Origin of the sequence: Cloacibacterium sp. TD35 (assembly GCF_028864635.1) — a bacterium.
Taxonomy (GTDB): domain Bacteria; phylum Bacteroidota; class Bacteroidia; order Flavobacteriales; family Weeksellaceae; genus Cloacibacterium.
Genome location: NZ_CP104850.1, coordinates 2,400,833 through 2,516,175 on the forward strand (window position 1 = coordinate 2,400,833; position 115,343 = coordinate 2,516,175).

The following is a 115,343-nucleotide window of genomic DNA, read 5'->3' on the forward strand; positions in this document are numbered from 1 at the left end:
GCTTTGGGACTAAACTCTTTCAAAAATCTCCCATATTGAATGTATAATTTATTTCGAGGGTCATTTTCTATATTGTCATGATGTCTTCCTAACAGAGAATATGCTTGACAAGGTGGACCTCCAATTATTAAATCAATGTTTCCCTTTTCTTTAACAAGTTTTTTGAAAATGTCTTTTATAGAATTATCATCTATTTCAACATTTATAACAGAATTTAAAATTTCATCTGGTATATTTTTGTAAAACTCTTCCCTATTTATTTCTTTCTTTAAATAACTGTAGTATACATCTAATTTATTTTCTGATTTAAGATAATGATAAGCTGATCTAGTTTTTATAGTAAAACAGGCTTCTTCATTCATTTCAATATGTGCAACAGGATTGAACCCTGCTTTAATAAATCCTTCAGACATCCCAGATGCTCCCGCAAACAAATCTATAAAATTGTGATTTTTCATTATTAAGCAAATATGAAATTAATTAGATTTAAATTTGAATTATAATCATAAAACAAATATTTAATCATTTTTTTCTATGAAAATTAAAATTACCATTAGTAAGAGTTAACAATAATTAGTTTTTTAACAAAATTAATAAAAGTTATCTAATAAAATTACGGAAAATCTTAAAATCAATAAAAATCATAAAACCCCATCATTTTTCTCCCAATCAAGTTAGGGTCAAGTTCTACTCAAGTTTTAGGTTTGTTCGTGGTTTGTTCGTAATTTATGGTACTTTTCCGAGGCTGATTCGAAGGAAACACAAACAAACCACGAACAAACCCCACAGAAAACCCGAATTTCACCCAACTTTGACTCGAAGATATGGAGTTAACAATAGTGCTTACACAGAAAAATTTTTCAGCATGATTTCTACCTCTGCTTTCAGTTCTTGGATAAAACTTTCTGGCGCTAAAACTTGCACGCGTTTTCCGTAGGATAAAATCTCCCTTTGGAAATCATAAGTAGGCACCAAACTCACCCTAAAAATGGTCTCCGTTTCGTTCTCGGCGATTACGGTTTGGGAATGATGCAGTGGCAAAGCTTTGACATAATTGGCTTGTTCACGGTCAAATTTCAACAAAATTTCCTGTGTTTCTTTGCCCAAAGTACTGATGATGCCAAAAGAATTTTTGTAAGCCTTTTCTATATCAATATTCTCTCTTTTGAAAGAAGTATTGCTGATATTGAGGTCAGAAATGCGGTCTAGTCCGTAAGTTTTTAGAAAAAAAGAGGGGTTTTTGGACTGATAATCGGCGGCCAAAAGATACCAACGGTTTTTGAATTCCTTCAACGCATAAGGCATGACGACTTTGCTGGACTTTTCGTTTTCCCAAAATTTTTGATAGGTAAAAGAGAGTACTTTCTTCTGGGTAATCGCATGAATCAAACCGTTAAGATGTACTAAACCTCTGGCTCTTCTCGGCTCAAAAAACATCACATCTGCTTTTCCTTTGGTTTCGCGGTAGGCTTCTACCAATAGCAATTGGTCAAATACGCTCTCTTGGGAAAGTTCCAGTTCTTCTTCCTCTATGAAATGGGCATTTTTCTTACGGGAATAAGAAATCTGTATCCCAAATACATCTGCAATCGCCAGTTTATCTCGCTGAAAAGTGCGTTCAGTAAATTTGAGTTCCAGTCCTTTTTCTGCAAACTGCGTTTCTAAGTAGTCTGCAATTTCTGGATAAGTGGCGCCTCGGTCTTTTCTTCTGCGTAAAAACTCTTCTATAAAGAGCAGTCTGAGCATTTGTTCGTTTTTTGCCATGGGAAATAGATTAAGATGGAAGCAAAGATAAGGAAGTAGAACGTCAAAAGATGACGTTTTTAGAACTTTCGATGAGTAGAAAGTCAATTCTATTGAAAAGACAAAAACAAGAATGACCTTCGGAAAAGCGGAATTAAATTTAAAAAAAACTATGAATTGGTAGAGTCTCTTTGAACAATTGTAGATTTAAAGGTGAGTTTCTTCTCATAGAAATATCCGATTTCATTTTTGAGATGAAAAAATAAATCTTGAGCTGCCATACTTCCCATTTCATAAGCAGGTTGGGTAATGGTAGAAAGGGGTGGAGTTAATAAATCTGCATTGCTGTAATTAGAAAAACAGATTAATTTCATTTGTTTAGGAATCTTGATATTCAACTGATTACAAACTCTCAAGGTTTTAATCGCTAAATTTTCTACAGAGGCAAAAACAGCATCTGGCCTGCCTTTTTTAAGTTCTAAAAATTTATAAATTTTATCGTAAGAATTATTGCTTTCTTCGCCATCTCTTACACATTTTAAGAGCCTTTGTTTATTAAACGGAATGCCATATTTTTTTAGAGCATCTATATAACCTTCTTTTCTTCCGCTTTCTATGCTTAAACTGTCATTTAAAGAAAAAAAGGCAATGTCTTTGCATCCGTTTTTGATTAAAAATTCTGTAGCATTAAAACCAGCTTCGTAATCATTGGTAATTACTTTGGTCACATTAAGCGTTTTAGGAACTCTATCAAAAAACACTACCGGAATTCCTTCATTAATAATATCTTCGAAATGCTTGGTATCTGTAGTATTAAAGGCTATAGAAGCAATTACACCTTCTACTCTACCATTGAGTAAATGTTCTGCAATTTCTTTCTCTTCCTGGTAATTTTCTTTACTAGAATACACCAAAACATGGTAACCATTTTCTCTGGCTACTGCTTCTACGCCACTGATGGCTTGGATAAAAAAATCATTATTAAGTTCTGGTACAATGAGCGCAATCGTTTTGCTTTTATGATTTCTGAGTGAACCAGCATAAGGATTGGCATGATAGCCCAATTCTTTGGCAGCATCTAAAACCAACTTCTTCGTTTCTTCACTTATTTCATAGCTATCGCGAAGCGCTTTAGAAACAGTTGATACTGAAAGTTTTAGATGTAATGCTAAATCTTTGAGACTAATTTTACCCATAGAACAAAAATAATAAATATCGTTTAAATTTTTCATAAAAATATGCTGATATAAATTATATTGTGATAAATATTTTTCTATTTAAATAGAAAAAGACTGCATTTTTGGTGAGGAATGCAGTCTTTAGTATAAATTATTTAATCTAATTATTTTGAAAAACTCATTCCTTCCTTGTAATGGAATAGCGGATAATCAGGCCCTTCTAAATATCCTGGTACATCTGATTTTTGATTCTGCGCTTTTTCTTCACTGATAGGAGTAGAAAATGGCATTTTAGCAGTTGGATTAAACTTGCCCGTCAAAATATCAAAAAGTGCATCTGTAGTGGCTCCGAAAGTTGCCAAAACACCTTTTACATTTTTAGTATCTTTATTGTAAACCTCATCTATTACCCAAGGATTGGTATAGTTGACTACCATCACAGTAGGTTTTTTAGCATAGAGTTCGTTCAGGTGTTTTACATCTACTCCATTTTCTGAAAGCGAAAGTTTAAGAGGAGACCCATCAGAATCGAAAAGAGATTTAGAACCAGGTGTTACCCAAGAAACCACTACATCTGCTTCTTCTGGAGTATTGACAAAGGTTACATTCCACAGATTGTTTTCTGGAACAATGACTTTAGAACCATTTGGATTGGCTTTGTTTTTAAAGAATGTTTCGTAGTACACTTTGGTTCCTGGTTTTAGAGGAAGAATATTTTCTTGATTTCTAAGCAAAACGATAGATTTTCTAATCGCTAAATCTGCTTTTTTCTGAAACGCTGCATTTCCTACAATTTTTTCTGCTTTAGTAACATCTACATAAGGATTTTCAAAAAGTCCTAATTGAAATTTTTCTAATAAGATTTTGTAAACGGAAGCATCTATCGTATTCATTTTCACATAACCTTCTTTGATGGCTTGTAATAACTGATGAGGGTCTGCTTGCCCAGAATACAGATTAATTCCAGCTTCTTGAGTTTTACCATATCTTTGAGAAATCGTTAAGTGTTCTGCTCCCCATGGCATCATTTCAATTGGGCCTGTATCTGAATTGATAATTCCTTTGAATCCTAATCTTTCTCTTAAAATCCCTTGAAGAATAGGTTTATTATAAGCATATCCTATGGCTTCATATTGAGTTCCTTTTGGTGCAGAATAGTAAGGCATAATCGCTGAAACACCAGCATCTATTACTTTTTTGAACGCTTTGATGTTATTCTCAAGCATATTTCCTGGGAATACTTCATATTTCCCCCAATCAAAATGGGAATCTTGACCACCTTCTGCAGCTCCACCACCAGGAAAATGTTTAAAAGTAAGCGCTACAGAACCTTTGTTCAGTTGAGTTCCTTGAAAACCTAAAACCATTTCTCTAGACACATCTGCCACCCATTCTGCATCTTCTCCGAAGGTTCCTTCTACACGTTGCCATCTAGGTTCAGTAGCTAAATCTGCCATATACATATAGCCTTTTCTAAGTCCTATTGCACTCCATTCTTGTCTGGCAATATCTGCAAACTCACGAATCAGTTTTAAATCTCTAGTCGCCGCCAATCCTAATTCTCCTGGCCAAGTAGAAAAAGTAGTTTTTCCTACGCTTAAGCCTATTGAAGCATCTTTGGTAATATGATTTCTAGGATTAGAAGTTACAATAGCTGGAATCCCATGTCCGTTTTTCTCACAAAGTGCCTGTAAATTATTAGACCACTCTGCTAAAATTTTGGTAGAAGCATTGGCTCTCAAAATAAAATTTCTCATGTGGAACTGTTCTACACTTTTAGTAGTTCCAGCCGCCATCATCATAGGATAATCTAGTTTTTGTTTGGTAAACATATTGGTATCCTGAACTAAATCTACCTCATTAAAACCACTGCCGATTGGGCCTTGTGTTTTTGGCTTTTCAAAAGACCAATCATTTTCTAAACGGGTAGTTGCAATGAGCATCATTCCTGCCTTTTCTTCAGTAGTCATTTTAGATACCAAATCTTTCGCTCTTACGGAATAAGGGAGTCTCCAGTCCTCGTATTGATCTAGTTTACCGTTTTTATTAAGGTCTTTGAACTGTAAGCCTTTAATTTTTAGAATTTTAACAGATTTATAGCCTAATTCTGGTTGTTTTTTCAATTGAGCATTTGAGTTTCCTACAAAAAATGCGAGAATTGCGGTTATTAAATACTTTTTCATTTTTTGAAAAATTTTAGATTTATTTTTTATTTCTTGAAAAATGTTTACGCTTTGTTAAGGTAGTCATTTTATTTATTTTTTAGAATTTTAAACCTACTTTAAATTCTAAAGTAAATGGTTTTATGTAACCTCCTGCTACAAACGCTGGGATTTTAGACAAATAAGAATCATTATTCCAAAGGTCTGAACCGCCAATGGTACCTAAAGCGCCATTCTGATTAAGGAAATTGATAACACTTAATGAACAAGTTAAATTTTTGTTGACATTATAATCTAACCCTCCGAAAGTTTCCCAATGCGGATTAAAATACAGTATGTTTCCATAGTTGGCGTATTGTTTACCGAAATATCTAAGTGAAGCCCAAACTCTGAATTTACTGAAAGAATAACTTGGGTCTATTTCCATAAGCGTTTGAGATACTTTTTGTACGATATTTCCGCTAAAATCATAATCAGTATTAAAAATATTGAAAGCATAATTTTTATACTTAGGCTGTTGTAATTGTAGCATATAGTGCAATTGGAAGCCTTTGAAAGGTTTATACACCACATCTGTAATCCATCCTATGGTTTCTACATCAAATTTCAATAATTGAGCGCCTCTGGCTCCAGTTACTGGGTCTACTAAATTGCTGTAGCTTTGGATATTGGTTTTACCAATGTAAGTGAGTGCAGATACAAGGCTCAACTTAGGATGATTATAGAAAACACCTAATCTGCCGTAAGGAATAGTAGTTGGGTCTGTAGTTACAGGACCTGTTCCCGCCCAATCTGGTAGTCTATTTGCGTTTTTAGCATATAAAGCTTCTAGTAATAATCCCATTTTTGGGGTAAAATTATAGGTAGCATTAAAGGTTACAGATGGTAAAATCCAACTTTTGCTAAATGGAGTCAGTTGAGCCACCACTCCCGTATTAGGATGGGTACTGCCAACGTAAAAATTATTATAATTATGAGGCGTTGCTACATTTTCGCCGCTGATAGTTAAGCTTTCTAATCTACCTCCAAAGAATAAATTTAAGTTTTCTGTAGGTTTCCATTCATCTGAAATATACACCGCATTACGGAATTCTTTTCCTTTTACATATTCACCACCATTATTGAACCCTGAAAATCTCACACCGTTTTTCTCTAAAATCTCTGGATCTTCTTGTGCCTGATATGCAAAATTACCTCTAGAACCGAAATAATCTTCATAATTGTACCAGCTATTTACGCCTATTTTTATTTGATGAGCTTTAAACTTTTTCGCTACTTCTCCCATCGTCATAAAATCAGTCACTTTTCCTCGGTAATAAAGATACAGTGAGTTTTGTACGCCTCCTGCATAAGATTGTCCGGTTCTCGCTACCGTATAACCTGCACTGTTATCTACTACCGCTGTACTGGTAGGAATATAAACCAACAATCCTGCATCTGTATAGCTATATTTAGCATTAGCATTAAGTTTCCAGCCATTGCCTAAATCATATTTAAAAATAGCAGCTACTGCGTCTCCTACATTTTTAGAAGCATCTTTAGCAGAAATATCATGCATAGAACCATCTCTGGTATCCATGTAAGTTAGCATTCCATCAATCGGTGCATAATTCATTTGGCCTAATTCAAATCCGTTATAGGGAGAAATCCCTCCCTTTCCATCATAAACGAAAGGCCCATTACTATTAAGATTCGTTAAATTCGTAGAATTAGAGTGTTTGTATAGAATAGAGAATTCTCCTTTTTGAAGTTTTCTGGTTACCGCAGCTTTAAAGAAAGAAGTTCTGTCTGCTAAACCAAATTTATAATCAAAAGCACCTGGGTCAAAATTTTGAAAAGAAGAAGCACTGTAAAGCCATTTTTTGTCTTTGCTTAGAGGTCCATTGAGTGTAATATCAAATTGCTGAAGACCGTAATTATTGGTTTTATAATTTACTCTATACTCCTGTTGCTCAGTTCCTAGTCTTGTAAAAGAAGTGGTTCCATAAGCAACTTTACCCGTAGTAAGCACCAATTCTCCCAATTTGGCTAATCCTATTTTAGAATAACTGCCATCTGCTCTCCATTCTGCGGTAGGATAATGTGGCCAATACTGATAAACCACTGGCAAATCATTTTCTAAGATGACCATGTCTGCTGCATTTACAGGTGGCAAACCTATGTTAATTTGTCTAGGTCCTTCATTTACAGATGCATTAAGCATCATATTACGGTTTCCTTCGTCAGGTTTTTTAGCATCTTCCTTTTTTTGTTCTTCAGTTTTTTTGTCTGAATTGGGAAGGGTTTGTTGTGCAGAAAATTGACCAGAAATCGCCAAAGCAAAAATTGCTAGTGCTATTGTTCTTTTCATTTTGATGTTGTTTTAATACGATATTGTTTTTCTCAATTGTCAATAAAAGGAACCTATGTCATTCTGTCTTTACTCACAAACACTCTCGCTTCTAAAAGACGAAAAAAAACCTAGATTAATGTCTTTTTCATACTCCTGACTTTTTCTAAAAAAAGATAAATCTGCTTCATTTTGGCAATACAAATTTTTAACGATTTTTTAAATACTGCAAAAAAACTTACTACATCGTTTTCGTAACTTTTTTTTTCCATAGCTCTCAAACTCAATAATTTTACAATCGAAAAAAGAAAAACATCTTTATAAAATTTAATTAAAGTTAAAAATAAAAGAGCAATGAAAACATCAAATCAACTATTCTCTTTAGAAAACAAAATAATCGTAGTGACTGGCGGAAGCGGAGTACTCGGGTCTTCATTTGTTAATGCAATAACCGAAGCAGGAGGAACTGCCATCATTATAGACCTTCATCAAGAAAATGCGGAGCAAAAAGCTAAAGAAATCACCGAAAAAGGTGGGAAAGCTTTCGGATATCAAGGAAATGTATTAGATGAAGCCGCTCTTACTGAAGTGAAAAAACAAATTATAGAAAAATTCGGTAAAATAGATGGTTTAGTAAATGCTGCTGGTGGAAATGTTCCAGAAAGTGTCATCAATCCAGACCAAGATGTTTTTGACGACATGAATATAGAAGGCATGAAAAAGGCTCTGGTACTCAACGTTTGGGGAACGGTAATTCCTACTAAAATTTTTGGTGCAGCCATGAAAGAAAACGGTGGAAGCATTGTAAATATTTCTTCGGTAAGCCCTAAAACAGTTCTTACAAGAGTGATGGGATATAGCATGGGAAAAGCTGCTATAGACATTTACACCAAATGGTTTGCAGTAGAAGTTGCCAAAAGATATGGAGATAAAATCCGTGTGAACGCTATTGCTCCAGGGTTTTTCTTAACCAAACAAAACAAAGACCTTCTTACCAATCCAGATGGTTCACTTACCCAGCGTTCTGTAGATATTCTACGCTCTACTCCTTACAATAGATTCGGGCAACCAGAAGAACTCAATGGAGCTCTTATTTACCTTCTTAGTGATGCTTCTCTGTTTGTTACTGGTTCAGAAATCGCTGTAGATGGTGGTTTTACCAAATACAGTGGCGTATAATTTATCATCTTTTAAAATTATTAAAAATGTATCCATCTTATCAAAATACAGGTTATAAAATGACCAATACCATGCGTTGGTATGGGCCGAATGATCCGGTAAAACTATCAGACATTAAACAAGCGGGTTGTACAGGTGTAGTAACAGCACTGCATCACATCCCTAATGGTGAAATATGGACGGTAGAAGAAATTAAAGAAAGAATCCGTATCGTAGAAGAAGCTGGCTTAACTTGGGACGTAGTAGAAAGCGTTCCCGTGCACGAAGACATCAAAACGCAAAAACCAGGTTTCGAAAAATACATCGAAAACTATAAAACATCATTAAAAAATCTAGCCGATTGCGGTGTAAAAATTGTCACCTATAATTTTATGCCCGTTTTAGATTGGACTCGCACAGATTTAGCTTATACCGTAGAAGATGGCAGTAAAGCTTTGCGTTTTGAAAAAGCAGCTTTTATCGCATTTGATGTTTACATTTTGAAAAGACCAAATGCCGAAAAAGACTATACCGCAGCAGAACTAGAAAAAGCAAAACAAAAATTCGAAAGCTTTTCAGAAGAAGAGAAAATAACGCTTCAGAAAAATATTATTGCTGGTTTACCAGGAAGTGAAGAGAGTTTTACGCTAGAAAATTTCCAAAAAGCATTAGACAACTATCAAGATATTGATGCAGAAAAACTCAGAACCCACCTATTGCATTTCGTAAAAGAAATTACCCAAACTGCAGATGAAAACGAGGTAAAACTAGTGATTCACCCAGATGATCCACCTTACCCAATTCTAGGTTTACCTAGAGTAGTTTCTACAGCAAGTGATATAGAAGCAATGGTAGAAGCGGTTCCCTCTCCTAATAATGGATTGTGTTTTTGTACAGGGTCATTCGGTGTTCGTGAAGACAATGACTTGCCTAAAATGGTAAAGCAATTCGGAGATAGAATTAATTTCTTACACCTCAGAGGAACAAAAAGAAATGAAGAAGGTGATTTCTACGAAGCCAATCATCTAGAAAGCGATGTAGATATGTACGCTGTAATAAAAGAAGTGGTAGAGGTTATGCAAAAACGTGGCACTTCTATCCCGGTAAGACCAGACCATGGTCACCAAATGCTAGATGACCTGAACAGTGGCAAAAAAACCAATCCTGGTTACACTGCTATCGGTAGATTAAGAGGTTTAGCCGAAATAAGAGGTGTGGAATTAGGTATTCTAAGACAATACGCCGAATACAACCAATAAAACATTTTCAAAATTTGAAAATTTCCCTATCATGGAAACCATTTTTACAGAAAACTATCTTTTAGAAAGTAAATCTGCACAGCATCTCTATCATTTTTATGCTAAAGATTTGCCAATTATTGATTACCATAATCATCTTTCTCCAAAAGATATTGCCGAAAATATAAAATTTAAAAACCTTACCGAAGCATGGCTAGGCATTGGCGACCACTATAAATGGAGAGCTATGCGTACACTAGGCATTTCTGAAGACTATATTACAGGAAACCAACCAGACGAAGAAAAATTTCTAGCATGGGCAAAATGTGTGCCTTACACTGTGAGAAACCCTCTGTTTGCTTGGACACATTTAGAACTCAAAAATCCATTTGGAATTCATGAATATTTGAATGAAAAAACAGCTTTATCCATTTACGAAAGAGCTAATGAAAAGCTGCAAGAAGACCAATTCAGTACAAGAGGCATTTTAGAAAATTATCATGTAAAAATGGCTTGTACTACAGATGATCCCATAGATGATTTGCAGTATCATCAGAAAATTTCAAAAGAGGGATTTACTATAAAAATTCTTCCAGGATTCAGACCTGATAAGATTTTCAACATCGAAAATAAAGATGCTTTCATTTCTTATTTGCAACAATTAGAGCTGAAAAGTGGAGTGAAAATATCAGATTTTAATACTTTACTCGAGGCATTAAAACAACGTGTAGACTATTTCCATGAAGCAGGTTGCAGAATTGCAGACCATGGGATTCCTTCTATGCCACCAGTAAGAGCTTTCAAAAAATCTCTGGAACAAGAGTTTAAATATTTTATTCAAGATAAAAATATTGAGTCTTTTTCTCACCCAGAAGCTTTTAAAGGTCAAATACTTCTAGAACTCTGTAAACTATATCATCAAAAAGGTTGGGTACAGCAATTCCATATTGGTCCTATGCGAAACAACAACCAAAGATTATTCTACAAACTGGGAGCAGATGCTGGTTTTGACAGTATTGGAGATGAATTACAAGCGGTAAAACTCTCTGCTTTTTTAAATGAATTAGACCTCACAGAACAACTTACCAAAACCATTATCTATAACCTTAACCCATCCTACAATGAGGTTTTTGCAGCCATGACAGGCAATTTTAATGATGGAAACATCAGAGGCAAAGTACAATTTGGTGCAGCATGGTGGTTTATGGATACTATGGACGGTATGACTCGCCAACTCAATGCATTATCTAACATAGGAGTTATCAGCACATTTGTAGGAATGCTTACTGATAGCAGAAGTTTCCTTTCCTTCCCTAGACATGAGTATTTCAGAAGATTGCTTTGCAATATGTTTGGAAACGAAATGGAAAAAGGACTTCTCCCTAAAGATGAAAAATGGATAGGAGAAATCATCAAAAATATATGTTACGATAACGCAAAAAGTTATTTTAATTATTAATAATATGAATCCTAAAATTTGTTTTTTCGGTGAAATGCTGCTCAGGCTCTCTCCTAATTCTGACCATTGGGTAACCAGTAATAATATCCCATGTCATCTAGGAGGCGCAGAACTGAACACCGCTACCGCATTAGCGAATTGGGGCATAAAAACCAAATATGTTACTGCGGTTCCAGACAATTTTTTCTCTAGACAAGCATTATGCTATTTCAAAGAGAAAAACATAGATGCCACAGACATCGTTTTTTCTGGTGACCGATTAGGATTATATTATTTACCCATAGGAATGGATGTCAAAAACGCAACCATCGTTTTTGACAGAAAAAATTCCTCTTTTTCACAATTGACTCATAGTGTTTTCAGTTGGGATAATATTTTCAAAGGATGTTCTTGGTATCATTTCAGCACCATCGTTCAATCATTAAATGATACGATTGCTGAAACTTCTAGGGAGAGTATTCAAGCCGCGCTACAATCTAGTGTCCAAATCTCTGTAGACTTGAATTATAGAGCTACTCTCTGGAACGAAAGAAATCCTTTGAAAATCATCCCTAATTTAGTCCAAGCCTGTGACTTGATTATGGGAAACATTTGGTCTATAGAAAAACTTTTAGGCATACCCTCTCCTCTTGAAAACAGTGAAGGGAAAACTATTTCCGAATTATTATCCGCAGGAAATAGCGTAGCCGAAGAAATTTTCAAACAATACCCTAAAGCTAAAGTGATTGCCCTTACTTTTCGATTAGACAATGAGTATATAGGCTTCTTAAAAAGAAGAGATACCGAATATGTATTCTCTCATCAAAAAATAAAAACAGTAAATGACCGTGTAGGAAGTGGAGACTGCTTTATGGCAGGATTAATTTACGGAGAAAACCAAAAATTCTCTGACCAAAAAATAATCGATTGGGCTACAGCTGCAGCCATCAATAAACTCAAAGAAGTGGGTGACACTACCTCTCAAACGATAGCTGATGTAGAAAATACCATTTCAGAAAAATTACAACACTAAAAATTAAATAAATCTTCTAAATACTACTAAAATGAGCAAAAGAATAGTAACTTTCGGTGAAGTGATGCTAAGATTAGCAACACCAGGATATGAAAGATTCAGTCAAGCAAAATCCTTAAACGCCACTTTCGGAGGTGGAGAAGCTAATGTAGCCGTATCTCTTTCTAATTATGGTATGAAAGCAGATTTTGCGACCAGACTTCCTCTCAATGATATCGCAGAATCATGCATTATGGATTTAAAAAAACACAGTGTAGGAACAGATTTTATTGCAAGAGGTGGAGACAGAATGGGCATCTATTTTCTAGAAACAGGAGCTGTAGCAAGACCGAGTAAAGTAGTCTATGACCGTGCACATTCTGCAATTGCAGAAATACAACCTGGAATGATAGACTGGAAAGAAGTCCTAAAAGATGCAGATTGGTTTCACTGGACAGGAATTACACCTGCACTCTCACAAGGTGCTGCAGATGCTTGTTTAGAGGCAATAAAAGTAGCCAATGAAATGGGTGTAACCGTTTCCACAGACTTAAACTACCGAAAAAACCTTTGGAAATATGGTAAAAAGGCTTCAGAAATCATGCCTGTTTTAGTAGAAGGATGTGATGTAATCTTGGGAAACGAAGAAGATGCCGAAAAAGTATTTGGCATTAAACCAGAAGGCTTCGAGGTAGAACACACAGGTGGCGAAATAAATTCTGCAGAGTTCGAAAGTGTTTGCACCCAATTGATGCAGAAATTTCCAAGAGCAAAAAAAGTAATCATCACCCTGAGAGGTTCTATCAATGCCAATCACAATACTTGGGGAGGAGTATTGTACACCGATGGAAAACTATATGAATCTAAAAGATATGACATTACCCACATTGTAGATCGAGTAGGTGGTGGCGATTCCTTCATGGGAGGTTTAATTTATGGTTTATTAACCTACGAAGAAAATCCACAAACCGCTTTAGATTTTGCTGTAGCAGCCTCTTGTCTGAAACATACCGTTTACGGAGATTACAACTTAGTGACCGTAGCAGAAGTAGAAAACCTAATGAAAGGCAACGGTAGCGGCCGCGTTCAGAGATAAAAAACACCCTTTAAAAAATACTGCAATGAGATTCAATAAAATACAAGTTATTTCAAAAATGGCAGAAACAGGAATGGTTCCTGTGTTCTATCATAAAGACTTAGAAACCGCCAAAAAAGTAGTAAAAGCATGTTATGACGGTGGCGTAAGAGTTTTCGAATTTACCAACCGTGGAGACTTTGCTCATGAAATTTTCACAGAATTGGTAAAACATTTTGCTACTGAATGCCCAGATTTAATTTTAGGAATAGGCTCTGTGGTAGATGCAGGAACGGCATCGCTCTATCTTCAGTTGGGTGCCAACTTCATCGTAGGACCTTATTTTAATGCAGAAATTGCCAAAGTTTGCAACAGAAGACTTGTACCCTATACTCCAGGAGCTGGTTCTGTAACAGAAATAGGCAATGTCCAAGAAGCAGGTTGTGATGTAGTAAAAATCTTCCCTGCGGGAAATGTTGGGGGACCTTCTTTCGTAAAGAATGTAAAAGGACCACTTCCGTGGTCACTGCTAATGGTAACAGGCGCAGTAGAACCTACTCAAGAAAATCTTACCGCATGGATTAAAGCGGGAGTTACCTGCGTAGGAATGGGCTCTAATTTATTTCCAGAAGAAGACATACACTCAGAAAATTGGCAAAAAATAACCGATAGATGTAAAAATGCTTTTTCTTATATTCACCAAGCGAAGTCTTAAACTTTAATTTTCATTAAAATGAAAGCGGTTGCCTCTACTAAAATGACCAATTACCGATGGACGATTGTTGCACTACTTTTTTTCGCAACCACCATTAACTATTTAGATAGACAGGTTTTATCTTTATTACAACCCATGCTAGAAAAAGAGTTCCATTGGACGGATAGTGACTACGGAACCATTACAGCAGTTTTTTCACTCTGTTATGCTGTTTCTATGCTTTTTGCAGGAAAATTTATAGACAGATTAGGAACCAAAAGTGGTTACGCATGGGCGATTACAATATGGTCTTTTGGTGCAATTATTCACGCTTTTTCTGGAGTAGTTACCGAAGGTTTTGTAGGCTTAGAAAACGCTGAAGCACTAAGAAAAGTAGCACAAGGTAGCCAATTAGCAGCCAGTATTTCTATGATTAGCGTTGCTTCTTTTACTATTGCCAGATGTGTTTTGGCAATCGGAGAAGCGGGAAACTTCCCTGCTGCGATTAAGACTACAGCAGAGTATTTTCCGAAAAAAGACCGAGCTTTTGCTACAGGAATTTTCAACTCAGGTGCCAATGTGGGCGCAATATTGGCCCCTCTTAGTGTGCCTATTATGGCAGAACTTTGGGGCTGGGAAAGTGCATTTATCGTGGTAGGGGTAATTGGGTTTATTTGGTTGGCTTTTTGGTTAAAATATTACCACGAACCGAAAAACAATCCAAAGGTAAATCAAGCCGAAAAAGAATATATTTTACAAGATACCATCAATGACAAAGAGCTACTAAACCAAACCTTAAACGAAACCTCAACTGCTTCAATTTCTATTGGAAAGCTTTTTAAATATAGACAAACTTGGTCTTTTATTTTAGGAAAATTCTTAACAGACGGTGTTTGGTGGTTTTTCTTATTCTGGACTCCAGCTTACATGAAGGCTCAGTACAATATGCAAGGCTCAGAGATCGCATTACCTATTGCTGTGCTCTATAGCATAACGGTTGTAGGTTCTATTTTGGGAGGTAAGTTCCCTACTTATTTTATCAATAAAGGAATGGATCCTTATGCTGGAAGAATGAAAGCCATGTTTATTATTGCCTTATTCCCTCTATTGGTATTACTGGCACAGCCTTTAGGACATTACTCTTATTGGTTTCCTATTCTATTAATTGGAATAGGTGGTGCTGCTCACCAAGCATGGTCTGCAAATATATTTTCTACTTCTAGCGACATGTTCCCGAAGAAAACCCTCGCTACTATAACTGGAATTGGAGGAATGGCAGGAGGGCTCAGTTCTTTCTTAATTAATAAAACCAGTGGACTCCTTTTTACCTTTGCAGATAAAACCCATCTTACATTTTTAGGATTTGAAGGTAAACCAGCAGGATACTTTATTATTTTTATTTTCTGCTCTATTGCTTATATCCTAGGTTGGATGTGCATGAAAACCCTAGTTCCAAAATATAAACTTATTACGGATTTGTAAAAACAAAATTAAAGGTTATTATAATTTATATTACAAAATATTTCTCTTTAGAAATTTTTTATATTTTTAGCGAAATAACCTTTTGTGCAATTTTGGACTGCAGTTCCAAATCGACGGCAAGAGGTTATTTCTTTTTAAGGTTTTAAAATATTAAGTAAAAGAAGATTTCTTCTTTGTACTGAGAAGGCGTTTTGATTAAAAAACTGTTGGGTAATTTCTAGAAAAGGTTTGGTAAATTCTATTGCAAGAGAAAACTTCAGTCTCTGCAAACGCTGTTTTTTTGTAGGTACTTTTTGAGAAGTTTTAAGTGCAGCACGCATAATAGAAACCCCATTTAAGGTAAGTACTACTACATTGCCTACTTTCCCAGAAAACCCTCCTAGAATTCCGTCTTTTGCAATGGCCTTGGTTGGTTAGTTTTTTGATTAGAGTTTCTATATTTATTCTACAATTTCAATTCCTAAACTTTTTAAATAGTCAAATGTAGGACTGTAAAATTCCGGTTGTCTTGTATGATCATCCACATTTCCTTCGGGAACTACTATAATCATTCCTTGTCTTGCTCTAGTAAGCAAAACTCTATAAGCATTAATGAGATATTTTTTTCTGATATTTTTATGAATATTCTGCCATTTATTTCCTACAAAAGAGAATGTTTTCCAACCTTCATTTGAATATCTTAAATCTGCATCCCAAGTTATACAAACCCAATCTAATTCTAAACCTTGTACTTGAAATTCCGTTGCTACATCTTCTAAAAAGTAAGATGAACGAATATCATATTTATCATCCAAGAACCAATTGACATGATTAATAGGAGTTTTAACATCTATTGCTAATGGCTTCAATCGATAAGCTTGTGAAGAAACCACAATACCATATCTTTCGCTACCTCTGGCTTTTTCTTTAAGCCATTTTTTAGCTTTTTCTATATCTCTAGTGATTACGACAGGATATTTACCTTTCAATTTTTTCAAAGTTTCTTTTGCATTTTCATCGAAATCTAAAATCTCTTTAACAAATCTTGATAAATATTCTGCTCTAAAAGAGCGCATGGAAACTGATAAGTGTAATTTATCATCAAAAACAACTTTGTTAGTCAATTCTAATTCTTTTATTGATTCTTGCGCATTGTATTCTGTATCAATTAAATTAGGAGAAATTCTAGTTTCCCAATTTTTAAACTTGTTTTTAACGGCTGAAAGCCATTCAGAAATACCAGCTTCTCCTGTATTAATTTCTTGGCCACCTCCTACCAAACATACAATCACAGCCCAATCTTGATGTCTATTCAAACAAGAAATTAAAAATTCCGGTTCAGAATATTGAAAATTAGAAATGCCTTTCTTTTGTTGCATAAATTTTACAGTTTGCTCTTTTGTCCAAGCTCTTTGAGCTTCATCAAAAATAGCAACATGGTCATAAGGAGCTTTAGGATCTCTTAAATATTCATCTCGATAATGGTGAATAATTTGAATAAAAGCTTTTACACTTTCTCTAGCACTTTTTTTGGTTATTTTATTGCCTTTTAATTTCTCCTGCCCAATTTTATCTCGAGCTAATGCTTCCTGTAAAATATCTACCAAAGGCTTATTTCCCGATAGAAAAACACTTGTATTTCCCTTTTCTTTATCTAAATGTTCAGTTGCTACTTTCAAGCCAACCAAAGTTTTACCTGCACCAGGAACACCTGTAACAAAGCATATTACTTTTTTATTATTTTGTTTAGCGTAATCTATTGTATCAGAAATATAATTTGAAGTATAATTTAAATTAATTGCATCTGCATCATTTCTAGTTATAGCTTCTACATTATGATTATTATATAACTAATTGCAGCTTCAATAATCGTTGGTGTAGGAGAGTAACTCCCTTTTAGATATTCATTGGGATTAATTTCTTCTGTAGATTGATAAAATTTAATTACCTCTTGAATAGTCGTCCCCAAATTTTCCGCATTTGTTCTTAATGGACTTGTTAAGTTATCATTATGACTTGTAAAAATAACTTCTAATGGAATTTTTTTGGAATGGGTAGCAACTAGAATTGGAACAAGTAAAAGTTCATGACTTGGTTGATGAAAATTTTTCAAATCTAATGCATAATCCCAAACTTGTTCAATATTGTGATTTAAAAATTCTTTTTCTCCTACCTTAAACTCAATTACAAAAACAATATTCTTAATAATTAATATACAATCTACTCTTTTACCCATCCTTGGAACGGAGAACTCAAAAAATAAATGCCCATTAAATTGTTTTAAAATTTCTTTTAAAAGGCTGATTTGAAATTCCCAAGCGTATAATTCAGTATTAATATGACCCAATCTTCCATTTACAGAAATTTCACCAATTATTGTTTCAGGTGATTTCTCAAGAAAATCATTAATTGTATCAGAATAGTAATAGTTAAGCATATATTAGACCGAGCTTTATGTAATTAAAAAGAATTTTTAAAATTCTTTTTATCAAAGTTTTCATTAATTAGTTTTAACAAATATATCAAATCCTTTTCAAACAAAATTATGGAAAAACGCATTGCGCTAAAAATCATAAAACCTATTCATTTTTCTTGCTTTTAAGTTCGAGTCAAAGAGCAGTCAAGTTTTAGGTTTGTTCATGACTTGTTCGTAATTTATGGTACTTTTCCGAGCTTGATTCGAAGGAAACACGAATAAACTACGAGCAAACACGAAGGAAAACCCAAATAATAGCCGATTTTGACAGGTAAAGAAGTGTGATTATTCTGAAAAATTTTTCAGCATAATTTCTACCTCTGCTTTCAGTTCTTGGATAAAACTTTCAGGGGCTAAAACTTGCACACGTTTTCCATAGGATAAAATCTCCCTTTGGAAATCATAAGTAGGAACCAAACTCACCTTAAAAATGGTTTCCGTTTCGTTCTCAGCGATTACGGTTTGGGAATGATGCAGTGGCAAAGCTTTGACATAATTGGCTTGTTCACGGTCAAATTTCAACAAAATTTCCTGTGTTTCTTTGCCCAAAGTACTGATGATGCCAAAAGAATTTTTGTAAGCCTTTTCTATATCAATATTCTCTCTTTTGAAAGAAGTATTGCTGATATTGAGGTCAGAAATGCGGTCTAGTCCGTAAGTTTTTAGAAAAAAAGAGGGGTTTTTGGACTGATAATCGGCGGCCAAAAGATACCAACGGTTTTTGAATTCCTTCAAAGCATAAGGCATAACTACTTTGCTGGATTTTTCGTTTTCCCAAAATTTCTGATAACTAAAAGATAGTACTTTCTTTTGAGTAATGGCATGAATCAAACCGTTAAGATGTTCTAAACCTCTGGCTCTTCTAGGCTCAAAAAACATGACATCTGCTTTTCCTTTGGTTTCGCGGTAAGCTTCTACCAAAAGCAATTGGTCGAAAACGCTTTCTTGGGAAAGTTCTAGTTCTTCTTCCTCTATAAAATGGGCATTCCTCTTTCGGGAATAAGAAATCTGAATCCCAAAAACATCTGCAATCGCCAGTTTATCTCGCTGAAAGGTACGTTCTGTAAATTTGAGTTCTAGTCCTTTTTCTGCAAACTGCATTTCTAGATAATCTGCAATTTCTGGATAAGTGGCACCTTTGTCTTTTCGTCTTCGTAAAAACTCTTCTATAAAGAGCAATCTGAGCATTTGTTCGTTTTTTGCCATAGAAATATAGATTAAGGTTATGACAAAGGTAAGAAAGCAAAACGACAAATAATGACGGACAAAATTAGATTTAAAATAAATATTTAAAACCCATATAAAAACAAAAACCGCTTCTAAAAAGAAGCGGCTTGTGGTTTCTCCAGGAATATATTTTTTTTCTTCAATCTGCTTACTGCAAGGGCTTACAGATTTTAATTATTTTTAGGTAACCGAATATTCCACCTATTAAAATGTTACAATTTTACTCAAATCGTATAGCAAATTTAGTAAATCTTTATTAGTTTTAGATAAATTAATAATGTTATTTGTCAAACAAGTTTCATTTTTATAAACGTATCTGATTGTATTTGAAGTTATAGTTTTAAATTATGGTTATTGGCATGAGAGCAAATAATTAAAACCCAAACACTACTCTGATAACATACTGCCAGACTGAAGTGATTATGAAACCCTGATTAGAATGAAAATAATTCCATAAAAAGTGTAACATACGAACATTAAATTAAAGAATAGTTTAAAATATATTCTTTAACAAAATACAAATTATTGATTTACAATTGATTAAACATAATTAGCATTATTATCCCTTATTTATTTCAAGAGCATTTTATAAATAAATAGTTGCAAAAAAATAACTTTATATCTCCTAAAACAATAAGGAAGGATAATTATAAGGAAAATGAGTTGAGGGGTATGGGTTGAAGGGTGTGGGTTAAATTTTAAAATAAGTAATGAGTTTTTTGTAAAACTTCACGAAGACTGAGTAAATTATTTTATTGAAGGTACGTATTACAAACCCAAGTCATAAGTTATGTTAATCGTTTTTTTGACACTACTTATTTTAGTTTCAGTTAGAAACCAGCTATAAGGCGATCGAGCAGAAAGGACTGAACTGTTTGAATGAAAGCATTTTACTTACTCCTCATTCCATTGATTATTTCCATATTAATTTACCTAAATAACAGGACGTGAATTATATATAAAATACAAATAATTATATAAATTTTTGTAAAACCCTTCACATAACTTTGGCCAAAACCCATTTAATAATATTATTATGAAAAATCAGAAAAATTTAGCAGAGTCCGTATCGAAAAATTTGAACGATATATTTATAGAGGGACTTAAGGATATGTATTGGGTAGAAAATACATTGGTTAAGGCTCTTCCAAAAATGTTTGAAAATGCGAGGGACACTCGACTTAAAACCGCCATTAAAGACCACCTTGCTCAAACTAAAGAACATGTTATCCGTCTGGAGCAAGTTTTTGAACAATTGGGAGAAAAAGCAGAAGCCCAAAAATGTTTCGCCATGGAGGGAATATTGAAGGAAGGTGACGAAATTTTAAAAGACACTGAAGAAGGAGCAGTTCGAGACGCCGCAATCATTGCCGCCTCTCAAAAGGTTGAACATTATGAAATTACTTCATATGGTACCCTTTGTGCTTACGCCAAAACACTTAATGAAAGAGCAGCATTAGATTTACTCTTGAGAACATTAGGTGAAGAAAAAAAATCTGACTGTTTATTGAGTTCCATAGCAGATACCAATCTTAATTCACAGGCCATGACGGATCTGTTGCCATCTAAAAATATTAAAGCTGTTTAACTTTTCAAAATAAAATTATGAAACCCAAAGAAAAAGAACCCTTTGAAAACGGTGCAAATCCTAAACAGGAACAATTGTCACAATATACCACAGATACCCAAGGAGAATTTATGACTACCAACCAGGGACTGAAAATCAATGACGATCAGAATTCATTGAAAGACGGAGAACGCGGCGCTACGTTGCTTGAAGATTTTATCTTAAGAGAAAAGATTACCCATTTCGACCATGAAAGAATCCCTGAAAGAATTGTACATGCAAGAGGATCAGGTGCACATGGTGTTTTCGAGTTATACCAATCTATGGGAAAATATACCAAGGCAAAATTTTTAAATGACACCTCTTATAAAACGCCCGTTTTTGCCCGTTTTTCTACTGTTGCAGGAAGCAGAGGCTCGACAGATATGCCCCGTGACATTCGTGGTTTTGCGGTAAAGTTCTATACACAAGAGGGGATTTATGATCTGGTGGGCAATAATACGCCTGTATTTTTTATTCAGGATGCGATGAAATTTCCTGATCTTGTACATGCCGTAAAGCCAGAACCAGACAATGAAATTCCGCAAGCGGCTTCCGCTCATGATACTTTTTGGGATTTTATCTCTCTTATGCCAGAATCCATGCACAACATTATGTGGCTTATGAGCGACCGAGCTATTCCTAGGAGTTTGCGAACCATGGAAGGCTTCGGCATCCATACCTTTAGATTTATTAATGAGGAAGGAAAATCTCATTTTGTGAAGTTTCATTGGAAACCTTTGCAGGGAGTACTTTCATTGGCATGGGACGAATCTCAGCGAATTGCGGGAAAAGACACCGATTTTCACCGTCGCGATCTTTGGGAAGCCATAGAAGCAGGTCATTATCCTGAATGGGAACTTGGCGTACAAATTATTCCAGAGGAAGATGAACATAAATACCCATTTGATTTATTGGATCCCACTAAAATCATTCCTGAAGAAATGGTTCCCGTAGAAATTATTGGAAAAATGACCCTTAACCGAAATCCTGATAATTTCTTTGCTGAGACAGAGCAAGTGGCCTTCCATCCTGGGCATATTGTTCCGGGAATTGATTTCAGCAATGATCCTTTGCTTCAAGGTAGACTTTTTTCATACACTGATACACAGATTTCAAGACTTGGGGGCCCTAATTTCCACGAAATCCCCATCAACAAATCCATCCATGAAATTACCAACAATCAGCGTGACGGCATGCACAGAATGCAGGTTAACAAAGGTAAAGCACATTACCATCCCAATTCGATTGGCGGAGGCTGTCCTTTCCAAGCGATGATGAAGGAAGGTGGATTTCATTCTTTCAATGAACGTGTGGATTCGTCAAAAATTAGGAAAAGAAGCCAGAGTTTCTTTGACCATTTCAGTCAACCTGCTCTATTTTATAATAGTATGACCCCTCATGAGAAGCGACATATTCAAAATGCGTTTTCCTTTGAGCTGGGAAAAGTAAAATTGGTTCCGATTCGCCAAAGAGTCGTCAACATGCTTTTGGAAGTGAGTGTAGAATTGGCCACCATCGTTGGAAATCATCTTGGTCTCACTCCTCAAAAACTTCCGCAGCCGATTACAGGAAGTATTCCTGCGGACGGAAATCTGGAAGAATTTTATTCATTTAGTAATAAACTCCCTATAGATAAATCTCCAGCTGTAAGCCAAGCTGATAAATTACCTACCAACATTAAAGCAAGAAGAATTGCCCTCTTGACTGCAGATGGTGTGAATGATTCTGCTTTTACAGAAATTAAAAAACAGCTTTGTGATATGGATGCCGTAGTGAATATTATTGCCCTAAAACATGGATTTGTCACTACAAAAAGTGGTGATCTATATCCCGTTTGTGAAAGCCTGTTAACGGCATCGTCTGTAGTTTTCGATGCCGTATATGTTGCGGGTGGAGATAGTGTTGCTACCCTTTCATCAAATGCAGATGCTCTACATTTTGTAGCAGAAGCCTTCAAACACTGTAAGCCTATTGGTGCAGATGCAGATGCTGCTGAATTATTAATTAAAGCGATTCCACAGGTTGAATTACCGACTGCCGGAGTAATAACGGATGGGAATCTTGATGATTTTGTAATTGCTCTCCAAAAGCATCGATTTTGGGAACGAGAGGAAGAGCCAAAAGTTCCTGCATAAAATAAGATATCTAAATATAACCCTACTTGATGTAGGGTTTTGTATTTAGTATTGTGCTAATTATCTCTAAGTTTTTAATTACTAAACCGAGAGTGCGTTTAATGAGAGCGTTTATTAACTATATTCTATTACCATAATGTGGTAAAGCATAAAGCTGTACCCGTCATCATACCTTATATTCAACTATAGAACTAAGGAATACTGATGACGTAACCCATGAAATGACACGTTTTGGAATACGAAGACCGCTCTCTTTGGCAGTGTGAATAATTTCGCTTATAAAACTAGCCACAGACAGTGGTGATTTTGGAGTCTTGACGAAGTTAAAATAAATTTCCTGTAAAGCCTTTAAACAAATAGTTTTTGGGCTTTTTTTTATTTCATTGGTACAACATAAGTGCAACAAATTAAAAAGTATTGTAAAATTGATGCTTCCCTTTACTTTGCACTATAGCAAATATATAAAATGTTTTTTTGTTGTGTAAAATATTGATAAAATATATTTTATTATATGATTTATTTTAGTTTACTAGAATTTTCAATAAATTCTTTTACCAGAAAAAATTATACATCATTATAAGTCAATAAATATGGTGAAATCGCAATCAAACGTGAGTTATGATATGAATAATAATTACTACTTTTTGAGTTTTATTAAAGCTTTCATTTTTCCTTTTAAATTTAAGTCATAATCTGAATGTCCAAATATTGTTATTCAAAGAAAATTAAAAAAATTGGAGTTCAGAAAAAATTCTGTACCTTTTTAGTTTAAAAATGCCATATTGACAGATTTAACAAGTGGCATATTGATTGTAAAATATTAAAAATCAATTTAAAACAAAGTATTATGCCATTATTGACAACAACAACTTTAGTAGTTTTATATCCTTTTTTAATCGAATTAGCTAAAAAGGGTGCAGATAAAATAGTAGAAACAAGTAGTGAAAAACTTACATCAGGAAGTATTAGTTGGTTAAAATCTTTATTCTTTAAAGATGACGAACCCAAAAAAGAATTGAAAGAATTAATTAATGAACCTGAAAATGTGGAAAAACAAACTGCCATTAAGACATTAGTTGAAAATTCTATTGAGGATAATCCTGAATATGAAAGCTATTTGAATGAACTTTTAGATAAACTTCCAAAAATTGAAAATAATATAAATAACAGCAAGAATGTGATTACTGGAAATGTAAATACTGGGGGTGGTAATTTTATTAATGGAGATGGTAATCAAATGTCATAGTTGATGGAGTCGGGTAAAAATATTATTAGTAAATCAATCATCTACACGGAGGGTGGGGATTTTATTAATGGGGATAATAATTTCATCCAAAAAATAATTTTCAATCTTGCTTATAATAAAGCGGGATTAAAAAGTATTGTAAAACAAACAAAGAATGTTTTAAACAAAATTAAATCAGATATTTCAGGGCATATTCTAAAAAGAAACTTAACTGATTTACCTATTGAAGAAATTATAACAAATAACCAATTTCTTTTTATTGATGGCGAAGCAGGTTCAGGTAAATCCGCCTATGCAAAACATATTTTAGAAACTCTCGATGATACTTGTATTATTTCTTTTGCAGCTGACCAATTTTTAAAAAGTTCACTTATCAACACTCTCCATGAAATTAATGTCGATTTAAGTATCGAGGAAATTTTTAATGAGTTTGAGGAGTTTTCAAATAAGCTGATATACATTGATAGTTTTGAAAAATTATTAGAGGGAGATGCAGAATCATTCCGAGAATTTGTTGCCGTTTTAAGGGAAAACAAGGACATTAAACTAATTGTTTCATGTAGAAGTTATGCTTTAGAAACATTGAAATTCAACTATTTTGATAAACAATTACTACATAATAATTCGGCTATTATAAATGTTCCTCAACTTAATGACGAAGAATTACAATATTTTGTTGAAAAAATTCCTGCTCTTGATAGCATAGTTCAAAATGCGAATCTTGCTGAAATTATTAGAACCCCAAAATATTTGTCATTGGCAGAAAAACTAATCACTGCTTCAGATGAAGATTTATCCATAATTGATGTGGTGGAATTTAAAAAGCAACTTTGGAAAAATATTGTTGGTGGTAGTAATGCACCATTTGAAGAGGAAAGGCAAAATACTTTTGTAGGTATTGCTGTAAAAAGGGCAAAAAATTTGACATTACTGACAACTGCAAACGAATTTGATTCAGAAACTGTATATAGACTTAAGTCAGAAGGAGTTTTGTTTGAAGAAAATAATTTATATGCTCCGTCACATGATATTTTTGAAGATTGGGGACTGATTAAATATGTAAACTGTTTAAAAATTGACAACCCCAAAATAGATGTTTTTTATAGCTCGTTGACTAATGAGCCTGCTATAAGAAGAGGTTTTAGATTATGGGTTGAATCAAAGATTGAAGAATCTGAAAGTTGGATTTATAACTTTGTGATTGATACAATTAACAATGTATCAATCGAAAACCATTGGAAAGATGAGGTTTTAATTTCAATTATTAAATCAGATTTATGTGATAAATTCTTTAGCGAACATAAAGATGAATTGTTAGAGGATAATTTAAAATTACTTAAAAGAGTTATTCACCTGCTTAAAATTAGTGGTAAAGATTTTAATCAATCTCCAAACAATAAGGGTTGGGATGTCGTAGTAAAATTTTTATTTGAAAACGTAAATGAATTAACTGAAATACAAACTCAAATATTAAGGCTTTTATATGATTGGGAAAACATTTTGTATGTTGGAAAAATAACGAATAAGGAAACGCCGAAATATGTTGGGAAACTTGTAAATACAATCTTACATAATTTTGAAGAAGGTACTGATTGGATGAACGCTGGGGAAAGCAACTCATTAACAGAAAAAGGCATACAACTACTTTATAATTTGTCCGAATATATCCCAGAAGAAATTAAAATTTTATTAGATAACCTTTTCATCAAAAATAAAGACGAAGATTACAAAATAAGAAATAAAAAGGATAAGCAGATTGAATATGCTTTATCGCATTTTCATACAGGAACATTGCCAAAATACTTTCCCGAAGAACTTATTGCATTGGCTAATCTTAAATGGAAATACAAAAAAGTAAAATCTACAAGTCGATTTGGTTTTGAGCATTATGAATCAGGTATAGAGCATCATTTTGGAATTACCAATAAGCACAATTTTAAGTATTTCCCAGAAAGTGCTTATCAAACATTTGTCTATAAATTTCTTAATTCAAATCCTTGGAAAGCATTAGATTTTATTATTGATTTCACAAATCAATGTGCGGAAAATTATGTGAAATCAGATTTTTTAAAAGATGATGCTTTTGGAAGAACAGCAGATGATATAACTGCTGTTGATTTATTATATAATGGACAAATATATCCAATTCATGGTTCTAATTATTTATGGTTAGTCAATAGGGGTGGTCAAATAACTGTACCTGACCTTTTACAGTCTGTTGTAGTTGCTTTAGAAAAATATTTATATGAATTAGGTCAGATAGAATCAGAAAAAATTAATGAAATAATACAATCGTTTTTTGATGAAATATACACCAAAAGCAATTCTGTAATTCTTATTTCTGTACTATCAAGTATTGCAATGGCATATCCTAACAAAGTTGGGGACAAATTCTTACCATTAATATCTGATAAAAATTTTTTCAATTGGGATCGTAGTAGATGGATGAGCGATTATAGTGGAAATTCATTACTCGGACTACCTCACGCCACTTGGCAACAGAGGCTTTGTGATAAAGAAAGACAAGAAGCATCACAATGGGCACACAGAAAAAAATATTATAGGGGTTTAACAAGTTTTTTAATTGAATATCAAATATTATATGGCAACTTTAACGGAAAACTCTTTGAGATGTTTGATTACATGGAAAGTAAACATGATAAAGAAGACGTTTATTTTTTAAAATTGTTGTCTGAAATTGATATTAGAAAGCAAAATATAGAAAAAATAGAACACGATGGCAATTTAGCTATTCAGATTTCTCCAAACTATGCTGTTGATTCAACCTTAGAAAAAGAGATGCAAAAAAATGAGGAGCAAAGCAATGTTCAAAATGAATACTCAAAATATAGTTTATGGATTTCCCAAACCTTTCAAAAGAAATCAGAGGAAAATGTAACCTATGAATATTGGAAAGAATGTTTTGAATATTATCTAAATTATGATCAATCGAAAATTGATTTTTTTAATGCTTTTCCGATAGGTACTTTAGCAACGTTAGGATTTGACTTATTTAGTGATGAATTAAATGCTAATGAATTTGAGTTTTGTGTAAACACCATCATAGAAATTGCTCAAAAGCTTTTTGACCGAAAAAAGAATGAACGATTCAATTTTGAGAATTTTGATTTTTCTGTTAGTATTTATGATAATCATTCGGTATATGGTGCATTACCCAAACTGCTCAATTTTAAAGACAGGTTGACAGAGCAACAAGTAAATGACATTAAAGCTCTTACTTTTTTCTTTTTAAGGGATTTAAATAAAGAATTGGATGTTGATCTAAAACATCTATATGATTCTTTTAGAAAATTTGCTTGGGTTGCTGATTATCAGTATGCTTATAATTGTTTTATTGGAATAATATTATATGCTGAGTTTTTCAAAAAATATCCTAGACATAATAGATATTCTGATGAAGAAATTAAAAAAATTGAAAATGAAGAAAATGAAATTTTAAACTTCATTGATAATAATGAAAACGCTTATGAACTAACTAACCTTTCTTATTCAAAATACTCTCATTGGGAATTAGAAAAAGCAGTAGATATTTTCCCGATTTATGAAGAATTTGATTTTTCTTATACTTTTTTAGAATTAATTTTTAACGCACATATAGAATCGTTTTTATTGGAGAAACAAAGGTACTCTTCAGTAGTAGATTATCATAAAATTGGATTTACAACTAAAGAAACCATAATTGATTTTTTGTTTGAAATTCCGTTTAATGAAAATACAAAATCTTTTTTTGAAAATATTTTAGATGCAGGAGCGAATTTTAAAAATGATGATCTTAGACTAAAATATGATGTAACCAAATATGTAAAAGAAATTGTTGAATGGTTTTATTACAAAGTTGATAGCAATAACGGTAACGAAAAAATGCTAAATAACCTATGGAATTATTGGGATGTGCTTTATTTTAAAATTAAAAATATCACTAACTTATATAATCAAGAATATTTGTTTTTTGGGAAGTGGAAATATGAAGCTGATGATTGGTTTGTACTAAAGAAAGATAATATATCAAGTATTTATTTGAAAAAAATTGAAAGTTTAAGTTATCTTAATGTTGAAGCATTAATGCAACTTTTGTCTGGAATAGGTTTTCAAAGTTTAATGCCAGAAGGAATAAAAGTCCTTACTAAACATTTTAAATCAGATGTAAAAAAATTACTTAATATTAATTATTACTATGGAGAAAAGTTAATAATGAGAGGTTTTAAAGATAAAATCAAGCAAATAAAAGAGGATGAATCTTTACTAAATGAATTTTTATGGTTTTTAAATGTAATGGTAGATTTGGGTTCTTCTAAAGCATATTACATTAGAGAAAATCTTATTTTATATAAAAAATAATTTTTTTATATAAAATGTTTCAATTTTGATACAAAGTATTTTCAAGCTTTTATGAAATCAAAACTTTTTTATTTTTTTTCTTCATCATAAAACAAATGCACACAATCCAATTTATCTTTATAAATTAAACAGGCTTCTTTGTAATCACCATTAGAGTATGGACATTTCTCAACCTTAAGTTTTGCAACTGTATAGTAATCAATATTATCAACATCGGGATAATCATTTTCCAAATCATAATCTTTAGAAAAGCTTTTGCCTTTTGTATTCAATACATCAATATTTAAGGGCCGATCACCTGAGTAAAATAAGGACACAACATTAATTTTTTCTACATTTTCAAAGAAATTTTTTTCCCTATTATCTTTTTTTATCAATTTTCTAATTGTTCTTTAAAAACTCTATCCTTTAATTGTTCTTTGGTTAAAGAATTTTTAGAGTGATTATAATTTGCTAATAAACAAGCATCACTATACTTATTTTCTTTAATATATGGGAAAATTTTACGTATTGCCTTGGCACTTAACCCTCCATATTCCAGAGGGAAAGAAATACCTGCCAATATTTGAGAGTGTTCTTTTTTGAAACCAAATTTTTCTTCTAATAGTTGGTACAATTTTTCATTTCCTGATGCTGAATCGTCTCCTTCATAAGAATAAAGCAAATGCCAAAATTGATAAGATGCTTGTTTTTCAAATTCTTTTCCTTCTAGTTCAGGATTGAATTCCAGAATTTCAGTATTTATATCCAAATCGTTGAATATAGATTTAATTATTGATTTCACTTCTGAAGCATCTACATTAATATCAGTGATTCTAGCTTCATCTTTGGATGAACTTTCATGCAGCAAATCAAATACATTATAATTCTCAACTTCTAAAATTTTCAAAAACGCATTATAAAAATCAACATTCGTATGGTTTCCTTCTATATTTTTAAAATTGATTTTGACGTCTTTATTTCCTTTAAAACCTAAAAGCTCCAAAACTCTTTGACCAGTAATGTTACCTTTTATATTTACTTCATTGAATATTCTTTCCTTTTCTTCTAATTCTAAATTTCTTTTACCTTCATCATTTTTAATTTCAATATTATTGAGAATCTGCCAAATTTTAAATTCTTGAAAAAGTGGCGAAGACTTAGGAGTAACTTTTAATCCAACTGTTTTCTTTTTTCCATCTTTAGTTATAATTTCTCTATTTTCAAATTCACATAAACTGATTTGCCCCTTTTGTGATTTTAGTTTTCTCTGATAAAAAATAACTATATCACGAATTTCTTTTTTCAGTTCTGGAATTAATTCTTTGTGGAATTTTGACTGAGTATCCCATATTTTTTCAAACTCATCTAAATAATCTTGACGATAAAATACTTGATTTTTTAGTCTTGTATGTGGATTTTTTAGTAGTTGCTCAAATAAATATTCACCAACTGTCTGATTTTTAAAGTACAACTCTTTACTTCTATCACTTATTGCTCCTAAATAACTGCTTGAATGATTTAAATTTCCATTTATTTCTTGTAGAACAATAGATAATTTTTCCAAATCTAATTTTTCAGAAACTGCTTGACTTCTCCATAGATACTTTTCTAATTTTTTGTCAAATAAAGTACCTTTTTGAACAATACCAACTAGAGAAAAAGTATCTTTTAAAATAGCCCAGGTAGCCCTCAAGCCTTTTCCTTCAATTGCTTTTTTAAGTTCTTTAGTTAAAATTTTTGGATAAAATTGTTTCTGGAAGTACCAAGATTTATCTAACTCATTCTGTAAGTCAGAACGGTAAAATTCTGGAAGTTGCTTTTTTCCTTCTTTCAATAATGAATAACAGAATTGACCAGGAGTAATATTTAGTTCATATAATTTTTTGGCAATTGTCATTCCATCTATGATTTGCCCCTCATCTTCAGTCTTTGCTTTTCTATTGCTTTTGTAACCTCGTTTTTTATTAATAAGTAATAAAACTCTCGCAAATTCGTTTAGTTCAATTCTTTCTTTTGCAGATTTTGCTCTTAATTTTTGTGTTTCAAAAGTGGTGTTCTTTCCAACTTCTGCTAGAAAATCATCACTTTTTATAAATTTATTATTTTGTAAAACTTCTAATAGATTTTTTCTTCTCAATTTAAAACGATGCAGATTTCTTCTTGCAGTTCTAGCAAGTGTTCTACCAGCATTTGTAGTAATTGGTTTCCCTTTTTCGAAATTTGTCAGCTCATCAACTGTTAAAGGATTTACACGAACTCCTAACTTTACTATTTTGTTATTATCAGTGTTTATAGAATCTTCCTTTACTATAGCCCAACCAATAGAAGAAACTCCTAAGTCTAATCCTAATATAGTTTTCATAAATTATAGTTTTAATAGAATTTATAAATTTAAAAATAATTTTTCAATTAAAATTATGGTTCTCCTTATTAAAACATATTAAAATTTATTTTATATTTGTGATAATAAATATTGAAAGCAATTCACAATAAGGATTATTCCGTTGTGAAAACATTCAAGGCGGGGCAACTCGCCTTTTTTATTTCATTAAAAAGTTAATCCTAATCCAAATAAAAATATGCTTTTTAATTTATTTGTAATATTCTATAATTAAGTTAGAAAAAAATCTATAAATAGTACATTACCATGTCAACTTTATACCATCATACGTTCTTTATAATTTTTTTTCATAGCTAATCATTGATAAAAAAAATGTACTTTCATTTAGTTGTTTTTTACCTTTGTAAGATCTCCTCCTTTTTTATCAGTTTTAAAGCAGAGCGCTTTAACCAAATCATCAAAATTAGTTTTCCAGTATGAAAATTTTGCACCAAATTCCGCTTCTAAAACGATCGGCTCTGTTCCTCTTTTATAGGAAGTGAAATTTCCTATTTTCCACTTCTACATCATTATTGAATAGTGTAATGGCAATGCTGGTGTTGGTCTTCCACCAACGTTGTATCTGCTGCAGTAGCATAGTTTGCACAATTATACCTTCCTTCTTTTAAATTTATTTTCCAAATAGAAGATAACTTCCTGCCTCCTTCACTAAGCATCTCTGTTTCCTTCGGAATTCTATATTCTAGCTCTGTTTTTGCTTTTTTGGTAAGCTTCCTTTACTTCTTTCTACGCAGTTTCTTATTCTAACTTTTCAGAAAGTTCCTTGGCAGATTTGTTAAGAGCTTCTTCTGAAATTTCTTCTGTGGTTTCTTTAGCGGCAACAGTTTCAACTTGTGAAATTTTTCTAACTTTTAAAGCGGGTAACAGAAAAATGAGAATGTCCCATAAAAAAACAAAACACCTTAAAAATTAAGATGTTTTGTTTAGATTTATTGATTCTCTTCTATAAATTTTTTGAATTTCTCCATAAAATCTATGAACTCTGAAAATGACCAAATAATATCAGCTTCTTTTTTATCTGAATGCATATCAAAAAAATGAGCTTCACTTTTATCTATACTTATTAAAAAATCGCTTCCTTCTACTTGATAATCATATTCCTCATCTCCTGTTAAAGCTTTAGATTTATCAATAATCATTTGAACTTCTGATGGTGTCCAACCCCACCATTCAATTTTTTCTAAAGCAATTAATGATCTGTCTCTAGCTTCTACTCCGTATTGCCAAAGAGGATTTATACTTGGAGTACTATAACTTATTTTTCTAAAATTGTAATTCATAATTTAAACATTTTATTAGTTGACTATCGGGTATGCATTTGTTAAGTTTCCTAACTCATCAAATTCTATCTGAATCCTAAAATGACCTGTACTACAAGGAAAGTCAAATTTTCTATTTATTGATTGTGGGTTAAATGTTTTTCCACTTTTTATCATTTCATCATATACTAAAGCGATTTCTTCTTTAACCCTTGTAATATTCCAATTTTTAGGAAACATACAAGATTTTGCTGTTTTTTCTATCCATTGTCCGTTTTTGTAGCGTACTTCTATTAAAGCATCAAAAGGCATATCATCCACTGGTTCTGTAAGATACCTCCTCACTTTTACATTTTGTCCAATAACAGAATGATTATGTCCTCCAGTCCCTTCAAGTTTTTCAATACCTCTTTTTGATTTAATCTTAAATTCTCCATCAAAATGCAGGTGAAATTTCTTTTCAAATTTGCTTACCCATTTTGCTAAAGCATTTGCTCTTCTTATTTTTGAATTTTTTAGCTTTATTTCATCAATCTCTGTTTCCTTCGGGATTCTGTCTTCCAACTCTGTTTCGGCATCTTTAAAAACTTGATTGGTTTATTTTTCTAATTTTGAAGAAAATGCTAATATAAATTTTGAAGAAATTTTCAAAATTAAAAAAAACGGCAACTTATGGTTGCCGTTGTAAAACTACAAAATTGAAACTTTAAGCTATGATAAATTATTTTTCAACATAAAATCTGTGTGAGGGTGTTAGAGCCCCACATTTCTTCAAACTCTATTTTGTAAGCTTGAGCAAGCGTTTGGTCTTGAATTGCAATAACGTTGTTTCTATCTGGGCTGTAAATTAGTTTTGAAACGATAGTAGGTTTTTGATATTTAAAAAAATGGATTTCTTCCCCAATATTCTTAAATCCTCTGTTTAGAACATATTTCTTTACTTCCGACAAGCACTTTAGAATGATACCTATAACGGCTTCTATCCGTTGTATAGAGTGATCGGCTTCAATCTCCAAATCGTTGATTTCTGTTTCCAGCTTATATAGTGTTTCTGTATAAAATTTGTTCATTTGGCTATTTTGAAGTCTTAAAATTTGGTTTACTAATAGAAAACCCTAAATTTCTTAGATTTTATTGTTCATACTATTAATTTAAAATTTCATCCGTTGTATGCGTACAGCGTTTAAAATTGCCAATAATGCAACTCCCACATCAGCAAAAACGGCTTCCCACATTGTAGCCAAACCACCTGCTCCCAGAACTAATACAATTCCTTTTACTACAAATGCCAATGTGATATTCTGCCAAACAATTTTCTTAGTTTGCTTACCGATATTGATTGCCATCGGTATTTTACTCGGTTTATCATCCTGAATGACTACATCGGCTGTTTCAATAGTAGCATCGCTACCCAAACCACCCATTGCAATACCAACATCGCTCAAAGCCACTACTGGTGCATCGTTCACGCCATCACCTACAAACGCTACGGTTTCGTTTTTGGCTTTGATTTCTTTTACTTTATTTACTTTATCTTCAGGTAGTAAATCGCCAAAGGCATTATTAATTCCTAATTTATTGGCAACAAACCTTACTACGGTGCTTTTATCTCCGCTTAACATTGTGGTCTTTACACCTAATGCTTTCAGTTTGTCAATGGTTAGCTGTGCATCTTCTTTTATACTGTCGGCAATGGTAATATAACCTGCAAATTTTCCATCGTAAGCAATGGCAATTAAAGTGTAAACAATTGTGGTGGGGTCTAAATCATAACTGATATTGAACTTATCCATCAATTTAAAATTTCCTACCAATAATTCTTTTCCATTTACATTGGCTTTCAAACCGTGACCTGCTATTTCTTCTGTATTTTCTAACTTTATAGAACTATCAATTTCGCCTACATATTGATGAATAGCGGTAGCAACAGGATGGGTACTTTGACTTTCTAAAGCATTTACCATTTTCAGGATTTCGTCTTTATTAAATTCAGATTTCAAGATAACTTCTTGCACTTTGAAAACGCCCTCGGTCATTGTACCAGTTTTGTCCATTACTACATTTTGAATACTGGCAATTACATCTAAAAAGTTGCTTCCTTTAAACAAAATACCATTTTTGGAAGCAGCTCCAATTCCGCCAAAATAACCCAAAGGAATGCTTATGACCAAGGCACAAGGACAAGAAATAACCAAAAACACCAATGCTCTGTACAACCATTGACTAAAAACGTAATCGCTCACAAAAAAATAAGGTATTATGGTAATTAGCACTGCCAACAATACAACAATCGGTGTGTAGATTTTTGCAAATTTGCGAATGAATAATTCTGTTGGTGCTTTTTGTGCGGTTGCATTTTGTACCAATTCTAAAATTTTAGAAAGCTTGCTATCAGTATAAGCAGTTGTTACTTTTACCTGTGCAACGGTCGTTAGATTTATCATTCCTGCCAATACAGTTTCGCCTTTGGTTTTGGTGTCTGGTTTACTTTCTCCGGTAAGTGCTGCGGTGTTGAATGAGGCGGTTTCGGATAACAATTCTCCGTCCAATCCTAATTTTTCTCCGGGTTTTAGTTGGATAATATTTCCAATGTTTACACTTTCTGCTTTTACTATTTTTGGCTGATTGTTTTCTAAAACAGTTACTTCATCGGGACGTTGGTCGAGCAAAATTTTAATATTTGCTTTAGCTCTTGTTACTGCCAATGTTTGGAATACTTCGCCAACAGCATAAAACAACATTACAGCAACACCTTCTGGATATTCGCCAATGGCGAAAGCTCCGATAGTGGCAATGCTCATCAATAAAAACTCTGAAAATACATCGCTTTTGCGGATGCTCTCAAATGCTTCTTTAATTACAGGAAATCCAACAGGTAAATAGGCTATTGCATACCAAATAATTCTTACCCAACCTGTAAACCAGGATTGCGGTAGCCAATTATCAAAAGCAATAGCAATCATCAGTAAAACAAAACTGATAATGGCAGGTAAAAACATTTGAAAGGTAGATTTGTCGGTACTTCCGTGGTTGTGACCGTCATCATCGCTGTGTTCGTGGTTGTGACCGTCATTGTTGTGATGCTTTTCTAATAATTTTTTAGCATTAGCATCGGTATATATTTTTTCTTCCTGTGGTGTGCAGCAAAGCTGTTTGCCTTGTGCATCGTATTTATGTTTGTGTTCCATTAGAGTAGTCTTTTAGTTGTTTTTTTATAAATTAAATATTGTTCTCCGTGTTGTTTTTCCAAAAACTCTTCTTCCAGTCTTATCTGAATTTGAATAACGATATAGGTAGTAAGCATCAGGAAAAATGTAAGTGTATTGGGTAGTATAAAAAATATTCCTGCAACACTGATTATCATTCCCAAAAAAATCGGGTTCCGGCTGTAAGAGAATAATCCTTTTGTGATTAATTCGGTTTTGTTATTTTCATCAATACCGACACGCCAACTGTTACTCATTTGATATTGCGCTACTGAAATCCATAGTAATGAAAGGTGTATCAGTATTAATGCAATGATTAAAAACACGTCTTTCATTAAATAAGAAATCGGTACTAAATATTGATACATTTTATCGCTGAACGAATAGATGAATACCGCAACGAAAAGCAATGCTATCAATACTTTCATCACAAAACCGATATAGTCGTGTGCAATATCTGTTTTGCCAAAAGTTATGGGATTGATGCCCGTTTGCTTGTAGGTTCGGTATTATGGTAGCACAAAAGCTACCATAATATACAACACCAAATACACCGGCAAATAAAATTTTAACCAAACCATAGCGTTCAATTTTTAATGTTCGTGACCACCTGTATTGCTTAGTTTTGCATTGACGAAAAACGCACCTTTAACTACAATTTTAGCATTGGCAGGAATTTCATTTACAAAAGTTACAGCGGTGTAACCCATATCAGATACGCCTTTCAGCACTTCTACCTTTTCAAAATTCTTAGCAGTTTTATCTTCTTTATGGTCTTTTTCTTCGCCCTCTTTGTGGTCGCCTTCTTTTTCGCCTTCTTCGTGATGGGCTTCTGCTTCTTTATTGGTTTGTACAAAAATGTAGTATTTACCATCGGCATTTACAATCGCATCATTGGGTACAGCTGGAGTTGTTACATTGCTAAGACTGACAATACCAGTGATGTTCATTCCATCAATTAAACCACTTTTATTACCATTTACACGACAATGAACGGCGATGGTTTTGCTCTCGTTTTCAAAGGATGAACCAATGCTGAAAACTGTAGCATCATACTCAGCAGTAGGATTATTGGTTAAAGTAAAATGAATAGTTTGTCCAACTTTTACCTGTGGTAAATCTTTTTCAAACACCTGTAAATCTAAATGCAATGAACTGTTATCTACAATTTCGATAACCGGCGAAGAAACATCTACATAACTTCCAATTTTGGCAAAAACGTTGCTAACCGTACCATTCAGCGGACTGGTTACGACCAATGCGGATTTTAAATTTCCGTTTGATACCGAACCTGGATTGATGCCCATTAATTGTATCTGCTGTTGCAAGGAAGCTCTGCGGGTTCTTAAACTGCTTAATTCGGCAGTAGCACTTTGCAGATTTTTCTTTGCACCTGCATTGCCTTCATTCAGTTCTTTTTGCCTTGCTAATTCCTGTTCTGCAAACGTAATTCTGCTTGCTGTACTCAAATATTCTTCCTGCAATTGGATGAACTGCGGATTGGCAATGGTTGCAATAACCTGACCTTTTCTTACATAATCTCCAATTTGAACTTTCAGTGTTCTTATCACACCGCCATACAAAGAAGTGGCGTTGGCTTTATTGTTATTGGGAACTTTCAGATTTCCGTTTGCTTTGATGGTTGCTGTTAATTCCTTGTGTTCAATGGTGCCTAATTGTATGCCTACCGTTTTTATTTGTTCTTCGGTAAGTGTGGCAATGGTTGGCGTTTCTTCCTCGTGTGGTGCTTCTTCTTTTCCTGCAGTTTTGGTTTCGGCAGATTTATCTTCTGCTTTCTTATCATTTTTACAGGCAGAAAAAGCAAATAGTAAAACAGCTATGGCTGTCATCAACGTGATTTTTTTTATATTGAATTTCATTTGTACTTATTGATTGATGAATGAATAAATATTGATTACAGATTGGTTGACCTGCTGAATACTTTTGAGGTAATTCAACTGAATATCGGTTGCGGTTTGCAAGGCAAAAAGATATTCTACATAACCGATGTCGCCTGTTTTGTAACCTAATTGTGCTGCTGAAACAATTTCTTTAGCATTAGGCAAAGCTTCTTGCTGAAAATAATTGAACTGCTTCATATCCTGCTGGTATTGCAACAAAGCATTTTGCATTTGCGTTGCCAACGTTCTCTGTTGCTGTTGTGCATTGGCTTCGGCTGCTTGCTTTCTATAATCCAAAGATTTTATTCTGGCTTTGGTAGCACCGTAAGTAATGGGAATTGCAATGCCGATGTTTACAGAATTAAACCGGTTTCCGCCATTGAAAAACTTCTCAGCTCCATTCACATTTTGAAAACCAATTAAAGACTGATTGACATACCCAATCGTAAAATCGGGTAAACCTTGTGCCCGTTCTACTTTTTTGGTTTTTTCCGCAATAACTGCTTCCTGATACAAAGATTGAATAGCAGGATGATTGGCTACTGCATCATTATCCAACAAATTTGAAATTTGTAAAGGCTGAAAATTTCCATTTCCTGATATGGTAAAATCTTCTTTCGTATTCATCAATGTTTTCAGATTGGCAACGGCATTATTTAAGAAAACTTCATTTTGTTTTAATAACAAATTGATTTCGCCTTTCTTGGCTTCTGCCGTACTGATGTCCACTTTTTTGGTATCGCCCGTTTTGTAACGAAGCTTTGCAATGCCTATGAAATTGTTGTACAAACTGTCTAATTCCTGTAGTTGTTTTTGATTGTGTTGCAAGTACAAAATTTGATAATAATAAGTACGTACTTGGTTTTTTAATTCTAAAACACTCAAGTTCTTCTGCAATTCTTTACCTTTAATTTCAGCATTAATCAACTCCTTTTTTGCTCCGAATAATGACGGAAAAGGAATGGTTTGTGACACCTGAAAAGACTGGTCGAATTTGGTGCTGTTGTATTGTCCCAACTGTGCATTAATATCCAACTTAGGTAATTCTCCGGCTGTTTTTTTCAACGCTTTGCTGGCATCAATTTCTAAATCTGAAGCTTTAATGGCTTGATTATTTTGAAGCGCAATATTTATCGCATCATCAACACTTGATAAATGCTGTGTTTGTGCATTTGCTGTAAAGCCTGTTAATGACAGAAGCAATACAATGATAGTTGCAATAGATTTCACTTTGGGTTTTCTTTTTAAATTAATTTTTGAATTGAAAATGATGTAGAGTAAAGGCAGAACGAACAGCGTAAGGAAAGTTGCCGTAACCAAACCACCGATTACTACGGTTGCTAAAGGTTTTTGAACTTCTGCACCTGCACTGCTACTTAGTGCCATCGGTAAAAATCCTAAGCTCGCAACGGTTGCCGTCATCAATACAGGTCGAAGTCTTATTTTTGTTCCTTCGATTACTCGTTTGAAAACATCTTTTATTCCTTCTTTTTCCAATTGGTTGAAAGTGCCTATCAATACAATTCCGTTAAGAACGGCTACACCAAACAAGGCGATAAAACCAATTCCTGCACTGATGCTGAAAGGCATTCCACGAAGCATTAAAGCCAATACGCCACCAATGGCGCTCATCGGAATTGCGGTAAATATTAAACCTGCTTGCTTAAAGGAACGGAACGTGAAATAGAGCAACACAAAAATTAATAACAAGGAAATAGGAACGGCTATCATTAATCGGTTACTGGCTTCCTGCAAGTTTTCAAATTGACCGCCATACGTGAAATAGTACCCCGGTGGTAATTTTACCTGTGTATTTAATTTTTGTTGAATTTCTTCTACCACACTTTGTACATCCCTATCTGCAACGTTGAATCCGATTACAATTCTACGTTTTCCAGCTTCACGGCTTATTTGTGCCGGACCTAACTTATAATCAATATTTGCTACTTGTGATAATGGTATTTGATTACCTGTTGAAGTGGGTATCATCAGATTATTTACATCTTCTATACTACTACGATATGTACTGTCTAAACGTACGACCAAATCAAACCTTCTTTCGTTTTCAAAAACTACTCCTGCACTTTTACCTGCAAACGCAGTGCTTACCACGTTGTTCACATCTTCCACTGTTATTCCGTAATTGGCTAAGCGAGTACGGTCATATTCCACATTTATTTGCGGTAAGCCACTCACACGTTCTACTTGTGGAGATGTAGCGCCTTCTACTGTTTGTATAACCTTACTAACCTTATCAGCATTCAAGGCAAGCGTATCTAAATTTTCTCCAAATATTTTTACTGCAACATCTTGCCTAATACCTGTCATCAACTCATTGAAACGCATTTGTATTGGCTGGTTCTTTTCGAAAAATACACCAGGTATTGCTTCTAATTTTTCATTGATAGCATCTGCCAATTCATCATAACTTCTGCCACTTTTCCATTCACTTTGCGGTTTTAAAATAACCATTAAATCTGTCGCTTCAGGTGGCATTGGGTCGGTTGGTACTTCTGCGGCTCCGGTTTTGCCTACTACCATTTTTACTTCGTCAAATTCTTTAATAATTCTTGAAGCTTGCATTGAGGTTTCTATACTCTGGCTCAATGAACTTCCTTGTGGCAAAATGCAATGAAAGGCAAAATTTCCTTCCTGTAACTGTGGTATAAATTCGCCACCCATTCGGCTGAATAAAAAAAGGCTAAAAGCAAATATGGCAACGGTTATACCTACTAGCCAATATTTTATTCTGATGGCTTTTTCTAACAATGGCTGGTATTTTCTTTGTAGCCAATTCATCATCCTATCCGAAATAGTTTCTTTGTGTACTGGCTTCTTAGATAGGAATAAAGCACACATCATCGGGATGTAGGTCAAAGACAAAATCAACGCTCCAAAGATTGCAAAACCTACTGTTTGTGCCATTGGCCGAAACATTTTTCCTTCAACACCCACCAAAGTCAAAATAGGAATGTAAACGATTAGGATAATGATTTCACCAAAGGCTGCACTATTACGAATTTTGGAAGCTGAGGTAAATACTTCATTATCCATTTCTTGCTGTGTGAGCCTTTGTGTAGATTTCCTTAAACCTAAATGATGCAATGTGGCTTCTACAATAATTACCGCACCATCTACAATTAATCCAAAATCTATTGCTCCCAAACTCATTAAATTGGCACTTACGCCAAACACATTCATTAAAGCCAAAGCAAACAGCATTGCCAAAGGAATAGCGGATGCTACTATCAATCCCGCTCTAAAATTCCCCAAGAAAAGAACCAAAACAAAAATGACAATCAATGCACCTTCTATCAAGTTTTTTTCTACAGTACTCATTGCTCGGCCAACTAATTCTGTACGGTCTAAATAGGGTTCAATAATTATATCTTCGGGTAAGGATTTTTGAATAACTGGTAATTTCTCTTTGATGCGATTTACAACCTCATTGCTGTTTTCGCCTTTCAACATCATTACCACACCGCCAACTGCATCTACTTCGCCGTTATAAGTCATTGCGCCATATCTTACCGCACTTCCAAATCTTACATCGGCTACATCTTTAATAAAAATAGGAATACTGCCACCGTCATTTTTTATACTGATATTTTTTACATCATCCAATGAAGTTACCAAACCGATACCTCGGATGAAATAGGCATTCGGTTTCTTATCAATGTATGCACCGCCTGTATTTTGGTTATTTTTTTCTAATGCAGTAAAAATGTCGGTAACACTTACCCCCATAGCTTTTAAGCGATTGGGATTTACTGCTACTTCGTATTGTTTCAGTTCGCCACCAAAACTATTTACTTCGGCAATTCCGGGAGTTCCATATAATTGCCTTGCTACAATCCAATCCTGCATTGTGCGTAGGTCTTTTGCATTGTATTTTTTTTCACTGCCTTTTTTCGGATGGATGATGTATTGATAGACTTCTCCCAATCCGGTACTTACTGGTGCAAGTTCTGGCTTGCCAATACCTTTAGGTATATTTTCCTCTGCTTCTTTTAGTTTTTCGTTGATAAGCTGACGGGCAAAATAAATGTCTACTTTATCTTTAAATACTACTGTAATTACCGATAAGCCAAATCTTGAAATACTCCTTGTTTCTTCTATATCTGGAATATTGGCAATGCTTTGCTCAATAGGGAAGGTTACTAATTGTTCTACTTCTTGTCCTGCCAATGTGGGGCAAACCGTAATTATTTGCACCTGATTATTAGTAATATCGGGTACGGCATCAATGGGTAGTTTTGTGGCACTCCACACTCCCCAAATGATGAGTAACAAGGTCATTATCCCAATGACGAGCTTGTTTTTGATGCTGAATTTTATAATGTTATCTAACACGTGTATCTGTTTAATTTTTTGATAAATAAATTATTACCTCTTGCCATAAGAAGCCAACAGATAATCAAATAACTATTGGATGAAGTGGATAATGCCTGTAATTATTTCTATAAACAAACATTCATAGAAAATACATAACACGAACACGCTAACAGTACCGTAAAGCCAATAAAAGGCATACAATTACTGAGGCTTGCAACAAACCATCAATAGCATTAAGAAAATCTGAAAAAATTAAACAGTAAATTTGGGAGGATGCCAAATACTTCCTGAGTAGAAGGAAATTAAAGTAAAATCACGAAGTGTAATTTTTTTAACAACAATAGTGGGTTTAGGTTGCTTGATTTCAAAAGGTTTGAAATGGTAAGTAGCAATACTTATACTACAACAATTGCAATAACAAAAAGAACTGCAATTGTCATCGCTATCTTGATTGTGGTCGTGAGATTGAACGGTTTCAATTTTAGGAATGGTATCCTCACACTGATTGCTTCCATCGCTACAAGGCAATGAAGAAAGTACCATCAGGTAAAAAGTCCATATTGTGATTATCCATCTCATTTATAGTGCAAATATAGAAAAATAATCCTTGCAATCCGATTGCAAAGTTTCATAGTATTTTAGTTGCATCTGTCACATCGTCCTTTAAGTACCAAATTGATACCTTCTAATTTAAAGTTTTGTGGAATATTGATGTTTGGAATTTCCGTATCGGTAAGACAAAAAGTTCGCTGGCACTGGGAGCAATGAAAATGTGTATGCTGTTCTGAAGGTTTGCAACTGCACCCAGATTGGCAAAGTGCATATTTTGCAATTCCTGTTCCGTCGTCAATAGTATGGATAAGTTTGTGCTCTAAAAAAGTTTTCAGCGTTCTGAATAAAGTGACATTATCAGCTTTTTCAAACTGTTCTGCTAATTCCTTATGACTGATGGCATATTGCTGTTTCAACAATTTTTCTACTACCAACAAACGCATTGCTGTGGGTTTAATATTTCTTTGTTGTAAAATATTTTCTTCATTTTTCATAATGATTAATTTCTATTATGATTTATTCTAAATTGAGAGCTATGTTAAAAGGGTGTTCAAACTAAGGGTTCTGCTATTTATATTTAATCTACAATATAATTTCTTATTAATACGAATTAAGGGTTGGATTTTAATAGTTATGGTTTTGCAATGTTTAATTTTTTGTAACAAACCGCAAATTAATTGATAGTTTTAACCCTTAATTCGTATTATATATACACTGTTTACTAATAATTCATTACGAGCCCCACTCCAAAACCCATATCGCTATCGTAATGTGTACGGATGCCCATATTTTTGTTAATGATGTACTTTAGGTCTGCCATATATTCCATATCAGTATTGACCATAAATCCTGCTCTTAATCTTTTAGAAATAGGAATGTCTTCACGCATTAATGACAACCTAACAATGCCATCGTGATATACCTCTGCCTGAAAATTGACTAACATTGGCAATGTGTACATAAAACCTAAACTAAAGGCTCTACGTGTATCCTTCTCATTTTTTTGCCCAAACAAATTTGTTTCGTGTTCGTCCATTCCCTTTTTACGATACCTCCAGTCAAAACCGATGAATGGCATAAACCATTGCATTTTACCAATATATCGTCCTAAATGAGTTTCTACTTCATAACCGTGCATATCATTGTAGCCCAAACGCCATTCTGTACCTAAAGACCATCTTGAGTTCTGGAGCATTGCATCACCATCATTACCATTAGTTGCAAAATCATTCTGCGCCATAAAGTGTGGCATATTGCTTTCTCTCTGCAACTTGTTATAGGCTTGTTTTTTGTTGGGTAAATTCGGATTTTGATAATCATCCACTGCAAAAACCCTGTTCATTCCCGACATCATATGATAAAGGATATGACAGTGGAAAAACCAATCTCCTTCTTCGTTTGCTAAAAACTCAATGGTATCAGTTTCCATTGGCATTATATCTATAACATTTTTTAGTGGTGATTTTTCGCCTTTACCGTTGATTACCCTGAAATCAAAACCATGCAAGTGCATCGGGTGGCGCATCATTGAGTTATTATGAATGGTAATTCGTAGAATTTCTCCTTTTTTTACAGGTATTTTATCAACTTCTGAAAGTATTTTATTATCCATACTCCACACATAACGGTTCATATTTCCGGTAAGGGTAAATTTCAATTCTTTTACTGGCGCATCTTTAGGAAGTTCCGTATTGGAAGGAGATTGTAGCATTGCATAATTCAGCGTTTTGATTTCTCCCAAAGCATTTGCATTGTAACGGTTGGGATCATTTTCCATATTCATATTGTGTTGACTATGGTCTTCTTTTGGTTTTGCCTCTCCAGTAATTTCAGGATACATTACCACGTTCATATCCATTTGGTTCAGGCTCATTTTCATTCCCATATCGTCCAAATCTCCATTCATCTTCATCATATCGTTCATCATCTTCATCCCTTCAAAATATTTTAATTTAGGAAGTGGAGATATTAATTGTTTGATGCCATTGCCCACAAAATAGCTTGCGGATTGTGTTCGGTCTTCAGTAGTAGCTAGAAACTCATAAGCAACACCATCTTCAGGAATTGTTACTACAATATCGTAAGTTTCAGAAACTGCAATGATTAATCTATCTACTTCCACAGGCTCTACATCATTACCGTCATTGGCAACTACGGTTATTTTACCGCCTGCATACCGCAACCAAAAATAGGATGAAGCTCCACCGTTTGATATTCGCAATCGTACTTTATCGCCTGCTTTTAGCGTTTTGCCGTCAACAGTTTTTAAATCGGTAGTATACTTTCCGTTGATTAAAATTTTATCGTAATAAACATCGCTTACATCCATTGCCAGCATACGTTTCCATTCGTTCTTTATTTTTGTTTTAAAATGTCCTTCTCTAATGGCTTCTGCGTAAGACTGTGTTGCATTTTTTTTAATAGCTGCCCAATCGTTGGCATTATGCAGCATCCTGTTAATGTTGTCGGGGTTAAGATTTGTCCACTCGCTTAAAATTATGGGAACGGTTGGTAAATCATCTATTCCTTTTCTAAAGGTTTTATCATCATCCTTTTTCTTCATTATAAAACTACCATACATCCCAATTTGCTCCTGCAAACCAGAATGTGAGTGATACCAATGCGTTCCGTGTTGGATAATTGGGAAACGATAGGTATACGTTGTGCCTGCCTTAATAGGTTTTTGTGTAAGCCAGGGCACACCATCTTCTTTGTTGGGCAGGAACACTCCGTGCCAATGCAATGAGGTACTTTCTTTTAATTGGTTATGTACAACAATTTCGGCTGTATCACCTTCTGTGAATGTAAGCGTTGGCATTGGTATTTGACCATTTACGGAAATGGCTCTTTTTTCTTTGCCTGCGTAGTTGACAAGCGTATCTTTTACATACAACTCGTAACGAACTACTTTTTGTGCAAAGAGAGATTGCGAACATAACAGTATAAAAACTGCTTGCAGCAACCTGATCGTAATATTTTTAGGTATATTCATTTTGATATTTTTTTTCTTGAAACTTACTCCTGCTCTTTTAACCAATTGGTTAATACTTTGATTTGCTCATCATTCAGTTTTGTATTTTTATGCATCATTGTATATGATGATAAGGGCATTTGTTTAGTTTCGATTTGTTCTTTAATTGAGTTTAATAATCTTTCCTGCTTCCTATTTGAGTATGTATCCCATTCGTTGAAATTCAAATCCTCTTTTGCGTTTTTGATGTGATTTTCTACTAATGCTCTCATAGGTTGCACATAGTCGTACCAAACATAATTAGTATTGTTACTATGACAATCGTAGCAAGAGGTTTGAAACATCGCTTTTACTTGAACAGGCATTTTATAGGCTTGGGTAAAATCGGTTGTGTAAACCTGCCCTTTATCTACATTAAGGGCAGGCTGATAAAATTGTATTCCAATAAAAATAAACAGAACTATTGCCAATATTATCTTTAATACTTTCTTCATTTTAGAACTCTTTTTTTACAGAGCCACAGGTAAGCATCTTACCACCATAGTATGGGTTTTTGATAGCTTTAGCTTCGCTAATCCAAACAGCACCTTTACCATCGTTATACATTGGACAATGGTCTTGATATAATTTTTGTGTAGTTCCAAATAATACTATAAGATCGGAAACATCTTTACTTAATGATGCTAAATGTTCTCTTTGATGGTCTATTTTGCCTGCATTATCGCCAATGTGTTCTGCATTTTCCTTAGCATTTTCGAAAATATCCATAAACTCCTTATGCTTGTTTGCAGCTATGGTTTTCATATCCACCTTGCTTAAAGTAGCAAAAAGTTGTTTTCCTGCATTAGAAGCTGCTTTGTCATTATCTGCAACGAGTGCATTTTTTAAAACCAGATAATCTTTTATAATTGGTTCAATAGAGAAGTTTTGCGCCTGCTCTTTTACAGCGGATTTTTCCACCTTTTGAGATAGTGTATCTCTTGAAGTAACGGTAGCTGTTGTATCATTTTGTGTTGCTGCTGACAAATCTTGGGTTTCAGTTATGGCTGTGCTATCATTAGTTTGCTGGTTGTTATTTTTATTTGAAGATTGATTGCAGGAAATTGTTACAACTGCAATTGCTACTAATGTAATGATTGAGAAAATTATATTTTTCATTTTATTTATTTCTAATATTATTAAAGGAATTTATCTTATTTATTTGTTTTCAAATTCTTTCAGCTTACGCTTCATAAGTTCGATTTCTTTTGCCTGTGTTTCGAGTATGTTTTTTTGCAACTCTATCAGCTCGGGGTCGGTTAGCTTTGCTTTTTCAGACATCAGCACTGCTGCTGCGTGATGCGGTATCATACCTTTTACAAACTCCTTATCTCCCACAAATAATTGCTCCCGAATACCGAACCAAGAAAAGATGCCAATCGCAAGGGAAACTGTTATGATTGCCCAATTGATTTTTTTGTTTTGATACATTCCTTTCATTATCCATATTTCAATGATCAACATTGCCGAAACCATTAGTAGGGTCATATATAAATTATTGATGTTGGGGATAAGGTTCTGCAAACCGTCAATCATAGCATACATAATAAAATACATAGCTACAAACATTGCAACAGCCATTAGAGCAAAACGTTTGTACATTGCTAAAGAATGATTGGGATTATTTTCTTCACTCTTTTGGGTATGTTGCATTCCGTGTTGGTTTTTCATACTTTCCATAACAATTGTTTTTTATTTGTTATTTAATAGTTTCCTGCACACTACCGCAGGTAAGCATTTTAGAACCGTAATATGGGTTTTTAACCACTTCTTCCTTACTTAACCAGTTTGCACCTTTCCCATTATTGTACATAGGGCAATGCAGATAATAAACAGGTGCTTCTTGTTTTGATACCTTAGTTAATTCATACATATTCTTAGAAAGCAAAACGAAAGTTTCTCTTTGTTTGGCAACATCTTTGGAAGTAGCAATCTTTTCAGCATTTGCCGTTAAGTCTTTCATTACTTTCATCCAAACAGTATGTTCTTCAGTAGAAAGTTTTGTCATTTCTACTGCTTTAATAGCTTTTACCAATTCAGCGGCTTTTGCAGATGAGATACCTGCATCAGTTTTTACTAATGCATCTTTAACCGAAAAGTAGTTATCGAAAACGGCTTTTAATTGCGGTACATTTTGCGTTTCAGTGGTGTTTTTTTGAGCCATATCGCTTTGGTTATGGTTGGCGTGTTCATTTTTCATATCCATACCTGCATCTTTGGTTTTTGCAACTGGTTTTAGTTCCCTTTTATACTGGCAACAGTCGGATAATTTTGCATATACATCATCCGGAGCCAAAAATTTCTCACTGTCATAACCTGCCAAAGCAATACGTTTCAGTATTTCATCCTGATTTGTTTTTTTACCATCATAGTTGAGTGTAGCCATCTTGATATCTTTATTCCAATTTACCGTGGCTACATTTTTTAAATTGCCTGCTTTTTCGATGGTTTTTTTACACATTTCGCAGTTGCCATATATTTTTACGGTTTCTGTTTTTTCATTTTTGATTTGTGCGAAACTGTTTACTGATGATAGTAATACGGCGATTACCATCACTATTTTTGATAATGATTTCATTTTGAAAATTTTTAATTTAATAAGATATACAAAGATTGTGCGAAAACTTAATAGCTTTCGACAAGACATAACTATGGGTGTTAAGCCATCGTTTTAGCTTATTTTAGGCGGTTGCCAAATAGAATAGTAGCCTGAAGAACAATAGCCTTGTTTGAAACCAAATTTTTGCTTTTTAGTTTCGGCAAAAGGGGTTGTTACTTTTAAATCAGTTGGTATCGGTATGCTTAGAGAAGATGAAGAAGTGCTACATCCACAAGAACTGTGCTTGCAATTGCCATCGCAGTCGTGACCATCCTTGCATTTTTTACAGGACTTGTCCTTGCAACTGCTTTTATGTTCTGATCTTTCGGATTGCTCTTTTGAGCAGGAAGCCTGCTCGGTCTTTGCTACTTTTTTTGCACAAGCATAGCTTATGCTTGGCATTAGGAAAAAGCCCAAACATAGTAAAATGACAAAGCTGATATGTTTACTCAAATTTTTCAACCCTACAAAATTAAGAAATTATTTCTTTTAATTGCTATAATTTGCACTTTCATAAATCTTCAATCTAAAATATACACTGCACTGTATAAGTTTTTTAGCGATTTCCGTTCCCTTGAAAGGAATACCTATTTAATTACCACCTTCAAATATTCAAATGAAAATAATTAAAAAGGCATCCCAAATAGAAAGTTATTTTATAGTCAGATGCTCTATTTTAAAACCTGCTATTTGTATCGTTTCGATAACTTGTTCCTCTGTAATTCCTGTTGATTTTACGGTCAGTACTTTGTCTTTATTTGTTGTGTCCACATCCCAATGACAAATGCCATCAGCATTATCTAAATGCGGTTTTACAGATGCTACACATCCACCACAGTTAACATTTGTTTTGAATCGTAAGTCATGATTATTCTTTTCCATTTTGTTTATTGAATAATTCATTTAAAGTTTAAAGCTGCGTAATCGCAATGCATTTACGATTACCGATACAGAACTCATAGACATTGCTAAAGCTGCAATCATTGGTGATAATAAAATTCCGAAAAATGGATATAAAATACCTGCTGCAATTGGAACACCAAGCACATTATAGAAAAAGGCAAAGAATAAGTTTTGCTTGATGTTTTTCATAACAGCATGGCTCAAATTTTTTGCTTTAACGATACCTAATAAATCGCCTTTTACTAAAGATATTTTGTCACTTTCTATGGCTACGTCGGTTCCAGTTCCCATAGCTATTCCGATATTGGCTTGTGCTAATGCCGGAGCATCATTTATACCATCACCAGCCATAGCTACAATTTTCCCTTCTGCTTGTAAACGTTTAATTTCGTTGAGTTTGTCTTCGGGTAAGCATCCTGCTTTATAGGAAGACAAACCTAATTCATCCGCTACTGCTTTGGCTGTATTAACATTATCGCCAGTAAGCATAATTACTTCTACACCTTGGAGCATTAGTTCTTTTATCGCTGCTGCACTTGAAGTTTTTATCGCATCGGTAATTGAAACAAAACCAACTGTAGCACCATCAACAGCAATGTAAGAAACCGTTTTACCAAGTTTTTGTTCTGCAATAATTTTGTTTTCTAAATCGTCAGAAATAGTTGCATTAACCTGTTTCATTAGTTTTTTATTGCCTAATGCTACTTTTCTATTGGTAACCGTTCCCGTAACTCCTTTTCCTGTAACATTTTCAAAATCTTTGACTTCAATTAATGAAATAGATTTTGTTTTGGCATAATTGACTACTGCTTGTGCCAATGGATGTTCACTGTATTGGTTTAAGGAAGCTATATTTTGCAATAAATCATCCTCGTTATTAGTTGATGCGTAAATTTTTTCTACCGAAGGTTTCCCCTCTGTTAGCATTGTTTTAGCTTCTTCTTCATCTCTTCCTTTGAAACCTCTTCTTTGAACCAATTGGTAGAAAACTCTTCCTAAAATCTGAGGATTTTCGTAAAATACATTTTTATAATCTGGATTGGAAGCAAAAGTTCTAAAAACATAATAACTCTCATCTTTATCCTTTCCAAACAAATGAAAGTCTGGCTTGCCGTCACCATCAAAGTCAAATCGTATCCAATTCAAGAATTTTTCAGATTGTGGGTATTCTCTTTTCTTTCCCTTTATGTATGTTTTCCAATTATTAAAGTCCTCAATAGATAAAGGACACATATTTTTTTCAATTAGGAATTGTAAAATTCCAAACTTCCTATACTTTTCTGCTTGATAATTTCTCCTTTTACCTCTACTCTCTGTTCTTTTTTGAACTTTCGGGTATTCATTACCTTTTTCAGAGGCTACTCCTTTTTCAAAAATAATCACTCCAAAACCCTCTATCTGATTACCTTCTAAGTCTGTATTTCTAATTGCCCATCCAGTACTATTACTACCTAAATCGATTCCTAATATTTTACCCATAACTAATTAGTTTTTAGAGATTGTATAAAAATAAAAAATAAAAAAAAACTCTACAATACGGATTTCCGTAATCGTAATTAAAAAAATTGTATTTATATTTGCAATAAGCAATTCACAATAAGGCTAAAAGCCGAAGAAAATCTTTAATCCTGCGTACTCCGTGGGATTTTTTTATATGAAATTGTTTTGTGATTTTTTAGAATAGTGAATGTCAAAGAATATAACTTGTCTTTTTACGTCTAAATGTTTCCAAATCTTATTGAAATAATCAAATGATCTAAAAATTCACAAGCAAAAACATTGAAATTTTAAGTATTTTGACACTCATCTAGCAAAAATCACATCATTAAATTTTAATATGTCGTTTAATCATTTCTAAATATTGTAATGATACCTACATTTTCATTTTATAGATGCATAATCATACTTTTGCAATAAAAAACGCTTTAATCTAGGTCAAAACAGTTCCAAAAATTCTCCACTCCATATTATTTTTTAATTGAAGAATATTCCCTTTGTCTTTGTAAAAGAATATCGACATCTATTTTTATTTTTTTAATTATTAAATTTTTATTGGTTTTGTTTGACAAACAGAGCATTTATTGTTCATTCTCCCTTCCCTTCAAAACTCTCCAACTCTTTATTTAACTCTTCTAATAATTGTTTTTCACTTGTTAGGTAGAGTTCGTATTGGCTAGAAACTATTGGTTTTTTGGGTAGGATTAATTTAACCACATCATCATTTTATTAGCGCAAGGAAATTAAACCAAGGGCATAACATTGACAGATTTGGCTATATTCAAGAAAATTAAGAAGAGGCGGTTGGGAATATTTCCATATTAGTTTTATGATTATTAGTTCATTACAAATATAATAAAAGGAATGAAATAAAATTATGGGAAACTGTAATTTTTTCAATAGCGTCCTAAATAAAAAAATAAGAAGGAATTAAAGTAACTCAAAGTATCTTTGAGGTTGCACAACAAAAAAACCTTCTTATGGATTCAAAATTAACATTATTTTCCCAAATCATTTCAAAAATAGACCAAGGAATTTTCAAAAAAATAGTAATTGAGAAGAAAACCGATTACCGAAATAAAGGATTTGATAGTTGTAACCACTTAGTTTCTATGCTTTTCTGTCATTTTACCAAAAGCACTTCGGTTCGGGACATTTCCAACGGACTTCGCAGTGCCACAGGAAACCTGAATCATTTAGGGATAAAAACAGCACCTTCCAAATCTTCTATTAGCTACCAGAATGGAAAACGAGATGCAGATTTGTTTAAAGACGTGTATTTCAAACTATTAGAACAATTAGGACAGCACACGAAAGAAAGACGGATAAAACTCAAAATAAAAGTTCCTGTCTATTTATTAGATTCTACCCTTATTTCTCTATGCCTGTCTTTGTTCGATTGGGCAATATATCGAACTAAAAAAGGAGCCGTGAAAATGCATACCTTACTTGAATATGAAGGGAAACTTCCTGTTTATGTGAATATTACCAAAGGAAGTGTTGCTGATAACAAGGGAGCGGAAAACATTCCTTTGGAAAAGGGAGCAGTCATTGTTGCAGACCGATTCTATAACGATTCTCCAATGCTCTCTATTTGGGACAGCAAAGGTGTTTTCTTCGTAATAAGACATAAAGAAAATCTGAAATTTGAAAATTTACAGGAACGAGAACTTCCACCAAAAGGAGCTCAAAGCATCCTAAAAGACGAAGAAATAGTACTCTCAAATTCTTTATCCAAAGAAAAATATCCAAAAAAATTAAGAAGAGTGGCTATTTGGGACAATGAAAACAAGCAAACCATTGAAATGATTTCCAATAATTTCTCTTGGGCTGCTTCTACCATAGCAGAATTATACAAGCAAAGATGGCAAATTGAGATCTTTTTTAGAGATATCAAGCAGTTGCTTCACATCAAAACCTTCATTGGAACTTCTGAAAATGCAGTGAAAATCCAAATCTGGACGGCACTTATCACTATTCTCATTTTGAAATACCTGAAATCCATCGCTAAATATAATTGGCAATTATCAAATCTGGTAGCTTTTATCCGATTGAATATTTTTGTTAAAATTAATCTTCAATTTTGGCTCGACAAACCATTTGAGCAACCGCCTGAAACCCCAAAAACTATTATCAAGGGGTTCTTTTTTGAAATTAAATGTAAGCTAAATGTAAAATAGGTATTTAGGCTGTTTCTATTTTTAATAATTTTTATTTAGGACAGTATTGAAACTTCAAAAATATTTCCTACATTTGTACTGTTTTACTTTATAATGCACGGTAATTTAAAAATACTATTCCTTTCCTTTACACTCGCGTTATTTCTGGCGCCGGGGATATCTTTAGCTTGCAGCAAAAAGGAGAAGCAGCTTTTTAAAAACCGGGCACATACGGAAACTTTCATCAAACAGTCATTCGCGACGATCCACCCATCTTGCGACAGTGGCGATTGCAAAGACAAATGCTGTCACACCAAATCACACAATTGTCAAACTGAAGGATGCTCAGGAAACTGCAGCGGAAACCTTTGCAGTTCTGCTCAATACACCCTTTTAGTCTACAGTAATTTCTTAGAGGATTCCAATACTGAAGCCTCCGGCTACTATAGCAAAAATTCCAATTTCTATTATCAGAATCCTCATTACTCCTGTGAATTCCATACCGCTTGGAAACCGCCCAAAATAGGGTAATACTTCTTTCTTACAGCCCGAGTTATGTCCGGTCGTGAAGAGTTTTTTAACACTTTATCCCTGATGACTTATCAGCGCTGTATATTCCTTTGAACTTCAACTTTTCCTTTAAAAGTAAATCTTTCACAAAAGATTTTCCTTTTGGAGCGAGGACGCTTTTGAAGATCTGAATGTTCGTAAGCAGTTTCTTAACAAGGAAACTTAAAATTAACCTGTAATCTAAAATTTAATGAAAAATATTCTTTTGGGAATACTGGCTTTTGCATCGGTATTTCTCGTTTCCTGCAACAATTCAAAAGCTGAAAACACCCAAATCTCGGTCGCAAAGTTCACCACCGGCGACATTGTTCCGCACGATCAGGTATGTATGGTAAATAACGCCTATATGGGTAAAAAACAACTCGAAGTACAGCACGAAGGTAAAACGTATTACGGCTGCTGCGAAAACTGCAAACTGAGAATCCCGCAGGAAGAAAATGCACGAATGGCATACGATCCGATTTCTCATCAACTCATCGATAAAGCAACCGCAATTATTGCAATCTCTGATAAAAATGATAATGTCGTGTACTTCGAAAATAAAGCAAACTACGAAGCCTTTTTTAATAAATAATAAATAACCTTTAAACTTATAAAATAATGAAAATACTAGTATTCAGCCTTTTGGCAATCGGAACATTGGCACTCTCTTCTTGTAAAGAAAACAAAGAACAGAAAAGCACTACTGAAACATCCATGCAGCATGATATGAGCATGATGTCTGACAGTTCATCGATGGGCGATATGCCTATGGATGGAAAGGTAACCGTGATTGACGCAAAAAAAACTTCCGCAAATCTTACAGAACTCTATTCCCATTACACCCATCTTACATTTGCACTCTCAGGTGATGATGATAAAGAAGCAGTCAATGCTGCTAAGGGGATGTTAGAGGCGCTAACTAAAATAGACAAAAACGGATTTTCCGCTGAACAGAAAAAAGAATATGCAGAACTGGAATCAAGCATTAAGGAACACGCACAGCATATTGCGGATAATGCCGGAAACATTGATCATCAGCGCGAACATCTGGATTTAATGAGTGAAGATTTTTACGACCTGCTGAAAGACTTCGGAACATCAAAAACGGTGTACAAAATATTCTGCCCGATGTATAATGACAACAAAGGGGCCTTCTGGCTCAGCGATTCACGCGAGATCAAGAACCCTTATTACGGCAAAAAAATGGCTTCATGTGGTGAGGTTCAGGAAGAAATTAAGTAAATAGATTCTAAATCATGATTCAAAATTTAATCAAACTCTCCCTCCGCAACAGGTATTTCGTTTTGCTGATTGCAATCGGCCTTTTTATCTGGGGTATTTTTGCGGTAAGGGACAATCCCATCGATGCCATTCCGGATCTGAGTGAGAACCAGGTCATCGTTTTTACCGAGTGGATGGGCAGAAGTCCCCAGATTATTGAAGATCAGGTGACTTTTCCTCTGGTCAGCAACCTTCAGGGAATTCCAAAAATTAAGAACATCCGCGCCTCTTCCATGTTTGGGATGAGCTTCGTATATGTTATTTTCGAAGATAATGTGGATATTTATTGGGCCAGAACCCGCGTAATGGAACGGCTCAATTATGCGCAGCGTTTACTCCCACAAGATGTCACCCCTACGCTCGGACCGGATGGCACCGGTGTTGGTCACGTTTTCTGGTACCATTTTGATGCACCCAAAATGGATTTGGGAGACCAGCGCGCACTCCAGGACTGGTACGTGAAATTTGCCTTGCAGACGGTTCCCGGTGTCGCGGAAGTGGCATCCTTTGGCGGCTTCGAAAAACAGTACCAGCTTATCGTAGATCCTGTAAAATTGCAGTATTACAACGTCTCCCTCATGGAGGTGATGAATAAGGTAAAGGCTAACAACAACGATGTAGGGGGACGGAAATTTGAGATGGCCGATATGGCCTACGTCATCCGTGGACTTGGTTACATTAAGAATGTAGCCGATATCGAAGAAATCGCGGTGGGAAATTACAACGGTATTCCCGTGCGGGTGAAAGATATTGGCTCGGTACAAATGGGTGGAGATCTTCGGCTGGGTATTTTTGATGCGGACGGTGAAGGTGAAGTCGTGGGTGGTATCGTGGTGGCACGGTATGGCGAAAATGCGGATAAGGTCATCAACGATGTGAAAGAGAAAATGAAGGACGTTGAAAAAGGACTCCCTGAAGGCGTCACCTTCAAGACATCGTACGACCGCAGTACGCTGATTGAAGGGGCAATAGACAATATTAAAACCAAGCTGATTGAAGAAATTATCGTGGTGGCAATCATTGTTATTCTGTTCCTATTCCACTGGCGAAGTGCATTGAGCATCATCATTCAGATTCCAGTCACCATTGCCATCAGTTTTATTCTGCTCAATGCGTTTGGACTTTCCTCCAATATCATGTCCCTTACAGGAATTGCGCTGGCAATTGGGGTGATTGTAGATAACGGAATTATCATGTCTGAAAATGCCTATAAAAATCTCTCCGATTGGCAGAACCATCAACAAAATAAAAACCCATAACAATGAAGACCAACTGGTTTAAAAATATATTCAGAAAAAAAGACAAAGAGAAAGACAGTTACGTTAAAATTCCCGAAGACATTCGGTTGAAGATTATCGAAAAATCATCCTTACAGGTATCCAGAGGCGTATTTTTTTCTACGGTAATCATCGTGGTTTCTTTTCTCCCGGTATTTATGTTGACCGGTCAGGAAGGTAAACTTTTTCATCCGCTGGCATACACTAAAACATTCATCCTGATTGTTGATGCAATCCTGGTGCTTACCCTTGCCCCGGTGCTCATCTCCTTTTTCATGAAGGGAAAATTTAAGGACGATAATAAAAACCCAATAAACAGAGGCTTGGAACGGATTTACGAACCGCTGATAAGATGGTGCATGAAATGGAAAAAAACCACGCTGGGAATTAATATTTTGGCACTGCTCATCAGTATTCCAATGATAATGAACCTTGGACGTGAGTTTATGCCGCCTTTGGATGAAGGATCCCTGCTCTTTATGCCGGTTACCCTTCCCGATATTTCAAACTCTGAAGCCAAAAGATTACTGCAGGTACAGGATAAAATCATTAAGGGAATTCCGGAAGTGGATCATGTCCTCGGAAAAGCCGGAAGAGCCAACACGGCGACAGATAATTCACCCATCTCCATGATTGAAACCATTATTTTGTTGAAACCGCAAAGCGAATGGCGCGAGGGCAAAACAAAAGATGATCTCATCAATGAGCTGAATGCCAAACTGCAGATTCCAGGCGTAACCAATGGCTGGACCATGCCGATTTCCAACCGAATCAATATGCTTTCAACCGGGATCAGAACGGATGTGGGCGTAAAAGTATACGGACAGAACCTGGACAGTATTGCCGTCCTTTCAGAAAAGATTAAAAAGGAACTCACAGGAATTGAAGGGATCAAGGACATGTATGTCGAACCGATTACCGGCGGAAAATATGTGGACATTCAAGTGAAACGCGAAGAAGTAGGAAGATACGGGCTAAGCGTGGATGATGTAAATGCAGTCGTAGAAAGTGCCCTTGGCGGAATGAAACTAACCACCACCGTCGAAGGCCGACAGCGATTCTCGGTAAACGCCAGGTACGGCCAGGATTTCAGAAATAATCTGGAGTCACTGAGAAGACTGCCTATGCAGACCATGGAATTTGGTTCCATCCCACTGAGTGCAGTGGCGGACATCCGCCTTACAGAAGGTCCACCAATGATTAATTCTGAAAATGCCATGTTACGCGGAACTGTTCTGTTCAACGTCCGTGATCGGGATTTAGGCAGTACCGTAGCAGAAGCACAGAAAAAACTCAACAGCATGGTCACCAAAATGCCTAAAGGCTATTTCGTGGAATGGAGCGGCCAGTATGAAAACCTGATTCGGGGTGAGCAGACCTTAAAAATGATTATGCCACTGGTATTGGTCGTGATTTTCCTCTCCATGTATTTTGCATTCAATTCTTACCGCGAAGCTTTTTTTAATCTCATCAGTATTCCTTTTGCATTAATCGGGGGCGTTTTTATGATTTCGATTTGGGGGGTGAACCTTTCCGTAGCAGTAGCAGTAGGATTTATTGCCCTATTCGGACTTGCGGTGGAAACCGGAATCGTGATGGTCATCTACCTGAACGACGCCATGGTTCAGCTTATTGCAAAAAATGGCAACTCAAGGGAGACCATCACCAATGAAGAACTTCGTGAATATGTCATTCATGGTGCAGCCAAAAGATTAAGACCAAAGATTATGACGGTTTGCGTGACCCTCTTCGGGCTTGTACCCATCCTGTGGAGCCACGGCGTGGGAAGTGATATGATGAAACCAATCGTATTGCCGATGGTTGGTGGTGTTTTCACTTCGGCCATTCATATCCTTTTGGTAACACCAATTATCTTTTATATGCAGAAGGAATGGGAACTGAACAAACTAGGGAAAATTGACGTCCTCGACGCTGCCCATTAATCCTTAAATGATTACAAAATGAAAAAATTAATAATAACAGCAGTACTGGCCTTCCTTTACACTACCATTGATGCTCAGCAAATGTCCCTGCCCGCAGTAATGGACAGTATCGCAGCCAACCATCCGGTGGTTAAAATGTACAATGCCGAAATCCGGTCAATGGATGCTGCCGCAAAAGGAGCAAGAAGCTGGATGCCTCCAACCGTAGGAGCAGGTTTCTTCATGACGCCCTATAATGCAAAACTCTGGCAGCGCGACGGCGATATGCTCGGCATGGGCTCAGTAGCAGTTTCGGTAGAACAGATGTTGCCCAACAGAAAGAAACTCAACGCCAACGAAAATCTGATGAAGGCAATGTCTGCTGTAGAAAAGGAAAAACTTTATGCCGCCCTCAATGAAAACTTTCAGGATGCAAAAAAACTGTATTACAGTTCCATTGTCCTGGATAAAAAGCTGAAGGTCGTTAAGGAAAACGAAAAGATGCTGGATTTCATGATCAGAAACGCCGAGATCCGGTACAAAAACGGACTTTCCAAAATATCCGCCTATTACAAAGCCAAAGCCGCCCTCGGAAGCTCCAAAAACATGCAGCTCATGTACGAGAATGACCTCCGCGTCAACCGGATCCGGTTGAATGCCCTCATGGGAAGAGACCCGCTCGCGCCACTGGAGATTGAACCGGAATACAACCTGAATGATTATTCTCTCGAGACTTTTGGTCAGGATCTATTTTATCAGAACAGAAGTGATCTCCGCGGCATCGACCGGGAAATCAATATTGCCAAACTCAAACAGGATCTGGAAAAGCAGAATCTAAAGCCGGAATTTGGCGTAAAGTTCGAAAACATGTTTGGTTTTGGCGGCCAGCCCATGCAGTTTTCTCTGATGCTGATGGCAAAACTGCCTTTCGTATCCTGGGCTTCAGGCATGAATAAAGCCAATATTGAAAGCCTGAAACTGAAAGAAGAAGCCTTGCAGGCACAGAAAGAAATGATGGTGAACGAATACAGCGGAATGGCCTACGGAATGCGCAATGAACTGGATCTGAATAAAAATCAGCTGAAACTCTATGAAGACACCATTATTCCGGCCTTAAAAAACAACTACAAATCCATGCAGTTGGGCTATGAGCAGAATACGGAAGAACTCTTCATGTTATATGACGCATGGGAACAGCTGAATATGGCCCAACTGGAATATTTCGAGATCCTTACCAAAGCACTGCAGACGCAAACTGAAATTGACCGCTTAATTGAAAGAAGATGAGAAAAATTATAATATTCACTATGCTTTTATTTGGTTTGACGGCGTGTGACAAAGTTAAGTTCTGGGAAGATAAGCACTCGGCAGAAGCTGCAATGCATACTTATACCTGTCCGATGCACCCGGAAGTGATTTCAGACAAACCCGGCAAATGTCCCAAATGTGGGATGGATTTGGTCCTGAAAGATGCCCCTGAAAAAAAGGAAGAGGGGATTAAACTCGACGATCTGTTGAAACCAACCAATGAATTTGTAGTGTCGGAACAGCCCGTAATAAAAGTAAAAAGAGAAAACATACCCACCACGGTTGATGCTTTAGGGACGGTAGAATACGATACTCGACAGATTGGTAGTATTTCCTCACGCGTTGCGGGCCGTATCGAGAAACTCTATGTGCGGTATAAATATCAGAAAGTGTCCAAAGGCCAGCGTATTTTAGATATTTACAGCCCGGAACTTTTAACAGCACAGCAAAACCTGCTCTTCGTTATTAAAAATGACCGCTCAAACAAAACGATGATTGATGCCTCACGCCAGAAACTCCTTCTTTTGGGAATGCCGGCTTCACAGATTGAGAAAGTCATCCAGCGAGGGAAACCTGATCTCACAGTTCCGGTTTTCAGCAATTACAGCGGACACATTCAGCAGGCAGGATCGGCAGGAAGCATGGGGTCATCACCACAATCTGCACCCGCAATGGCTTCAAATAACGCGGTCACCGCAGAACTACCGCTGAAGGAAGGAATGTATCTTCAAAAAGGACAGAATATTTTCAGTGTCTACAATCCCAACAGAACCTGGGCTCTGATCAATATTTTCTCTGAAGACATCGCACTGGTCAGCAAAGGACAGTCAGTCATGATCATCCCAGAAGCCAATCCGGATAACCGCTTCAAAGGAACCATCGGTTTTATTGAACCCTTTTTCAGGCAGGGCAGCAAAACCGTAACGGCGCGCGTCTATTTTGATAATTCCACCGCAAAAATTCCTGTCGGAAGTCAGGTTAAAGCGGAGATTATGAGCCACAACAGAATGGCAGACTGGCTGCCGAAATCAGCGGTGGTTTCTTTAGGGATTGATAAAATCGCGTTCAAAAAAGTAGAAGGCGGTTTTATTGCCCACAAGGTTGTTACCGGCGCGGTGGTAGGCGATAAAATTCAGATCGTCAGTGGTTTGCTTCCTGAAGATGGAGTTGCCGAAAATGCACAGTACCTGATGGACAGCGAAAGTTTCATAAAAATTAACAGATAAAAATTGATAAGATGAAATTTAATATTTTAATGCTGGCCTTGCTGGTTTTTCTTTACTCCTGTAAAAAGGAGGAAGATCCGCATGCCGGCCACGATACCTACTACACCTGTTCCATGCACCCGCAGGTAGTCTCCGATAAACCCGGAAAATGCCCCATTTGTCACATGGATTTGGTGCCTGTGGAGAAGAAAAAGAATGCGGATCCTAACGAAATTGTTTTGAATGACGAGCAGGTTAAACTTGGGAATATCAAAACAGTCGCGCTATCTGATGGGTCTATGGCCGACAAACTTACCCTGACTGGAACACTCAATTTTAATCAGTACCAAATGCAGGCAGTAAGTTCCAGAGTAATGGGCAGAGTTGAACGGTTGTATTATAAAAACATTGGCGATTTTGTTCCGAAGGGGGCGCCGTTGGTCGATATTTACAGTGAAGAACTCAATAATGCAAAGCAGGAATATTTGCTGGCATTAGAAAGACGCAAACTGTTTGTCGGCAATACTTCCATTGATTTTGATCAGTTGCTCCAAAGTTCCCGCAACAAGCTTTATTTATGGGGAATGTCCGAAAGCCAGATCAAACAGTTGGAAAGATCAGGAAAAGCCACGCCAACCACTACCGTGTTCAGCAATGCAGCCGGGTACATCACCGATCTGAGCATTGCCGAAGGCGATTATCTTGCGGAAGGCGGCACCATCGTGAATCTGGCAGACCTTTCATCGCTGTGGGCGGAGGCGCAGGTTTATTCCTCTCAAATGGCTCTCCTTCAGAAAGACAGCAAGGTCACCGTATATATTCCCGATCTGGATAATTTGAAGATTAATGGGAAGGTTGATTTTACAAACCCTGAAATAAGCGCCTCCAGCAGGATAAATCTGGTTCGCATTTCCGTGCCCAACAAAGGAAACATGCTGAAACCCGGCATGCCGGTATATGTTCTTGTGGAAAACAAATCACGTGATGGACTTTCAATGCCTGTAGATGCGGTGATCAGGGATGGGAAATCCTCCACCGTCTGGGTGAAAACAGCGAAGAACACTTTCGTAAACAGAATGGTGGAAACAGGTCTGGAATATGAAGACAGAATAGAAATCACATCCGGAATTAAGGCGGGGGACGAAGTAGTGGTTTCCGGGGCCTATCTGCTGAACAGTGAATACATATTCAAGAAAGGGGTTGATCCCATGGCGGGTCACGATATGAGCACAATGTAATATGAGAAAATTGAATATGATAGGTTGGCTGGCGGTGCTAGTGGTGGCTATTGTTTTAGTCATTCAGGTCATACCGGTGGAGCGTAATGTCTCCACCGTTCAGCCAGGTCAAAGTTTTGAAAAAACCGAAAAGGTGCCCGCCAACGTGGCTGCAATCCTTAAAGTTTCCTGCTATGACTGTCATTCAAATAATACCCGTTATCCCTGGTATTCGGTATTACAGCCGGGCGCGTGGTTCATGATCCGGCATATTAAAAAAGGCAAAGAAGAACTCAATTTTGATGAGTTCAATAACTATTCAAAAAGACGTAAAAAAGCAAAAATAAAAAGCATCATCAGCCAGATTGAGAAAGACGAAATGCCTTTAAAATCTTATCTACTGTTGCACAGTGATTCCAAATTAACAGCAGAGGAAAGAAAGATGCTGTTAGATTTTTTTACTTCAAGAACAAACCCACAATAAACCGAAAATCATGAAAAAATTCACCTGTCCCATGCACCCCCAGATATTGAAGGACGAACCTGGGAAATGTCCACTTTGCGGAATGAACTTAATTCCCTTGGGTGGAACCGCCCGACCTGAAAAAGACGAACACAGCCATCATCATCAGAATCATGATCATCACTCAGAATCTGATAGTTCAGCGGCGGGATTTGACAAACATGCAGGTCATCATACTCCGGATTTTCTAAAAAGATTCTGGATTACACTGGTACTTTCTGTCCCGGTGCTGCTGCTTTCCCACATGATTCAGCAGTGGCTTGGTTTCACCATAGCTTTTCAAGGTGATAAATACGTGCTGTTGGTTTTGGGAAGTATTATTTATTTCTACGGTGGAATGCCTTTTTTCAAAGGGTTTTTGGGCGAAGTGAAAGCCGGAGCTATTGGGATGATGACGCTCGTTGCTTTGGCGATTACCGTAGCTTATGTCTATTCCGTTGCCGTCGTATTCGGGCTGCCGGGCATGGATTTCTTTTGGGAGCTCGCCACCCTAATTGTCATCATGCTTCTGGGTCATTGGCTCGAAATGCGTTCACAGATGGCAGCTTCAAAAGCGTTGCAATCATTAGTGGCTTTACTTCCCAATGAGGTAACAGTAGAACAGAACGGAAGTCCCGTCAAAATAAAACTGGAACAGCTGAAAAACGGAGATACCGTAATCATAAGACCGGGCGAAAAAGTCGCCGCAGACGGTCTGATTGTCGAGGGCACTTCTTACTTAAATGAAAGTATGTTGACCGGAGAAAGTGTTCCTGTAAGAAAAGAGTCCGGTGGAAAGGTTATCGCAGGGTCTATCAATGGAGACGGGGCTTTAAAGATAAAAGCAACAGGGGTTGGAAAGGATTCGTACCTCAATAAGGTCATTAATTTGGTTCAGGATGCGCAGGCAGCAAAGTCGAACACTCAGAATCTGGCGGATAAAGTAGCCAAATGGCTTACTATAGTAGCAATTGTGGTGGGAGTAGGAACTTTCGCTTACTGGTACATCACCATGGGAGATTTGGCTTTTGCTCTGGAACGGATGGTAACGGTAATGGTAACGGCCTGCCCTCATGCTTTAGGAGTGGCAATCCCTCTGGTGGTGGCCATTTCCACTACACTTTCAGCGACAAATGGTTTACTCATCAGAAACCGCACGGCTTTTGAAACCACCAGAAAATTATCGACCATTATTTTCGATAAAACCGGCACCCTTACGAAAGGTTCCCACACTGTGCAGAAAATCATTCCTCTAACGGAACACTATTCGGAAAACGATTTACTCCAGTATGCAGCAGCAGTGCAGCAGAACTCCGAACATCACATTGCAAAAGGAATCATGCAGACCCTTTCCGAGAAAAAACTGGAGCTATGGAAGTCAGGCAATTTCCGCTACATGCAGGGAATTGGAGTGACAGGAATCGTAAACGGTAAATCGGTTGTCGCGGCTGGTCCTAATTATTTTGTTCAAAACAATAAACAGGTACCTGCCATTCCGGAAGAAATCAACCAGGATGCAGAAACAGTGAACTTTATTTTGATTGATGACGTGCCCGTGGGTATTGTTTCTTTAGCAGATACCATTCGCGAAGGCGCAAAAGAAGCTATTGACCAACTTCGAAGCACGAACATTAAATCATTCCTGCTTACAGGTGATAACGAAAAGGTAGCAGTGGCGGTGTCAAAGCAGTTAGGAATGGACGGATATTTGGCAAATGTACTTCCGCACCACAAACAGGAAAAAGTAAAAGAATTTCAGGATAAAGGGGAAATCGTTGCGATGACAGGTGACGGCGTAAATGATGCACCGGCTTTGGCAGCAGCAGATGTAGGCATTGCAGTTGGCAGCGGAACTGATGTTGCTGCCGAAACCGCAGATATTATTCTGGTCAACAGTGACCCTCGAGACGTGGTGAGAATGATAGATTTTGGAAAGAAAACCTACAGCAAGATGATCCAGAATCTCGTATGGGCAGTGGGCTACAACGTCGTGGCTATTCCACTTGCTGCGGGTGTTCTGTATCCTACATTTGTCTTGAGTCCCGCCATGGGCGCAGTGCTGATGAGTGTAAGCACCATCGTGGTCGCACTTAATGCAAGTCTCCTTAAAATAGATCAGAAGTAACGTCCAAATCTAACAAAAGTCACACTTCTATTTATACATTAAAGGCGCAGCGATGCGTCTTTTTACATTTTGTACTTAAACCTCCCCGCTCTGCCGTAGCAAATAACATAATGCCTTCCTAGCAACATGCAAAGCCTTTATGGGCTACACCTTCCAATCGCTCATTAGGTCAAAATAAATCCAGAAACCAAAAGTGATCTCTAAATCTCCCTACATACTCGCTCTTCAAAGTCTCTTATGTCTGAGTATATTAATAAACTCAACACGGTATCCAAAATATAGTTTATATAAAATATTTCAGATATCCTAAAATTTATATCCGTTAAAATTCTAATTTACTGTTTTTGGGAATAGAAGGTAGCTTTTTATTTCTATTGTCAAGTTGGATTTATTTAATTCTACAACTCGCAGAACTATAATTAAAAAAATCAATTTCTAAATACTTAAAAAAGCAATATCTATCATAATTAATGTAATTAGAGTCTTAATCATAATATCTAATAATTTCTATAACTAATTATTAATATTGGAACTTTTTTTAAACTTATCATTATAGATAGAAATAGGTTTTTTAAGTTAAACTGTATCATTAACCAATACTATATAAAATAAGCATATCCATTACAATTACTAAAAAATAATATCTATCTTATTCATAAAATTCCTTCTTTCTGATTAAGTATTTTTTTTTAATTATTCATATCTTCACTTACTTTTTTATCCAATATTTTAGCATAATGTTGAGTAGTTTTAATGCTTTTATGACCAAGCATTTTACTTACGCTCTCCATTGAGACATTATTAGATAAAGTAACAGTAGTAGCAAATGTGTGTCTTGCACAATGAAAAGTAAGTTTTTTATTGATATTACAATTATCAGCTATTGTTTTTAAATATTCATTTACTTTTTGGTTTGAATAGACTGGAAGCAATTTTCCAGAATTGGAAACTAATGGATGATTTTCATACTTTTTAATAATTTCTTCTGCTATTGGTAACAAGGGAATATTTGAATTTATTCCTGTTTTTTGACGATTTGTTATTATCCAAAGGTTTCCATCAACACCTATAGTAATTTGTTCTTTTGTAAGGTTAAAAATATCTATGTAAGCTAATCCTGTGTAACAACTGAAAATAAAAATATCTCTAACTATATTTAACCCACTACCAATAAAATCTTTATTTTTAATTGTTTTTATTTCTTCCTCCGTAAGAAAATTAACATTTACTTCATGGAATCTACCTTTGTAAAAAATTACCAAATCTTTTTCAATCCAATTATTCTGATAACACAATTTTAATATTTTACTTAAATTTTTGGTGTGTTTTACTGCTGAATTATTATTGATATTGGGTTTGGTTCGCAAGAAAAAATCAAAATCGTTTAGAAATGATGGTTCCAGTTTCTGAATATCAATGTCGGATTTTTTATGAAACTTCCACAAAAATTCTTTCAAATGAGCCAAACAAGTTTTAAAATTCTTAAGTGTAGCTGGTGCGTATTCCTTACCTAAAAGTTTTTCTATTTTGGAGTTGTGTTCTTCAAAAATTGGAATGAGGTATCTTTCAGTAGTATTTGCACCTGTTAATAGGTTTTTAATATCTATTGCATCAAAACTTTCCCTTGATAGCGCTAATTTGTTTTCCAAAACTAGAACATTAGATTTCAAGATGTCTAAATACTTATTTATAGCTCTCGCTTCTTCAGAATTACCTTTTAAACGATTTTGAGCGGAACTCCATTTGGAAATCTCTACATCTTTTCCAGTAGAAAATTCTGCGCGTTTTCCATTCACGGTAATTCGTAAATATATAGGAACGCGGAAATTAGATTTTGTTTTGGATTTTTTCGCATAGAATAATACCGAAACTTTTGCATTCATACTGGTGACTTTAAAGGTTAAAATAAATTTAAAGTGCCCTTTTTCACAAGATGTTCAAAAATAAAAAAAGCTTATTCATGGGCTTTTCCAGAGAATTCGGTTACCTATATGCTAAAAAATTTAGAGGTAACCGAATAGGTCACCTCACGAATTGAGAAAAATTGATATTATTTGATATCTAATTGACTAATCCTAAAATAGGTTTACAAGTTTTACATTAAAATACCAATCCGGAAGATATTAATTTTCCGGATTTTTTGTGGATTGTTTCCGGGGTTTTCATCTTCAGACTAAGATGTGGTCTTTTGTTGTTGTAAATATAAATACTTTCTTTAATCATTTGTTTTAAATCCTGAATATTTTTGCATTTATAAATTAAAAATTCCTGCTTCAATATTCCGTTTATTCTTTCTGCCAAAGCATTTTGATAACAATCATAGCCATCTGTCATTGAAGGTTTTATTTTGTTTTTAACAAGTACTTTCTGATACACTTCTGAGCAATATTGCAATCCCCTGTCTGAGTGATGAATAAGCGGAAGATGTGTTGTTCTGTTTTTAACGGCCATTTTCAGAGCTTTGACTACATTTTCAGCATTCATATTTTCACTTAATTCGTAACCCATTATTTTTCTGCTGTAAGCATCCGTAACCAAAGATAAATAACAGACATTCGTTTTGGTTTTTATATAAGTGATATCGCTTACAAATACCTGTTCTTTTCTTTTCAGGCAAGTCGTTTTCAAAAGGTTGGGGTGTTTTCTGAGCCAGTGTTTGGAGAAAGTTGTTCTTGTATATCTTTTCTTAGGATAAATAAGCAGGTTTTCTCTTCGTAAATAATTGAACAGCGCATCTCTGCCTATTTTTATCTTTTCAAGCTTGAACTTATTTTTAAGCAAATAATAAAGTTTTCTTGTTCCTATTCTGGGCTGTTCTAAACGAATCTCCTCAACAAATCGTTTAACTTTCTCCAATTCTTTTTCCCGAACACATACTCTTTGGCGCTGCTGGTAAATGGCTTGTCTGCTTATCCCAAACAATCTGCAGATTTTGGATAAACTCAATCCTTTTTCTTGGAGTTGTCTGACTGTTTGGGCGTAAACTTTTTTCGAATCTGTGTGCCGTATTGCTTGTCCGAGATATCAATCATCATATTGAGAACTTTGGTTTTTAGTTTCTCATCAGCTAATTCTTTCTCTAATCTTTTAATCTTTTCGGCGGGTGTTTCTTTGGATTGTAACATGGTATTAATGGTGGGTTTGCTCCAATCTAAATTACCATATTTTCTGAGCCAAACCAAAACGGTGCTTCTACCTTGGATACCGTAATGTTGCTGTGCCTGTTTGTAAGTGAATTCGCCCTTTTCTACACGACTCACAATACCTAATTTAAAAGCCATTGTGTAATCTTGTTGTGTACGCTTTTCTACTGTCTTCTCTCGATTTTCCATAATAAGTCTATTGGGTGTAAACTTATTTTAGGACGGGTCATTTTTACAAAAAAAGCCAACTTATTAAAAGTTGACTTTATTTAGTATTAATTTTTATAATTGCTCAAAGTCTGGAGACTTTGCGCAGCGGGGTATAGTCTTCTTTCATTTTTTATTTTTTATTATTGCTCAAAGTCGGTAGACTTTGCGCAGCGGTAAATATTCGGGGAGGTTAAATATTCGGTGAGTAAATAAAAACATAAAAACCACGCCCAAAAGCGTGGTTAAATTTTTGTCCCTCTTGTTGTATTTTCAAACGAAATTCGGTGAGGTCCTAAAAATTTTGATAAATTAATATTAATCCTCCAATTATCATCATTAAAATAATTCCCCAAAAACCCCTTACTTCTGGAGGAATATAGAAGTCTTCTCTATGTTCATTTTTATAAAAGATTTTGTTTTTAACCTGTAAATAGATTAATAAAATAGCGGTCGATATTAAGACAAAACCAACAATCATAATGTTAATATTGATATTTTGATGTTTGTTCTAGCAAGAGTATCTTTTTAATTCTTTCCCATTAATAAGAAAATGCCTGCTATAACAAGAAGTATCGCCCCAATCCAACCTCTGACTGCTAATGCCGACTCATAAGCATTTTTATTTTCATCGAAAATCCACTTTTTAGTTAATTTAAGTATAATAATAACTAAACCCGTGAAAATCATTAATACTCCATATAAAAAATTATTTTCCACCTTTTTCACTATTTAAATTAACAACTTCTTCAACAATAGAAACCTTTATTCCTAAATTTTGTTTAATAATTTCTTCTCCATAAGGCCCAACATATTTACCTAATGGCCTTGCTATACTTTCAGGAATAATCTCTCCTGCCACAGCCCAAGCGGCTGTTTTTCCGATTTCAGACCACTTATTTGTGTCGTTATATTTTAAATTAGCTCCAACCTTCCATACGTCTGATACAATATTAATTCCTGCCCCAATAGCGACTAAAGGAATGCCAATTTCAGCTCCAAATCCAGTTAAAGTTAGTGCATAACCTAAAAGAGTAACGGCATCTCCAATTTTTCCTAATCTATCTGCATTTGACAAGTTTCGCTGTAACCATTTATATTTTGAAATATTAACTTCTTTTATTAAAATTTCTGCAGAACCATCTACATGTTTAATTTTATATGAGCCATCACTTCGCCTAAAATATTCATCGCCATTATCTTTATCATACCAATAATCTCCATCAAAACCTTCAGGAGGGGGTTCGTGTAAACCTAGATGATTGAAAGCCGTTACAATACCTCCTATTGCTGCCCCTTGCCAGAAATTACCACCTCCTAAACTGGAACCAATACCTCCCGTAATAGCACCTGTTAACATTTTAAAACCCTTACTCCTTACAACACTAAAATCTCCAGCCCCCTTAGTAGCCAATTTTAACAAGTCCCCAGCCGCACTTGCAAAAGCACCACTTAATGCACCGCTCCAGAAGTTACCTCCTTGCATATATGAAAGAGCTCCTTGCGTTATAGCATGTGCTCCTGCACGGGCTATAATGGTGCCTGTTTTTCCGAGACTTTCAGCTATTTTTCCTCCTACTCTAAATACATCTCCAATTCCATTTGATATACCTGCTGACATAAGTGACATAACAACAGACTGAAACATATTTTCTAAATTAACAGGTCTATTCAGGTAATAATCTGTAGCCACAGAAGTAAATATGGCAATCCCAATAGCGATGAGAGCATCGTCCCATCCCATAATTTCTCCTGTAGGGTCATTATGCATTAACGGATTGTTCAGGACATATCCATACTTATTATAATTCTGTGTATTCTGTGGATCTTGTATATTCTCATCTGCATTTAAAAACCTTCTTAACAGTGGGTCATACAGCCTGCCATTCATGTGGATGATGCCCACTTCGGTAAAGTGTTCGTGGCTGGTATAACCTCTATCTAATAAGGATTTTTCATTAAAGAGTTTTACGTCAACATTAACCCCATTTACTTTAAATAAAGTGAGATTGCCCCAAGCGTCAAAATGGCGTTGTTCTAATACATTTCCTGCCTCGTCTGTAATGGCTAAAATACTGCCTAAATAGTCTTTGTGTAAGAATTTATATGAGCCATTACTTTCCAAATAATTTTTAACAAACACAATATTGCTTGTATAAGAATTTCCACCAATATAAAAGGTATGCTTTTCTTTGCCAGTGGTGTTATCTACAGTAATTTCATAGCCACCATCCTCACTATAATATTTTGTATAATGTCCTTCGTCTGTCCAGTCAAGTTTGCCTCCATAGCCCACAGCTTGGCGCATAGAAGTAAGTCCATAAGTAAAGTACACATCTCCTTTTTCTCCTTCTATTTTAATAGGATCATTATTTTCATTATAGGTAATACTTTGTATTAAGTCTCCATTGTAATTTTGTTGTCCATTAGCATTAAGTGTAGCACCAGTTGGTCTATAAACTTTTGTGGCATCATCAAATTTTATAGTGCCAATCTGATCATTTTCTTTTATTCTTCCTTGTGCATCATATACGTTGGTTGATTGTTGACCAGTTTTTGGATTTGTCCAACTCGTAAGTCTATTATTATCATCATAAGTAAAAGATTCTAATATATTAAGACTTCCGCCTGTAGTTCTACTATTCAATTCATTTTTAATGGCATTGAAAGAATAGTTAATTAATAAAACAGAATTATTATTGACCGTATTCTTATGGTTAATAGCAGAGAGTAAATTATTGGTGTCATAAGTGTTTTCTATACTAGTACCACCTAATTTAGCAATAGTTACGTACCCTTTTGCATTCGCATTTATCAGTTCAGATAAAATTTTTCCTGAATTTCTATCTTTTACTTGATAAATTTCTCCACTCCAAGTACTATAAACATTTTCTATAACTACTTTTGTATAAACCCCTGAAGAAACAAGACCTTTTTCATAAGAAGTAACCCTTCCTTTATCATCGTAGGTAATGTTTTTTCTCAAATAATATCTGCCATTGCTGTTTTCACCAGAAGAGATTACTCTTCCGTTAGCATCATAATTGATATAAGAACTATAAAATTGCCCATTACTAGTACCATTCTTTTTTATAATTCTACCTTTATTATCATATTCAAAAATGATATTCTTCTTGGTAGAGGTATTATCATTAGAAACTTCATATTGATTATAAAGCTGACCAAACTCATTGTAATTATAATATTTATGCCCTTTAGGACTTGTTGAGTGTGTAAGTTGCCCATAGCCGTTATACTCATATTTATAAAGTCCGTTTGAAGGGTCATTAAATTCTATTTTTCTGCCCCAATTGTCATATTTTGTGGTTACACTATTCGTACCATATTTTGCTTCAATAATGTCGCCTGCTGCGTTGTATGTATTATTGATAGTTCCTCCTTTATCTGTAACCGAAGAAAGATTGCCGATAGCATCAAATACCTGCGTTTTGAAACGACCAGTCGCATTGGTTTCTGTTGCTGTAACCGTTCTGCCACTGTATGAGCTAGTAGTAATTTTTCCAGTATAAGTAGTAAACTTTATTGGTCTGGAATAATCATCGTAATCTGTCACATTCCATTTTGAAGCTGAAGTACCTTCAAAATAAGGTTCAGATTCCTTTATTTTTCTGCCAATAGCATCAAATACTACCTCTGAACTCACATAAGAGCCATCTGCAAAACCTTTTACCGATGATTTATAATTTTGTCCAAGATTATTTGTATAAGTAATTTTTTGGTCTCCGTCAGGAGAATATTCTATAACTTTCGCATCGCCATTACTTAATTTTTCATAGGTATAAGTGGTAGTTCCTCCCAAATTAGTTTTGGAAGTGAGCAATTTACCCCAAGAATCATAAGCGTTGGTTAGTATATTATTCAGAGTATCTGTTTGAGTAAGTACTAAGCCCCAGTCATTATAAGTAATGTTGGTTTCAAGGCCTAAATTATCTGTTTTTTTAACTACAAACCTACCTTTATCTTCGTATTGGAATTTGGTTGTGGCAGCTTGTACATCATCATTGTTATACGGATTTTCAACCGTTTTTTGTATAATATTTCCAAAACCATCATACAAATAAGATTCTTCTATATATTCAGATAAGTCTCTATTATAAGTTCTTTTTTTAGTGAGTAAATTTCCATTGTATTCGTATTCTTCTTTTCCACCTTTTGTATCTCCATACACCTGCATGGTTTCCGTTTTCCAAAGAGGCTTTCCAATTGCATAATTGCCACCTACTGTATTATTTGGAGTATTATACGCAAGTTCAGTGGTTGTAATAGCAAATCCATCATTAATATTGGTTGTGGATTTTTCGGGTAGATATATGCTATTATACCTTTCAACAGTGTGTACCGTTTTAATATCTTTTTGGAAATCTTTAGATGTAGTAATATAAGGATTTATAGAAGTTACAATCTTGGGTTTGTCTGCATCGGTATAGCTTGTTACAACAGATCCATTAAGTAGCTTATCTATTTTATATTGATAGTCCTTGTAGGATAACAATTGGGTATTGTTCAATGAAATATCCGAAGGAAAGATAGCGCTTTCATCATTTGTTTTAATACTCCAATCTTTCAATGGCAACGCTTCGTTAAGAGGACTCATCTCTGATCCGCTCCAAACTTTGGTGGCTTCAAAACCATCTGCATAAAAAGTTGAACGAGCAGACTGACGGAAACCCAGCATTCCTTTTCCATGCAAATGTCCAATCATATCTCTATAGCGGAATTCTTGCTTTCTATTTCCTTGTACTAATCTAGAAACTACATCATAGTTTAAATTTTCTGTAATATTCACATAAGGATATTGCACAGGATTAGTATCATAAAATGATTTATAAATATTTCCTGTAGAAGTAAGATTGGCATATTCTATATCTGTTTTTACCCCTCCTTGAGTAATAGATTTAATTTTTGAAATTTTATTGAGTTTGTTTCCTAAATCCCAAGTAATCAATTTAGTTTTATGGATGATGGCAAAATCGGTATTCAACTGGGCGATTCTAAAATTACCAAAAAGTGGAATATAATGCTCCCCATACATAGAATAATTAATATCTTCTCCATCCCAGTTTAATTCTTTAGGATCGATATGATAAACATTAGAAAATATAGGCTTTCCACTCGAATCAACTCCTTCATTTCTTAAATAATTGAATCCATAACTAGAGTCTGGATTATTCCAATCCGTAACGCCATCTCTAAACCAAACTTGGGATTCAAAAATAGTAAAATCACTTTTTCCATCTTTGTTTAAATCCGAAGTAGTATATGTTCTTTGGATGTTTCTATTCTTTCTTGGTGCTCCCTGCCAAACTGGCTTATATAGGAAAAGATTGGAATAATACTCTTTCCTAAAACCATTTCCAGTAGAAATATACATTCGCCAATCCGAAGAATCTTCAGCGATTGGTGCTATAATATCAGTTTTTCCATCGCCATTGAAATCACCAAGATAAAGATTGTTTTCAAGAGATTCTTTAGTAGTTGAAAATATTTGAGCAAACTGTTTTTGTGTATTAAGTGAATAAACGTTTAAATTACCATTTTCGATTTTTAGCAGTTCCGATTTACCATCGCCATTAAAATCTGAAACAAAAGTTTGTTTTTCAAAAGAATCATAATTAGGAAACGATGGTGTTATTTCGGATAATGAATTATCTTTAGTATCAATATAAAATACTTTATAATCCAAATATTGGATTAATGGATTAATACAAGGTAATCTAGTAAATATTTTGTTGATAGATAAAACATATTCTGAAATTCCATCTCCATTAAAATCCCCTTCTATAAATTTTTGAGGATATCTCATTGTATAATAACATGAGCCATCATAACTTGTTGAGCCATCACCTACTATGAATCCAGAATACAAAGAAAGATCAATTTCTTTTGTGCTGATAATAGATAAATTCAAATTATTGTTATCAAGAATATAATTTCTTATTATTAACTTTTTAGTATTATAATTAATTTCAGAAGTAAATATACTTTGTTTATTTTTCAGTTGATTATTTGTTAATGTTTGCCCTACACCAATAATATACCCTGCATAACTTACATCTAAAAAACTTGAATTACCATCTAATCTAGAAAATGAAATCTTGTTACCTTTAATAAAATCCAGCTTACCATCTCCATTGAAATCTCCAGATATAACATCTGAACCATAAATATCATCATATCTTGAATCTTGTTTAAAAATATTAATTACTGTAGCGTCTGAATTGTTTTCAAAAACCACAGCATTTGCAGATTGGTCTTGGGAGTTTTTTTCGGTAACACTATCTACAAATTGGTAATTAGTTCCTAGTTTTTTATACGCAATTTCATATTTTTTAAATTGTGTTCCATTTGTTTTTACAATGACATTACTTAACAATTTATCTTGTATAAATTGTGTTCCCGCCACATAAGAAGCTTCTTTAAAGTCTCTTGTATTATAATTGAAAATAATCTCATTAAAATGGGGTTTATTCAAAGTCTCATTTCCTCCCCATTGTATTGAGGATATTACTGCAACATTATTACTTTGGGTATAGTTATAAGTAATATAGTTTCCTTGTGCATCTTTCCATTTGGAAATGTTATACTCAATTGGAGTTCTAGAATTTGGAGCTAATAAATCAGTACTTGTATAACCTCCATAAATAGCCTGAGAACCATCTTCAAAAGTAACTTCAAAAGTATTTGGCCCAGATAGACCAGATAAAGATGCTGTTCCTAGAGATTTAATTTTTACATTAGAATACTTTTCAGTAACATATTCGGCTCCATCTGCACCATAAGTTCCAGATTTTAAAATAAGTCTTTGTCCGTTAAAACTATAATAGTCAGTATTGTCCAGTTGTATGGCTTTGGGTTCTCCATCCTTATCTATGGTTTTTCCTATTCTTGTAATACTGGTTACACCAGACATGCTCCATCCGTAGCCTGCAATACCATTACCAGAGCCGCTGGTATAGATGAGATTAATCTGTGGCGCCACACTTTTTACTCCGGGTGGCAAAGCAATAGGTAGCGTATATTGCATTTGACCGCCTCCGTTCACTTCTATATTACCCTGTGTATCATGAAAATAGTTTGTTCCGACAGTTCCTGAAGGGTTATTTACTCCTGCTCCAGAATCTATTGGTCCGCTACCTTCTCCATTATCACCTATTTTAGCAATGAATGGATTTACAGTAGTAGAAGTTGCATGAAATCCTGGTAACATAATTACCGTTTGTGGATCTTGTACCGTTCTGCTTGTTGTTTCTTGTTGGTTGAGAATGGTTTGTGAAAAACCTATACTTGATATAGCAAATGCTATAAGAAAATTAATTTTCTTCATACACTTTTATTCGTATGGTTATTATGTTGTTCAGAAAATACAGGTGAAATTATTCTTTAATTATATTTCTAGAAATAACTTTTCCGTCTTTTAACTGGAAGCTTAATATATAAACTCCCATATACATTTTACTCATATCAATCTGAACTTGCTTATTGATATTAGGAATGTTTTTCTGTTGGAAAACAAAATCTACTCTATTATGTTCATATAATGAAACATTTTCTATGAGCTCATTGTTTTCATCTGTCCATTCTAGTGTAAGAATATCTTTTACTGGAACAGGATAAATTTTTACGCCTTCCCAGAATTTTTTATCTTTTTCATCTTCTTTTTGAGAAGTAACGGTTTTTGTTTTATCCGGTGCAGCTTGCCTTGCACTTATGTTAGTGCCTCTATATCTTTGATTGCCCGCTTCATCATATTTAAAATAGATCTCTGTAGTGGTTTGTGAAAAACCTAAAAAACCTATCACTACAGAAAAAGCAGAAAGTATTTTTGCTTTCATAAAATTATTTTTTAGGAGTTGGAGTTAATTCTAGTAGCATTTTTTCTAGACGTTCGATCCGTTCGTTTTGCTCTTTAATCTTTTTATTTTGTTCTATAGAATAAAGGGTAAGTTCTTCTATTTTCTCTAGAAGTTTTGCGTCCATTTCTGCTACGTTAATGCCATTTTCTACCACTTCTTTTGCCGAAGGAATATTAGGCAAATGACCATTTTCATTAATATGTTTTTCTACTTCTTCTAAAGATTTGAGATTATAATTTTCATTAAATACATAATCTGCCCAACCATTTGCTGAAGCCACATCTACTTTTACTTTTTCTGCCTTAATTCCATTTTTTACAAATAAGCTATAATCTGTACAATCTGAACAAGTAAATGTGGCTCTACCACCAATAGAGATTTTGCCATCTAGTCCATAAATCCAATTGCCTATATTGAGTTCATTGCTAACTGAAGATGAAGAAGCATTTACACTTTTTCCAATTAAAATGTTATTAGTACCACTATATAAATTACTTCCAGCATGGGCACCAATTGCAATATTATCATTTCCTGACTCAATCATTAAAGCTCTATATCCTATTGCAACATTATTTTGTCCGTTTTTTAAATATCCTAATGTTTTGTTCCCAAAAGCAGAATTGAATGAAACAACATCTGTAGAAGTAGCAAATTCTCTTCTTAAAGACATATGTCCGAAACTTGAATTTTCATTATATATTCCAGCTCCTTCCATACTATTCATTCCATATGAAGAATTCAGAGATCCTGAATTTGCTCTTGACATAGCATTTAAACCATAAACTGAATTAAAATCGCCATTAGTTAAAGTATTCATAGCGTTGTTTCCTACTGCTGTATTACCACTCCCAGTTATATTGTTTGTTAGAGCACTAATTCCCAAAACTGTATTCATGTATGTGGTTGGATTATCAGTTCCTCCACCAAGAAATAAATTTTTATCATATGATTTTCCTAATCCAGTAAAATTGTGGAATATAAATCTTCCAGTATTAGATATTTTTAATCTTTCAATATTGTTGGTTTTTACAGACATACTTTGATTATCCGTAGTACCAATAAAGTTTGTTGTAGAATTTGTACCTGAGTTTCCAGTGGTATTCCATGTTTGAGCTGAATATACAATACTTAAAAAAAGTGTTGTTGAAATTAAAATCTTTTTCATAATTATTTTGAATTTATATTTTTAAAATTTCTTTTTATTTTTAGCCATTCAAGAGCAAATTGGTATTGTCTATCAAATGTTTCAATGTTTTTTAATTTTTTTTGTTGATAAGCTTTTACAAAAGATTCAATTTCCGGGTTTCCATTAAGTGGAGGATAGAAAAAGTATCTTACCCCGCCTTTAAAGCCTATCTCTGTATCTATTTTTTCTCCAATTGAAGTTTTCTCTAAAATTTTATATGTAACAAAATAAAATAATGGGACCATTAATACAACCACAATTTTAAAATTTGGAAATGTTGACTCAATTCCTTTGCCCATAGCTATTAATAAAAAAATATACGGAACCAGATGAAAAACATAGCTATCAGACACATTATGCTTCAAGATGAATACCAAGAAAGGGATAAAAATGAATAAAATATACTTTTTATATTTTACTTTTCTAAATCCAAAAAAAATGAAATACAAAAAGAATAAAAAATTATAAATAAGAAATCCCATATTTCTAATAAAAGACTTTACTATAACGTAAGGATTAAAATTAAAAAAGGAATCTTGATAAGCATTGTCATTTAAAATAGCTAAAAAATTATGCTTTCCAAGAAAAACTGGAATGAGAAGAATACAGACAACAAATAAAAATAAAATTATTCCATATAAAGTTTGTTTTGTTTTTGATTCATAATTTTCAATTATTAATAAAAAATAAAAAGGTAAAAATAATATTGATTGTATATGAATTAAGAATAAAATACCCAACAAAAAAGATAATTTAATGAAATATTTGATTTTTCTTATTTTTAAATATTTAAATGAATTATACAGAAATAAGGCAACAAAAAACATATAAAAAGCATAGACTTCTGTTATTATTGATATGCGCCAATAAGTAAATGAAACACCAAATAACAAAATCAAGGCATTTGATATTTTATCTGATATATCAAATAATAATAGAATTTTTTTAATAACAATGAGTGAGCCTATGGAAAATATAATACTTATAAAAACAAATAGATAGTGTGGATTAGTAAATGGAATGATTTTATGTATTAAAGCAAGAAAATTTGAATACAAAAAATGATTAGTAGCATTTGTTGCAATATCAAACCCATTATATGCTTGAACTGTAAAAACTAAGCTATCTCCTAAAATTGGATCTGAAGTAATAGATAATACATAAATAATAAATATTATTAATATATAAATTTTTCTCATGTTTACACCATTCATTTATTCAGTTTTGTTAAATGAATTTTTCGTCGTGTGTTTCGTGGTTTGTTTTTTTTCGATTGTAAATTTAAACATTATTTCTTTTGATACAAATTAATTATTCTCAATTCTTAAAAAAAGTCAAAATAAAAGCATAACATATTAAAATACAACAAATTAAATTCCAATGACATAAATCATGTTCTTTTATCGGTGGAGCTTTCATCATAGCCGAAAAGATTGAACATTTCTCTAATTCGGGAGCGGAGCCTATTTCCGTAGATAGATTCTATTTCTGCAGCTGATAAATTGGTGGTGAGGTGTGTTATGAGTCCTTTTTCTTTGAAAATATCATAGCGAGTGAGGAGGATTTCTGCCATGACGTTGCAGTCGTTTCCGTAATACTTAGATGAGGTTTCGATGCCTAAATCATCAAAGCAATAGACTTTGGCTTTGCGAGCATCGTGGGTGAAGTTTCCTTTAGAATAATTCTCCAGTACTTGATAGCCGGACTGCATGAATTCTGAAACGATTTGGCGTGTGGAGACCATGCCAAATTTGTTTTTATTGCCAGTAAATTTTTGCATGAGCTTAAATAAGGTTGTTTTTCTGCAACCAATAGGACCAGAAAGGAGAATTCCTTTTCGGAGGTCGAAGTTCATTTCTTTGGCCACTAAATCGTCTTGGAGCATCCAAGCAAGTGTGGCGAAGACAATGGGTTTTTCTTCATCTGGAATGAGGTAGTCTTTTCCGATAAATTCGGAAGCAAATTTTTTGAATTCCGGAATGATTTTGTAATAATCATATTGTGTTTCTATGGGTGGTGTTGGGAAGTTCATAGGTAAAGGTTGAGGTTGAGGTTGAGGTTGAGGTAGAGGTTAGAGAGGTTCTTTGTAGCTTTTGTTGGTGGTGGCTTGTAGATTGTTGGGTTTGCCTTCTGCTCCGCTCAGTCTACGTGGTTTTAAATTATCATTGAATTTTTGGGAGTTTTTGAGCCAATTGCGTGCAGCTGCTTCCCAATTTTTCATTTTGGATTTTCCACCAACGAGCCAGCCATTGGATTCGTAATGGTCAAAAAATCTTTCGGCTTCGGAAAGCGGAGTGTCTTTTTATTCGAAAAAAAGTTTAACCTCAGCAAAGGTAGGTGGGATTTTGGGAGTTGATATTGGCGAAAGCTGTGTGCTTTTCTTTTTGCGCAACTTTTCTTTTTCTTCACTTTTGGGGGATAGTGATTTTGGGATAATTTCTTGGAAAGGAATTGCAGGTAAAAAAGCTTGTTTAAAATTTGAACTGGTCTCGGGTGTGGTAATACTATTATGTTTATAGTTTAATAAGTTTATATAGTTTATAGAAGGTATCAATGCTTGTTCAATACCTGTATCGATTTTGATATGGTGCTGGTTCAATGCTTGTTCAGAACTTGTTTGTTTTTTGATACGGTTCTTGTTCATTTGTTGAACATCTGAATTTTCGAAATTGTGAAGATTTACCAAACTGCCTTTATACGGATTAAACGAGGGTAAATATTCTATATAACCAAATTCTTGAAGCTCTTTGATACACTTGTGATAAGTACCTAAAGCTGCAATTTTACTGAGTTTCATCATTTCGTTTCGGGAAATGCTAATTGGGTTCTGGAAGTGGTTGAGGTTCCAGAACTGAAATAAAGCCAAATACAAACTGATGTGCGTAGGATTTAGTCGGTTATCTTGATGGATTTTTTCGTAAAATCCTGTTAGGTGACGGATGTAGTTCATTTTTTTAAATGCTGGGTGTTGGATGATGGGTGATGGTCGCTTCGACTCCGCTCAGCGTGACATGATGATTGGTGATTGATTAATTTTTAGACTGTAAAAGCTTTTCGATGTCTTGGTATTTGTAGTATAAAGTCCCTCCTATTTTGGAATATCTGAGCGTGCCGTTGATTCTCATGTTTTGAAGTGTCCCAGATGAGATTTTAAGAAGGGCTTTAACATCTGCAGTACGCATCCATTGCTGTTGGTGTGGAGTTTTTGAAGGGAATAGGTTTTTTAGTTCTTCAAATAATTCATTTTTGAAATCTTGAAGATCTTCTTTTGTAATAATTTCTAATGCCATAATAATTGGTTTAGGTTTAGGTTAATTATTCCGGCAATGGACATCATCACCGGAATTGTTTATGGCAAATTTGTATAGTTTTAATCTGTTTTATTCACAACGGGGATTGCGTTGTGATAAAAATTAATAGAAATTTTCGTCAGATTCGTCCATTCTGAATATGAGCTTATCTCTGAGGGAAGAAATAAATTTTGCTCTGTCTTCTTTTCTGGTTCTGATTTCCAAGAAAGTACGTCTGTATTGCCCTAATTCTACATTGAAAATCTCCTGGAAATATTCTGCAATGTCTTTGAGGTCTGAAGCTCCGTTATTGAAAACTCCTTCGGTTTGAAGTGCGTAAATTAGTTCAATAAGTGCGACTTTTGAGCCTGTCCATTTTAATTTCGAGTTGTGATTGCGTTGTGATTGGAGAGTGTTTATTTTCTCGGTTTCCAGAATTTTCTTATCGATGTAAATAGACAATAAATCATAGGCCATAATCATGGCGATTTTATAATCATGAGAGGTAGAAAATTTTGGGTCTAACTCAAAGAAATAATGGTCTAAATTAACTTTAAAATCATAATTTCCTCTGAGGAAATATTTTTCATCAAGATAAGAACTATTGGTTCTGTAGTATTTGTAAAAATCTAGATTTTCGTCAAAAAATAGTTTTATTTTCTCTTGTTCTGATTGATAAAATGATTTGATAATAAATGTACTTCCAATTGGCTTATGTGAAGCCATTCTAAAAACTGCATTGTAATAATAAAGTTTAGAGGTGAATTGTGGTTTGATGGTTTTAAAAAAATTGATTTCTTCATTTTTACTCTTAAATCTGTGCTTAGTGACAATTTTCTTTAGATTATCCAGTGTTTTCAGAATAATTCTGATAACTTCTTCAGCTTTGAGGATTTCATTATCAAATTCGGATTCTAAAAACTCTATTTGTCCATTAAGCTCTGCTAAGAGTTCAATAGATTTTGTTTTCAAGGTGTTAGTTTTATTAATTTTTATGTCTCTAAAAATATAATATTTCAGCACTTATTAACACACCTGTTTCATAAATAATTATGTTAAAAATAACGCTATAACGTTAATTATTCACTATCAATTATTTAAAATTATTTAAAAATTAATTAATATGATGTTAAAATATTTAGAATATGGAAAAATATTAAAACTATATATTCCAAAAAAAAATGAAGATTAAGAAATCTTCATTTTTGCTTGCTTAACTGCTAATTTTTCCCTTAAAATGTTCATGTCATTGCTGACTTTTGAATCTAGTATTTTTGCGTAGTGTTGTGTAGTTTTTATACTTTTATGACCTAACATTTTACTCACGCTTTCTATGGGAACATTATTAGATAAAGTAACTGTGGTTGCAAAAGTGTGTCTTGCACAGTGAAAAGTAAGTTTCTTATTAATATTGCAATTTTCTGCTATTGTTTTTAAGTATTCATTTACTTTCTGATTTGAATACACCGGTAATAATTTTCCCGATTGTGAAACCATCGGATGATTTTCATATTTATCAATTATTTCTTCAGCAATTGGCAACAAGGGAACATTTGAAGTAGAGCCTGTTTTTTGGCGATTGGTAATTATCCATAGACTACCATCTACTCCTTTTGAAATATCTTCCTTGGTTAAATTAAAAATGTCTATATAAGCCAAACCTGTGTAGCAACTGAAAATAAAAACATCTCTTACTCCAGGAATATATGCTTTTTCTTTAAACCCCTTATAGTGGGAGATTTCAGATTTTAATAATTTTTAGGTAACCGAATATTCCACCTTTTAAAATGTAGCAATTTTACTCAAATCGTATAAACAAAATTAATGAATTTTTATTTATTATACAATAAATAAGTAGATCTAATTTTATATAAATTCACTTCTCCCTCTTTTCTTAAACCTGCCTAATGGTAACTTTTCTTATTAAAATTAATATAAAATCTTTCTACTTAATTTTTGCATAAACCACATTAATTAGTTCTAAGAAAAGTATTCTTATTAATTATGATTTGAAAGTTTAGTATTAAATTTTGATTACTAGTTTAGGAGAAAAGATTGAAGTTTGAACACTATTATGATAAAATAAATTGCTAGACAGTAGTAATTTGAAACCTTGACAAGGTTAAAATAAATTCCCTATAGAGCCTTTAAACAAATAGTTTTTGGGCTTTTTTTATTTCATTGGTACAACATAAGTGCAACAAATTAAAAAGTATTGTAAAATTGATATTTCCCTTTTACTTTGCACTATAGCAAAGATATAAAATGTTTTTTTATGTGAAATATTGATGTAATAATTTTTACATTTAAAAAAATTGTACAATTCGTAACAAACAATCAATCATAATTATTTGTAAAATGAAATAATAGCTATAATTTTATTTACCCCTATCAAATTAATTAATTTTGAGCATTAACTTTTAGAGAAATGAAAAATCCAGATTACTATATTTGTGATTATTGTTTTAGCAATGTGATAATGACCCTAAAATGAAAATCTTTATATTTTTATTCTGAATAGATACTCTAAAGGTTTAGATTTTCAATTATAAAACCCAATTGATATTCAATTGAATCACTTTCCAATTCTGGATCAATATCTATCTCTTTTAAAACTAGTTTCTTATTTCTCGTGTCATTATATGAATCAATTGCATTAGGAATTTCTAAACCTGTCATTTCTTCAATCAAAGATACGTTAACTTGATAAGTGCCTGCATCTTTAAATTGGTTAAAAATTTGATCTTCTGATTCTAATTCTTCTATAATATGATTTTCTTGAAGCAATTTATTTTGGCTCATCATAAATCCAACCCTGTAAAGATTTCCATCTTCTTTTTGAAAAATAACAACTTTCCAAAATAGAGAAGGGATTTGTATTTGTTTACCATTTATAGGTGTTACAAAATATGGATTTGAACTTAATAAAACTGGACCTGTAAAAACACAAATACGTAATTCATTTTGCTTTGTTTCAGTATGGAGTATGTAATCCTCTAAACTTCGCCATATATCTCTATTTAAATCTTTGTGCTGTGGAACCGCATTCGTATAATAAAATGTTGAGTTAGCTGCATTTAACGCTATCCCAGAAGTTTCTCCCCATTGTACGTCTTCCCGTTTAGTCATATGACCTTTGTCAAAATCACTTTTTGGTGCACTGTAGAGTTCTTTACCCCATTGAAACTCTTGGGATAATCTTGTATCTTTTCGCCAATTATCCTTTCTTGGAACTTTCTTAAATTGAATTCCATCAATATTTGTTGCTGTGTAGAATGGAAACTTATGAGATGCAGATTGTTGTAAGCTGTAATTGATATATTTTATAACTTTATTACCTTCATCATCTAAAACCAAATCATCATTTTGTTCTGAGCTAAGGTTGGGTAAAGGCACTGTTTGATTTGAGATGAATTTTTCATCATAGCCTTGAAATAATTTTTCACTTATCATAAATTCAGTTTTTATGGTTGTCTTTTACAAATTGAATAATTTTATTAATTAAAATACCTTCATTCCGAGACTTAATTCCTTTTGGCAATTCTGGCTCCTCTGGCTTACTTCCACCACCACTATGGTGTAATGCAACAACTTCCCAATCAGAGTTAAACACAGGCGAACCTGATGATCCTTTTAATGTATCTGTAAGGTATTGAACAATTCTTTCATTGGTATTTGTGACAATGTTATGGTAAAGTGAAATTTGCTTCATTTTTCCTTCAGGATGTTGAATAATATTTACAAAATCATTCTGTGCTATTTCAATTTCTTTTAGTTCAATCCAACCATATTCAGCAAGTGTATTATGCTCATCAATCAATTTGAAGATTGTCGCATCATTCTCTTTTATTTCAGAACAATACCACGGTCCAGTTTCATCGATTTTGAAACTTCTTGATGGAACCGTGTTTCCTTCAATATCAAGCTCATAATCGAAAATAATTCTTGTTCGTTCTATGTAATTTTTATCATTGATTACATGATAATTTGTGATAAAAAACAAATCTTCTATTCCCTTTATTTTGAATAAAAACCCAGTACCTACACTATATCTGTTACTACCAATTTTGATTTCAACTTTTCCTACTGATTTACTTCTTTGTACTCCTTTCGCTAGAAAATTTACAGGCAACAATGTGCTTTGTCCCATTGTCAGAACTTCTAATGTTTCTTCTGAAACATCCTGCCAATCTGAGGTGTCGTCAATATCGGGAGCTACCGAAAAATCAATTTCTTTTTCAAATAATGCTGATTTTAGAAATTGATTATCTGGATAGGTATCTAATACAGATTTTACTAATTCATCAACTTTACTGTTCTTCTCTGCTTCACTTAGAACATTGCTCCAAACGTCCATAGCGTTACCACTTTCATTTATATGTTGTGGTTTCAGCCCTGCAGCTTTTACATATTTTGTGATTCCATCCTTGTTAGGAACCAAATCACTTAAAACATCATTTAATTGTGTAAGTTTTTTTGTCCAAGCCATTTTATATAAATATTTGTGGATAATCTACTGTTACTCTATCAACAAGGTTTTCTACTATTTCTTTTTTGATACACAAATCAATAAGTTGGAAAGACATATTGACTGCCGAGTCTTCTACCAATAATGAAACATTCACTCCAATTTTTTTTGCCAAAGTTCTAACTGATACACTAGATTGATAATATTGCGGAAGCTTTATCATTAACACTTCTACCGATTGATCCTTGAAATATGTTTTACGAATTCTCTCATACAGTAAGTTTAGTTTTGCCTTTTCAGAAGTACTCGATAATTCTGATGGACATGAATACCTAGATTCAAAAATTGGGTTTACTATATTGGGATTTAAAAGGTATTCACCGTTTCGTCCTTCTTTCTTTGCATATTCTTTAAAGAAATGTTCAATTTCACTATTAACGTTTTTCACTTTACTATCTGCCGTTACATATACAAAGTCATAAAAAAGACTATCTTGATATTCGTATTCCATTAAAGAAAAAGGATGATAAGCGACAGGATAGTTTCTGTCTAACACTCGGATTTTATCAATAGAATCAATTACCAAATATCCTCTTGGTATATCTTTGGTTGAAGCAAATTTTGATGCCCAGCGCATATCCATTGGTAGCCATTTAGCACCTCTAATCATAACGCAATCTCCTTGCTTGATTTTCAAATGATCGTAAACTTCAGGGAAGCATAACAAAGGAATCCCGGTTGATGCATTACAACCAGCACTAACTGATAGTAATATTTTTCCTTCGTCAGTCGGTGGTAATAATAATGTACCTACACCTCCCATCACTTTTTTAGATTTTCCTGGAGGGTAAAACTCTATCCACTGCTTACTTTTTAAAGCGATATCCTCTTTCTTATGCTGCCTGATTTGTTCTGATGATGAAGTCCAATAAAGCCCGGGAACACGAGCAACCCAATCAGAAACTACAAAATCGTATAAGTCAATTTTTTGATTCCAATATTTAGTGGGATCAGTAATTACGTTTCTCCAAAACTCTTCATCATTAGAGAACCAAAAACTTTCATCATTTGAAATATTCTCATTTAGAGAGTTTACTTCTTCAGCTAAAGCATAATTCTCTATGGTTTCAATGAGTTTTGTTCCTTTGTATAATTCTTTTAGACCCATAATCGGTTATGTTTTTATAAAGTTTTTTCGCAAATCATATATGATTTTAAACTTCTGGTTTTCCCCATATTGTTTTTTTACTTCTTTAAGTAAATTATTCATTGTTATTCCTTTGAAGTGCTCCTTACGTAATTTATAAAACACATCACTCCAAATTTCGCTTGATGTTCCTTTTGCGAGTAGATCAGATTCTTTTCCCCCCGCCTTTTTCCAAATGGTTGTTAATGAAGTTCCATTTGGATATAATTCGATGATTAATTCCTCTGCACTTTGCCACCATTGATCGGTACTAATTTTGACCGTGGACAAAATCCCTGAAAATGATAAAATTCCTTTAGTTATAAAATCCATAAGATGATGACATTCTGCTAATGCATACTTCCAATTATTGGTTTTTGAAGCTTTGGAATTAATCGTATATGCAGAATTAGAAAAATACCTAACTGCTATGAATTTCCCCAATCGAGTGGCATCAATAGCATCAATTTGTCCTGAGAAATTACTTAGATAATCCCGAAGGTTATTGTCACTTAGTTGAGAAAATTTTTCAAATACTGGGATTACTGATTTTATATTATTTCTATTGTAATATAAGAAGTCGAAAACACCCTTTCTACTAATATGATCTAACAAAACAGTATCGTCCGGTATCTCAATGGTTGAATTTTTACTGAGTTGTTCAAGTAATGTAGAAGATGTTTTATTTAAGAAATTGTCTTTTACAGATAAAGGTAGTTTACCCCATAAAATAGCCCTATTAGGATACAATAGTAGATTTCCAAATTCGGAGCGGGAAATTTTATCAATAAGTCTTTCAGAAACCGAATTGCCACCAATAAGATGGTCAAACAATTTATATATTTCTTTTTCAGGCTCTTTTAATCCTGCGCCTATATCATTTCCATTTTCAATAGCCTCTGCCCAAATTAGCTGCCAATTGACATTTAAGACATCCATTTTCTTAAGATGTTTAGGTGCATTGTGGCAAGATTTACCAGCAAATTTAATCATTCTAGATTCACCAGTATCAACTGCATAATCAATAACCGAGTTATCATCTTTTCCTGATATGATTGCCACAATAGCTTCAAAATAGTTTTCATCCTGATCAATTTTGAATAGTTCTGTTAAAGCAGTCCCTAATTCAAATTGCCTATCCAATAGATGAGCGTATAACCTTAACCAATTATTGCTAATCGAGAATCCTTGTAATTCTTCAATTAGTTCCTTTGAAATTTTTTTAGGTAATTTTTCAATAAAACAGCTTTCAGCATTTTTGGATTTATCGATAAAAGATTTAATTATAGACAGAATAAATGGTGATTCCATTAACCAAACGTAGACAGTAGCAATCTTGGAAACTTGAGCGGTTCCTAAAAAGGATTTAAGTTCTTGTATTATTACTTTATCCCACCAATTCGGATTACTCTTTTTTAGCTGCGTGAAAAATGAGGTATAGCCAATTGATTTATTATCATTTGAAAAAATATGTTTCTTTATCCAACCTACTAATGTTGTAGATAAAGTTTTTTTTGAGCTCTTAAAGCTCTCTGTTTTGAAATTTCTTAACACAATAAGGTCAGAGAAGTTAACTGATTCTGATAATTGAATAATCTTATTTAATAATCGTTCCTTAAAATCTGTACCTTGTTCATCCGAAGGCGCATATTGTGCTACAATATGTGAAAGAGTATTTAGTTTTTTAAGATCTTTTACACTATCTACTTGTTCAAATGTATCAATGCCTTTTGCTATTATGGTGATATCATCTCTCGAAAGCGGCTTTGATCCAATCGTTTTCTCGAAACTACTGATACGTTTTTGGACGGACTCATCACCAATTAATAATTGTTCAATTAACTCAGTAGGTTCGTGGTTATCGTTCTTTCTTATAATAAAGAAGTCTGATTTGACAAACTTACTTTGAACACTTTCAGGTACTGCGATTAAACTTATATTGTGAGCTTCTTTATGGTCATTATTGAATGCAATCCCAAAATGAAAACTTTGTCGTTCAATAACGGTTAGACGTTTCCACAGCTCTATAACCGCTGTATCGAAGCCTTCCTGCCCAATCCAGATTAATGTATTTTTATAGGTTTTTATGTTAAGATAGCCATTAATGAGTTTATTGAATTTCCCCCGAATCGCATCCGCTATACTGACGGCATTACTTGAGGATATTTCTATTGAAATCGGTTCCAGATCCGTATTCTTATTTATTTCTTGGGGTAACAGGTTTATAATCTGTTTTATGTTATCTATTCCTACTATTTCTTTTTTTGGTATCATCAGAACATGAGAAAATTTCCTGCCTCTTCGTACATCAGGAGATGTATCCTCAAAGGTCTTCATAATCAGGAAGAAGTCTCCTTCTAAAAATCCACGAATCGCAGGCTCCCAATTGACACCACTAGTTTGATCTTGTAAATCGGTTCTAAAGGCAATACTCTTAGCAATACTAACATCCGGCAAAGTGGTTTTTATTAAACCCCATGCTTTATTCACTTCTCCGCAAATGGATTGATGTATTATTACTTTCACAATAATGCCTGTTCTATTAGTTCTGTAATGTCATTTGTTTGAGCGCCATCAGGTAATACTAAATATCCAAATTCTTCGGGTCCCTCAATCTGATATTTTTCTTTGTTCTCCGGTGTAGTCAGAGAAAACCCTTGAGCAGAAAGACCAACTATGTTCATATAATTTTTATCCCAGTTAGACTCCAAGAAGTTTAGTAAGAGTGGTAATTTAGATTGCAATACATTATAAGGCTTTTCTTCTGTATTCATTTCATCCCAGCAGGTTAAGACAATGGTCAACTTCTGCTTATCATTTACCTTATGGTAGTCTGTTCCTTTAGCATGTAAAAGGATTTGTAATAATTCGATAAAAAAGCTTTGATCCGATATTTTATACTCGGTTTCAGAAACCGGTTCTTTCGCATTTTTATGATGTTGTTCAGAATAGGTAACATCACTGATATCTAAAGACTTGTTTACATTATTTAACCTGATAAACAAAATCCAACTGTTACTTTCCTGTATGGAAGTTGTCCATTCCTTATTCAACTCCCGATTCTCAACAATACTTAAAACCTGTTCTCCTCCATATTCGGGACATTTTAAATCAACTTGCTTTTCTGCTACCTGAATAGGCAAGTAAAAATTTACACTTTTTTCAGATGGAGTGGTCTGAGGTTCTTCTCCTAACGCTAATGCTTCTCTTGCCTCGGTAATAGGAGATAAATCATCCACTGATTTATAAAGCTTCAACTTACTCTTATTTTTTTGCAATTTTGAGTAAAATTGTGAAAGGAATACCGTTTTGGATGAATGCGGTTTTCCGATAAGTAATATAGATGTACCCATTTATGTGCTTTTATAATTTAAGAAAATGTCATTTATCTTGCTATCATTTTCAATTAGAATCTCAGACTTGCTAACAGTAAACACTCTTGAAAGTAGCCAATCTAGTACAGAAATATTGTTCTTGTGAACTAGTACATCAGGGTCATCTGAGGAAAAATTACTGATATCTATCTCTTTGTAGTTTTCAAAAAGCTCTTTCAGTTCTCCTTGTAGCTTTTCTCGAATTACAGGATGCACTTCTTCTTTTTTATCACTTTTTGACCAAACAGCAATAACGGGTCTGTTTCCTAAATCGTGTTTTAACATTTGTGCCATATCCACGATGTCAGTCTTTGCTAGAGCCTTTCTATTAATCAAATCATCACAATCAATAAAGAGTATAAAAGCATTTGAATGTTCATAAACCCATCTTGCATTCTCTGCGTTTACATCATTTCTATTTTTTGACCAAATAGAAAAAACCTCACCAGATGCGTCAGAAATTAAAATGTCCTTTAATTTTTTAGAATGATTTCGTAATGCCAAATGTAATAAACGGATGTATTGGGCAGGAGTAGGATCAGGAAATGTAACGCCTTCTTGTTGAACCTTTAATTTTTGATATAACTCATCCCATGCTTTTATCGTTTTCGTGCCACAAAAATCAAATTCTTTAAGTTTTATTCCTCTAAGAAGTAATGTAAAGAGCATAGCGAGATAAGTTGTCTTCCCCGCATCAGCTTTTCCTATGATGCCAATAATCACAGGTGAATTTCTATAGGTTACTTTTGGCAATTCGTCTACAGTCAAAGCGTCCCCTGTCCATGGCAAATCGGATTTTTTCTCTTTTTTGGGAACCGTTTTGATTTTGGATCGGGAGGCATTTGACTTCAACCAGAACTCACATTCAGTAGGCTCTCCTTTTCCTTCATGACAACTTATTGGTGCAACACAATCAGGATTTGAACATTTTCCTGTCATACTACTTTATTTTTAGAATTTTTACTAATTGAAAGTCATGGAATAACCAAGTCGTCAACTCATTTGGAGCTAGTTTTATATTTAATGGTATCCCTACAAGCTCTTCAAATTGAGCTAACTGATGTTTATTCCATATAAGCCCGTTGATGAAGTTCAGCAATGTTGATTTGTCAGCTAATGCTTCCTCTTCTGGAAATATGTATTTCAATTCCTCCTTATGATGCTGAACCGTTTTAAGAAAGTCTTCAAGAGTTAATTCTTCCCCTGTACTTTTTTTGAGTCCTTTATAAGTTTCTTTCAAAAAGAAGTCGACGCTTTTTGGGTAAATCACAGGAATAAAGGTTGAATAATCATAAGCCAATACTATTTCCAAGATATTTTTATCCAACTCTTCATAACTTCGTTCCATTGAAGATGAATATTTAGCCTCTTTCCACCACAAGAGCTCAGATCGTAACTGTAAAGATTTGTTACTACTTGAAGCATACTCCTGTATTTGTTCTAACGCTATAGTTAAGCTGTTTTGAATTGTGTTTTTATTTTCATTCGTAATCGTTACAATTGCTCTCAGACAAGGATCGATAACAGCTTTAACACCTTTTGCCGCTCTTGATGGAAATTCGTAGGCCCAACTTGGAGCAGAATTAGGCCAATTGGGATTTGGAGAATCAAAATTTGCTGAACCGTTTTTATTTTGAGGACCTACAGCATCTTCCAAGTATTTTATAAGTGTATCGTCATTGATAAGATATTTAGTTACCTCCTTTAAGTCTATATCAATTTTTGATAACGAATGATTTCCTAACAACGACCATTCTTGATTAGCCTTTCTATTGATATTGTCGCCTAGCTTTGCAAGAAATTCTAATACAATTTCTTTTTCTTTGCCAATTAGCTTATAATACTGTAAAATATTTCTACTCGCAAACCAAATAAGTAGTGAGTGATTAACATCATTACTTATGCTATTTAGTGCTTCTAATATAACCGCTCTAATATAGGTTAGTGGTGTATCTTTTGCATTTGTTGAAAAGGTACTCCAATTCTTAATTATAATCTCTTTGACTTCTAGCATGTCAGTATTATCAACGGATACATCGGGGTCAATTGCCGATAATGTATATGACACTATTTTAGCTTTATTTTTTACCAATTTTTTAGCTATTTCGTCGGCTGACTTTTTTAATTTTTTGAAATCTCCATCATCGGTTAATAAAAGTAGATTTGCGTTTAAGTAGTTTTGTAACATGTATTTTTTTGTTTTATAATGAATATTAATTTTTGTATAAAATTAATCAAAATTAATATGATAATAAAAAATATTAATAAACAAATTCACATTTTTTATACAAATGCAGAAATGGAAACTTAAAAACTGAATACAAAGAAATTTAGACAATTTTCCATGAAGTTTATCAGTAGAATTTTAATATTCCTATTCCAATCAAATGTGTATTCCTACGGGCTACTAAACTTAACCGAAAAACCTCTGAATTAATCAAGATTCAGAGGTTCTATTTTTACTAAAAGTTACGAATTTGTTCCGATTTTACAAAATTCTCTTACACGACCTTGCAAAGCGAATATCTAATTTATTTTTGATTTAGAAAAATATTATCTAAAACTAATTGAGAAAGTGTTGTAAACGTTATATCTTTATAATCTTCTACAAATTTCACAGGCAAAACACTCGAGGAAACAATAATAGATTTTACTTTAAATCCATTTACATCCTTGTTAATTTTTTGAGAAACAACTGATAGATTATTTATTAACCATTTCTCCCTATTGATATGTTTTGGAAGTTGTTTTTCTGTAAAATTTTTAATGTCTTTCCAAAAATCATAAATAATTTTAACTTGTTTTGTATTCTTACATTCTATAGAATATAAAATTTTTCGTTTTTCATCAATAGCCAAAACATCAACATCTCCGTAGTTTTTATCTGCAATTTTAGTAGTAATATCAAATTCGTAGTCTAATACAAAGAAATTTGTATTTTCTCTAATCCAATCCCTCACTTCTACTCTGAATTCATCACCTTTTTCAGTGGAGTTTCTTTTAACAAACTCCCTAATTCGCTTACAATCATCATCTACTTTTAATGTTCCATCAAAAAATATTGCCAAAAGGTTTTGTCCAGCAATATAAAGATGTCTTGCGCTAAAACAGATTATAAAGTTATTGTTGACTTTGTCGTTTATTCTTAATATTGGCTTTAATAGATATGAAAGTCTTCTATTGTATCTCCAAGGTATTATTTCAGCATATTCATAACCATTTACTTTTTCATCAAATTTCCCTCTACTATTCAAAACTAATAATGTATAAATGCTTTTAACCTCTTCCTCTGAAATATTAATTTCATTTTTTAAAAGTGATATGAAGTCATCTTCTTTCATAAACATACATGAGCGTTTACTCTCCAAACAATAATGTGCTATGAAGTTTAAAACTCCAACAATATTTGGCAAAGTCATTCCCCAGTCGTTTAAAAAGGCTGAATCTAATAATTGATAATAATCTTCATTATCATTTTCAATGGTATTATTCCTTTCTCTCTGTTTTGTAGTTATATAGTTTGATTTAAATGATTTTACATAATGACCTAATTCATCTTTACGTGTTTCTAAATTGAATTTAGACATTGTATCATCAAAAAATTCTTTACTTACACCAATTCTTCCAGATGCCAACAAGCCAACTTTTGGATTATCTAAATCAAAGAAAATTAAATCTCTGACAGTACCAAAATAAGTCAACTCATCCATTAATGCTAACAAAAAATCTAAATCATCCTCATTTATCGGCTTTTCTCCAAAATAAGGTTCAGCAGTAACAAATTCAATTAAACATCTTGAAGAAAGAGAAAGCCTAACTGCTTGCACATCAGAATTATGATATTCCTCTAATATATCTCTATATTCCCCAAAACATTTTAATTGAGTTACAACTTTTATACTTCTAAAGGCTCTAAAATTTAATATCGATTCGTATCTCAGCATCAAATATTCTAAAACCTCAAAGCAATTATAATTTTGTAATTCTTCTCTGATTTTTTTTATTAGACTTGATATAATTAAATCACATAGCTTAACTTTATCATTTTTATTATCAATTTTTTCAGGAATTTTATTTGGAACCCAATTTTTTAATTCCTCTAAAACAATTGAACAATCTGCTTTTGGAATATATCTTACCTTTGGAATGTACCTTTCATCCAAGTCAATTTTTAGTTCTGAAGTAGCACTAAGTAACATTTTAGTATTGTCATTAGGAATACTCTCTAATATCGTTTGAATATTTTCAGCAGAAATATTTACTTTTGTTTTTTTCACAAATAATTTTCCTAAAGACTCTAACAATACTCTAATCAAATAGATTTCACTTGAATTATCATCTCTATTTGTTAAATTAAAAAAAGTATTTGGGATTTTTAATTTTATCCTGTTTGTATCACTATCAATTTGATAATCAATCAAAACAGTGTTTTTTTCTATTTTCCTAAATTCTTCTATTGAAAGATTAATAAAATTATCTTCAAAACTCAAAATTACTTCAATGGGTTCGTGAAAATTTTTAGTGAGAGGATTTAGCAAATAATGAATTCGATTAAACCAATAGGCAATTGCCTCAGCGTATGAACTGCCAATTTTTCTATATTTATTTTCAAAGGTTATCCATAATGGAAAATTATATTTTTCTAAAACCAATCTATATTTTCCGAAAAATATTTCTTCAGACAAATAAATTGGAGCATAAATTTCAGACTTAATTACTGGAAGAAAACCTTTTGTTTTATCTTCATTAATGTAATTTACTAAATGAATGTCCTTTTTTTGAATGGATTTTATTGCCGCATTTCCTTGAACATCAAAACTAAAATTAACAAAATCATACTTTTCATCAGGGTGTAAAAATGTTTCTCCTTGTTTGTTATACCATTCAAAATCAGTAATTATGCTATGAGCAGGTGTTGCAAATAAATACAAACCTTTCTCTCTTGCTCTTTCTTTTGCCTTAAACAACTTCCAGAGAGAAAGTTTATCAATATTATAGTTTTGAATAATTCTTTCAAAATCAATTAGACTTAGTGCTGATTGATATTTCGCTGCCTTGACATCAAAAGTTCTAATCGCAAACATCTCAATCATTGATATTTGACTGTAAACAAATAACATTAGAATTTCTGCGTGTGGTGGCAAGACATTTTTTATCTCTTGAACTTTATCATTAATTTTCTTTTGAAGTTTCAGCGAATTATTAAAATCATTTGTTCCCAAATAATGAATGAATGCATATTTGTTTTCATCAAATTTCCATAATGATTGTTCAACATCTAATGAAAACTCTTGGTTTTGCTCCCATCCAATCCCAATAAATAACTTTTTAAATTCAAAAATTGAAAACTTATCAAAAAAACTGATTAGATTGTCAAGTTCACCAAATTGTTTAAACTTTTCTACAATGAAATTATTTATCGCATAAAGTTCGCTACTTGGAAGAACAAGAAAATATGTATCGCTTACTTTAATAAATGGTTTGTAGCATAAGAGCGGAATTTCGCTATTTTGATTTTCTTTAATCAAATTAATATCACATAGAAAGTCATTAATAATATCTTTATTAATTCCAAGTTTTTTGAACAAATCCAAAATCATTTTTTCGGGAAACTCAAAAAGTTGAGTGTAATGTAATAATTCATTGGATGGAAACGTAATATTGTTTTCCAAACTAATACCTGACATATTTCTTGAAAACCCCAAATTTTTCGCTATTTCACTATGAATTAGCAACATAAATAATAAACCATCACTAACATAATTTTTCAGTTCTTCATTGAGATTGTTTGGAGTATGAAAAATTACTCTAATAAGATTTTGAATTATTTCGGTTGCATTGTGATTTATTCCTGTGAAAACAACATTGTTACCATTGTGAAACATTATATTTTCGGTAAAACAATTTTCGGGAGGGTCTTCTCTATAATCATCAGGAAAATTTTTATCAACAATTTTTTTTAAAATTGATAGGTCAATGTTAGATTGTGAGTTATTGAGGTTTGAAATGATAGTTGTCTGAATGTCCTCCAACCTAATGATTTTTCCGTGATTTTCAGGTAAAACTTGAAGTAATGAGAAAAACTTCAACAAAGAAGTTGATTTATTATTTTTAACAAATTCCTCAAAACTATTTTTCCTATTTGAATTTATATTTGAGGGTTGTATTGTCTTATTAATACAACATTTTTTGAATTTTTTCCCACTTCCACAAGGGCAAGGTTGGTTTCTTCCTATCTTTGACATAGTATCAAATATAAGAATTATAACTATAAAAAAAGTGATATTATTGAATTAATTGACCTCTTCTAATTTAACATATCCGAGTTTAAACCCAACAAGAATTGGCTCAAAAGAATTTTCATAAACAAAAACATCATTTTCTGTTATAATTTTCATTCCTTTATAGAACTTCATTTCGTCAGTAAAAAAGTCTTCTTTAATCAATAGATTTGTATCAAAATAAATGCTATCATACTTTTTACCATTTTCCGAAAATGATGCAATTTTTTTGATATTTAATTGCTGTATTTCTACTTTATTGTGGTAGGCACGTTTCAAATCAAAATCAACTTGCTCTATTGGTTTTCGTCTTGAGCAAGAAATCAATGAAATCATTAAAAGTATAAGAAATAAACTATATTTTTCTTTAATCATCATTTTTTTTAAAGTTGAATTTTCTAATTCTTTGAGTTCTCACATTATCTTCCGTTGTTTCTTTGATTAGAACATAAATCCCTTGTTCTTTAACTTGTCCATTTAGTTCTTTATAGATTTCGCTATTTTTATCAATTTCATTTTTCTGAATTTGAAAATCATCTGAACTTATTTCACTTTCAACCTTATCATGAATACTCATTTGAAGTTTGTCATTAATTACCTTATAAAAATTTTTTTCTCCATCGCAGTAATATAACTCTCTATTGATTGAGAAAGGTTCTTTGAAATAAACAGTTTTGACAATTTTCATTTTTCGCAGACCACTCCTATAAATCCTGCTTCCATCATAGTAGATTGATTCTTCCTTTAAGTCTATTTTGGGTGGAGGAATACCTTCAACTCCTCTTGAATTATAGATGTTTAATGAATCCTTTATCAAATAAGGTAATCCTTCGTCTTTCTCAATTACAATTTTATAATATTTCACAATCTTTCCATCAGTAAAAGATTCTGCTTGTAGTTGATTTTCTTCCAAATTTTTAATTGATAAAGTATCTCTATTAGATTCAGGAAGATTACCATTTTCAACAAATTTTTCAGAACTTAACTCTTTATGTGTTTCGCTCAATTTTTTTGTATTTAAGTCAAATAAATCAACTTTTGTCAAGCCATTATATTTTTGATAGTATTCAACTTTTCGTAAATTATTGCTCCTATTATATTTGTCAATTGTTATTCTTTCAGTAATTAAAAATTTAATTCCGTCAATTGTTTTCCAATAACTTTTAAAATTTATAAAGTAACCATTAATTTCAGCGTATTTCCAAGTTTTTATTTTTTCAGACTCTGGCAATTCCCAATAAATATTATTTTCAGTATAGGTATTTACGTCATAATCTAAATCAATTTCCGACAATAAAATTCTGTTATTATCAACTTCATATTTTCTATTGTCAATTTTAAAAGTTTTCTCCGAGATTTCAGAAAAATTCATTTCGTAGTTTGTAGTTTTACCAAATTCAAATGATTTTAATTCAAATTTCTTTTCTTTGATATTTTTTGGAAATACCCAATCTTTCAGATTTTCTTCATTTGAGGTTTGAGCAAACGCAACAAAACTCAATAAAACAAAACAAAAAGCAATTAATTTTTTCATATTCTTAGTTATTACTTAGCACGAAAATACCGCTTATTCAGGAATTTTACAACTGCTTATCTATGACTAAGAATAAAAAGACAAAAATAGAGCAGATTGTAATAGACAAAATCAAAGAAATTCGTTTATCAAAAGGATTTTCTCAGGATGATATTTCGGTCTTTCTAAACACCTCAAGAGGCTTCATTGGTCAAATAGAAAGTCCGAAATATCCTTCAAAGTATAATTTGAATCACCTCAACACTCTAGCAAAAGAGTTTGATTGTTCAATTAAAGATTTCTTTCCCGACAAGCCGATTTAGCAGTTTTTTCTTTTGAATTTGCTTGTTTCAAGGAATAAGACAAGCAAAAACGCACAGTGTCTATCTTGATTTCAAATATCAACAGGTTATTATTTTTTACATTTTATATACTTGTTTCAAACCTTCGACATACATCACTTTCATTTTATGAATCAATTCCTTAATGTTGTTTTGATACTTAAAACCTTTCATTTCAAAGACTGCTTCACGAAGTTGACTTAGTTTGACTGATTTAGCTTTTGATGCGATACAATTGTTTTCTACACCTTTACTTAATAAAAATTCCAGTTGCTCCCATCCTAATTTTGAGACAAGATATTTTTTCATTAAAATATTAAATCCTCCAAGACCTTTGATTTTTACAGGATATGCGAGAATCATTTTCTTCTCAATTTCCAAGAACATTTCAAACCAGTGTTTTAAAAGTAATTTACAAAAATCGGCTTGATATAAATCTTTGACTCTAATATCCTTTTTCTTTAATACACGTTGTAATCTCTCTTGAATTTGAAGTTCAACTCTCATCATATTTTTGCTTTTAAAAAGTGATGAAAATTGGTCATCAATCAATTTGCATTTTTTAATAGATTCAGAGAATTTGTCATAAAACAAATAGATAACTCTTATACTATTTCCATAATATCTCAATGTGGTTTTGTGTTCCATAACTCTTTGATGATATCTCAGATGTCCCAATTCAGGGAAATAATCAGTAACTTTTTCGTTGAGGATTAAATTACATCCCACATCAATTCGGCTGATTTTGGCATTATCTAAATTGACGCCACCTAATTCCTCAGAAAGTTTATTGAGTGCAAATTTCAATTGTCTCCAATCATAATTTTCAATATTATTACCATTAGCAAATTTGGCGATACTTCCTTCAATGACAATTTGCTCATCGTAGAAGTATATAGCCATATTTCTCAACATTCCTGTCGGCTTTATTCTCCCCGCAAACATTTTTTTGTTGATTGGTTTTAAATTCGGGACAATTTTTGATTTTAAATCCAATAAATCATAAAATTGATTATAAAGGCGAAGTTTGATAGTATCTAACATAAGTCAAATATTTTTTTCGTTGAAATCCATTTCCTGCTATTCTATTGTTATTCCTTTTTTTAGGTATTTAATCCGCTTTCTATAAGAAATAGCAGAAAATGGGTGTTGTTTTTTTAAATTTTATTATTCTGGTTTTGAAGTTTCCTTTTTTAGGAAATTTATTTAAATTTTTCTCGCAGGATTTTTGACTTTAGTTTTGCTTCCTCTTCAATTTCATAATACGCCTTAATCCTGTTTGAAGTTATCCACTCATCAATTTCCTCCCTTTTAAAGAAAATCTTTTTACCTCCTGGTGTCTTGTAGTGAGGAATTTTCCGAGTGCTTGTCATTTTGTATATATAAGATTTCTCAAACCCTGTATATGCAGTTAGTTCATCAACATCAAGTATTGGTTTTAAGCCAAGTACTAAGTCTCTTATTTCTGTTATCGTATCGATAAATGTTGTCCTTTTCATATTAGTTCAATAAAATATTAGGAAGTTTGCTAATTGCATTGGTTTTAGAAAGTTCAGCCGTTCTAACATAGATTTGAGTTTGCCTTAAATCTTTATGACCTAAAAGTGCTGATACGGTATTAATACCAACATCTTCATAAACTAATGATGTAGCAAATGTATGTCTTGCACAATGCCAAGTGATGTGTTTATTTATTCCAGCACTCTCTACCCACTTTTTTAAGATTTTTAAACAACCAGTATGAGTAGGCTAATTAAAAACTAAAGATTTATCAGTTTTTTTCTCTCTAAGTAGTTTTATAGCATTTGAATGAAGGGGCATTACCAGTTTTTCTTTTGTTTTCAATTGTACTATTGATAAAACATCATCATTGCTGATATTATTCCATTTCAACACTTTTATATCACAAAACCTAAGACCAGTTAGACAACTGAAAAGGAAAGCACGATATACATTCAAGTTGCTACACTCAGTTCCCGAGAGTGTTAAGATTTCATCCAGTGTTAAGATATCTTTCTCAGTTGAAATCCCTTTTGAGTTTCTAAATTGTGCGGCAGGATTACTTTTAAAATGTTTTGCAATTGTTGCTTCTTTTAAAACTCTTTTAAATTTCTTAAAATAATTAAACGGACTGCTACCATTCAAATTACCATTTAAATAGTCCTTAAAAGAAATCAAGAAATTTTCAGTAATCTCAGAACAAGGCAACTTTTTCTTGTTAGTAAATGATTTCAGTTTGAGAAGCATTGAATGATAGGCTCTTGTTTCACTAAAGGGTGCTTTTCTTTCAATAAATTCTTGGCAATATTCAAAGAAATCTTTTTCTGTCTCATATCCTTTTTGTAAAAGATTATCAGAATAGATTTCGTCAAGTTCAATTGTTGCGATAATTTTTTTAATCGTTTCCTTTCTTTCACGATTGATTTCCCTTTCCATCGGAGTTTTTGGATTTTTAATCAATCTGATATCAAGCATTTTTTTTCTACGAGACCCATTTTTATGGATGTCTAACTGGATTCCTACGAGATTGTTTTTCAAATCAATCTCTCTGCATTTAATTGTCATTTTATTTTTTATTTTTTGGTTATGCATTTACAGTAACTTCCCTGCACATCGATTTTCGGAATTTTCGATATCATTTTTATCAGGTTTTTGATATTTTTCAAATCAGTACGAAAACGTTACGAAAACGCTATGGTGACGAGGTCAAGTAAAAGAAACTAAAATCAAATAAAATTGTATCTTAGCAGAAAGAAGAAAATAATTAAGTTCGGAATTTTTGTGAGGGGCTAAACCTACCTGCTTCTTTTTAAAGAAATAGTTTGTTCTTCAGGTGAACATTTTTGTTTATTTGAAAATGTATTGTGCCCCCTCATCATATCTAGACTCTTTTTATCTTCAAAATCTGACTTTCTAAAAAGACTATAGTTTTCCGTTTCCTGTTCTTTCAAATAATTCTTAATCTCATAAGTCTTTAGTTGTTCCTCTTTTTCTAATCTATATTTAGCAACCAATTCCTCTCGAACATTAGGCAACTCCTCCAACTTTTTATCCAATTCTTCAATTTTATTTTCGGTTGCTACTTTTTTACTTTCAATTTCAGAAACATTAACCCCTTTTTGCAATAAATGCTCCATTTCCTCTTGTACTTTTTCTTTAGCCAAATGAATTGACTTTTGATAAAAAGGAAGCTGGCTTCTCCAATAATTGGCATTTTCTCCCTCTTCTTTAGAATAACCAAGAATCCTGTTATAATTATTCTGAGTTTTAGTAACTTCTTCTTGTACCTTTAAAAAATCCTGATGTTTTCTTAAAACAAAAGCAATATCTGCAAGGTGCTTATTTTTTTCACTTTCTATCCTTTTCTTCATCAGTTCAATTTCAATATTAGCTCTGGTTTCAGGATTAGTGATGATGGCTGTTTTTAGCTCTTGTGTACTGATGTCAGAAACATCCAAAACATCTGCACCTTTTTTCATCGCTTCCAAATATCTTGCTTGTTTAGATTGCAATTTTTGAAGCATAAAAACATCAATACTATCATTAGTCAACATAAAATTGATTCGTACATTTTCATTTCTATTTCCTTGTCGCCAAGCTCGTCCTTCAACTTGTCGTAAAGAAGTGAAATTATAAGGCAAAGAAAGCATATAAATATCCGTTGTATTCTCTTGAAGATTCATTCCTTCCTGAATAGCCTCACTTCCAATCACTACCTTTATTTTTCCAGTATTAAAATCATTTTGAATAGCAATTCTTTGATTTTTATTTGTTGCTCCCGTGATAATTCCAATTTCTTCTGGTTTGTAACCAATTTCTTGAATGAGATATTCTTTGAGTTTTGGAAATTCCGCTACTGCCAATTCAGAATAAATAATTTGTCCAGATTCAGGAATATCTTTTTTATTCTGCTGGATTAAATCCATCGTTTGCTTCAACTTTGGAGAATTTTCAATAAACTCTTTTAATGAAGAATTTTTGCCATCATAGTAAGGTGATAAATATGGAGAAATTGCAATCAGACGTGCATTAAGAATATGTGTAAGAATTGCCCCTTTTTGAGTTTCATTAAAACTTTCATTGAGTAATTCATATTGTTCTTTGGTTAAATCATTCTGCTCAATTTTATATTCTTTATTGATTTTATTGGGGCGTTTTAATTCTGGATTGTCTTCTTCTCCTTTAATGTCTATAAATTCAGATAGAAGTTGTTGAAACAAAGAATTATTCTTAAACCTTCGGACATTAGCTTTAAATTTCACATCACCTTTTGCATCAATCTCCATATCATTGTCTGCCTCCATAAAGGTTTCAAAGAAAGTATTCACATTAAAATATCCTGATTCTTCAAGTCGTTTATTGGCAATTAATGAAAGGATTGAGTAATATTCTAAAGGTTTATTGGTAAAAGGCGTTGCTGAAAGAAGAGTAACATTTCTGCAATCGTTTTTATCTTGAATGTATTGTGCAGCCATCCAAGTATTGATTCCCAACTTTGAAGTTTGTTGATTTTGGCTTCTGAAGTCTGAAGCAAATCTGCGGTCTTCGATTTTAACTTTTCCAACAATATGATTGGCGTTGTGAACTTCATCATAAGTGAGATGATCAAAACCAAAATCTTCCCAATCATAGATTTTCCCACGTTTCATCTTTCCCTCTGTTTCCTTAACTTTTTCGAGTTCCTTTTGAAAATCTCTTTCACTGATGGAGTTTACACTTTTTAATTCGTTTTCAGAAATGTAGGAAAATTTGGAAGCCAGATTTTGAGTTATGCTTTCAGAAAAACCAATATTATTAAACCCTTCATAAGTCACGATGGTAATTTCACCGTCCTTGTTATCGAACTTTGACAAATCATAATCCTTTCCGAGATTTCCTAAAACATTCACTTTTGCATTCGGAATGGTTTCAAAAATGGTTTCCACCCATTGTTTCAAAATACTATCATTGGGCACAACAATGATTGGTCTTTTAGCATTTCCTCTTTCCATAGCTTCATGCATTGAAAGAATACCAGACAATGTTTTCCCAAAGCCAACCTCGTGCGCCAAAAGCCCTACTCCTTTGGTGGTTTGTCGTCCAATTCCAGCTTTTTGGACTTCGGTTAGTTTTAATTCTTTTCCTTTGAAATTTTGATGAATTTTTGAGAATAGTGGAAATTTAGAATAATCCGGAACATGTATATTGTTGTAATTTCTATTAAATTCTTTCACGAAACGATTTCTAATAACATCGTTTAATTCTTCCCGAACAAATTTGTAAAACAAATCATTCGCAGCAGCTTTTCTTCTTTCTCTGACCAAAGCATTTCTTTCTTTATCACTTCCAGTGACTGTTTCATTATTTACAAAACTTCGCACTTCCCAAGCCGATGAACCCGCAAAAGCCTCACTGGATAAAGTCCCAACAAAATCTTTGAATTTTTCCGCAAGATTGTAATTTTCTGTAATGGATTCCATTTGTCTTGTATTCGGATTCCATCGATCTTTATCTATTATCCCTAAATCAAATTTATGTACAAACTCGTGATTAGGACTGATGAAAATTTCGTCTAAAGATTTTGGTTTGGGGAGTACACTTTCTAATAAAGATTTTTGTTTTTCATATTGATTTATCATTTCTCCATTGGCATTTTTAACCGAAAAATCATTTTCAAGTTGTTCTAATTTTTTATAGATATTCCCTTCAGCATAATAAAAATCATGAACCCATTTACCATCAATATAATTTGCAAAACGAGAATGTTTTTCATGATTATTGAGTGTTCCATCATAAGAGGTATCTCTAAAAGCTTCAATTTGTTCTTTGGTAATATCAGAACTATTTTGTAAAGAAGTATTGACGATTTCATCTCGTTTGGAAAACTGATATTTTAAAATTCCTTTCTTGAGTTCAGGTTTGGTTTGAATTTTATACTCATTCTCCTTTTTGTTATTGTGAATAGAAATTATTCTATCACTTTTTTCAATAATCTCTTTTAAATTTTCTTCTGAAAACAAAGTCGGTTTTGCTATTAAGTCTTCGAGAAATCTTTCATATTTTCTTATCTCTGAAACAATTGTAGGCGATTTAAATTTGATATTATTGAGTTGAGAAAGTACCGTTTCAATTTTAACTTGAGCTAAATCAAACACTTTTTCGATGGATTGCTTTTCATTCTCTGTTTTAGTTTCAATTTTTGTTTCAAATTTTTCATCAATTTTTTGTTCGGTATTTTCTAAAAATAAATCTTCGAAAAGATTTCCAATTCTTGCGGTTTCCTTTTTGTTTTTAAAATTTTGAATTTTTGATAAAGCCTCTTCTAAACTTCCATGAACATAATTTTCTAAACGTCCGAAACGATTAGTTTTTTCCCTTATTTCTCCTAAAATCCTTGAAGGATTAACTTCAAAATAGTTCGAAATATCAGTAGAAATTTTATGAATACTTTTTTTGAGAATAATAATATCCGTTCCTATTTGAGTTCCTGCAAAAGCTCCGTTTGGCAAACGAAAACCTTCTACGATATTCGCATTTTGCAAATCCTTTTGTCTATTCAGCCAACCTGAAGGAAGCACCATAGCCAAAATCCCATCTGCTCTTAAAGAATCTAAAGAACGTTTTACAAAATAATCTTCGTATTTTGAAATTTTGGACTCTTCCCCCAAACCTTTATATAAGCCGCGATGTTCACCATAAGGAGGGTTTCCAATTACTAAGTCATAAAGTAAATATTCTTCTTTTTTAATTCCTTTTTCATCAATAAATTCGGTTTCAAATGAACGAAGATTAATATCTGCTTCGGGATGCAGAATTTTTGCAATTTTTGCCGTAGTTTCGTTGATTTCAAAAGCAGTAATAATAGATTTTAGTGCTAAATCCTTTGTAGCATAAAGAAAATTACCCGTTCCAACACTTGGTTCTAAAACTGAAATTTCTTTTTGATTAATAATTTGACCTCTGATTAAATTTCGAACTGTATTTACGATTTTATCGTCGGTGTAATATTCGTCTAAAATCCCTCTGCCTTCCTTTGTAGTTCCACCACTTTTGAACTGGTTACAAATTTCTTTTAAATCCTCAGTGATTTTGAGATTTTCTTTCAGAAAAACTTTTTGATTATTAGAAACAAAACAAGCTACAGAAACTACTTCTGCAACTTGTTCATTGGTCAGTTTCTGACCTTTATATTTTGATATGAGTAAGTCTAATTCCTCATTATTTGTAGAATTAGGACTTAATGTTTTTTCTGTTCTAGGGGATACAGTTCTCCTGGATATGATTCCTCCCAAGGAATTTTCTCTTCTTTCATTTTTTTCATCATCATTTTGTTGTGGACCACCATCGTATCCTCTTTCTCTTTCTCGTTCTCTGTCTCCGACCAAATGCTTCCAGATTGTGTCTGCAAGTCCATTTCCAGCATCGTTGCTGCCCAATCTTTGTCCGATTGAGTGATTTTCGATTTGTTCGGATTGGCTGTTTTTGCTAAGTTTTCCAATATCTCTTCCAATAGATTTGGATCCCAAGTGCTGAGTATTGGAAATTCCTTCGGATCTAGCGTTATCTCTTTCATTTTGTGCTTTTTTTAGTTCGACTAAAGTAACATTTTTATCATTAGATTGAAGTTTATTTTTTAAATATTCCTCCAAATTATGATTGGCATTTTCAGAAATCCCATACAATGTTCTGATATCCTTAATATTTTTGTTTTTAAATTCCTTGAGAATGTTAAGTGTATGCATACTTCCTGTTCTATCCCCCTCCAGACAAAGAAATATTTTACCTTCATAGTTTTGAAATCGATCAATAAATCTTTTAGAATATTCATCGGCATTGAGTGTTACGAGAGTTCTATTGTTGCTTTGATTATTCAACTTCAAAAGTGCCAAAAATGATTCTTTGTCTTTATGATTTTTAAAGACAATCAACTCGTTTTTAGTTCCCTGTTCAACGGAGATATCATCAAAAAAAGGATTCAAAATTTCTTTATCACTCACTTTTTCGGTTTTTTACAAAGTGGTTAAACTCAAAAATTTCTTTTGCTGTATCATCCCAATTTTTTCTGGGAATTAATTGAAGGGATACAAAGATGTCGTTCTTTTTATCGTATGAGTCTATCCTTTCAATTCTACCATTATAATCTTTACCAACTTCTTTGTATATTGAATAGGGCAAAATGGTATCAGTTGGATAAATGTAATATCGGGTATAATTCCAAGGCGAATTGATTTCAAAACGTTTGTATTTTTTTTTGAATAGTATGGTGTCATTTAATTTCCTACGGTTTCTGTAATTGAGAAGTGTAGCTTTTGTAAAAACAGCTCCTACAGTTTTGGCATATACTGAAGTAGGTTTTTGCTGTTTTTGTATTTCCGAAAAAACTGATGAAGTATTATTATTTAAATTGTAGTAAACAGTATCTTTTATGAAATAAATGTCTGTTATTATTTCTGGAAATTCTTTATCAGAAACTAATTCTATAAGTGAATCATTTTGATAGTTGAGTCTAGAAATATGGAAGGTTTGCATTTTGTTTAATCCTTTGGAAGCATCAAAATAAACGTTGGAAATGATGTCGATACCTCCATTTTCTGCCTTTATTTCTTTGTGACAAGAATTCAAAACAAAAAGCAGAAGAAAAAATGGGAATGTTAATTTTTTTTTCATTTTTTATAGATTAAAAAAACGGCAAATCTGAAGACCTACCGCTATTAAATTAGTTTAAGGAATTATTTATCGCTTTATGCTTTGCTCCTTCACATTGTTTTTTTCGTGTTTATTGTCTTGTTCGATACCTTCCAAGGGTTTATTAGTATTGATTCTATTCATATCAGAATCATAGAGTTTGAGATTTCTGTTTTGAGGATTAAGTATAGCTTTTCCTTCAATAACCTTTTCATCCTGCTCAAACTTCACCTTAACAATATTTCCCTTTTCCAAAGATTTAATAGTATTTTCTTTATACTCAGGCTTATCAAAAATAAGGTTGGATTTTTCTACAATCTTTTCGGTCTCAACACCATAATTTTTATAAAAATTTTGAAATAGATAGTTTCCTTTTTCTGTCTTAGGCTCTTCAAAATTTAACTGTACAAAAGCAATTTCCTTCTGCTCACTTTTAGGGTTATAAAACTCAATTTTCACACTTCTTCCTTCCAAAAGATTAATAGCTTCTTTTGCGGTAAAGGTATTTTCTCGGTTCACAGGGAAATTATGAGAAATCTCCTCATTCTTTTCGTTCGTCAATTTTGCGTTGTACGAATTAAGAAAAATACCTCCACTATCTGTTTTGTTGAATTTCAAAGTAAAATCTGCCTTATTTCCAGATAATGCTTTGTCAGAAGTCGTCTTGATTTCAAATTGTTGATTTTTGGATTTGATACCTTTTTCTAAATCTTTGTGGAGTTTCTCTCCTTCTCCAAAACCAAGGTATTTTAATTGATTTTTTAGATACTCTACCTGGTCGAATTCTTTCTGTGTTTCCATAATGTTTGGGGTTTGATTGTTATTGATTAATATTCTAATGATAAATTTTTTGATCTATCTTCTAAATTTTCGTGATTTTTCTTGTTCTTCCGACTGTAGCTCTTCTTGTTCCTCGCGATTTCGGTTGGAATCTTCATACATATCTTTGTCATTTACATTCAGCTGAAGCTTAGAATTATTTTCTTTTGCAATTTGTTTTTCATCTAGCGTAATACTATTCACAGTATCAATTTCTCGAGAAACAATATTCAAATCGCTTGTAATTTTCTTAGCGATTTCTGGATATAACCCTATTTTTTCTTGTAAAAAACTTTTTAATTTTTCTAGCTCCAACTTATATTGATTGATTTCTTCTTGATTTTTTCTTTCCGAAACGATTTTGGTAAGTTCAGGAGCATTCTTGATCAAATCAATTTCTTTTATGGTATTTGTTTCCTTGTCAAAAACAAATGCCTGTTTTGAAAATCCCAATTGAGCAGAATGCCTATTATCATTAACATAGTATTGTGATCTTGTTTCAGAATACTGAATTTTTTCTTTACTCTTATCCAGTATTTCTGATAGGTTTTTATCTCTTTCCAAAAAAATAACTTTTAGCTTAGTGTTATTTTCGGTGAGTTGAAAAGTAGCCCTGTTGTTTTCGTTGTCAGCAACAATAGTATATCCTTGTAGGAATTTCTGAATATCATCTGCTTTTAGTTTTGTTGAGAATGATAAGTCTTCATTAATTATCCCGAACTTTTTTAGTTCTTCGGTTGGTAAATTTTCATTTTGCATAATTGGTAGTTATTAATTGGTTTACTTTTATAAGGTCATTTAAAAAATGAGTAGGATTGATGTTTTTTCCGAATTCTTTCACAGAAAAGTGCAAATGCGGTCCAGTTGAATTTCCAGAACTTCCGCTTTTAGCGATGATAAAACCAGCTTTTACAAACTCTCCGACACTATAATAAATTTCTGAAAGATGGAGATAGGCAGTCTCAAAACGGTCAAAGTGTTTAATTTTTATGTAATTTCCACCACCATTACTGTCCCATCCTGTTTCAGTGACTTTCCCGTCCAGAACCGAATAGACATTTTCGTAATTCGCAATCAAGTCAATTCCATTATGAAATTTAGATGCTCCAAAAATCGGATGAGTCCTTATTCCATAAGGTGATGTGACAGAGATTTCACTATTTAATGGCATTACAATTTTTAAATAATTCATATCTCGTGCTTCATTTACCAAACTGTATTGAGACAATTGATTATTATTATTTTTAATTTGATCGAGCATTTTAGTTTGAGCTACTAAAATCAAGGAATCCTGTGATTTTTTGAACTTCCATTTTTTGTTGTTAGCGGATGAATTCTCTTTAAGTAATGTTTGCAGAGAGTCGAGTTCTTTTTTCAAGTCGGCTTTTGAGGTACTGTGAAAAAAATCCTTCCACGACTTTTTCTCTTTTTTTGGCTTCGGATTGTCCGCTTCTTTTACTTGCTCTATTACTTTTGGAGTTTCCGATTTCTTCGGCAGTGTAGGTGTCAGCGTATTGAACTGCCCGAAAACTGTTATCTGAAAAGACAATATTAACACTGCTATAAAATATTTTTCTATGGTTTTCATTTATGCTGTTTTTATATGTTCATTGACAATGAGTTCCACTTCTTTATTGATTTTTCTGAAATTGGTCATCAGAACTTCTTCTTTACGGTTGTTTCCAGCTTTGTCTATAAATGAATAGTAAACTGGCATCGGAATGTAGTTTTGTTCTTCTTGTTTAATGGCTTTCATATCCAAGTTGATTTTTCCATTAATTGCTGATGTTTTGTATTCATCGGTATCATTTTCTTCTCCTTGAGCTATCATTCCTACCATTTCTCCTGTTCTTAATGCTGCAATTTTTCCCGCAGGAATCATAAAGTCCATCTTTTCATTAATGCTAGTTGTTGTTCCTTGCTGTGAAATAGATTGGGAAAACGATTTCTGTTTGATTTTTCCAAAGAGTTTCTCTAACCAATCGAGTGTATTTTTATCTCTTGCCGAACCAGAAAGAATATTCCCAACAATGGCAGAAATAGTATCTGCGACTTCTTTTTTGTAAAACTGACGAAGCTGTGGTATTTCTTGCAATCCTAATAATACTGCAACTCTGTTGCTTCTTGCGGTGGCTACCACATTGTCGATTTTATGAATGTAAATAGTAGGAAACTCATCGGCGATAATTCCTCCTGGTAAATTATGTTTGGAATTGACCAAACGTAAAGTTCTGTTCAGAACTGCAGAATACAGCGCCGAATTAATATCCTGTGTTCCTGGATCGGAAGCGAGAATTAGAATGGACGGATTTTCTCTGTCTGTTATTTTCAATTCGACTTCATCTCCTGAAAAAACCCAAAAACTTTCTTTAGTCGCTAATCTTGAAAGAAATATTTTTAATGTTCCTATTTGTCCTTCCAATTGGTCAAACGCTTTATTATCATAGGCTGTTTTGAATGGTGAAAGCAAGGAACCAATCTCTTCATTGGTAAATAATGTATCGAAAATTTCTTGATAGCTGCGATTCATAAAAGAAAGAATATGGGGCAAATCTGAATATTTTCCGTTCTCTAGTTTTGCAAAAAAATAAATGCAGGAAGCCAAAAAGTTGATAGCAGATTGGGTGAAAAATGCTTCAGAGCCTCCTCCCGAACTTGAACCTCCTTTTTGCAAAGATGACACCATTGATTCTGCCATTTCCTGGGCTTCCGCCAAAGTTTGGATGTATTTTTTATGAAATGGATTGACTCTCCTTGATTTTTCGACTTCATTTAAGTTAATTACATGAAAGCTGTAATTATAATCCGAATCTTTGCTTTTTTTCAGCAGGTAATGGTAGTATGCAATCTGTGCCAAATCGGGAAATTTAAAATCATAAATGCAAAGACAAAAACCTTTGGCAATCATCTGTCGGATAGCTGGATTAATCACGCCGAAAGATTTTCCAGAGCCAGGTGTTCCAATCACCATTGTTCCACGAAAAGGATTCAGATTAATCCAACCTTTATTGCTTTTTCCTTTGTATCTAAATAAATAAGGAATGTTGATATTAGTATCTGACTTTATCAGTTCCTGATTTTGGTCAAAAGATTCTTCCTCGACGTTCCATCGGTCTTTTCCCATCTTTTGCTGCATCAATTTTGAAATGCTGTCAGCTCCCATCTGAAGAATGACTGCTCCCAAAAATGAAAGAATTGCATATATGACCTGATAGAGATTAAAGCCTGGAAATATTTTGGGGAGTTTTACATTTCCAGCTTCATTCTGCACAATCAGAGATGAAAAAATCATGATTAATCCTAATACCATTGGAACCACAATCTCTGTAGAAATATTTAAGTCTTTCTTTTTTTTGGCTTTCGTTCCAACAGCTACCAATCCTATCAAAATCAATGTGGCAAACTTGGCATTGATAGGAGGGTAAATAAAACTCAGCTTTGAGAAGTTTTTCAATAAATAGGATACAACTGGAATATTGGCATGAAGATAAAAAAGCGATGCACAATCTAATGCCACGACAGCATACACTGCCTTCTGTAGGAAACCGTAAATCTTGATTTGATGTTGTTGCTCTTGCATTTCTTGAATTAAAAAATTAAGGGAATAAAAGATTAAAAAATTGGAAGAGACACTGCCTCTAGAATGTATCAGCTTTAAGAATATCTGAATAGTTCACTTTCATTTCGATGGTTCTTCCTGAAAGTTGTTCTTCAATTAATCGTACCATCATTACTTTACTGTTTGGAAAGGTGAATTTTTTGAAGACATAAATATTTCTGAAATTTTTACGGAAGTGTTTTTGTGGATTCAGTTGAAAAATGGGAGTCATCTCAATACTTTGATTGTTGGTGGCTTTATATATTTTTTTGTCTTCTATGGAAAATTTCAAGTCTTCAATATCATAACTCAGATTTGAATTGTTCTTAAAAGTCATATCCAAAAAAATATAATCACTCATTACATACACATTGTTCAACTGAATATTGAGTTTCAGATTTTTCTCTTCTCTGATGGGATTTTTTTCTGAGCTTTTCTGAATAATATCCATTGCAAACTTTCTCAATTCAAGATTAGAAAACACCATTTTATCAAACTCAATAGGTTGCATATTTTCGGGCTGAATATGAATATTGGTAACCGTATTTAAGTTTTCGGAATTTCTGTAAACTGCTTTGTACTGAGCAATAAATGATTGTCCAACAACACTTATAACTCCAATGTTTTGTCCACTAGTAAAAGTTGTCTGCTTTTTTATTTTTTCTGTCTCATTAGATTCGGGACTGTCCGTAATTTTAATTCTGGCAATATTGGTGGTCGGTAAATCTCCCGTAAGTTTTTGAGTAGATAAATCAACGTACTGAATCGGTTCAGGTGAAATAATGTGTAAATTAATTCCTTCTGTAATTTCTATTTCGGGTAAATCCGAAATAATTTGTTCTTTGGTTGCCGTTTGTGCGGTTAAAAATTGAGCTGTAAATAGTAACAGACTATATAATATCGTTTTCATTTTTTATTTTTTTGTTGGTTTTGTGAATCTTTGAGTTGTTTTTCGTCAATCAGAAATACGTAAGAATTGTACTTCAATTTGGCTTTGTTGGTTTTAATCAGGTTGGCAATAGATTTGGAAGTGGATGTAAATAATTTAGAACCAAGACTGGTAAAAAATCCTTGTCCGCCCATATCCATTTGAGTTCCTTGTACAGAATTGCTTCCCATTTCTCTTATCATATCTCTGAAAACACTTTGGGGTACATACAATCCTTTCATTCCATCCACATCATAGATAGAAAGATTGACAGGAAAAATTTCTCCTTTCGTAAATACGGATACAATTGTAAGATCAACTCTTTGCATTGAAAATCCCGAAATCTGTCCATATAAAATGGAACCTTTGCTTATTTTTCTGTTGCTTATGAAGATGTCCTCCAACAGTCGAAATCTAATCCTGCTTCCTAGAAAGCCTTTATTGTTTTCATCAATCACGGCTTTGATAAAGCTGTTTTCTTTTTCTTTGTAAAAAGCATTGAAATCGTTATTAATACCTGATTTGCTAACATTGAAAGTAGAATTAAGAAACTCGTCCATTTTTTCTTTACTGGTTTTGAGTCTCTGTTCAGCTGCTAGTTTGCTTTGATACTCTGGGTCTCGTGCTTTTTCTAAAGAATCCATCACCAGCATTTGCTGTTTCAGATATTTTACGGGATCTTGTGGCTCATTTTTGGAAGGAGCTTTCTGACTTTCTGAATCAAATCCATTTTCTTGCTTTCCGTAAGATTTGTCATTCAGCATCCTGATAATTTCAGAAGACCTTTGGTAATCTTTATCTTCTCTCTGAGATGAATTAGGGCTATAATAAGAAGATGGATTTCCTTTTTCACGATATTGATTTTGTCTTGAAGAAACGGCTTTTAATGAATCGATTTTTCTTTTTTGAGCTAGTGATAATTGGTCATCATAGTTGTATAAGCTGTCTTCTTCTTTGTCCAAACCTTCCAACATGGTTCTGTTGTCATCTTTTTTGAAAAATGCATCATACGCATCATTCTTCGTCATAATAGAATCCTGTGTTTCACCGAGTGAAAGTGACAATTCTTTAGGTTGATCTTTTTCCGATGTGTCTTCTTTGGTAAACTGTGCTCCTACATATACAAATAGCAGCAGAAACGGCAATGCTAAAAGTGGCAAAACATATTTTCTCTGTTTGAAGTCAATTTTTTTCATTTATTTTTGATTTTTAGATAAATTGCCTCCGGTGCTACCGGCCATTTCGCAATTTTTGGTATTGGTTAAACAAGTAGTCAATTCGTAAGCTGTCTTCTTTTTGTAATTCTTTATGTTCGCTTTTCACTTTCAGTGATTTAAGTTCATCCACTATTTTTCTCATTTCTTTTTCATTATTTATGGTGGTATTTTGTTCCATTTTACTTTTGGAATACAAAATCGGAGGCTTTATTTTAAAAGCATTATCTGAAGGGAAAAAGATGCCTTGAATGAGAGAGCCAATAAAGGAAACCGATAAAAATACCATCGAATAGATGAAGAATTTTTTCGGATGTTGACTTGCCCAATTCAGCCATTTTTGTCCAGTTTGTGTTAGTGTAGTATTCATTTTTAGTACGAATTTTTGGTTTGGTTAGAGATTTCTTCGTTATCTAGGATTCGCCAGTTTTTAAGCATTACGCCATGAGGATTATTAGGACTTCGGATAATGTCATCAAAATAACCTTCAGTAATGAGTTTTCTTGTAATGACGGAAGATTTTCTGGTAATCATCTGCTTTCCGAAAAAAGCAAACTTCTTCTGCTCCATATTAATTGTAATAGAATCTGCGTGAATACTGACCATTGAACTAGAGGCAATAATTTGATTGTAAAAGCCTTTTTCTTTCAGATTGGTGTATTCTTTTTTTCCACTGTCATCAATGAGATATAATGATTTTTGGATATTATCCTTGATATAAGCATCATCTGGAGCTAGCGTAAAAAACAATCGATGGAAAAGCTCAATCTGCGCTTTGTATTCTACAGGTCTGTTGAGTAAAACATCGGTTTGCTTTGCCAGTACAGGAACTCCATTATCTAAAATATAAATGGATTTTCTGGAATCTTCAATTATTCTGTATGCAAAGAAGAAACCTGCTATAACGATGAAGACCGCAAACACAATGGCAGAGATGGAAACCACCTTGTTGATTTTAATTCTTTGTTCTATATTTTTAATAAGCATTTTTTTTAGTTGTTGGTTGTTGGTTGTTGGTTGATTGTTGATAGTTGATAGTTGTCGGTTATCGGTTGTCGGTTGTCGGTTTGATGATTATATTTACTTTCCTTTTTTCATGGCTTCTTGAACTCTTCCTGATGCTGAACCTGCTGCTGCACTTTTTGCAGCGGATGATGCGATAGAAGCTCCTCCTGTTTTTGCAGTTAATATTGCTGTTTTGGCACTGCTCGTCATTTTTCCTACAGCACTTTTCATCTTGGTCATCGCTCCAGCTCCTCCTGCAGTAACAATGGTATCGGCAATGGTGGGTGTCATCAGAACTCCAATTCCCGTAACGATATAGGCAACGCAGGTAAACAATTGGTTATAAATCATTCCCGAATTACTTACATAGATCATCAGAGCATCTAGGTTGGTGATGGTTCCGTTGGATAGAAGGGTGTCATATCGTTCTATTTCCATGGTATAGCCAGAAGCAATCAATTGCTGTCCGATATTGATAATCGTATAAGCCACAAAAGTGTAGAGATTGATATTGATAAATTTAGACACCCAGCTGTACAAGGAATTTTCAAATCCTGGAACTAGTGCCATTCCAACCGCAATAGGTCCTAAAATAATAAGGATATATGCCCAAATTTTTTGGATGAAGAAAATAAGATACACACAAATTCTCAAGATGGAAAGACAGACAAATTCAATGACTTCAGCGACTAATTTTTGCATTTGGAACTGCATTCTAATCTGCCATTCTTTGATGGGTTGTATCAATTTGTCTAATCCTTCACTTACATCAAACCAAGAATCATCAGCGTTTTGACTGGTGTTGTTGATGACTTCCTGTTTGGCATCTTCTTCCGCATTGAGTTTGATGACGGCATCTAATAGTTGCTGTTGCTTTTTGAACCTTTGCACTCGTAAATCATTGACTTCAGATTCAATGTCACTGAAGATGGCAATTCCTGGTTGAGCTATGGCTTCAAAAGGGGCTTGTATCAGATTGACAAATCCTGGCCAATAAACAAGCGTAAATCCAATCAGAATTGGTTTTAGCATGGGAGTAATTTCCCATTCTCTGTCTCCAGCCGCCATTTGCCAGCCCATATATCCGAGATACATCAAGGCTCCTAATCCTCCAATGGCTTTTCCTACCAAGGCAGAACCTTGAGCACTATCTTGTACACTGTTATCCAATTTGGTAAAGATTTCCATAAACCATTTTTCGAAAGCGCCGTCGCCTTTTAAAAATTGGAGCAGACTGCTGTAATCGCTGTCTGTTTGGGAAAATCCCATAATTGGCAATACTATTGCCAAAAGACAAAATAATAAGGTGAGTTTTTTATTCATTTCTAAAATCGGTGTTTATATTGTTGCATGGTGTTATGAACAATTTGTTTATCTGAAGCAGGTGTCCATTGGTTGGGTAAAGCAGTAGATAAATGGTTTTTAAAAATATTTTTATAATCTAATAGAAGTGTAGTCCTGTCATTGTACTTCTTTAATTCCTGAACAAAATTTCTCCATTTGATGAGTGTTTCATGGTACATCAGGAAGCGTTTTCCTCTGGGCATATCCATACTTCGGGACATGGCATATTTTTCTTTAATAAGATCCAATTCTTCCTGCCATCTTTTTAATGTGCCTGTGGTATTGAGCGTTTCATATGTTTGCTGATCTTTCAGTCTCCATTCTATAAAATTTTGAGGGGTGTTGGGAAATTCAGTAATGGGTTTCAGCATCCTCTTATAGTATAAAAGCCATAGCGGATCGGCATCAACGGTGGCAGAAGTCCAATGCGCAAAATCCTGAACACTTCTTTTGTAAATCGTATCAGAAGCGGCTTTGATTTTTTTTGCTTCTTCTTCCTGAAGTTTTAACTGGGCTAATCTTAAATTTTGTTCTCCGTTTGGTTTTAATGGTCGAATATCTTCACCATTCTTATAGGCTCTATTGATACTCGGTGCCCACATTCCCCAAACTGTAGCATAGGCAAAATTGGTCTGAATGCCTAAAAAATATTTCGGATAAGGTCGCCAATCTCCCCAGCTTTCAAAAGTCATTCTTTTGTGTTGGGCTACAATGGAGGGATCGTTCAATTTCTTTATACTTTGTCCAAATGCTGAAGTTGCAATAAATAGTAAGAGGACAAATTTTCCTTTTTTAACTATATTTTTCATCTGTTTATCTTTTTGTTTCTAATTAAAGATGTATTTATATTTTGTGATAATATCTCCGACAATTGCTCTGTCTATGTTGATATAATTTCGAAGCTTGGGAATCTGATATAGATAAGGGATTTTCTTGGCATTCTCTAATCGCAAGATGATATAGAGAATATTTCCATTGATGTTTCTTACCCTTGTAAAGACTTTTTCGATGAGCATTTCTCTATCACTGGCATCCATCAAGAAATCTTTGTTTTCATTCAGAATATCCTGCGATACTTCTTGTTTAAGCTTCATTGCTTGATTTCCGATTTCGACATAGTATTTGGAAACCAAGATGGCATATTCAGGATGTTGGGCAGATAAATCCAGCATTCT

88 protein-coding genes and 2 pseudogenes (2 of these 90 running past the window's edge) are annotated in these 115,343 nt (G+C 33.7%); 22 read left to right on the top strand and 68 right to left on the bottom strand.

The genetic code is table 11. The features are described 5' to 3' along the window. The 5 genes from N7277_RS11115 to N7277_RS11135 form a co-directional block, all read right to left on the bottom strand. Positions 1–458: the 5' portion of a DNA cytosine methyltransferase gene (locus N7277_RS11115; protein ID WP_274779603.1), read on the bottom strand. Its footprint begins 757 nt before the window's first position; the window shows 458 of its 1,215 coding nt (coding positions 1–458); it begins with the start codon at positions 456–458; its stop codon lies beyond the left edge, outside the window. A 385-nt stretch (positions 459–843) separates the two neighbouring features. Continuing rightward, positions 844–1,764, bottom strand: coding sequence for a helix-turn-helix transcriptional regulator (locus tag N7277_RS11120; protein ID WP_274779604.1), 921 nt, complete (start codon positions 1,762–1,764; stop codon positions 844–846). A 149-nt stretch (positions 1,765–1,913) separates the two neighbouring features. Further along, positions 1,914–2,975 carry a LacI family DNA-binding transcriptional regulator gene (locus N7277_RS11125; protein WP_274779605.1) on the bottom strand — a complete coding sequence of 354 codons (1,062 nt, stop codon included), beginning with the start codon at positions 2,973–2,975 and terminating at the stop codon, positions 1,914–1,916. A 110-nt stretch (positions 2,976–3,085) separates the two neighbouring features. Further along, entirely contained in the window at positions 3,086–5,104 is a 2,019-nt protein-coding gene (locus N7277_RS11130; RefSeq protein WP_274779606.1) for a glycoside hydrolase family 3 protein, read from the bottom strand. A 79-nt stretch (positions 5,105–5,183) separates the two neighbouring features. Then, on the bottom strand, positions 5,184–7,433 hold the full coding sequence (locus N7277_RS11135; RefSeq protein ID WP_274779607.1) for a hypothetical protein: 2,250 nt from the start codon (positions 7,431–7,433) through the stop codon (positions 5,184–5,186). A gap of 333 nt (positions 7,434–7,766) precedes the next feature. On the opposite strand from N7277_RS11135, the gene N7277_RS11140 reads away from it, so the two are divergent. From N7277_RS11140 to N7277_RS11170, 7 genes are read left to right on the top strand one after another with little or no spacing between them, the layout of a single operon-like run. Continuing rightward, positions 7,767–8,591: an SDR family oxidoreductase gene (locus tag N7277_RS11140; RefSeq protein WP_274779608.1), complete on the top strand. Its 825-nt coding sequence runs from the start codon at positions 7,767–7,769 to the stop codon at positions 8,589–8,591. 59 nt (positions 8,592–8,650) lie between these two features. After that, the gene (uxuA, locus tag N7277_RS11145) at positions 8,651–9,829 is read left to right on the top strand and encodes a mannonate dehydratase (RefSeq protein ID WP_274780836.1); all 1,179 of its coding nucleotides are present in this window, start codon (positions 8,651–8,653) and stop codon (positions 9,827–9,829) included. 31 nt (positions 9,830–9,860) lie between these two features. Next, positions 9,861–11,267: a glucuronate isomerase gene (gene uxaC / locus N7277_RS11150; RefSeq protein WP_274779609.1), complete on the top strand. Its 1,407-nt coding sequence runs from the start codon at positions 9,861–9,863 to the stop codon at positions 11,265–11,267. Between the two features lie 4 nt (positions 11,268–11,271). Beyond that, the gene (locus N7277_RS11155; protein WP_274779610.1) at positions 11,272–12,279 is read left to right on the top strand and encodes a sugar kinase; all 1,008 of its coding nucleotides are present in this window, start codon (positions 11,272–11,274) and stop codon (positions 12,277–12,279) included. A gap of 31 nt (positions 12,280–12,310) precedes the next feature. Next, on the top strand, positions 12,311–13,354 hold the full coding sequence (locus tag N7277_RS11160; RefSeq protein ID WP_274779611.1) for a sugar kinase: 1,044 nt from the start codon (positions 12,311–12,313) through the stop codon (positions 13,352–13,354). A gap of 25 nt (positions 13,355–13,379) precedes the next feature. After that, on the top strand, positions 13,380–14,048 hold the full coding sequence (locus tag N7277_RS11165) for a bifunctional 4-hydroxy-2-oxoglutarate aldolase/2-dehydro-3-deoxy-phosphogluconate aldolase (RefSeq protein ID WP_274779612.1): 669 nt from the start codon (positions 13,380–13,382) through the stop codon (positions 14,046–14,048). An 18-nt stretch (positions 14,049–14,066) separates the two neighbouring features. Then, positions 14,067–15,509: an MFS transporter gene (locus N7277_RS11170; protein WP_274779613.1), complete on the top strand. Its 1,443-nt coding sequence runs from the start codon at positions 14,067–14,069 to the stop codon at positions 15,507–15,509. 134 nt (positions 15,510–15,643) lie between these two features. On the opposite strand, the gene N7277_RS11175 is transcribed toward N7277_RS11170, so the two are convergent. From N7277_RS11175 to N7277_RS11190, 4 genes are all read right to left on the bottom strand, one after another. Further along, positions 15,644–15,829: a hypothetical protein gene (locus N7277_RS11175; RefSeq protein ID WP_446715110.1), complete on the bottom strand. Its 186-nt coding sequence runs from the start codon at positions 15,827–15,829 to the stop codon at positions 15,644–15,646. A gap of 120 nt (positions 15,830–15,949) precedes the next feature. Next, complete coding sequence (locus tag N7277_RS11180) at positions 15,950–17,311, bottom strand: DUF2075 domain-containing protein (RefSeq protein WP_342455298.1); 1,362 nt, start codon at positions 17,309–17,311, stop codon at positions 15,950–15,952. Between the two features lie 5 nt (positions 17,312–17,316). Continuing rightward, positions 17,317–17,925, bottom strand: coding sequence for a hypothetical protein (locus tag N7277_RS11185; RefSeq protein WP_274779615.1), 609 nt, complete (start codon positions 17,923–17,925; stop codon positions 17,317–17,319). Between the two features lie 324 nt (positions 17,926–18,249). After that, the gene (locus N7277_RS11190) at positions 18,250–19,170 is read right to left on the bottom strand and encodes a helix-turn-helix transcriptional regulator (RefSeq protein ID WP_274779616.1); all 921 of its coding nucleotides are present in this window, start codon (positions 19,168–19,170) and stop codon (positions 18,250–18,252) included. Between the two features lie 1,057 nt (positions 19,171–20,227). Between N7277_RS11190 and N7277_RS11195 the strand changes: the two genes are divergently transcribed. The 4 genes from N7277_RS11195 to N7277_RS11210 all read left to right on the top strand — a co-directional run bounded on the left by N7277_RS11195 (position 20,228) and on the right by N7277_RS11210 (position 28,540). Further along, entirely contained in the window at positions 20,228–20,779 is a 552-nt protein-coding gene (locus N7277_RS11195) for a YciE/YciF ferroxidase family protein (RefSeq protein WP_274779617.1), read from the top strand. A gap of 17 nt (positions 20,780–20,796) precedes the next feature. After that, on the top strand, positions 20,797–22,935 hold the full coding sequence (locus tag N7277_RS11200; RefSeq protein ID WP_274779618.1) for a catalase: 2,139 nt from the start codon (positions 20,797–20,799) through the stop codon (positions 22,933–22,935). A gap of 847 nt (positions 22,936–23,782) precedes the next feature. Next, a complete protein-coding gene (locus N7277_RS11205) occupies positions 23,783–24,181 on the top strand; it encodes a hypothetical protein (protein ID WP_274779619.1) in 399 nt (132 codons plus the stop codon). A 3-nt stretch (positions 24,182–24,184) separates the two neighbouring features. After that, positions 24,185–28,540, top strand: coding sequence for an nSTAND3 domain-containing NTPase (locus N7277_RS11210; protein WP_274779620.1), 4,356 nt, complete (start codon positions 24,185–24,187; stop codon positions 28,538–28,540). Positions 28,541–28,608: 68 nt separating this feature from the next. Here the strand turns inward: N7277_RS11210 and N7277_RS11215 are convergent, their stop codons facing one another. The 19 genes and pseudogenes from N7277_RS11215 to N7277_RS11305 form a co-directional block, all read right to left on the bottom strand. Further along, entirely contained in the window at positions 28,609–28,917 is a 309-nt protein-coding gene (locus N7277_RS11215; RefSeq protein WP_274779621.1) for a hypothetical protein, read from the bottom strand. Then, a complete protein-coding gene (cas9, locus tag N7277_RS11220) occupies positions 28,914–30,884 on the bottom strand; it encodes a type II CRISPR RNA-guided endonuclease Cas9 (RefSeq protein ID WP_274779622.1) in 1,971 nt (656 codons plus the stop codon). The genes N7277_RS11215 and cas9 overlap by 4 nt, the downstream gene beginning before the upstream one ends. A gap of 968 nt (positions 30,885–31,852) precedes the next feature. Then, the gene (locus tag N7277_RS11225) at positions 31,853–32,203 is read right to left on the bottom strand and encodes a hypothetical protein (protein WP_274779623.1); all 351 of its coding nucleotides are present in this window, start codon (positions 32,201–32,203) and stop codon (positions 31,853–31,855) included. A 15-nt stretch (positions 32,204–32,218) separates the two neighbouring features. After that, positions 32,219–32,746, bottom strand: a complete 528-nt coding sequence (locus N7277_RS11230) for a hypothetical protein (protein ID WP_274779624.1) — start codon at positions 32,744–32,746, stop codon at positions 32,219–32,221. Between the two features lie 164 nt (positions 32,747–32,910). Then, positions 32,911–33,252 carry a hypothetical protein gene (locus N7277_RS11235; RefSeq protein ID WP_274779625.1) on the bottom strand — a complete coding sequence of 114 codons (342 nt, stop codon included), beginning with the start codon at positions 33,250–33,252 and terminating at the stop codon, positions 32,911–32,913. 81 nt (positions 33,253–33,333) lie between these two features. Further along, positions 33,334–35,370, bottom strand: coding sequence for a heavy metal translocating P-type ATPase (locus tag N7277_RS11240; RefSeq protein ID WP_274779626.1), 2,037 nt, complete (start codon positions 35,368–35,370; stop codon positions 33,334–33,336). Then, positions 35,370–35,756: a methyltransferase family protein gene (locus N7277_RS11245; protein ID WP_446715111.1), complete on the bottom strand. Its 387-nt coding sequence runs from the start codon at positions 35,754–35,756 to the stop codon at positions 35,370–35,372. Before N7277_RS11245 ends, N7277_RS11240 begins: the two co-directional genes overlap by 1 nt. 225 nt (positions 35,757–35,981) lie before the next feature. Beyond that, positions 35,982–37,268, bottom strand: a complete 1,287-nt coding sequence (locus N7277_RS11250) for an efflux RND transporter periplasmic adaptor subunit (protein WP_446715112.1) — start codon at positions 37,266–37,268, stop codon at positions 35,982–35,984. Positions 37,269–37,274: 6 nt separating this feature from the next. Then, on the bottom strand, positions 37,275–41,642 hold the full coding sequence (locus N7277_RS11255) for a CusA/CzcA family heavy metal efflux RND transporter (protein ID WP_274779628.1): 4,368 nt from the start codon (positions 41,640–41,642) through the stop codon (positions 37,275–37,277). 234 nt (positions 41,643–41,876) lie between these two features. Further along, on the bottom strand, positions 41,877–42,203 hold the full coding sequence (locus N7277_RS11260; protein WP_274779629.1) for a DUF6660 family protein: 327 nt from the start codon (positions 42,201–42,203) through the stop codon (positions 41,877–41,879). Between the two features lie 59 nt (positions 42,204–42,262). After that, complete coding sequence (locus N7277_RS11265; RefSeq protein WP_274779630.1) at positions 42,263–42,670, bottom strand: Fur family transcriptional regulator; 408 nt, start codon at positions 42,668–42,670, stop codon at positions 42,263–42,265. Positions 42,671–42,897: 227 nt separating this feature from the next. Continuing rightward, positions 42,898–45,168 (bottom strand): multicopper oxidase family protein, encoded by a 2,271-nt coding sequence (locus N7277_RS11270; protein ID WP_274779631.1) that lies wholly within the window; start codon positions 45,166–45,168, stop codon positions 42,898–42,900. A gap of 23 nt (positions 45,169–45,191) precedes the next feature. After that, on the bottom strand, positions 45,192–45,641 hold the full coding sequence (locus N7277_RS11275; protein ID WP_069798645.1) for a heme-binding domain-containing protein: 450 nt from the start codon (positions 45,639–45,641) through the stop codon (positions 45,192–45,194). A gap of 1 nt (position 45,642) precedes the next feature. Further along, entirely contained in the window at positions 45,643–46,305 is a 663-nt protein-coding gene (locus N7277_RS11280) for a DUF3347 domain-containing protein (protein ID WP_274779632.1), read from the bottom strand. A gap of 39 nt (positions 46,306–46,344) precedes the next feature. After that, positions 46,345–46,866, bottom strand: a complete 522-nt coding sequence (locus N7277_RS11285) for a DUF305 domain-containing protein (RefSeq protein WP_274779633.1) — start codon at positions 46,864–46,866, stop codon at positions 46,345–46,347. A 19-nt stretch (positions 46,867–46,885) separates the two neighbouring features. Beyond that, complete coding sequence (locus N7277_RS11290) at positions 46,886–47,764, bottom strand: DUF3347 domain-containing protein (protein WP_274779634.1); 879 nt, start codon at positions 47,762–47,764, stop codon at positions 46,886–46,888. A gap of 93 nt (positions 47,765–47,857) precedes the next feature. Further along, a complete protein-coding gene (locus N7277_RS11295; protein WP_274779635.1) occupies positions 47,858–48,238 on the bottom strand; it encodes a hypothetical protein in 381 nt (126 codons plus the stop codon). A 198-nt stretch (positions 48,239–48,436) separates the two neighbouring features. Further along, entirely contained in the window at positions 48,437–48,667 is a 231-nt protein-coding gene (locus tag N7277_RS11300; protein ID WP_274779636.1) for a heavy-metal-associated domain-containing protein, read from the bottom strand. A gap of 21 nt (positions 48,668–48,688) precedes the next feature. Next, positions 48,689–49,612, bottom strand: a pseudogene (locus tag N7277_RS11305) (HAD-IC family P-type ATPase); the annotation flags it as partial. Positions 49,613–51,165: 1,553 nt separating this feature from the next. On the opposite strand from N7277_RS11305, the gene N7277_RS11310 reads away from it, so the two are divergent. From N7277_RS11310 to N7277_RS11355, 10 genes are all read left to right on the top strand, one after another. Beyond that, the gene (locus tag N7277_RS11310; RefSeq protein WP_274779637.1) at positions 51,166–52,365 is read left to right on the top strand and encodes an IS4 family transposase; all 1,200 of its coding nucleotides are present in this window, start codon (positions 51,166–51,168) and stop codon (positions 52,363–52,365) included. 739 nt (positions 52,366–53,104) lie between these two features. Then, entirely contained in the window at positions 53,105–53,488 is a 384-nt protein-coding gene (locus tag N7277_RS11315; RefSeq protein ID WP_069797733.1) for a hypothetical protein, read from the top strand. Positions 53,489–53,514: 26 nt separating this feature from the next. Further along, positions 53,515–54,138 (top strand): DUF3347 domain-containing protein, encoded by a 624-nt coding sequence (locus tag N7277_RS11320; protein WP_274779638.1) that lies wholly within the window; start codon positions 53,515–53,517, stop codon positions 54,136–54,138. 14 nt (positions 54,139–54,152) lie between these two features. After that, positions 54,153–55,436, top strand: coding sequence for an efflux RND transporter permease subunit (locus tag N7277_RS11325; RefSeq protein ID WP_213188633.1), 1,284 nt, complete (start codon positions 54,153–54,155; stop codon positions 55,434–55,436). Between the two features lie 2 nt (positions 55,437–55,438). Continuing rightward, the gene (locus N7277_RS11330) at positions 55,439–57,397 is read left to right on the top strand and encodes an efflux RND transporter permease subunit (RefSeq protein WP_274779639.1); all 1,959 of its coding nucleotides are present in this window, start codon (positions 55,439–55,441) and stop codon (positions 57,395–57,397) included. 18 nt (positions 57,398–57,415) lie between these two features. Next, positions 57,416–58,663: a TolC family protein gene (locus N7277_RS11335; protein WP_274779640.1), complete on the top strand. Its 1,248-nt coding sequence runs from the start codon at positions 57,416–57,418 to the stop codon at positions 58,661–58,663. Continuing rightward, positions 58,660–59,910, top strand: coding sequence for an efflux RND transporter periplasmic adaptor subunit (locus N7277_RS11340; RefSeq protein WP_274779641.1), 1,251 nt, complete (start codon positions 58,660–58,662; stop codon positions 59,908–59,910). The genes N7277_RS11335 and N7277_RS11340 overlap by 4 nt, the downstream gene beginning before the upstream one ends. Positions 59,911–59,921: 11 nt before the next feature. Beyond that, a complete protein-coding gene (locus tag N7277_RS11345) occupies positions 59,922–61,127 on the top strand; it encodes an efflux RND transporter periplasmic adaptor subunit (protein WP_274779642.1) in 1,206 nt (401 codons plus the stop codon). Between the two features lie 16 nt (positions 61,128–61,143). Continuing rightward, positions 61,144–61,590, top strand: coding sequence for a heme-binding domain-containing protein (locus N7277_RS11350; RefSeq protein WP_274779643.1), 447 nt, complete (start codon positions 61,144–61,146; stop codon positions 61,588–61,590). A 10-nt stretch (positions 61,591–61,600) separates the two neighbouring features. Next, positions 61,601–63,733: a heavy metal translocating P-type ATPase gene (locus N7277_RS11355; RefSeq protein ID WP_274779644.1), complete on the top strand. Its 2,133-nt coding sequence runs from the start codon at positions 61,601–61,603 to the stop codon at positions 63,731–63,733. A gap of 689 nt (positions 63,734–64,422) precedes the next feature. Here the strand turns inward: N7277_RS11355 and N7277_RS11360 are convergent. The 23 genes and pseudogenes from N7277_RS11360 to N7277_RS11470 form a co-directional block, all read right to left on the bottom strand. Beyond that, on the bottom strand, positions 64,423–65,616 hold the full coding sequence (locus tag N7277_RS11360) for a site-specific integrase (protein ID WP_274779645.1): 1,194 nt from the start codon (positions 65,614–65,616) through the stop codon (positions 64,423–64,425). A gap of 217 nt (positions 65,617–65,833) precedes the next feature. Then, a protein-coding gene (locus tag N7277_RS11365) for an IS3 family transposase (RefSeq protein WP_274779646.1) occupies positions 65,834–67,065 on the bottom strand; the annotation gives its coding sequence in 2 pieces (ribosomal slippage) (positions 65,834–66,717 and positions 66,717–67,065; 1,233 coding nt in all). A gap of 546 nt (positions 67,066–67,611) precedes the next feature. Next, complete coding sequence (locus tag N7277_RS11370) at positions 67,612–67,803, bottom strand: hypothetical protein (RefSeq protein WP_148041176.1); 192 nt, start codon at positions 67,801–67,803, stop codon at positions 67,612–67,614. Further along, positions 67,793–74,428 (bottom strand): FG-GAP-like repeat-containing protein, encoded by a 6,636-nt coding sequence (locus N7277_RS11375; RefSeq protein WP_274779647.1) that lies wholly within the window; start codon positions 74,426–74,428, stop codon positions 67,793–67,795. The genes N7277_RS11370 and N7277_RS11375 overlap by 11 nt, the downstream gene beginning before the upstream one ends. 49 nt (positions 74,429–74,477) lie before the next feature. Further along, positions 74,478–74,936: a T9SS type A sorting domain-containing protein gene (locus tag N7277_RS11380; RefSeq protein ID WP_274779648.1), complete on the bottom strand. Its 459-nt coding sequence runs from the start codon at positions 74,934–74,936 to the stop codon at positions 74,478–74,480. Between the two features lie 4 nt (positions 74,937–74,940). Continuing rightward, positions 74,941–76,122, bottom strand: coding sequence for a hypothetical protein (locus N7277_RS11385; RefSeq protein WP_274779649.1), 1,182 nt, complete (start codon positions 76,120–76,122; stop codon positions 74,941–74,943). A gap of 2 nt (positions 76,123–76,124) precedes the next feature. Continuing rightward, positions 76,125–77,357, bottom strand: a complete 1,233-nt coding sequence (locus tag N7277_RS11390) for a protein O-mannosyl-transferase family (RefSeq protein WP_274779650.1) — start codon at positions 77,355–77,357, stop codon at positions 76,125–76,127. Between the two features lie 176 nt (positions 77,358–77,533). Continuing rightward, positions 77,534–78,175, bottom strand: coding sequence for an AAA family ATPase (locus tag N7277_RS11395; RefSeq protein ID WP_274779651.1), 642 nt, complete (start codon positions 78,173–78,175; stop codon positions 77,534–77,536). A 39-nt stretch (positions 78,176–78,214) separates the two neighbouring features. Beyond that, entirely contained in the window at positions 78,215–78,364 is a 150-nt protein-coding gene (locus N7277_RS11400) for a hypothetical protein (protein ID WP_274779652.1), read from the bottom strand. Between the two features lie 81 nt (positions 78,365–78,445). Further along, positions 78,446–79,093 carry a transcriptional regulator gene (locus tag N7277_RS11405; RefSeq protein WP_274779653.1) on the bottom strand — a complete coding sequence of 216 codons (648 nt, stop codon included), beginning with the start codon at positions 79,091–79,093 and terminating at the stop codon, positions 78,446–78,448. A 79-nt stretch (positions 79,094–79,172) separates the two neighbouring features. After that, positions 79,173–79,433, bottom strand: a complete 261-nt coding sequence (locus N7277_RS11410; RefSeq protein WP_274779654.1) for a helix-turn-helix domain-containing protein — start codon at positions 79,431–79,433, stop codon at positions 79,173–79,175. Positions 79,434–79,556: 123 nt separating this feature from the next. Then, positions 79,557–80,405 (bottom strand): RteC domain-containing protein, encoded by an 849-nt coding sequence (locus tag N7277_RS11415; RefSeq protein WP_274779655.1) that lies wholly within the window; start codon positions 80,403–80,405, stop codon positions 79,557–79,559. Positions 80,406–80,621: 216 nt separating this feature from the next. After that, a pseudogene (locus N7277_RS11420) lies at positions 80,622–81,128 on the bottom strand (site-specific integrase); the annotation flags it as partial. 831 nt (positions 81,129–81,959) lie between these two features. Continuing rightward, entirely contained in the window at positions 81,960–82,886 is a 927-nt protein-coding gene (locus tag N7277_RS11425; RefSeq protein WP_274779656.1) for a DNA/RNA non-specific endonuclease, read from the bottom strand. A gap of 4 nt (positions 82,887–82,890) precedes the next feature. After that, entirely contained in the window at positions 82,891–83,922 is a 1,032-nt protein-coding gene (locus N7277_RS11430; protein ID WP_274779657.1) for a trypsin-like peptidase domain-containing protein, read from the bottom strand. Between the two features lies 1 nt (position 83,923). Next, the gene (locus N7277_RS11435; protein WP_274779658.1) at positions 83,924–85,069 is read right to left on the bottom strand and encodes a hypothetical protein; all 1,146 of its coding nucleotides are present in this window, start codon (positions 85,067–85,069) and stop codon (positions 83,924–83,926) included. 6 nt (positions 85,070–85,075) lie between these two features. Then, positions 85,076–87,613, bottom strand: coding sequence for a GAP1-N1 domain-containing protein (locus N7277_RS11440; protein WP_274779659.1), 2,538 nt, complete (start codon positions 87,611–87,613; stop codon positions 85,076–85,078). Further along, entirely contained in the window at positions 87,610–88,440 is an 831-nt protein-coding gene (locus N7277_RS11445) for a TRAFAC clade GTPase domain-containing protein (RefSeq protein WP_274779660.1), read from the bottom strand. The genes N7277_RS11440 and N7277_RS11445 overlap by 4 nt, the downstream gene beginning before the upstream one ends. Continuing rightward, positions 88,441–89,400 carry a TRAFAC clade GTPase domain-containing protein gene (locus N7277_RS11450; RefSeq protein ID WP_274779661.1) on the bottom strand — a complete coding sequence of 320 codons (960 nt, stop codon included), beginning with the start codon at positions 89,398–89,400 and terminating at the stop codon, positions 88,441–88,443. Between the two features lies 1 nt (position 89,401). Continuing rightward, positions 89,402–90,649, bottom strand: a complete 1,248-nt coding sequence (locus tag N7277_RS11455; RefSeq protein ID WP_274779662.1) for a GTPase-associated system all-helical protein GASH — start codon at positions 90,647–90,649, stop codon at positions 89,402–89,404. A 343-nt stretch (positions 90,650–90,992) separates the two neighbouring features. Further along, positions 90,993–94,706 carry a YecA family protein gene (locus N7277_RS11460; protein WP_274779663.1) on the bottom strand — a complete coding sequence of 1,238 codons (3,714 nt, stop codon included), beginning with the start codon at positions 94,704–94,706 and terminating at the stop codon, positions 90,993–90,995. Positions 94,707–94,754: 48 nt separating this feature from the next. After that, entirely contained in the window at positions 94,755–95,120 is a 366-nt protein-coding gene (locus N7277_RS11465) for a hypothetical protein (RefSeq protein ID WP_274779664.1), read from the bottom strand. Continuing rightward, positions 95,110–96,276, bottom strand: a complete 1,167-nt coding sequence (locus N7277_RS11470) for a hypothetical protein (protein WP_274779665.1) — start codon at positions 96,274–96,276, stop codon at positions 95,110–95,112. The genes N7277_RS11465 and N7277_RS11470 overlap by 11 nt, the downstream gene beginning before the upstream one ends. 62 nt (positions 96,277–96,338) lie before the next feature. On the opposite strand from N7277_RS11470, the gene N7277_RS11475 reads away from it, so the two are divergent. Further along, a complete protein-coding gene (locus N7277_RS11475) occupies positions 96,339–96,578 on the top strand; it encodes a helix-turn-helix domain-containing protein (protein ID WP_274779666.1) in 240 nt (79 codons plus the stop codon). Positions 96,579–96,674: 96 nt separating this feature from the next. Here the strand turns inward: N7277_RS11475 and N7277_RS11480 are convergent, their stop codons facing one another. The 17 genes from N7277_RS11480 to N7277_RS11555 all read right to left on the bottom strand — a co-directional run. After that, on the bottom strand, positions 96,675–97,640 hold the full coding sequence (locus N7277_RS11480) for a phage/plasmid replication domain-containing protein (protein WP_274779667.1): 966 nt from the start codon (positions 97,638–97,640) through the stop codon (positions 96,675–96,677). Positions 97,641–97,798: 158 nt separating this feature from the next. Then, positions 97,799–98,095: a helix-turn-helix transcriptional regulator gene (locus tag N7277_RS11485; RefSeq protein WP_274779668.1), complete on the bottom strand. Its 297-nt coding sequence runs from the start codon at positions 98,093–98,095 to the stop codon at positions 97,799–97,801. 1 nt (position 98,096) lies between these two features. Then, positions 98,097–98,321, bottom strand: coding sequence for a tyrosine-type recombinase/integrase (locus tag N7277_RS11970; protein ID WP_446715143.1), 225 nt, complete (start codon positions 98,319–98,321; stop codon positions 98,097–98,099). A gap of 24 nt (positions 98,322–98,345) precedes the next feature. Further along, positions 98,346–99,161, bottom strand: coding sequence for a site-specific integrase (locus N7277_RS11490; protein ID WP_274779669.1), 816 nt, complete (start codon positions 99,159–99,161; stop codon positions 98,346–98,348). A gap of 230 nt (positions 99,162–99,391) precedes the next feature. Next, positions 99,392–104,572, bottom strand: coding sequence for a helicase-related protein (locus N7277_RS11495; protein ID WP_274779670.1), 5,181 nt, complete (start codon positions 104,570–104,572; stop codon positions 99,392–99,394). Next, a complete protein-coding gene (locus N7277_RS11500) occupies positions 104,565–105,242 on the bottom strand; it encodes a hypothetical protein (RefSeq protein WP_274779671.1) in 678 nt (225 codons plus the stop codon). Before N7277_RS11500 ends, N7277_RS11495 begins: the two co-directional genes overlap by 8 nt. A gap of 66 nt (positions 105,243–105,308) precedes the next feature. Continuing rightward, positions 105,309–106,061: a DUF6449 domain-containing protein gene (locus tag N7277_RS11505; protein ID WP_274779672.1), complete on the bottom strand. Its 753-nt coding sequence runs from the start codon at positions 106,059–106,061 to the stop codon at positions 105,309–105,311. A gap of 54 nt (positions 106,062–106,115) precedes the next feature. Next, positions 106,116–106,838, bottom strand: coding sequence for a hypothetical protein (locus tag N7277_RS11510; protein ID WP_274779673.1), 723 nt, complete (start codon positions 106,836–106,838; stop codon positions 106,116–106,118). Next, the gene (locus N7277_RS11515) at positions 106,828–107,667 is read right to left on the bottom strand and encodes a M23 family metallopeptidase (RefSeq protein WP_274779674.1); all 840 of its coding nucleotides are present in this window, start codon (positions 107,665–107,667) and stop codon (positions 106,828–106,830) included. The genes N7277_RS11510 and N7277_RS11515 overlap by 11 nt, the downstream gene beginning before the upstream one ends. Further along, on the bottom strand, positions 107,668–109,659 hold the full coding sequence (locus N7277_RS11520) for a type IV secretion system DNA-binding domain-containing protein (protein ID WP_274779675.1): 1,992 nt from the start codon (positions 109,657–109,659) through the stop codon (positions 107,668–107,670). Between the two features lie 58 nt (positions 109,660–109,717). After that, positions 109,718–110,587, bottom strand: a complete 870-nt coding sequence (gene traN / locus N7277_RS11525; RefSeq protein ID WP_274779676.1) for a conjugative transposon protein TraN — start codon at positions 110,585–110,587, stop codon at positions 109,718–109,720. Continuing rightward, the gene (traM, locus tag N7277_RS11530) at positions 110,584–111,801 is read right to left on the bottom strand and encodes a conjugative transposon protein TraM (protein WP_274779677.1); all 1,218 of its coding nucleotides are present in this window, start codon (positions 111,799–111,801) and stop codon (positions 110,584–110,586) included. The genes traN and traM overlap by 4 nt, the downstream gene beginning before the upstream one ends. Positions 111,802–111,835: 34 nt before the next feature. Further along, entirely contained in the window at positions 111,836–112,189 is a 354-nt protein-coding gene (locus N7277_RS11535) for a hypothetical protein (protein WP_274779678.1), read from the bottom strand. Positions 112,190–112,191: 2 nt separating this feature from the next. Further along, positions 112,192–112,806, bottom strand: a complete 615-nt coding sequence (gene traK / locus N7277_RS11540; protein ID WP_104794003.1) for a conjugative transposon protein TraK — start codon at positions 112,804–112,806, stop codon at positions 112,192–112,194. A gap of 93 nt (positions 112,807–112,899) precedes the next feature. Beyond that, positions 112,900–114,147, bottom strand: coding sequence for a type IV secretion system protein (locus N7277_RS11545; RefSeq protein WP_274779679.1), 1,248 nt, complete (start codon positions 114,145–114,147; stop codon positions 112,900–112,902). A 2-nt stretch (positions 114,148–114,149) separates the two neighbouring features. After that, positions 114,150–114,977, bottom strand: coding sequence for a hypothetical protein (locus tag N7277_RS11550; RefSeq protein WP_274779680.1), 828 nt, complete (start codon positions 114,975–114,977; stop codon positions 114,150–114,152). Between the two features lie 18 nt (positions 114,978–114,995). Further along, a protein-coding gene (locus tag N7277_RS11555; protein ID WP_274779681.1) for a hypothetical protein crosses the window boundary here: on the bottom strand, positions 114,996–115,343 show its 3' portion. It continues 321 nt past the right edge of the window; only the last 348 of its 669 coding nucleotides appear in the window; its start codon lies off the right edge, out of view — the gene reads right to left on this strand; its stop codon occupies positions 114,996–114,998.

Coding starts and splice junctions, on each gene's coding strand:
- N7277_RS11120 (WP_274779604.1), bottom strand. CDS start 1,764: ATGGCAAAAAACGAACAAATGCTCAGACTGCTCTTTATAGAAGAGTTT.
- N7277_RS11125 (WP_274779605.1), bottom strand. CDS start 2,975: ATGAAAAATTTAAACGATATTTATTATTTTTGTTCTATGGGTAAAATT.
- N7277_RS11130 (WP_274779606.1), bottom strand. CDS start 5,104: ATGAAAAAGTATTTAATAACCGCAATTCTCGCATTTTTTGTAGGAAAC.
- N7277_RS11135 (WP_274779607.1), bottom strand. CDS start 7,433: ATGAAAAGAACAATAGCACTAGCAATTTTTGCTTTGGCGATTTCTGGT.
- N7277_RS11140 (WP_274779608.1), top strand. CDS start 7,767: ATGAAAACATCAAATCAACTATTCTCTTTAGAAAACAAAATAATCGTA.
- uxuA (WP_274780836.1), top strand. CDS start 8,651: ATGACCAATACCATGCGTTGGTATGGGCCGAATGATCCGGTAAAACTA.
- uxaC (WP_274779609.1), top strand. CDS start 9,861: ATGGAAACCATTTTTACAGAAAACTATCTTTTAGAAAGTAAATCTGCA.
- N7277_RS11155 (WP_274779610.1), top strand. CDS start 11,272: ATGAATCCTAAAATTTGTTTTTTCGGTGAAATGCTGCTCAGGCTCTCT.
- N7277_RS11160 (WP_274779611.1), top strand. CDS start 12,311: ATGAGCAAAAGAATAGTAACTTTCGGTGAAGTGATGCTAAGATTAGCA.
- N7277_RS11165 (WP_274779612.1), top strand. CDS start 13,380: ATGAGATTCAATAAAATACAAGTTATTTCAAAAATGGCAGAAACAGGA.
- N7277_RS11170 (WP_274779613.1), top strand. CDS start 14,067: ATGAAAGCGGTTGCCTCTACTAAAATGACCAATTACCGATGGACGATT.
- N7277_RS11175 (WP_446715110.1), bottom strand. CDS start 15,829: ATGCGTGCTGCACTTAAAACTTCTCAAAAAGTACCTACAAAAAAACAG.
- N7277_RS11185 (WP_274779615.1), bottom strand. CDS start 17,925: ATGCTTAACTATTACTATTCTGATACAATTAATGATTTTCTTGAGAAA.
- N7277_RS11190 (WP_274779616.1), bottom strand. CDS start 19,170: ATGGCAAAAAACGAACAAATGCTCAGATTGCTCTTTATAGAAGAGTTT.
- N7277_RS11195 (WP_274779617.1), top strand. CDS start 20,228: ATGAAAAATCAGAAAAATTTAGCAGAGTCCGTATCGAAAAATTTGAAC.
- N7277_RS11200 (WP_274779618.1), top strand. CDS start 20,797: ATGAAACCCAAAGAAAAAGAACCCTTTGAAAACGGTGCAAATCCTAAA.
- N7277_RS11205 (WP_274779619.1), top strand. CDS start 23,783: ATGCCATTATTGACAACAACAACTTTAGTAGTTTTATATCCTTTTTTA.
- N7277_RS11210 (WP_274779620.1), top strand. CDS start 24,185: ATGGAGTCGGGTAAAAATATTATTAGTAAATCAATCATCTACACGGAG.
- cas9 (WP_274779622.1), bottom strand. CDS start 30,884: ATGAAAACTATATTAGGATTAGACTTAGGAGTTTCTTCTATTGGTTGG.
- N7277_RS11225 (WP_274779623.1), bottom strand. CDS start 32,203: ATGAATTACAATTTTAGAAAAATAAGTTATAGTACTCCAAGTATAAAT.
- N7277_RS11235 (WP_274779625.1), bottom strand. CDS start 33,252: ATGAACAAATTTTATACAGAAACACTATATAAGCTGGAAACAGAAATC.
- N7277_RS11240 (WP_274779626.1), bottom strand. CDS start 35,370: ATGGAACACAAACATAAATACGATGCACAAGGCAAACAGCTTTGCTGC.
- N7277_RS11245 (WP_446715111.1), bottom strand. CDS start 35,756: ATGTATCAATATTTAGTACCGATTTCTTATTTAATGAAAGACGTGTTT.
- N7277_RS11250 (WP_446715112.1), bottom strand. CDS start 37,268: ATGAAATTCAATATAAAAAAAATCACGTTGATGACAGCCATAGCTGTT.
- N7277_RS11260 (WP_274779629.1), bottom strand. CDS start 42,203: ATGAGATGGATAATCACAATATGGACTTTTTACCTGATGGTACTTTCT.
- N7277_RS11265 (WP_274779630.1), bottom strand. CDS start 42,670: ATGAAAAATGAAGAAAATATTTTACAACAAAGAAATATTAAACCCACA.
- N7277_RS11270 (WP_274779631.1), bottom strand. CDS start 45,168: ATGAATATACCTAAAAATATTACGATCAGGTTGCTGCAAGCAGTTTTT.
- N7277_RS11275 (WP_069798645.1), bottom strand. CDS start 45,641: ATGAAGAAAGTATTAAAGATAATATTGGCAATAGTTCTGTTTATTTTT.
- N7277_RS11280 (WP_274779632.1), bottom strand. CDS start 46,305: ATGAAAAATATAATTTTCTCAATCATTACATTAGTAGCAATTGCAGTT.
- N7277_RS11285 (WP_274779633.1), bottom strand. CDS start 46,866: ATGGAAAGTATGAAAAACCAACACGGAATGCAACATACCCAAAAGAGT.
- N7277_RS11290 (WP_274779634.1), bottom strand. CDS start 47,764: ATGAAATCATTATCAAAAATAGTGATGGTAATCGCCGTATTACTATCA.
- N7277_RS11300 (WP_274779636.1), bottom strand. CDS start 48,667: ATGGAAAAGAATAATCATGACTTACGATTCAAAACAAATGTTAACTGT.
- N7277_RS11310 (WP_274779637.1), top strand. CDS start 51,166: ATGGATTCAAAATTAACATTATTTTCCCAAATCATTTCAAAAATAGAC.
- N7277_RS11315 (WP_069797733.1), top strand. CDS start 53,105: ATGAAAAATATTCTTTTGGGAATACTGGCTTTTGCATCGGTATTTCTC.
- N7277_RS11320 (WP_274779638.1), top strand. CDS start 53,515: ATGAAAATACTAGTATTCAGCCTTTTGGCAATCGGAACATTGGCACTC.
- N7277_RS11325 (WP_213188633.1), top strand. CDS start 54,153: ATGATTCAAAATTTAATCAAACTCTCCCTCCGCAACAGGTATTTCGTT.
- N7277_RS11330 (WP_274779639.1), top strand. CDS start 55,439: ATGAAGACCAACTGGTTTAAAAATATATTCAGAAAAAAAGACAAAGAG.
- N7277_RS11335 (WP_274779640.1), top strand. CDS start 57,416: ATGAAAAAATTAATAATAACAGCAGTACTGGCCTTCCTTTACACTACC.
- N7277_RS11340 (WP_274779641.1), top strand. CDS start 58,660: ATGAGAAAAATTATAATATTCACTATGCTTTTATTTGGTTTGACGGCG.
- N7277_RS11345 (WP_274779642.1), top strand. CDS start 59,922: ATGAAATTTAATATTTTAATGCTGGCCTTGCTGGTTTTTCTTTACTCC.
- N7277_RS11350 (WP_274779643.1), top strand. CDS start 61,144: ATGATAGGTTGGCTGGCGGTGCTAGTGGTGGCTATTGTTTTAGTCATT.
- N7277_RS11355 (WP_274779644.1), top strand. CDS start 61,601: ATGAAAAAATTCACCTGTCCCATGCACCCCCAGATATTGAAGGACGAA.
- N7277_RS11360 (WP_274779645.1), bottom strand. CDS start 65,616: ATGAATGCAAAAGTTTCGGTATTATTCTATGCGAAAAAATCCAAAACA.
- N7277_RS11375 (WP_274779647.1), bottom strand. CDS start 74,428: ATGAAGAAAATTAATTTTCTTATAGCATTTGCTATATCAAGTATAGGT.
- N7277_RS11380 (WP_274779648.1), bottom strand. CDS start 74,936: ATGAAAGCAAAAATACTTTCTGCTTTTTCTGTAGTGATAGGTTTTTTA.
- N7277_RS11385 (WP_274779649.1), bottom strand. CDS start 76,122: ATGAAAAAGATTTTAATTTCAACAACACTTTTTTTAAGTATTGTATAT.
- N7277_RS11390 (WP_274779650.1), bottom strand. CDS start 77,357: ATGAATGGTGTAAACATGAGAAAAATTTATATATTAATAATATTTATT.
- N7277_RS11395 (WP_274779651.1), bottom strand. CDS start 78,175: ATGAACTTCCCAACACCACCCATAGAAACACAATATGATTATTACAAA.
- N7277_RS11400 (WP_274779652.1), bottom strand. CDS start 78,364: ATGAAAAATTGGGAAGCAGCTGCACGCAATTGGCTCAAAAACTCCCAA.
- N7277_RS11405 (WP_274779653.1), bottom strand. CDS start 79,093: ATGAACTACATCCGTCACCTAACAGGATTTTACGAAAAAATCCATCAA.
- N7277_RS11410 (WP_274779654.1), bottom strand. CDS start 79,433: ATGGCATTAGAAATTATTACAAAAGAAGATCTTCAAGATTTCAAAAAT.
- N7277_RS11425 (WP_274779656.1), bottom strand. CDS start 82,886: ATGATAAGTGAAAAATTATTTCAAGGCTATGATGAAAAATTCATCTCA.
- N7277_RS11430 (WP_274779657.1), bottom strand. CDS start 83,922: ATGGCTTGGACAAAAAAACTTACACAATTAAATGATGTTTTAAGTGAT.
- N7277_RS11435 (WP_274779658.1), bottom strand. CDS start 85,069: ATGGGTCTAAAAGAATTATACAAAGGAACAAAACTCATTGAAACCATA.
- N7277_RS11445 (WP_274779660.1), bottom strand. CDS start 88,440: ATGGGTACATCTATATTACTTATCGGAAAACCGCATTCATCCAAAACG.
- N7277_RS11450 (WP_274779661.1), bottom strand. CDS start 89,400: ATGACAGGAAAATGTTCAAATCCTGATTGTGTTGCACCAATAAGTTGT.
- N7277_RS11455 (WP_274779662.1), bottom strand. CDS start 90,649: ATGTTACAAAACTACTTAAACGCAAATCTACTTTTATTAACCGATGAT.
- N7277_RS11460 (WP_274779663.1), bottom strand. CDS start 94,706: ATGTCAAAGATAGGAAGAAACCAACCTTGCCCTTGTGGAAGTGGGAAA.
- N7277_RS11465 (WP_274779664.1), bottom strand. CDS start 95,120: ATGATGATTAAAGAAAAATATAGTTTATTTCTTATACTTTTAATGATT.
- N7277_RS11470 (WP_274779665.1), bottom strand. CDS start 96,276: ATGAAAAAATTAATTGCTTTTTGTTTTGTTTTATTGAGTTTTGTTGCG.
- N7277_RS11475 (WP_274779666.1), top strand. CDS start 96,339: ATGACTAAGAATAAAAAGACAAAAATAGAGCAGATTGTAATAGACAAA.
- N7277_RS11480 (WP_274779667.1), bottom strand. CDS start 97,640: ATGTTAGATACTATCAAACTTCGCCTTTATAATCAATTTTATGATTTA.
- N7277_RS11485 (WP_274779668.1), bottom strand. CDS start 98,095: ATGAAAAGGACAACATTTATCGATACGATAACAGAAATAAGAGACTTA.
- N7277_RS11490 (WP_274779669.1), bottom strand. CDS start 99,161: ATGACAATTAAATGCAGAGAGATTGATTTGAAAAACAATCTCGTAGGA.
- N7277_RS11500 (WP_274779671.1), bottom strand. CDS start 105,242: ATGAAAAAAAAATTAACATTCCCATTTTTTCTTCTGCTTTTTGTTTTG.
- N7277_RS11505 (WP_274779672.1), bottom strand. CDS start 106,061: ATGGAAACACAGAAAGAATTCGACCAGGTAGAGTATCTAAAAAATCAA.
- N7277_RS11510 (WP_274779673.1), bottom strand. CDS start 106,838: ATGCAAAATGAAAATTTACCAACCGAAGAACTAAAAAAGTTCGGGATA.
- N7277_RS11515 (WP_274779674.1), bottom strand. CDS start 107,667: ATGAAAACCATAGAAAAATATTTTATAGCAGTGTTAATATTGTCTTTT.
- N7277_RS11520 (WP_274779675.1), bottom strand. CDS start 109,659: ATGCAAGAGCAACAACATCAAATCAAGATTTACGGTTTCCTACAGAAG.
- traN (WP_274779676.1), bottom strand. CDS start 110,587: ATGAAAACGATATTATATAGTCTGTTACTATTTACAGCTCAATTTTTA.
- traM (WP_274779677.1), bottom strand. CDS start 111,801: ATGAAAAAAATTGACTTCAAACAGAGAAAATATGTTTTGCCACTTTTA.
- N7277_RS11535 (WP_274779678.1), bottom strand. CDS start 112,189: ATGAATACTACACTAACACAAACTGGACAAAAATGGCTGAATTGGGCA.
- traK (WP_104794003.1), bottom strand. CDS start 112,806: ATGCTTATTAAAAATATAGAACAAAGAATTAAAATCAACAAGGTGGTT.
- N7277_RS11545 (WP_274779679.1), bottom strand. CDS start 114,147: ATGAATAAAAAACTCACCTTATTATTTTGTCTTTTGGCAATAGTATTG.
- N7277_RS11550 (WP_274779680.1), bottom strand. CDS start 114,977: ATGAAAAATATAGTTAAAAAAGGAAAATTTGTCCTCTTACTATTTATT.